73 protein-coding genes (1 of these 73 running past the window's edge) are annotated in these 115343 nt (G+C 68.7%); 35 read left to right on the forward strand and 38 right to left on the reverse strand.

Annotated features, from left to right (window positions below):
• Positions 1–19: 19 nt before the first annotated feature.
• Positions 20–922 (reverse strand): response regulator, encoded by a 903-nt coding sequence (locus tag KEG38_RS34180; protein ID WP_272424399.1) that lies wholly within the window; start codon positions 920–922, stop codon positions 20–22.
• Between the two features lie 235 nt (positions 923–1157).
• On the opposite strand from KEG38_RS34180, the gene KEG38_RS34185 reads away from it, so the two are divergent.
• Positions 1158–1598 (forward strand): DUF2267 domain-containing protein, encoded by a 441-nt coding sequence (locus tag KEG38_RS34185; protein ID WP_272424401.1) that lies wholly within the window; start codon positions 1158–1160, stop codon positions 1596–1598.
• 6 nt (positions 1599–1604) lie between these two features.
• Here the strand turns inward: KEG38_RS34185 and KEG38_RS34190 are convergent, their stop codons facing one another.
• Positions 1605–3032 carry a hypothetical protein gene (locus tag KEG38_RS34190; protein ID WP_272424402.1) on the reverse strand — a complete coding sequence of 476 codons (1428 nt, stop codon included), beginning with the start codon at positions 3030–3032 and terminating at the stop codon, positions 1605–1607.
• Between the two features lie 457 nt (positions 3033–3489).
• Positions 3490–4455: a D-2-hydroxyacid dehydrogenase family protein gene (locus KEG38_RS34195; RefSeq protein WP_272424403.1), complete on the reverse strand. Its 966-nt coding sequence runs from the start codon at positions 4453–4455 to the stop codon at positions 3490–3492.
• A 481-nt stretch (positions 4456–4936) separates the two neighbouring features.
• On the opposite strand from KEG38_RS34195, the gene KEG38_RS34200 reads away from it, so the two are divergent.
• The 4 genes from KEG38_RS34200 to KEG38_RS34215 all read left to right on the forward strand — a co-directional run bounded on the left by KEG38_RS34200 (position 4937) and on the right by KEG38_RS34215 (position 9296).
• Complete coding sequence (locus KEG38_RS34200) at positions 4937–5941, forward strand: hypothetical protein (protein ID WP_272424405.1); 1005 nt, start codon at positions 4937–4939, stop codon at positions 5939–5941.
• Positions 5942–5999: 58 nt separating this feature from the next.
• Positions 6000–6575 (forward strand): RNA polymerase sigma factor, encoded by a 576-nt coding sequence (locus tag KEG38_RS34205; protein ID WP_272424406.1) that lies wholly within the window; start codon positions 6000–6002, stop codon positions 6573–6575.
• Entirely contained in the window at positions 6572–7426 is an 855-nt protein-coding gene (bamD, locus tag KEG38_RS34210) for an outer membrane protein assembly factor BamD (RefSeq protein WP_272424408.1), read from the forward strand. The genes KEG38_RS34205 and bamD overlap by 4 nt, the downstream gene beginning before the upstream one ends.
• Before the next feature lie 112 nt (positions 7427–7538).
• On the forward strand, positions 7539–9296 hold the full coding sequence (locus KEG38_RS34215) for a hypothetical protein (RefSeq protein WP_272424409.1): 1758 nt from the start codon (positions 7539–7541) through the stop codon (positions 9294–9296).
• 334 nt (positions 9297–9630) lie between these two features.
• Here KEG38_RS34215 and KEG38_RS34220 read toward each other — a convergent pair whose 3' ends face one another.
• Complete coding sequence (locus tag KEG38_RS34220) at positions 9631–12384, reverse strand: sensor histidine kinase (RefSeq protein ID WP_272424410.1); 2754 nt, start codon at positions 12382–12384, stop codon at positions 9631–9633.
• A gap of 513 nt (positions 12385–12897) precedes the next feature.
• Between KEG38_RS34220 and guaD the strand changes: the two genes are divergently transcribed.
• Positions 12898–14265, forward strand: coding sequence for a guanine deaminase (gene guaD / locus KEG38_RS34225; protein ID WP_272424411.1), 1368 nt, complete (start codon positions 12898–12900; stop codon positions 14263–14265).
• Positions 14266–14282: 17 nt separating this feature from the next.
• Here the strand turns inward: guaD and KEG38_RS34230 are convergent, their stop codons facing one another.
• Positions 14283–14840, reverse strand: coding sequence for a class I SAM-dependent methyltransferase (locus tag KEG38_RS34230; protein ID WP_272424413.1), 558 nt, complete (start codon positions 14838–14840; stop codon positions 14283–14285).
• 71 nt (positions 14841–14911) lie between these two features.
• Positions 14912–15478, reverse strand: a complete 567-nt coding sequence (locus KEG38_RS34235) for a DUF488 domain-containing protein (RefSeq protein ID WP_272424415.1) — start codon at positions 15476–15478, stop codon at positions 14912–14914.
• 342 nt (positions 15479–15820) lie between these two features.
• Here KEG38_RS34235 and KEG38_RS34240 point away from each other — a divergent pair, with 342 nt between their 5' ends.
• Positions 15821–17545, forward strand: coding sequence for a hypothetical protein (locus KEG38_RS34240; protein WP_272424416.1), 1725 nt, complete (start codon positions 15821–15823; stop codon positions 17543–17545).
• Positions 17546–18264: 719 nt separating this feature from the next.
• Here KEG38_RS34240 and KEG38_RS34245 read toward each other — a convergent pair.
• The 3 genes from KEG38_RS34245 to KEG38_RS34255 form a co-directional block, all read right to left on the reverse strand.
• Positions 18265–19485 (reverse strand): hypothetical protein, encoded by a 1221-nt coding sequence (locus tag KEG38_RS34245; protein ID WP_272424419.1) that lies wholly within the window; start codon positions 19483–19485, stop codon positions 18265–18267.
• Positions 19486–19712: 227 nt separating this feature from the next.
• Positions 19713–20000, reverse strand: coding sequence for a hypothetical protein (locus tag KEG38_RS34250; RefSeq protein WP_272424421.1), 288 nt, complete (start codon positions 19998–20000; stop codon positions 19713–19715).
• 13 nt (positions 20001–20013) lie between these two features.
• Complete coding sequence (locus tag KEG38_RS34255; protein WP_272424422.1) at positions 20014–21240, reverse strand: hydroxymethylglutaryl-CoA synthase family protein; 1227 nt, start codon at positions 21238–21240, stop codon at positions 20014–20016.
• Between the two features lie 254 nt (positions 21241–21494).
• Here KEG38_RS34255 and KEG38_RS34260 point away from each other — a divergent pair, with 254 nt between their 5' ends.
• Positions 21495–21707, forward strand: a complete 213-nt coding sequence (locus KEG38_RS34260; RefSeq protein WP_272424424.1) for a hypothetical protein — start codon at positions 21495–21497, stop codon at positions 21705–21707.
• Here KEG38_RS34260 and KEG38_RS34265 read toward each other — a convergent pair.
• From KEG38_RS34265 to KEG38_RS34280, 4 genes are all read right to left on the reverse strand, one after another.
• Positions 21673–22455, reverse strand: coding sequence for a hypothetical protein (locus KEG38_RS34265; protein WP_272424426.1), 783 nt, complete (start codon positions 22453–22455; stop codon positions 21673–21675). The genes KEG38_RS34260 and KEG38_RS34265 overlap by 35 nt on opposite strands.
• 2 nt (positions 22456–22457) lie before the next feature.
• Positions 22458–23216 (reverse strand): DUF7873 family protein, encoded by a 759-nt coding sequence (locus KEG38_RS34270; protein WP_272424427.1) that lies wholly within the window; start codon positions 23214–23216, stop codon positions 22458–22460.
• 1160 nt (positions 23217–24376) lie between these two features.
• On the reverse strand, positions 24377–24799 hold the full coding sequence (locus KEG38_RS34275) for a hypothetical protein (protein ID WP_272424429.1): 423 nt from the start codon (positions 24797–24799) through the stop codon (positions 24377–24379).
• A gap of 309 nt (positions 24800–25108) precedes the next feature.
• Positions 25109–25534 carry a hypothetical protein gene (locus KEG38_RS34280; protein ID WP_272424431.1) on the reverse strand — a complete coding sequence of 142 codons (426 nt, stop codon included), beginning with the start codon at positions 25532–25534 and terminating at the stop codon, positions 25109–25111.
• Positions 25535–26074: 540 nt separating this feature from the next.
• On the opposite strand from KEG38_RS34280, the gene KEG38_RS34285 reads away from it, so the two are divergent.
• The 4 genes from KEG38_RS34285 (at position 26075) to KEG38_RS34300 (ending at position 29676) form a co-directional block, all read left to right on the forward strand.
• Positions 26075–27196, forward strand: coding sequence for a hypothetical protein (locus KEG38_RS34285; RefSeq protein ID WP_272424434.1), 1122 nt, complete (start codon positions 26075–26077; stop codon positions 27194–27196).
• Between the two features lie 42 nt (positions 27197–27238).
• Positions 27239–28096 carry an alpha/beta hydrolase gene (locus KEG38_RS34290; protein ID WP_272424436.1) on the forward strand — a complete coding sequence of 286 codons (858 nt, stop codon included), beginning with the start codon at positions 27239–27241 and terminating at the stop codon, positions 28094–28096.
• Positions 28097–28392: 296 nt separating this feature from the next.
• Entirely contained in the window at positions 28393–29268 is an 876-nt protein-coding gene (locus tag KEG38_RS34295) for a hypothetical protein (protein WP_272424437.1), read from the forward strand.
• A gap of 63 nt (positions 29269–29331) precedes the next feature.
• Complete coding sequence (locus KEG38_RS34300) at positions 29332–29676, forward strand: hypothetical protein (protein WP_272424438.1); 345 nt, start codon at positions 29332–29334, stop codon at positions 29674–29676.
• Between the two features lie 187 nt (positions 29677–29863).
• Here KEG38_RS34300 and KEG38_RS34305 read toward each other — a convergent pair whose 3' ends face one another.
• Positions 29864–30433: a dihydrofolate reductase family protein gene (locus tag KEG38_RS34305; RefSeq protein WP_272424439.1), complete on the reverse strand. Its 570-nt coding sequence runs from the start codon at positions 30431–30433 to the stop codon at positions 29864–29866.
• 554 nt (positions 30434–30987) lie between these two features.
• Complete coding sequence (locus KEG38_RS34310; RefSeq protein WP_272424441.1) at positions 30988–31917, reverse strand: LysR family transcriptional regulator; 930 nt, start codon at positions 31915–31917, stop codon at positions 30988–30990.
• A gap of 76 nt (positions 31918–31993) precedes the next feature.
• Between KEG38_RS34310 and KEG38_RS34315 the strand changes: the two genes are divergently transcribed.
• The 5 genes from KEG38_RS34315 to KEG38_RS34335 all read left to right on the forward strand — a co-directional run bounded on the left by KEG38_RS34315 (position 31994) and on the right by KEG38_RS34335 (position 37046).
• Positions 31994–32815 (forward strand): type 1 glutamine amidotransferase domain-containing protein, encoded by an 822-nt coding sequence (locus tag KEG38_RS34315; protein ID WP_272424442.1) that lies wholly within the window; start codon positions 31994–31996, stop codon positions 32813–32815.
• Between the two features lie 128 nt (positions 32816–32943).
• Complete coding sequence (locus KEG38_RS34320; RefSeq protein WP_272424444.1) at positions 32944–33636, forward strand: TetR/AcrR family transcriptional regulator; 693 nt, start codon at positions 32944–32946, stop codon at positions 33634–33636.
• 36 nt (positions 33637–33672) lie between these two features.
• A complete protein-coding gene (locus tag KEG38_RS34325; protein ID WP_272424446.1) occupies positions 33673–34860 on the forward strand; it encodes a cytochrome P450 in 1188 nt (395 codons plus the stop codon).
• 93 nt (positions 34861–34953) lie between these two features.
• Positions 34954–35679: a response regulator gene (locus KEG38_RS34330; RefSeq protein WP_272424447.1), complete on the forward strand. Its 726-nt coding sequence runs from the start codon at positions 34954–34956 to the stop codon at positions 35677–35679.
• Positions 35676–37046, forward strand: coding sequence for an ATP-binding protein (locus tag KEG38_RS34335; RefSeq protein WP_272424448.1), 1371 nt, complete (start codon positions 35676–35678; stop codon positions 37044–37046). The genes KEG38_RS34330 and KEG38_RS34335 overlap by 4 nt, the downstream gene beginning before the upstream one ends.
• Positions 37047–37054: 8 nt before the next feature.
• On the opposite strand, the gene KEG38_RS34340 is transcribed toward KEG38_RS34335, so the two are convergent.
• From KEG38_RS34340 to KEG38_RS34360, 5 genes are all read right to left on the reverse strand, one after another.
• Complete coding sequence (locus KEG38_RS34340) at positions 37055–38752, reverse strand: alpha/beta fold hydrolase (RefSeq protein WP_272424450.1); 1698 nt, start codon at positions 38750–38752, stop codon at positions 37055–37057.
• A gap of 188 nt (positions 38753–38940) precedes the next feature.
• Positions 38941–39810: a hypothetical protein gene (locus KEG38_RS34345; RefSeq protein ID WP_272424451.1), complete on the reverse strand. Its 870-nt coding sequence runs from the start codon at positions 39808–39810 to the stop codon at positions 38941–38943.
• Complete coding sequence (locus KEG38_RS34350) at positions 39807–40181, reverse strand: ADP-ribosylation/crystallin J1 (protein ID WP_272424453.1); 375 nt, start codon at positions 40179–40181, stop codon at positions 39807–39809. Before KEG38_RS34350 ends, KEG38_RS34345 begins: the two co-directional genes overlap by 4 nt.
• Positions 40178–40786: a hypothetical protein gene (locus tag KEG38_RS34355; protein ID WP_272424454.1), complete on the reverse strand. Its 609-nt coding sequence runs from the start codon at positions 40784–40786 to the stop codon at positions 40178–40180. Before KEG38_RS34355 ends, KEG38_RS34350 begins: the two co-directional genes overlap by 4 nt.
• 242 nt (positions 40787–41028) lie before the next feature.
• Positions 41029–41937 carry a sigma-70 family RNA polymerase sigma factor gene (locus tag KEG38_RS34360; protein WP_272424456.1) on the reverse strand — a complete coding sequence of 303 codons (909 nt, stop codon included), beginning with the start codon at positions 41935–41937 and terminating at the stop codon, positions 41029–41031.
• 124 nt (positions 41938–42061) lie between these two features.
• On the opposite strand from KEG38_RS34360, the gene KEG38_RS34365 reads away from it, so the two are divergent.
• Positions 42062–44956 (forward strand): tetratricopeptide repeat protein, encoded by a 2895-nt coding sequence (locus tag KEG38_RS34365; protein ID WP_272424458.1) that lies wholly within the window; start codon positions 42062–42064, stop codon positions 44954–44956.
• Positions 44957–45080: 124 nt separating this feature from the next.
• Here KEG38_RS34365 and KEG38_RS34370 read toward each other — a convergent pair whose 3' ends face one another.
• The 3 genes from KEG38_RS34370 to KEG38_RS34380 form a co-directional block, all read right to left on the reverse strand.
• The gene (locus KEG38_RS34370) at positions 45081–48950 is read right to left on the reverse strand and encodes a protein kinase domain-containing protein (RefSeq protein WP_272424460.1); all 3870 of its coding nucleotides are present in this window, start codon (positions 48948–48950) and stop codon (positions 45081–45083) included.
• 253 nt (positions 48951–49203) lie between these two features.
• Positions 49204–53037 (reverse strand): serine/threonine-protein kinase, encoded by a 3834-nt coding sequence (locus KEG38_RS34375; protein WP_272424462.1) that lies wholly within the window; start codon positions 53035–53037, stop codon positions 49204–49206.
• A gap of 75 nt (positions 53038–53112) precedes the next feature.
• A complete protein-coding gene (locus KEG38_RS34380; protein ID WP_272424463.1) occupies positions 53113–54171 on the reverse strand; it encodes a hypothetical protein in 1059 nt (352 codons plus the stop codon).
• A 131-nt stretch (positions 54172–54302) separates the two neighbouring features.
• Between KEG38_RS34380 and KEG38_RS34385 the strand changes: the two genes are divergently transcribed.
• From KEG38_RS34385 to KEG38_RS34395, 3 genes are all read left to right on the forward strand, one after another.
• Positions 54303–56756, forward strand: coding sequence for a PEP/pyruvate-binding domain-containing protein (locus tag KEG38_RS34385; protein WP_272424465.1), 2454 nt, complete (start codon positions 54303–54305; stop codon positions 56754–56756).
• A complete protein-coding gene (locus tag KEG38_RS34390; RefSeq protein WP_272424466.1) occupies positions 56749–58131 on the forward strand; it encodes an MFS transporter in 1383 nt (460 codons plus the stop codon). The genes KEG38_RS34385 and KEG38_RS34390 overlap by 8 nt, the downstream gene beginning before the upstream one ends.
• A gap of 86 nt (positions 58132–58217) precedes the next feature.
• Entirely contained in the window at positions 58218–59621 is a 1404-nt protein-coding gene (locus KEG38_RS34395) for an FAD-binding oxidoreductase (RefSeq protein ID WP_272424468.1), read from the forward strand.
• Between the two features lie 370 nt (positions 59622–59991).
• On the opposite strand, the gene KEG38_RS34400 is transcribed toward KEG38_RS34395, so the two are convergent.
• Complete coding sequence (locus KEG38_RS34400) at positions 59992–60459, reverse strand: MarR family winged helix-turn-helix transcriptional regulator (protein WP_272424469.1); 468 nt, start codon at positions 60457–60459, stop codon at positions 59992–59994.
• Between the two features lie 37 nt (positions 60460–60496).
• Between KEG38_RS34400 and KEG38_RS34405 the strand changes: the two genes are divergently transcribed.
• The 3 genes from KEG38_RS34405 (at position 60497) to KEG38_RS34415 (ending at position 68528) form a co-directional block, all read left to right on the forward strand.
• Positions 60497–61234, forward strand: a complete 738-nt coding sequence (locus KEG38_RS34405) for a siderophore-interacting protein (protein WP_272424470.1) — start codon at positions 60497–60499, stop codon at positions 61232–61234.
• Positions 61235–61292: 58 nt separating this feature from the next.
• The gene (locus KEG38_RS34410; protein ID WP_272424472.1) at positions 61293–62738 is read left to right on the forward strand and encodes an amidohydrolase family protein; all 1446 of its coding nucleotides are present in this window, start codon (positions 61293–61295) and stop codon (positions 62736–62738) included.
• Positions 62739–62897: 159 nt separating this feature from the next.
• Positions 62898–68528, forward strand: coding sequence for a sensor histidine kinase (locus KEG38_RS34415; RefSeq protein WP_272424473.1), 5631 nt, complete (start codon positions 62898–62900; stop codon positions 68526–68528).
• 3 nt (positions 68529–68531) lie between these two features.
• Here the strand turns inward: KEG38_RS34415 and KEG38_RS34420 are convergent, their stop codons facing one another.
• A complete protein-coding gene (locus tag KEG38_RS34420; protein ID WP_272424475.1) occupies positions 68532–69272 on the reverse strand; it encodes a sterol desaturase family protein in 741 nt (246 codons plus the stop codon).
• A gap of 189 nt (positions 69273–69461) precedes the next feature.
• On the opposite strand from KEG38_RS34420, the gene KEG38_RS34425 reads away from it, so the two are divergent.
• Positions 69462–70055, forward strand: coding sequence for a hypothetical protein (locus KEG38_RS34425; protein ID WP_272424477.1), 594 nt, complete (start codon positions 69462–69464; stop codon positions 70053–70055).
• Between the two features lie 69 nt (positions 70056–70124).
• Positions 70125–70493 carry a hypothetical protein gene (locus KEG38_RS34430; protein ID WP_272424478.1) on the forward strand — a complete coding sequence of 123 codons (369 nt, stop codon included), beginning with the start codon at positions 70125–70127 and terminating at the stop codon, positions 70491–70493.
• Positions 70494–70541: 48 nt separating this feature from the next.
• On the opposite strand, the gene KEG38_RS34435 is transcribed toward KEG38_RS34430, so the two are convergent.
• The 3 genes from KEG38_RS34435 to KEG38_RS34445 all read right to left on the reverse strand — a co-directional run bounded on the left by KEG38_RS34435 (position 70542) and on the right by KEG38_RS34445 (position 77699).
• Complete coding sequence (locus KEG38_RS34435) at positions 70542–71147, reverse strand: hypothetical protein (protein ID WP_272424479.1); 606 nt, start codon at positions 71145–71147, stop codon at positions 70542–70544.
• A 375-nt stretch (positions 71148–71522) separates the two neighbouring features.
• Positions 71523–76544, reverse strand: coding sequence for an AAA family ATPase (locus tag KEG38_RS34440; protein ID WP_272424480.1), 5022 nt, complete (start codon positions 76542–76544; stop codon positions 71523–71525).
• Between the two features lie 174 nt (positions 76545–76718).
• Positions 76719–77699: an SDR family oxidoreductase gene (locus KEG38_RS34445; RefSeq protein ID WP_272424481.1), complete on the reverse strand. Its 981-nt coding sequence runs from the start codon at positions 77697–77699 to the stop codon at positions 76719–76721.
• 92 nt (positions 77700–77791) lie between these two features.
• On the opposite strand from KEG38_RS34445, the gene KEG38_RS34450 reads away from it, so the two are divergent.
• The 3 genes from KEG38_RS34450 to KEG38_RS34460 all read left to right on the forward strand — a co-directional run bounded on the left by KEG38_RS34450 (position 77792) and on the right by KEG38_RS34460 (position 84998).
• The gene (locus tag KEG38_RS34450; protein WP_272424539.1) at positions 77792–78697 is read left to right on the forward strand and encodes a LysR family transcriptional regulator; all 906 of its coding nucleotides are present in this window, start codon (positions 77792–77794) and stop codon (positions 78695–78697) included.
• A 736-nt stretch (positions 78698–79433) separates the two neighbouring features.
• Positions 79434–80225, forward strand: a complete 792-nt coding sequence (locus tag KEG38_RS34455) for a hypothetical protein (protein WP_272424482.1) — start codon at positions 79434–79436, stop codon at positions 80223–80225.
• A 12-nt stretch (positions 80226–80237) separates the two neighbouring features.
• Positions 80238–84998, forward strand: coding sequence for a protein kinase domain-containing protein (locus KEG38_RS34460; protein WP_272424484.1), 4761 nt, complete (start codon positions 80238–80240; stop codon positions 84996–84998).
• A 22-nt stretch (positions 84999–85020) separates the two neighbouring features.
• On the opposite strand, the gene KEG38_RS34465 is transcribed toward KEG38_RS34460, so the two are convergent.
• Genes KEG38_RS34465 through KEG38_RS34485 form a run of 5 tightly spaced genes read right to left on the reverse strand, consistent with a single transcriptional unit; the run spans position 85021 to position 90420 of the window.
• On the reverse strand, positions 85021–85980 hold the full coding sequence (locus tag KEG38_RS34465) for a tetratricopeptide repeat protein (RefSeq protein ID WP_272424486.1): 960 nt from the start codon (positions 85978–85980) through the stop codon (positions 85021–85023).
• A 10-nt stretch (positions 85981–85990) separates the two neighbouring features.
• On the reverse strand, positions 85991–87829 hold the full coding sequence (locus KEG38_RS34470) for a serine/threonine-protein kinase (protein ID WP_272424488.1): 1839 nt from the start codon (positions 87827–87829) through the stop codon (positions 85991–85993).
• Positions 87830–87831: 2 nt separating this feature from the next.
• Positions 87832–88746, reverse strand: a complete 915-nt coding sequence (locus KEG38_RS34475; protein WP_272424490.1) for a hypothetical protein — start codon at positions 88744–88746, stop codon at positions 87832–87834.
• A gap of 16 nt (positions 88747–88762) precedes the next feature.
• Positions 88763–89740 (reverse strand): peptidase associated/transthyretin-like domain-containing protein, encoded by a 978-nt coding sequence (locus KEG38_RS34480; protein ID WP_272424491.1) that lies wholly within the window; start codon positions 89738–89740, stop codon positions 88763–88765.
• Between the two features lie 2 nt (positions 89741–89742).
• Complete coding sequence (locus tag KEG38_RS34485) at positions 89743–90420, reverse strand: hypothetical protein (protein WP_272424493.1); 678 nt, start codon at positions 90418–90420, stop codon at positions 89743–89745.
• Positions 90421–90766: 346 nt separating this feature from the next.
• On the opposite strand from KEG38_RS34485, the gene pglX reads away from it, so the two are divergent.
• On the forward strand, positions 90767–94651 hold the full coding sequence (gene pglX / locus KEG38_RS34490) for a BREX-2 system adenine-specific DNA-methyltransferase PglX (RefSeq protein ID WP_272424494.1): 3885 nt from the start codon (positions 90767–90769) through the stop codon (positions 94649–94651).
• Between the two features lie 451 nt (positions 94652–95102).
• On the opposite strand, the gene KEG38_RS34495 is transcribed toward pglX, so the two are convergent.
• The 3 genes from KEG38_RS34495 to KEG38_RS55745 form a co-directional block, all read right to left on the reverse strand.
• Positions 95103–95789 (reverse strand): hypothetical protein, encoded by a 687-nt coding sequence (locus tag KEG38_RS34495; protein WP_272424496.1) that lies wholly within the window; start codon positions 95787–95789, stop codon positions 95103–95105.
• A 72-nt stretch (positions 95790–95861) separates the two neighbouring features.
• A complete protein-coding gene (locus KEG38_RS34500; protein WP_272424497.1) occupies positions 95862–96743 on the reverse strand; it encodes a nucleoside/nucleotide kinase family protein in 882 nt (293 codons plus the stop codon).
• The gene (locus KEG38_RS55745; protein ID WP_272424498.1) at positions 96740–99055 is read right to left on the reverse strand and encodes an AAA family ATPase; all 2316 of its coding nucleotides are present in this window, start codon (positions 99053–99055) and stop codon (positions 96740–96742) included. The genes KEG38_RS34500 and KEG38_RS55745 overlap by 4 nt, the downstream gene beginning before the upstream one ends.
• A gap of 140 nt (positions 99056–99195) precedes the next feature.
• Here KEG38_RS55745 and KEG38_RS34510 point away from each other — a divergent pair, with 140 nt between their 5' ends.
• The 4 genes from KEG38_RS34510 to KEG38_RS34525 are packed head-to-tail and all read left to right on the forward strand — an operon-like array spanning position 99196 to position 109294.
• Positions 99196–102990, forward strand: a complete 3795-nt coding sequence (locus KEG38_RS34510; protein WP_272424500.1) for a DUF6079 family protein — start codon at positions 99196–99198, stop codon at positions 102988–102990.
• Positions 102987–105881, forward strand: coding sequence for a BREX-2 system phosphatase PglZ (pglZ, locus tag KEG38_RS34515; RefSeq protein WP_272424502.1), 2895 nt, complete (start codon positions 102987–102989; stop codon positions 105879–105881). The genes KEG38_RS34510 and pglZ overlap by 4 nt, the downstream gene beginning before the upstream one ends.
• Entirely contained in the window at positions 105874–107220 is a 1347-nt protein-coding gene (brxD, locus tag KEG38_RS34520) for a BREX system ATP-binding protein BrxD (RefSeq protein WP_272424504.1), read from the forward strand. Before pglZ ends, brxD begins: the two co-directional genes overlap by 8 nt.
• The gene (locus tag KEG38_RS34525; RefSeq protein WP_272424506.1) at positions 107213–109294 is read left to right on the forward strand and encodes a DEAD/DEAH box helicase; all 2082 of its coding nucleotides are present in this window, start codon (positions 107213–107215) and stop codon (positions 109292–109294) included. Before brxD ends, KEG38_RS34525 begins: the two co-directional genes overlap by 8 nt.
• Here KEG38_RS34525 and KEG38_RS34530 read toward each other — a convergent pair whose 3' ends face one another.
• Together KEG38_RS34530 and KEG38_RS34535 are read right to left on the reverse strand one after the other, a co-directional pair.
• Positions 109295–112438: a UvrD-helicase domain-containing protein gene (locus KEG38_RS34530; protein WP_272424507.1), complete on the reverse strand. Its 3144-nt coding sequence runs from the start codon at positions 112436–112438 to the stop codon at positions 109295–109297. It lies immediately after the preceding gene.
• On the reverse strand, positions 112435–114996 hold the full coding sequence (locus KEG38_RS34535) for a PD-(D/E)XK nuclease family protein (protein ID WP_272424508.1): 2562 nt from the start codon (positions 114994–114996) through the stop codon (positions 112435–112437). The genes KEG38_RS34530 and KEG38_RS34535 overlap by 4 nt, the downstream gene beginning before the upstream one ends.
• 86 nt (positions 114997–115082) lie before the next feature.
• Between KEG38_RS34535 and KEG38_RS34540 the strand changes: the two genes are divergently transcribed.
• A protein-coding gene (locus KEG38_RS34540; RefSeq protein WP_272424510.1) for a DUF8727 domain-containing protein crosses the window boundary here: on the forward strand, positions 115083–115343 show its beginning. It continues 2817 nt past the right edge of the window; 261 of the gene's 3078 nt are visible here — the first part of the coding sequence; the start codon lies at positions 115083–115085; its stop codon lies off the right edge, out of view.

The raw sequence follows: 115343 nt of genomic DNA on the forward strand, positions 1-115343 counted from the left end.
CCCCCCCCGCCCCGCCCCGTCAGCGGACGGAGGCGTTGCGCTCGCGTGTGGCGAGGCGGATGCCTTCCTTTAGCGTGGCGCGTGTGGGGATGCGGTTCAGATCGATGCCTTGGTGGATGATTGCGCGGGCGGCTTCGGCTGAGATGCCTGTGAGTACGATCTGGGTTCCGAGGAGTGCGAGGCCGTCGCGGAGACGCGGGAGTATGGGGGCGACGCGTGCGTCGAAGCTGCGCAGGCCTGTGAGGTCGACGATCACGAACGTGGCTTTTGCTTCGGCGGCGCCTTGGAGGGCGGCGTCGAGCATCTGTGTGGTTCGGTCCTCGTCCATCACGCCGACGATCGGCATCACGAGGATGCCCTCGGAGATGGGCACGAGTGGCGTTGAGAGCTCGAGGAGCCGTGCGCGCTGGGCTTCCATGATTTGTTGGTGGAGCCGCGTGCGTTCTTCTTCGGCGCTTCGGCGCTCGGCGAGCTCGGCCTCGAGACGGGTCCGCGCGTCGTCGAGCTCGGCGTTCTTCTCGCGCAGGGCTTTTGTGGTCTTGCAGAGCGACAGATGCAGCCGGAACCGTGCGAGCAGCTCCTCCACGTCGAAGGGCTTGCCGATGTAGTCCACGGCGCCCATGCGTAGACCCTTCAGCTTGCTTTCCCGATCGGAGAGTGCGGTCATGAAGATGACGGGCACGTCCTTGGTCTCGGGGTTTGCTTGCATTCGTTGGCAGAGCTCGAAGCCATTCACGTCTGGCAGGTTCACGTCGAGGAATACGAGGTCTGGCCGTTCCTCGCCGAGCATCTGCCAGGCGGATCGACCGTCGGTCGCCACGGCGATTTCGGTCCCTTCGTTTTGGAGAACCATCGTGAGGACGTCGAGGTCGACGTGATTGTCGTCGACGACGAGCACCAACCCATCGAGAGCACCGGTCATCTTCTACCTTTCGATGAGGTCAGCCATCCTCCCCACCGTCTTTCAGCCGTCGCGACGATATGCGACGCGCACGCGCCTCGCAAGACACTGCGCGGCGCAAACATTTCGCGAAGGGGCGACCCGAATGCCGGACAGGCACGCTGGTCCGCGGGCGTGCGGGACACCATCGGCTCCAGGCACCACGCTTGCCCCTTTGCAGTGGCAGCGTTTCGTTCAGCGAGAAGGGAGGAGCCACATGGCAAACCAGGGACCTCAGGGCGGCGCGCGGATCGATCCCGTGTCGCGGCGCATCGTCGAGCACATCGAGCAGGTTGGCGGGTTGCCGCAAAAGGTACGCACGCCCGAGGCTGCCGCGGCTGTGCTTTGTGTGCTCTCGCGAAGGCTGAGCAAAGGTGAGGCGCAGGATCTCGCGAACAGCCTGCCCGAGGCGCTCCAGACCCTCGTGCAGCCGTGCGCGGCACACCGCGGGCTCGAGAGTGATGTGTTCGATCGGGGGGAGTTTTTGCGATTGCTCGCCGATCACCTTCGAATCGAGGTCGGCGAGGCCGAGCTCGTCGCGCGGGCCGTGCTGCAAGGCGTGCGCGCCTTGCTCCCTCAGGGGGAAATCGAGCACATCCGCGGCCAGCTCCCGTCGGAGATCTGGGAGCTCTGGGGCCCGCGCCGCGTGGCCGCTTGATGCGCTTTACCTGCGGCGGCGCAGGAAGATGCGCGTCCCCTGCGAATACGGCGAGAGGGATTCGTCCAGGTGCACGAGCGGCCCCTCGACGCCCACGATCACCCGATCGCCGTCTTTGCTCTGCGCCATCGCGAGGGCGAGCTCGTCCGCTTCGGCGCCGAAGGTCGAGACGGTGTTCGCGGTGTCGTCCCATTCCACGTGCACGTCGAACCCGTCGAGCCCGCCGTTCGAGCCGGCCATGGTTTTTCCGTGCACGAGCAGCGTGTCCTCGAACCAGCCGACGGCGCGGACGCCGCCGCTCCCCTCGGGGGCCACGGCGGTGACCACGGCGGCCGTATTGCCTGTGACCGAGACGCCGAGCACGGGATCGCCCTTCGAATCGAGCCGGCCCACGAAAGCCGGGCCGAACGTGCCGATGCCGCCGAAGACGAGCTGCCCCTCCCCGCCCAGGACGAGGCCGCCGTCGTCCGTCACGGCCACGTTGCCGCGGAAGCCGGCCAGGACCGAATCCTCGAAGACCTTGCTCCAGAGCATCTCGCCGTCGGGAGAATACTTTTTCACGTGCAAGCCTATCGGCTCCCCAGCGGCCTCCGGGAGGCTGAATTGGTTATACACGAAGATCACTTCGCCGGCCGGGGTCACGTCGAGCCCGGCCGGGTAGTCCGAGGTGTCGCCGCCGTACTTCTTGGCCCAGAGGAGCTCGCCTTTCGTGTCGTATCTCGCGACGAACACGTCGGGCTTGTAGTTCACGAAGTTTTCGTCCCACGCCTCGGGCACGCTCGTCACCGTGACGCCGCCCAGATCGAGCGTGCCGACGAACCTGCCGCTGATGACGAAGTTGCCCTCGGAATCGAACGTGACGCCCTCCACGACGCGGGCAAAGCCTCCGCTGTAATTGACATCGTCCGGCAAGTTCCCGGGGAGGCGACGGCTCCAGACGTGGTTGCCGTCCGCGTCGAGCCGAAGCAAAAACGGATGATTCGCGCGCACGTATTCGCCGCCGAGCAGACCTCCCCCGAGGTCGACGTCGGCGCGCAAGCTCCCGGCGAGGAGGATTCCGCCCTGGGGGTCCAGGGCGAGGACGTCCTTTCCTTCGAACGCCGCGCCGTTCGGGAGCCCGCGGCTCCAGACGTGTTTGCCGCTGGCGTCGAATTTCGCCACGAAGGCCACGGGCGCGTCCTCGCTGCCGAGGTAGCCCCCGCCGAAATCGATCAAGCCTTGCGTCATGCCGACGAGAATCGTGTTGCACGCGCCGTCGACCGCGACCGAGAGGCCTGCGAGGTTGGTTCGTGATTCCGCCGTGCCGAACGTGAGGTCGAGCATCTCGCCGCACACGGAGGTCGGCGTGGGAGCGGGCGGGGGAATTTCTTGGGCCGTTTCCGTGCAGCCGAGGACGAAGAGGGGGGCGACAAGGAAGAATCGAAGTTTCGTCATGGGGCCATCGTAGCGCAGTGCCGCCTACAGAAGTAGGAACGTCGTTCTCACGAATGCGATCTCCCTCTGGACTGAGCATTGGTCTCTTCTTGGGGCCGCCGCGCCGGGGCGCTGCCCCGGGCCCCGCGGGGGCTATCCGCCCCTCGACCCGGACCAGGGCAAGCCCTGGACCGTTCGTGGAAGAACTGCGCGATGCGCAGTTCTTCCAACAGGCCGGTGGCAAGACCAGGAAGGTGCATTGCCCGCTGGCGACGGGCACGTTGCCAGTTGAATCCTCAGCGCCGCGGTCTTGATGGGCAGGGTCGTCGTTGGCCTTGAACTGGCCTGTTCGATGAACTGCGCATCGCGCAGTTCATCGACCCCGGGTCCAGCGCTTGCGCTGGTCCGGGTGCAGGGGCGGATAGCCCCTGCTGGGGCCTGGGGCAAAGCCCCAGCGCAGCGCCTCCCAGCGGGAATGTCAGGTCAGGAGCCGGAGGGGCGCTCCTGCGTGCCATGCGAGGATGTCCTCGAGAGCGTCCCGGTAATACACGGCGAAGTTTTCCCGCGTCACGTAGCCGAGGTGCGGCGTCAGGACGACGTTGGGCAGGCCGAGTAGCGGGTGCTTCGGTGACAAGGGTTCCTCCGGGAACACGTCGAGCCCGGCGCCGGCGATACGTTTCGCGTCCAGCACGCCGAGGAGTGCCTCCATGTCCACGAGGCCCGCGCGCGACGTGTTGACGAGATATGCCGAGGGTTTCATGGAGGAAAGCTCCTCCACGCCGACGATCCTGCGCGTCCGCTCGCCGAGCACGAGGTGCAGGCTCACGATGTCCGCCGTCCCGAAGAGCGCGGCCTTTTCCACGCGTTTTACCCCCGCCGCCTTGGCCCGCGTGTCGTTCAGGTTCGGGCTCCAGGCCACCACCTCCATCCCGAACGCTTGCCCCACGCGCGCGACCTGCGTTCCGAGCTTCCCGAGCCCGACCAGGCCGAGGCACTTGCCGGCGAGCCCCTCGGTCAGCCCTGTCTGCCAGATTCCTGCGCGGAGCGCCTGGTCTTCCGCCGGGATGCGCTTCACGAGCGCCAGGATCAGACCCCAGGTGAGCTCCGCTGTCGGCGTGCCGACCGAGCGTGTACCTGAGACCGTGATCCCGCGCGCGCGGCAGGCTGCGAGGTCGATCGACGCGTTTCGCGCGCCCGTCGTCACGAGGAGCTGCAGGTTCGGGAGGTGTTCGAGGAGCGACGCCGGGAATGGGGTCCGCTCCCGCATGAGCACGATCGCGTCGAACGGGCGGAGCGCGGAGATGAGCTCGTCCCGATCCGTGATGTGGCGATCGAACACCACGAGTTCGCTGCCTGGCGGCAGACGGCGAAAGTCCGCGAGGCTCTCCGCCACGCGTAGGTAGTCATCGAGGATGGCGACTTTCGGTGGGTTCTTCACGGTCATGCGTACAGCGTAGTAGGAACGCCCGCCTTCGCGTACGACAAAGCACCGAATCGACGGCCCGATTCGGGCTGATCCGGGTGGGAATGGACCGCGAAGCGGCGCAACGGTCGTTCCCGGAAAGGGGAAACATCCCCGCCGCCGTCGCGGTGCGGGTACGCGCGTGGGCAACGGCCCCCGCGGCGGATCCGGCAGCATTGCGAGATGGGGAAACCGGCCCGGACCCCGGAGCCGAGGCGTTTTCCCGGACGGGAAACGCGCCCGTCCGCGTGTCCAGAAGCGTTGCGCGGACGGGAAACGCTCCTGGGAGGACGAGCGGGCGCGTTGCGAGACGTGGCAATGTACCCCGCGACCGGATCCGGACGCGTTGAGAAGAGGAGAAACGCGCGTTTCCTCGTTTCGGGGCGCGTTTCCACAGATTTCAGCGCGCTCGGCTGCCCCGTCGCGGTTTTCGTCTACCATGGCGCCCGCCTTGGGCTCCCCCATGTCCTGCTTGCGCCGCTTCTCACCTTCCCTGCCCGCGGCGCTCGCCCTCTTCGCCACGCTCGCAGCCGTCCCCGGAGCCTCTGCGGCCTCCCTGCCCCGCCTCGTGGTCGAGCGCGCGCCCGAAGCGGCCGATTGTCCCGACGCCGGAGCCCTCGCCGCCGCCGTCGAGCGCCAGATGCAGCGCCCCGCACTCGACCCGGAAGGCGCGGATCCGTCGGCCCCCGTGTACGAGGTGCACGTCGTCCGCTCGGAGGACGGGTACGCCGCGACGCTCAAGGCGGGTGACCTCACCCGAAATCTCTCCGACCCGGGATCCACCTGCGCCGAGCTCGCCGATGCGCTCGCCTTGACCCTGGCCATCCTGCTCGACAGCGAGCCCACGGCACCGCCACCGCCGCCACCGCCACCGCCACCGCCACCGCCGCCGCCGCCGCCGCCGCCTCCGCCTCCGCGCCCGGCCGCCTGGGACCTCTCCTTCCACCTCGGCGCCGCCGCGACCGCTGGATTCCTCACGCCTTTCTCCCCGGCCGTCAGCGGCGAGGTCGCTCTCCGCCTCGGCAGAGCTTCCTTCGGCGTCGGCGTCTTCGGCCTCCCCGGCACCACCCTCGACGTCGCCCCTGGCCAGGTCCGCCTCTGGCTCGTCGCGGCCACCGCGCGGGCCTGCGGCGCCGTCGTCGACCCGCCCCGCGGCGTCCGCGTCTCCTTGTGCGCCGAGCCCTTCCTCGGCGCCGTCCACGGCGAGGGCCGCGGCTTCGAGGCCAACCGCGCGGGCACCCGCCCCTGGATCGCCCTCGGCGGCACCGGGATGCTCGAAGGACCCCTCGCCGGCCGCCTCGGCTGGTCCGTCCGCCTCGGCGTCGCCGTCCCGCTCCTTTCCTACGCCTTCACCGTCGACGTGCCCACGGCCCCAGACCCCGATGCCCCGACCATCCCCGTCACGGCCTTCCAGCCCACACCCCTGAGCGGATATCTCGGCGCTGGCCTCCGCTGGACGATTCCGTGATGGCGAACCGCCCCTGCCTCCACCCAGCCAGGGCCATGACCGCGGACGCTGTCACTCCATGAACTTCCGGCAGCTCTACGACGAGCACTTCCCGTTCGTCTGGCGCTCCCTCCGCCGCCTCGGGATCCGCGAGAGCGACCTGCCCGACGCCGTGCAGGACGTGTTTCTCGTCGTTCACCGGCGGCTGCCCGAGTTCGAGGGACGATCGAAGATGAGCACCTGGATCTTCGGCATCTGCTTCCGGGTCGCTGGCGATCGGCGCAAGGCCGCCCGCGCCGCCGACCGCCGCGACGGGGGCGACGAACCCTTGCTCCACACGCCCGACGAGCGCGCCGACGTCGCCGCAGAGGCCGAGCGCCGGCGCGAGCTCGCGCAGCTCGAAGCGCTGCTCGACGAGCTGCCGCTCGATCAACGCGCGGTCTTCACGCTGTTCGAGCTCGAAGGCATGACGGGCGAGGACATCGCCCAGACGCTGGAGCTACCCCTGGGCACGGTCTACTCGCGCCTGCGGCTCGCCCGCGAGGCCTTCCGGCGAGGCGCGGCGCGCTCGCAGGCGCGCGACCGATTTTACGTGCCCCCGTCCCCGAAGGTCCCGGGGAACGCCCTCACGAATCAGGCAGGAGGGAAGCGATGAGCGACCCGAAGCGATGGATGGAGGAAGGCGCGGACGCCGCGCCGCACGAGCGTGCGCTCCTTCGAGCGGGGCTCGACATGGACCCGCCGGCCGGCGCCGAGGATGCGATCTGGGCCGCGCTGAGCGCGAAGATCGGCCCCGGTGGAGGCGGAGGTGATGGCGGAAGCGGAGGCGCCTCCGGCAGCACGGGCGCGCCTGCGGGAGCGCCGGCCCAGGCGGCCGCGAGCTCGTCGACGGCCAGCGCCTCGGGGGCAATCGGCGCCGCGAAAGGACTTTTGGTGGGGCTCCTCGGCACGGCGATCGTCGCAGGCGCCGTCGCGGCATTCGTACCCGCGAAGGAGCCGCCGCCGGCTGCGCCGAGGATCGAGCCCACGGCCGAAGCGGTGATCGAGCCGCCCCGCGCGCCGGAGCCGGACGTCCCGCCGCCGCCCGAAGCCGCGCCCGCGCCCCCTCCGGCCACGGAGGACGAGCCTCCGAAGAGCGCGCCACCACGAAGGGCCTCGGCCGCCGTCCCCTCGGCGAGCGTCGATCCCCCTGCCCCCTCGCCCGCTGTCGATCCAGCGGCCGCCGCGCACGCCGAGCGGGCGAGCCGTCTGCGCGAAGAGCGCACGGCCCTCGGGGACGCACGCGCGGCGCTCCGGGCCGGCGACACGGCGGGCGCCCTGCAAAAACTCGAAGCCATGGGCGATCGTTTTCCGAACGGCACCCTCGCGCAGGAGCGCGAGGCCCTCGCCATCGAGGCCCTCGCCCGGGCCGGCCAAACCGCCGCCGCCTCCGAGCGCGCCGCCGCCTTCCTGCGCGCCCACCCGACGAGCGCCCACGCCAAGAAGCTCCGCAGCTTCGTCCGATAAAACCACCGAGCGCATCTTTTTTTGAAATGGCGCCCGGCGCCTCGCTCCACCCACCTCGCACGAACCTGGTGCCGGCCGATGTCCGGCGGCGCCGCGTGCAAAGGAGAATGTCATGGGCCAGCGATCTGCAATGGCGTTGTTTTCGTGTATCCTCGGCCTCGGCGTGACGGGCATCGCATGCCAGGGCGTGGTCGACGTGGGCGGCGGCAGCAATGATCCGCCGCTCCCCGAAGCGGACAAAATCGATCTTCTGCTCGTCGTGGACAATTCACGGTCCATGGCCGACAAGCAGGAGGTCCTCGCGAAAGCGACCGAGGATCTCGTGCAAGCAATCGCGAACCCGCCGTGCGTGGACGCGAACGGCGTCGTGGTGTCGACGCCGTCGACGGCCGTCGAACCCTGCCCGGCGGGCCAGGTGCGAAGGCACGTGCCGGTGACCGACATCCACATCGGCGTGATCAGCTCGAGCCTCGGAAGCCGCGGCGGCAAGCTTTGCCCCGACGTCGACAGCAACAACCTGACCTGCGCGCCGAACCCCAACCTGACGAACAACGACAAGGGCCACCTGCTCACGCGCGCCGACGCGTGCGGCGTCACGCCGGAGGTGCCGACCTACGAGAACAAGGGGTTTCTTCTCTGGGATCCCATCGGCGTGCTCTCGCCCCCGAGCAACGCGGGCGAGCTCGCACAAGACCTTTCCGACATCATCCGCGGCGTCGGGCAGATCGGCTGCGGATACGAGTCGCAGCTCGAGAGCTGGTATCGTTTCCTCGCCGACCCCGAGCCTTACGAGTCAATCAGTGTCGTCAATTTCGAGGCCACGCCCCAGGGGGTCGACGTCGAGCTGCTCGCGCAGCGCCGCGATTTCCTCCGGCCCGACTCGATGCTCGTGATCCTGACGCTCACCGACGAGAACGACTGCTCCATCAAGGAGACGGGCCTTCATTACCTCGTCGCGGAGCCCGAGACGCTGCCGCGGCCGCGCAGCGAATGCGCGACGAACCCGAACGACCCGTGCTGCAAGTCATGCGGTCAGGATCCCGGCGACTGCCCCGTCGATCCGACCTGCTTCAATGAATCCGGAGGGATCGCCAGGCTGAGCACGGACGAGGACCCGGTCAATCTGCGTTGCTTCGACCAGAAGCGCCGCTTCGGGATCGACTTCCTCCACCCCGTGGATCGATACATCAACGCCTTGACCCAGCCCACAGTCACGACGCGCGCGGGGGACGTCGTCCCAAACCCCATCTTCTCCGACCTCGATCTGAGCGATACAAACGAGACGATCCGCGATCCAGGGCTCGTCTTCGTGGCCGGCATCGTCGGCGTTCCCTGGCAAGACATCGCGCGGGACCCGTCAAACCTCGCAGCCGGCTACAAGAACGCGGAGGAGCTCGCGCAGAACGGGGGCTGGAGCGCCCTGCTCGGAAATCCCGCGACGAGCACGCCGCCATCGAACCCGTACATGATCGAGTCCGTCGCGCAACGCACGGGCGTCCCGGCCGGCAATGCCAAAAACGGAGGCGACCGCACCACGCACAACGAGGATCTACAATACGCCTGCACCTTCCCCCTGGTCGAGCCGCGCGATTGCAGCGACGAGGCGAGCTCGATCCCGTGCGATTGCTTCAATGACGACAACGACAGCCCACTCTGCGCGCCAAACCCGAACGACGGCGGCGCGCGCACGCTGCAAGTCGCAGCCAAGGCCTACCCAAGCCCCCGGACGATGAGCGTGATCGAGGGCGTGGGCAACCAGGGCGTGCTCACCTCGATCTGCCCGTCCCAACTGACGGACACGAGCGCTCCAGATTACGCGTACCGCCCGGCAATCCAGGCCCTCGTGGAGCGTATGGCGAGCCGGCTTTGAGCTGCGCTTTCAGAGGCGCTGCGCTGGGGCTTTGCCCCAGGCCCCACCAGGGGCTATCCGCCCCTGGACCCGGACCAGGGCAAGCCCTGGACCATTTGGGGAAGAACTGCGCGATGCGCAGTTCTTCCCACAGGCCGGCGGCAAGACCAGAGACAGCGTTGCCCGTCATGGCGGTCTCGGTTGGCAGGGCCTTCGCTGGTCTTGCCTCGGCCTGCTCGATGAACTGCGCATCGCGCAGTTCATCGACCCCGGGTCCAGCGCTTGCGCTGGTCCGGGTCCAGGGGTGGACAACCCCTGGTGGGGCCTGGGGCAACGCCCCAGCGCGACGGTTTGCTCAGCCGCCCTCGGTGATGGGCAGTGAAAACGTGAACGTGGTGGACTCTCCGGGGACGCTCTCGGCGTGGACCCGCCCGCCGTGCGCCTCCACGAGGCCCCGCACGATGTAAAGCCCGAGCCCGAGACCCTTGATCGACCCGCCCTGCGCGCGCCCCCGCTTGAATCGCTCGAACAGGGTGCGCATGTCCTCGGCCACGATTCCTGGCCCCTGATTGCGCACCGCCACCATGATCTCGGCGCCGCGCCTCTCCGCGACGACCTCGATGGGCGTCCCGGGCGTCCCGTATTTGAGCGCGTTCGAGAGCAGGTTCTCCGCGACCTGCTCGAGCCGCTGCGCATCCACGGAGACCACGGGAAGATCGCCGCAGATTGAGAGCGTGACACGCTCGCGGTCGCCGCTTGCCTCGATGACGTGCGCGAGCAGCTCCGGGATGTCGGTCGGCGCGCGCACGAGCTCCAGCCGGTGCGCCTCGATTCGCGACAGATCGAGCAGATCGCCGATCATGCGCCCGAGCCGCTCTGCGCTCTCGACGATCCGCTCGGCGCGGCGGCGTGCCGTGGGGTCGGCGGACGAGCGTGCGAGCATCGACGCGAGGGTCGTGATGGTCGTGACTGGCTGGCGCAGGTCGTGGGCCACCACGCTCGTCCATTCCTGCCGCATTCGCTCGAGCTCCTTCAGCGGCGTGATGTCCTCGTAGGTCACGACGGTTCCGAGGTGTTGGCCCGCATCGCTGTGAATGGGCGACGCATTCGTCAGGACCGGCACGTCGGGCTTGTCTGGGGCACGGATGAGCATCTCCCGCCCGGTCACCACCTCGCCGCGCATGCCCCGCTCGATCGATAGGTCCCCTCGGGGCACGGGCGTGCCATCTGGCAGGCGGAGCCTTTTCCGTATCTTTCCGAGCGCGTCCGGATCCGAGTTGGCCACGCCGAGCAGCTCCTCGGCCCTCCGGTTCATCACGTACCGCGCCCCGTTCTCCAGCTCGCAGAGCACGATGCCGATGGGCGACCCGTCGATCACGGCCCGCAGCCAGCGTCGCTCGGTCGAGAGGGCCTCGACGAGCCGTTCGCGCTCCGCTTCGAGCCGCCGCTGCTCGGTCACGTCGTCGTTGATGACGAAGGCCCCGAGGATTCGCCCCTCCGCATCACGCACCGGCGCGGCCGAGTTCAGGATAAGCCTGTGGGTGCCATCGAACGCCTCGATTGCGACGAGCTCGTTCTGCACGCTCTCGCCGTTCCGTAGCGCGCGGAGGATCGCCCACTCGTCGGCCTCGACCTTCTTGCCCGAATCGCCCCACCATGCCTTGTATTCGCCGAACCGCTCCGGGCCGACGAGCCGTGCCCCGCCCCAGATGCGTCGTCCGGCGGGGTTGACCAGCACGAGCTGGCCCCGTTCGTCGGAGACCCATACGCCGACCGGCAAGGCCTCGAGCACCTGCCGGAAGAGGAGCTCGCTCTTCTGGAGCGCCGTCTCTGCGCGGCGCTGCTCCGTCACGTCCAGGACCGTCCCGCACATCCGGATCGGGCACCCCTTTTCGTCGCGGAACACGTCGCCTTCCACGTGCACGATCCGCTCCCGACCGTCCTCGACCACGACGCGGAGATCGAGCGAATACATGCGCGTCCCGTCGAGGGCTCGCCGAACCGCCTCGTCCACGTTCGCGCGATCATCCGGGTGCACGATCGAGAGAAACTTTTTGTAGCTTCTCGTCTCGGTCCCGGGAGGCAGGCCGAAGAGGCGGCAGCATTCATCCGACCACGAGGCCTCGTCCGGGTCGATCTCCCATTGCCAGCTCCCGACGTGGGCGATCCGCTGGGCGCGGGCGAGGCGCTCCTCGCTCTGACGAAGCGCCTCCTCGGATTGCTTGCGCGCGGTGACGTCCCGGAGGATGCCCATGTGCCTGCCCGGAACGAAATGCGCCTGCGCGTTGAATTCGCAGACGAACGTGCTGCCGTCGGCGCGCAAAAACGTGCCCTCGGCTGCCCAGTGCCCCACCCTGAGGAATTCGGACCAGTTCGCCCGGGCCTCGGCCCTGCATTCGGGGGGCCGGAGATCGAACACGTTCCCCCGCAAGAGCTCGTCCCGAGACGCGCCGAGGAGCTCACAGGCGCGCGGGTTGACGTCGACCAGGCGCCCTGCGTCGTCGCAGATGACGATGCAATCGAGCGCGTGCTCGAACAGCCGCCGGTATTTCCAATCGGTCTCCGCGGTCGCCCGGGTTGCGGACGCCAGCGAGGCTGCGATGAGGCTCGTGAGTGCCGAGAGCATGGGTAACGACCGATCCCGGCTGTTCTCGGCGCGCGGCGTGAAGCAAACCAGCACGCCGAACAGGTGCTCCTCGGAGACGAGCGGCACCGCCAGGGCTCGCTGGCCGCAGCCGAGCTCCGCGGCCGCGTGGATGTCCGAGGGGACGTCCTTGGCTGCGACATCGACGTCCGCGGCCCTCCGCGTGCGCGCCACGTGAGCGGCCAGGCTCGCCGATTCGAGCGGGAGCGAGCCGACGCGGTCGAGGAGCGCCTCGGGCGCGCCGCGATGCGCCGAAAGCGCGAGCGTTCGCGCGTCCCCGCTGAGGCCGTAGACGAGCGTCACGTCCCCGCCGAGCGCCGTGGCCACGAGCTCCACGGCGAGCCGGTGCGCGTCCCGGGGCTCGCTCGTGCTGCGGAGGAGACCCGTCGCAAGCTTCGCGAAAACGTCTACATGACCGGTGGAAATGCCCTTGTCGGAATGAATGACCTCGTCGGCCTCCAACATATCTTTTGCCTGTTGCGCCCCGCCGCTCGGAGGAGCGCGTGGAGATCGCTCCCAATACAACATGCTCACGGCAGCGTGTCACGCCGACTGCGGATCGAACGTCATAGCCCGCCCCGGCGGACGGCTCTCATCGAGGCGCTGCGCTGGGGCGTTGCCCCAGGCCCCACCAGGGGCTGTCCGCCCCTGGACCCGGACCAGCGCAAGCGCTGGACCCGGGGTCGATGAACTGCGCGATGCGCAGTTCATCGAACAGGCCAGGTCAAGACCAACGACGACCTTGCCCATCAAGACAGCCGCGCTGCCGACTGGCAACGCCGTCCTTGGTCTTGCCACCGGCCTGTTGGAAGAACTGCGCATCGCGCAGTTCTTCCACGAACGGTCCAGGGCTTGCCCTGGTTCGGGTCGAGGGGCGAACAGCCCCCGCGGGGCCCGGGGCAGCGCCCCGGCGCGACGCCTCGTGATGAGACCGATGCTCAGCGCTTGGGCGGGGCGTGCTACGAAGAGCAAAGCCGAATGACCGACCTCCGCGGCAAGACCCTCGCCGGCACCTTCTTCCACGCGCCTGTGCTCGGCACCCTCGAGGTGCTGGAGGACGCCCTCGTCGAGATCGACAAGGCTGGACGGATTGCCACCGTGATCAGGTCGGGCGACCCCCGCCACGAAGGCGCCCGGATCGCTGCGTCCATGGCCGGCACGCTGGTGACGCTTCCCGCTGGCTGCTACGTGATCCCCGGCTTCGTCGACCTCCACATCCACGCCCCGCAATACCCGCAGCTCGGCAAGGCGCTCCACGTGCCGCTGGAAATCTGGCTGCGCCACACCTTCCCGCTGGAAGCCCGCTACGCCGACGCTGCCTTCGCGCGGAAGGCCTACGAAATGCTCGTCGCCGACCTCCTCGCGAATGGCACCACGACGGCTCTCTACTTTGCCACGATCCATCAGGAGGCGACCCGCCTCCTCGTCGACATCTGCCTGGAAAAGGGCCAGCGCGCCCTCGTGGGCAAGGTCGCGATGGACAACCCGCAGGAATGCCCGGACTTCTACCGCGACGCCTCGACCGAGGCCGGCCTCCAAGGCACGCGATCACTCATCGAGTATGTTCGTACCCATCCGGCGAATGAGGGTGGGCTCGTCCACCCCGTCGTGACGCCGCGATTCGTACCCTCCTGCACCGACGCGATGCTCGAGGGCCTCGGCGTCATCGCCAGGGAATGCGGCTGTCACGTCCAGACCCATTGCTCCGAAAGCGACTGGGAGCACGGCTACGTCCTCGCCCGCCACGGGGTGACGGACGCCGAATGCCTCGATGGCTTCGGCCTCCTCACGCGACAATCGATTCTCGCGCATGCGAATCTGATCAACGCAGACGACATGGCCCGTATCGTCACCCGCGGCTCGGGGGTCGCGCACTGTCCCCTGTCGAACGCCTATTTTTCGAATGCAGCCTTCCCGCTCCGTGCGGCGCTTGCAAAGGGCGTCCGCGTCGGCCTGGGTACGGACATTTCGGGCGGCCCGAGCGCCTCCATGCTCGACGCCTGCCGCATGGCCGTCGTGACCTCGCGCATGCTGGAGAGTGGTGTCGACCCGGCGCTGCCGCCGGAGACGCGCGGCCGGCCCTCGTCCCGCATCGACATCCGCGACGCCTTCCATCTCGCGACCGCCGCGGGTGGCGACGCGCTCGAGCTCCCGGTCGGTCGCTTCGCGCCCGGCTGCCATTTCGACGCCGTCCTCGTCGACACCACTGCCCCGAACGGCACGATTCGCCTCTTCGAAGAGCTCGACGAGCCGGAGGATATCCTCGCGAAGATTGTCTACACGGCCTCCCGCGCCAATCTCGCCGAAATCTGGGTCGCCGGGAGACGGGTCGCCGGGGCAGGCTGACGCTCCGGGGACGAGGTTTACATGGTCGCCAAACACCTCGCGTCGTGCCTGCCTTGTTCGGTCCACCCTTCCTCGTAGCGGACCATCGAGAGCCCCGCGCAGAGAGACGGCAGCTCGCCGTCCTCGAGCAAGAACGCAGCCCCCGGTCTGGCATGGCGTAGCAGATTCGACCGCGTCGGATGCTCCACCACGAGGAGCCCATTCGGCGCGAGCAGGCGCGGGTATTGCCGGAAGAGCGGGCGTTCGAGGTAGTGGCTTTGCAGGATCACGTCCCACGGGCCCTCGGGCAGGGGCTCCTCTTCGAGGTCGCGCCGCAGCGTCTCGATCGTGACGCCCGCCTCCCGCCCGCGCTTCTCCGCGACGGAAAGGCCCACGGGCGAGATGTCCACGAGCGTCACCCGAAGGCCCCGCCTGGCCAGCCAAATCGCGTTTCGCCCCGCCCCACCCCCGACGTCGAGCGCGCGCCCCTCCCGGGGCAAATGCTCGTCGAGCGACGTGAGCCAGGCGGAGGGCTCGTCCGGCGCCCCCTCGGCTGCGTACCGCGCGTCCCATTTCTGCCGATCTGCGTCTGCCACGTGCAGGTTCCTCCGCCGCGCATTCGATCAGATTCGCATCCTTCCGTCAATCCGTAGGCGTTCCACGGGGCTCACCGGGAAAACAGCTCCGTCGTTTGGCCCATGTCGTACACCGGCCTCCCGTGCTCGTCCGCGCGCACCCCATGCGTGAGGCGGTGAGGCTCGCGGCGCGTGGGTGAGAGCAGATGCTCGACGGGAACGCCGCAGAGGACGAGCGCATCCGCGATGAGGCGCCGGTGGCAACGTTGCCAGGCCGTCTCTGCGCACATCACGGCGAGCGGCCCACCCTGCTGCGCGTCGCCGACGAGGTGCTCGAGCGCGTCCTCGAACGCGGGTTCGTCCATGTAATCGGCGTACGCCCGGAACCCCTCGTCCTCGAGGGCCGGGTGTCGCGAGGGCCGCTTCGGCCGCCGCCTGCCGCCGAGCTCCTCGCCCCGGAAAACGTATTCGACGCCGAGGCCGGGCAGCGACGCCGCGAGGGCGTCCCGGCCAAACTGCGGGTTGCGGCGGGAGCCGGGGTATCGACGGACATCGAACAGGCGGGCGACCGAGGCGCCGCCGAGCGTCTCGACGAGCTCCTCCAGGCTGCGCGTGCCGTGGCCGATCGTGTAGATGGTGGGGATGGGCGCGGCGGACACCTCGGCAGCATGCCGTGGAGGGACAGCGTGTCAATGCCGCGATGAAACCCACCACGGTCGGAAGCCATCCATGAGGGATCCGGCTGCGCAGGCGAAGGCGATGCGGACGTTGTTCGAGGCGCTCGCTTCCGGGGCGAAAGGGAGCCTGCCAGGATGATGTACCTTGATGCGGTCTTGCGTTTCCTTTGGCACCCGGCCGTCGATGTGTTGCCGCGCCCGCTCTATCCCTGATCCGCGCCGCGAGATCAGGTGTCGGATGAGGTTCATCCGGGACAGCTCCCGTGGTAGCATGGGGAAACATTCTTCACCTTGGCTCGGGTGGCCGCGCCGGAAAGGATCTCCATGCTCGGATCGAGCTCTCCCAGGTTTCCCGTCGTCTCCTCCTTGATTGGCGCCTCGATCCTCTGCGCGAGCGGCGCGGCGTTCGCGGTCGTCACGCAGCCGAACGGCACCGTCATCCCCGTGGGAGGGGGCGCGGCGCTCAGCGGCTACCTCAACGGATCGGCCAACAACGACAACATCAACGAGGGGATCGACGTCGTGCAGAGCGCCGCCGTGGAGCCCCAGGTTTTCTCGCCGCTCTGCGACTTCAGCGGCAAGTACATCGCCAAGGGCGGCGGCGCCAATTTCGCCGTCGGCTGGTACAACGTCGACGACAACATCCCGAGCAACAACCCGCCGAAGTACGTCCCCGTGGACCTCGGGGCGAACCTCAACATGGCGGCGCCGAACAGCGACATCCAGATCCTGTTCCCGTTCTCGGGCGCCCTGCCGCCTCCCGACCAGGTCAACCTGACCGCCGTCTCGATCCGGGAGCACCCGGCCTACAAGGGGGGCTACATCGGCTTCGTGCTGATCCCCAACCCGAACGGCACCGGCACCGGGAACGCGACGCAGTATCACTACACCGAGCACCGGTTCAACGTCACGTGCACGCTGTGCTCGACCCCGGGACCCTGGTACTCGGATCTCCTCTACAAATCGAACATGCTCGCCAACACGTTCTACCTTGGCTTCGAGGATCTCGACTTCAAGGACGCGGCGGGCGCCGAGGGCGTCAACGGGAACGACCTCGACTACGAGGACTTCCTCTTTCGCTTCACCGGTGTCGCCTGTCCCGGCGCCGGGCAACCCTGCGACGTGCCCGACGCGCAAGGCGCGTGCGCCAAGGGCATCTCCGACTGCAATGCGCAGGGAGCGCTCATCTGCAAGGCCGTCCTTCAGCCCGGCATCCAGGGCGAGGCATGCGACGCCATCGACAACGACTGCGACGGCCTGATCGACGATGACGCGACGTGCCCGCCCGATATGGTGTGCAGCAACGGCACCTGCGTCGCGTCCTGCGAATCGGGCGAGTTTCCCTGCCTCCCCTCGTTCGTGTGCAAAGGGAGCTTCTGCATCGAGGAGGCCTGCGCGAACGTGGTTTGTCCGGAAGGCGAGGTGTGTCACGGCGGCGAGTGCCGCGCTCCCTGCGCGGGTGTCGTTTGTCCCGCGGGCCAGGTCTGCAGCGGTGATCACTGCGTGGACCCGTGCGCGGGCGTCACGTGCGGAGAGGGCCAGGTGTGCGTGAGCGGCGTCTGTATCGCCGGGTGCGCCTGCCGGATCTGTCCCTCGGGCGAGAGCTGCCATGTAGACAGCGGCCAATGCGTCGAGACCGCGTGCCTCGGCGTGTCGTGCCAAGCCGGCACCCATTGCAAAGCGGGGAACTGCGTCGACCTCTGCGATGGCGTCACGTGCCCGCCAGGCGAGGCTTGCGAGGGCGGTCAATGCGCCGCGGTCGTGCCCTCCGCGACGAGCTCGTCGACCGGCAACTTCGTCGGATCCGGCGGCGCGGGCGGCGACGGCGGCGCAGGCGGCATGGGCGGCGCCATGACCGGCGGCGGCACGTCGTCCGCAGGCGGCGCGCCGCCCGGAAGCGGCGCGTCCGGGAGCTGCGGCTGCCGCATCGAATCCGCAGCCTCCACCGCCAGCGGCACGGGGCTCAGCGCGCTCCTCGCAGCACTCCTGTTCGCTCGCCGCCGCTCGAGCGGCCGCGGACGCGGACCGCGCGCGAAAGAGCGCTGCTGAGCTCCTCCCCACTGGGAGCATTCGTCTCTTCTGGAGGCCGCCGCGCCGGGGCTCTGCCCCGGGCCCCGCGGGGGCTGTTCGCCCCTCGACCCGAACCAGCGCAAGCGCTGGACTCGTGGTGGAAGAACTGCGCGGTGCGCAGTTCTTCCATCAGGCCCGTTGGAGGGCCGAATGCTGTCATCGGCGGAATCTCGCGCTGTGGGCGGCCGCGCGATGCGCGTGAGGACGCCCTGGGAGGCGGACGTGCTCGTGCCCGGAGAGGGTGAGGACGCCCTGGGAGGCCGACGTGCTCGTGCCCGGAGAGGGTGAGGACGTCCAGGGAGGCGCACGTGCTCGTGCCCGGCGAGGGTGAGGACGCCCTGGGAGGCGGACGTGCTCGTGCCCGGCGAGGGTGAGGACGCCCTGGGAGGCGGACGTGCTCGTGCCCGGCGAGGGTGAGGACGCCCAGGGAGGTGCACGTGCTCGTGCCCGGCGAGGGTGAGGACGCCCTGGGAGGCGCACGTGCTCGTGCCTGGAGAGGGTGAGGACGCGGTGGGCGGGGGCGCTCGCCGGTCTTGCCTCGGCCTGTTCGATGAACTGCGCATTGCGCAGTTCATCGACCCCGGGTCCAGCGCTTGCGCTGGTCCGGGTCCAGGGGCGGATAGCCCCTGGTGGGGCCTGGGGCAACGCCCCAGCGCAGCGCCCCCCAGATGAGACCAACCTCGAGCCGACCGCGGGGACTATGGCAGGGCGCAGGCGGGCACCTGGATCAGGTAGCTCGCGACGTCGTTCTCCATCGTGCTCTCCCAGGTCGAGGCGAACAGCACCTTCGTGAGGTCCGGGTTGGCGATTGCCTGCGCCGAGGTGAAGTAGCCGGCGTTGCCGTAGTGGGTATGGGCGAGATTGTAGACTTTCGGGTTTGCCTGGAGCTCGACGGCGATGACCTTGTTGTAGAACCACTGCGCAGATGGATCGCACGCTTTGGCGCCGTATTCCTCGGAGCAGGCGTAGAACCCGATGACGGCGTAGCCTGGCTTGTTCTTGGAGGTTCCGCTGATGTGCATGGCGGCGCTCCCGTTGTTCTCGCCATAGAGGGGAACGAGCGGCGTCGCCGTCCCGCCCGCGAGCTCGACCATGACCACGTTGCCCGCATTCGCCCCGTCGTAGGCGGTGTAGACGAGCACCTCGTCGCCGTCCTTCGTAATTGCGAGATCGCTGTGCTCGCTGCGGTCGTGCAGCTGCGTGTAGCTCGAAAAATCGGTCTTGTAGGCGCGTGTCCCCATGGGGACTCCCCAGGAGGGCACGCAGTAGTTCCCCTTTGGGCTCGTCGAGATGTGGTCGGGCGCCTCGGTCACGGGCATGTGCCCGAGGATCTTGTCGGCGTCGAAGTCATAGGCGAACAGACCATCGGGAACGAAATTGCCGGCTGTCGTGTGGCCGGCTTCCAGGCACCAGATCTTGCCGTCGTCGGAGGGGCGTCCCTCCTGCTTCGTCCACATTCCGGTCGCGCCCGGGAAGAGCGCCTTCACACGTGTCCCGAGATCTCTTGACGTGGATTTTTCGTCGCTCGTGATGTCGTAGGTCGAGATTGTGAGACCCTGGCCGTACGATTCGAAGAAGTAGAGCTTGTTCGGATCCGTCGGGTGCCAGTTCGGCTCCTGGGGCTCACCCAGCGCGAGCGTCTTCAAGAAAGCCTGGGTGCCGTCTGGCTTCACCTCGTAAAGGCGCATCCACCCGTTCGAGCTGAGCATGAGCGCGCGGGTCGAGTCGGCATTGAAGGCGGGGCGGCGCGAGTATTCGTGGCGGACCCAGCTCGGGATGTCGTGGTCGGTGACTTGCGAGGCGTCGGTCACGCGGGCGACCTTCAGGTGGTAGTGCTCATCCTCGAAGGGGACGTTCAGCGCGGGGCGCATTTTCCCCTCGGTCGGCACCGACGTGTCGAGCCCCTCGACGAGCGTCACATTGCAAGCGCCGCCGCCTGAGCCCCCGCCGCCGCCTGAGCCCCCGCCGCCGCCCGAACCCGCGCTGCCGCCCGCTCGAGCTCGAGCTCGAGGCTCCGCTCGGATCTCCTCCGCTCGAACCGCACCCCACCGCGACAATGCTAGTGATCAGAACCAATGCCAAGGTCTTCATGCCGACGATGTTACACGGAATCGTCGCAGCGCCCTCTGGAAATCGGTCGCCTATCTCAGGGCGCCAAGCCGGACACGAATACCTCGATCGGGCCATCCAGAGCAAATAAATCCGGCCCGTTCGGATTCACCCGCGAGCCGACGATCGCGCTCCTCCCCTGGCAGTTCACCGCGAGTGCGTGCACGGTCTCCGATTGCGCTCCGCCCATCCTCTCCGCCCAGCGCACCTCTCCTGTTTGCCCGAGCTTCATGAGCCAGGCGTCGGTGCCGCCCGCACTCGTGAGCGGCCCGCTTCCTGGATCGATGGTGCCCGCGAATGCACCCGCGAGCACCAGATTGAGCAAGGCGCGCGCCGGGTCACGCGTAGGCGTACACCCGCCGCTCGTTCGAATCGACCCCGAGATAAACGGCACGTCCGCCTTCGTTCACCGTTCCTTCAGCGGCGCGTGTCGGCGCCGGTCGGCTGTCGGCGACGGCGTCTTCGGCGCGGAGCCGCTCGTATTCGGCGACCGTCAATCGCTGGCAGTCGCGCAGGGGCCCGTCGATCTGGAGGCGCGTCACGAGCTCGGCGGCCTCCGGGTTCGTCCTGCCGGCGAAAAACTCCGCGCAGCAGCCTGATCCATAACTGAAGAGACCGATACGACGGCCTGCGAGCTCCCTCGCTTGCGTGTTCAGCAGGGAGGCGAGCGCGAGGTAAAGCGAGCCCGTGTAGACATTGCCGATCCGGGATGGCAGATCGAGTGATGGCTCCACTTCCACCACGAACGACGCGTCGGCGACCTCCTCGGTCAGACCATCGATCATCCGGCGATGCCGGTGGGCCTTGCGGGCCATCTTGCCATAAGGCACGTGATAACAAGTCCGCACGAGCGGCTCGTCCGTGGCGCCGTCGAGGCGGCGCCATGCATCGTAAGCGCCTTCGAGGGCGTCGAGATAACATTGCACCGAGTAATGCCCATCGACGAGGGCCTCCTTGTGGTGGAGCGGGCGCCAGAAATCGTGCACGTCGCGCGCGAACGTGCCGGTCTGGCCCACGTCGAGCGAGAGCAGCCGCGGTTTTTCTCGGACGAGCAGCGCGACGGCGCCCGCTCCCTGTGTTGGCTCGCCTGCCGAACGGAGGGGATATCGTGCAATGTCGGTGCAGACGACGAGCGCCGCGCGGCCGCGCGCCGAGCCGGAGGCGATCCAATCGACGGCGGAGAGAAGTCCTGCCGTGCCGCCGAAGCAGGCGTGTTTGGCCTCGAAGATGCGGCACGTGCTCGGCAGATCGAGCAGGCCGTGGACGAACGCAGTCACCGGCTTCGAGTGGTCGACCGCCGTCTCGGTGCCGACGATGCAGAGGCCAATCTCCGCAGGGCTCGCGCCGGAACGCTCGAAGAGGCGCCGCGCCGCGTTCACGGCCAGGGTCACCGGGTCCTCGTCCGGCGCGGCGATCGCCATCCGGCGCATCCCGAGCCCACTCAAATACTTCGACGGCGGGACCCCACGCGCTTCGGCGAGCTCGGACAGCTCGACATAGCCGCGAGGCACACTCAAGGCAATCGCATCGATCCCGACGTCGGGCACGCTTTTGCAAGAATTCATGGTTCGGAGCCTAGTGGCGACGCGTGCATCGGCCGAGGAGACTCGAAGGAGGGTCGAGGGAGCGGCCGTGGGAAAACGGGGCAAAAGCCGCAAACGCGCGCTGGTTCTCCGTCCTCTAGAGCGAGCGCCTGCTGCCGGGGGCTCCCTCGGGCAGCAGAAGACGCATGCGGATGCGCCCGCCCCTTCACACCCGGAAGACCATCGACCATGACACGTACGCTCGTTGCCTCGCTGCTCGCCACCTTCGTCGCCGGATGCGGCTTCATCAAGGTGGGGGGCCTGCCCTCCGTCTCGTCCAGCTCACCTCCGTCCAGCGCGAGGGCGACAAGGTGATGGTCGCCGGCGAGCAGCGCAAGACCGAGCCATTCAACTACGATTGCCGCTCGACGGGCGTCATCGAATCGTACGACCTCAACAACAACCCCGTTCTGCTCATCCGAGCAAGGAGGGGCCCTCGACGAACGTAAAACCTTCCTGCGGCACCACGGCCCGTACCTTGTACCAGCGCAGCACCGCTTCCTCGGACCGATCCTCCATGGGCGCCGTCCACGCACGGTCGAGGCGCATTCTGTCGCGGAGCCGCAGCACGAGCCCGCGACCGTCACGCGCGGTCGCCACCCCCTCGAACCGCAACAGTCGGAAGGAGCGGTCCGCGCGCTCCACCAGCACATCCGAGACCCCGGCATCACACACGGACGCGAAGCGCAGCCGTTCGACCACGAAAATCGCCCCGAAGAGCAGCACGTAATCGCAGCGGTTGCGATCGGGGCGCCCTCTGCCTGGCACCATGCCTCGCGACATGTGGCCCTCTTCGCTCGACAGCTTCCATACCCCATCGAGCACGCGCGCCGCGACGACCCCCTCGACCCGCCGGAGCTCTCTCGAGGAGATGAACGGCAGCGCTGGATGGCGCGGGCCACGCGGTTCGTCCGGGCGATCACCGGGACGCTCCATCGGCGCGAGCGTCCGGTTCCAGCGCAGGCGCCTCACCAGTCGGACCCGCGTGGCGATTGCAGGGTTTTGAAGATCGCCCGGCCGCTCGCTCCCCGGCCGCAGCTCGGGCTCCATGGTGTCGCGCCATTCGAAGAGCGACAGCTCGTGCCGTCTCAGGCCGTTGACCTGCCTGAGCCGCCAGAGCAGGTCACGCGCCGAGAGTGCCGTCAGGTGAACCAGCCGGCCGTCCCCCGCGAACCCGAGGCCGATGGGCTCGATCACGCTCAGAGCCCGCTCGGCCCCGCGCCCGCTCCTCCCTCGGACGAAGGAGCCCTCGGCGGCAGCACGTCGTCGAATACTTTGCTGATGGAGTCGATGACCTTCGAGAGAACGGGATCGTCCTCGTGACCGCGCCCGTTGGCTTCGTCGATGGCCACCTGAATGGCCGTGCCGAGATCCGTGACCATCTCCTCGAGCTTCTGGATACGCCGGACCTCCAGCCCATAATCGATCTCGACCTGCTGGGATGCGCCGACCTTCTCGCGGTAATGCTCCTCGTAGGTACGCACCCGCGTGGTGGCGTCCTCCTCGTAGGGCTTGTAACGCACGCGCTGCTCGAAGGTCTCCTCCATTTTGCCCGCGAATGCAGGCCGACCGTCGACGGTCGTGTTGTGCACGACCTTCGGGTTTCGCCGCGGGAGCTTCTGGACCAGCGTGGCGAGCGTGGCGTGGGCCTCCTTGAGCGCCCGTAGCTGCGGCACCGTCAAATCGGCCTCGATCCCCCTCCACACGAAGCGCCCGGTGTTCTTGCCATTGGCGCGTTGCCGGGCGCCGTGCTGGCGCACGACCTCCACCACGATTCCGAGCACCTGACGGGCGACCTCCTCGGGCGGATAGTCGACGTAGGTCTCCCGGGTCTCGGTGAGCTTTTTGCCCTCCGCGTCGAAGGAGATCTTGCGGATCTCGTGGGCGCGGAGCCGCTCGATCCAGCTAGCCGCCTTGGCCAGCTCGCGTTTCTGGCGGGTAAATGTTGCCTGTACCATGTCGAGCCTCTCGTCGGATGGATCCACCAAAAAGGTGAGTGTTTGTGAAGGCTCCTGGCGCGCTTGGCGCCGCCGCGCCGTCACCGGCGTGGCTTCCCGGGGGCCTGAGGGACTTTCGTCCGGGAGTGCGGCACCACTCGACGCTCCACCCGCTGTGGCGCGCCGCCATTTCGAGCGGATCCTCGGGAGGCCTTATGGCTTTCGCCTGCCGCCGTCTCTGGATTCGCCCGGTGACGGCGCTCCCGCGGGAAACACGCCGCGGGCGTCGACCGGATCGATGTGCCGCGCCCTGGCTACTAGGCGCTCCCCGTGGCCCAGGGGGCGGCGGCTGACCCGCCGGTCGGGGCCACGGCAGAACTCACGGATCCTCCGCGTGTCACCACTCGGCGGACCGTAGGGCTTCACTCCCGCACGCGCGACCGTTCGTCCGGCCGGAGCCGGACCGGCTGTCGCTCGCCTGCCAGCAGAAGGAGGCTTTTCCATGGAGGTGCCCCGCCAGGCCAGCGTGATGAGAGAAGTGAACGTTTCGTTCGATGACGGGCCCGCATGGTGCAACCCTCGCGCGTTCATGTTTGTCTCCGGTGCGACAAGGGTCACTTGGACCGCCCCACCGGACAAGGCTTTCATCGCTCACCGGGCCAAGGCCCGCAATAGGGTAACAGAAGTACCCGACGGAGCTTTACGACCCTCACGACACAAGGGCTACCTTGCGGCTGCGGTTTGTCGCCGCAGCACCATGACAATGCGGGCACGCTCTACCTTCGTTCGTCCTTCGGTCTTTCGGGACCCGTCTGAGCCCCTACTTGCATGGCGGTGCGTACAGCGTTCGCGAGTCGCGCAGAACGCGTGCATTTTACTGCAGCATGCCCTGTGCGCCCCTCTTGCTGTGTCCTCCGACCTTGACCTCCTTGAACCGCTCCGTCCTTCCTCGATGACCTCCTTATGCCCTTGGACGAGCGCCTTGTGCGTAACCTCGGTCCTTGCCGCTGCCAGCGCCGGCAGACCGGGGTCACTCCCGGGATCACGAACACTCGTGGCCAACGTATCCCAGATCGGCTCGCGGTTCAACCGGGCAGATCGATCCATGGGCGAGCGCTGCCCTCCTCGCCCCCGGCCGTGTGTCCCTTTGCAGGAGGACCGAGGCGTGGCCCGAGGAGCTTTCAGAATGCTCTCTCGACGTCGCGACCGATCATCGGCTGGCCCATCTCGCTGAGGATGCGCACATTCGTGTACCTCACGTACACGAGCCTGGGGGCCGCGCATTGCACCTGGCTGATCGGTTGATGGCCCGTCACCATCCCGAGCACACGCCCTGTGGAATTGGACTCGAAGGCACGCCCCGTGTAGAGGTTGATGTGGACGGTCTCGCTGGCTCCGCTGCCACAGGCGTAGATGGCCATCACCTCCGCTTGTGCGGCGAATGGGGAGGAGCGAAGAGGAATGGCAATCGCGTCGAAGGCAATTTCGAGATCTCCGGTCTCGGTGACGACCACGCTGTTGATGTCGGCCCGGGTCTCCCCCGTGATCAGCAGCGCGGCTGCCGACGCGGCAGCGAAAAGAACATTCTGGATGGAACGCCTCATGGCACTGCTCCTCGCGCACGGCCCCGCCGCTGCGAAGGACCCTCACACCGCATGCAACCGTCGGATGCAATCGGCTGGCCATAGCGGGCGCACTTCCGAGCAAGGAAAGCGGATGAAATCGCACCACTCGCTGTGTCTGCCGTGCACAGGCGAGGCCCCCTCCCCTGCCCTCGTGCTCGACTCGACGAGGGCACCCGGGCCCCTTGCGCTCGCCGAGCTCGCCACCCGGTGCCGCTGAGCTCAATCGATCCCGGGGGCTTCTTGTGCGCTTTTCAAGGAAAGCTATTCATGGAGCGAGAGCGGAAGGGCCTACTTGAGCGCCGAAATGCCGTAGGAGAAGCACTGGTGGATGTCCTCGGTCGCATAGTCGGTGGAGAAGCTGCCCTCGCCGCTGGCAAGTCGCTCGAACGCCTCCACGGCCTGGGCGAACTTTTTCGTTCGAACGCCGGCTGCACGAAGGTGCTCCACGACAGGGCGGAGTGCGCTGGCGGCGGCGTCGAGCTCGAGCTTCGCCGCGGCGCTCGGCCGATAGGGCCCCATCCCCGGCTTCTGACCACGAAGTTGCTGCTCGATCTCGGGCTCGACGCGGCGGAAGTGGGCGTACGCTGCGGCGACCGCGCTCATTTCGCTCGCCCATTTCGCCGCGACGTGCTCGCGAGCCAGGGTCTCGAAAGGCGGAATCTTCAATGTCTCGCCGGCGCGAAGCCCTTTCCGCTCATGGTGGTTGTGCGACACGAGAAAGTCTTGATACGTGCGGCTCCCATAGCAGCGCTGGGTGATGGACTCGAATGAATCCCCTTGCTCGACGCGGACGGTGCTTTTGCACGAAGCCGGCGCCGACCGAGGCGCCTCCTGGACGTCCGGAGCCTTCGTATCCGGCGGTGTCTCCGGCGGCGCTGCGGACGAGGTGGCGTTCGGCGCGGGAGCGATGGCGCTCGGCGCGGGAGCGATGGCGCTCGGCGCGGGAGCGATGGCACTCGGAGGGGCAACAGCCGCCCCGTCCGGCTGGCCACGCGTGCATCCCCCCACGACGAGGCAAATGAGCCAACAATGACCCAATTGCATCAGGCGTGCGATCCCTGGAGCCCTCTCCATACGAGATCCGTTGCGATACCAGGGCCCCATGAGCCGCGACCTCCTCCTCGACGCCTAGCAGGCGTCCCGGCGTGCCAGCAAGTTCCCCTCGACATTTGGGCGAAGGTTCTGCGTCCCAGGCGAGCGGTACGCCCGCGTTCGGCGGTTGACGCGGCCGCGCGGGATCGATAACCGCGACGCATGCTGATCCCGCGCTTCTCCGCCGTCCTGAACCGCGACCGGCTCGAACTTCGCGGCTGGCGGCTAACGCCGACCGGCGCGCGCCGCCTCGCCGACGAGCCCGCGCTGGCGACCGTCCGCGAGCTCGACCTGACGGGCAACGAGATCGGCGACGACGGCCTCGCAGCGCTGCTCGCCTCGCCGCACCTCGGGCGCGTGACGGAGCTGCGGCTCGCCGAGAACAAGCTGACGTCCGCGGGCCTGCGCGCGCTCGCGGAGGCGCCGGCGCTCGCGGAGCTCGGCGAGCTCGACCTCGCCGGCAACACCCTCGGCCCCGACGCGATCGCGGTCCTCGCCCCGCTGCTGCCGCGCCTCCAAATCCTCGACCTCGGCGACAACCGGATCGGCGACGCCGGGGCGCGCGCCCTGGCCGACGCCGGCTTTCGCGGCGAGGAGCTGGGGCTCGCGTTCACCGATATCGGCCCCGCCGGCCTGGCGGCGCTCGTCGACGGCGGCGCACTCGCGCGGACGTCCGGGCCGTCGCTGATCGGCGACCCACTCGGCGACGAAGGCGCCGCCATATTCGCGCGCCTCGCCGGCCAGACCGACGGCTTCAGCAGCGTCGACCTCGGCTGGACCGGGCTGACCGCCCACGGCCTCGAGCGGCTGCTGGCGAGCGGCGTGTTTTCACGGGGAATCTCCCACCTCGGCCTGCGCGGCAACCCGCTCGGCGAGGCCGGCCTGCGCGTGCTCGCGACCCACCCGGGCCTGCCGAAGGCGACCCTGCACCTCGACGACGTCCCGCCCGCGCTGCTCGCGGAGATCCGCGCGCGCACGCGGGCGATCGTCGCGCCCCCGGTGGCGGACGGCCGCGTGCTCGCCTGTCCCTATTGCTACGAGGCCCTCGATCTCGCGACGGCGAAGTGCCCGCATTGTCGGCTCGACGCCACCCGCGACGCGCCGACCGACGAGAACGCCGACCGCCTCCGCGACGCCCCACGCCGGCCCTGCCCGCATTGCGGCGGTGCGATGCACGCCCGCTACGCATCGCGCTGCCCGCATTGCGCACGCTGGGCCGTCAGCGCCGACAAGATCGCCCGTGACGGGGCGGCGAGCGCGAGGAGCTCCCCGCCGACGAGCTGATCGCTGGCGCAAAGAACAAGTCTCGTTTAAACACGAAAGCCTGTGTTTCGATCGCTGCCGATCCTCACGCTCCTCTTGGCTTTCGCGTCCTCCTGCGACGGGCGCCGCGCCGAGCCCAGCGCCGCGGCGCCCACCGCGAGCCCGAGTCCGAGCGCGCCGCCGGCTCTGCCCTCGGCCGTCGTCGCGCCGAAGGAGCCGAGTCCGCTCCGAGTCGCGTCGCCCATCGTCGATCTCACGGTGCCCGGTCATCCCGCGGCTGTCGTATCTCTGCCGAACGGCGCGACGTCGCGCCGGCCCGTCGTCATCGCCGCGCACGGCAATTACGGTCGGCCCGAATGGCAATGCAAGGCCGTGCGCGATTTGTTCGAGGACCACGCGTTCATCTTGTGCCCTCGCGGCATCCCGCGCGACGACTCTCCCGGTCCGGACGATATTCGCTTCACCTACGAGAGTAACGCTGTGCTCGAGCTGGAGATCGACGCCGGCCTTCGAGCGCTCGCGGCGGCCTATCCCGATTACGTGGATCCCGGCCCTCCACTTTATATGGGGTTTTCCCTCGGCGCGATTCAAGGCGTGGCGATCGCCAGCCGCCGCCCTGCGGATTTTCCGCGGCTCGTGCTCATCGAAGGCGGCCATGACGCGTGGAAGCCCGAGGTTGCGCAGGCTTTCGCCAAGGGCGGCGGCAATCGTGTGCTCTTCATTTGCTCTCAAAGCTTCTGCGAGAGGGACGCCCGCTGGGCGGCAGCGCGGCTGCGAGAGGCAAAGATTTCGACGCGTATCGTAAAAACCGCCGACGTGGGACATCGTTATAATGGCCCGGTGGCCGAGGCGACCCGCAAATCGATCCCTTGGTCGCTCGAGGGAGACGCGCGGTTCGGGGACCTGCTGCCGGCCCCCTGAAATGTCGCCTCACGCGGCCGGCGCTCCGGCTTCAGGCGATCTGGCGCCGCCGGCCTCGGGGAAGAGCTGCGGCGAGGTCGACCCCCGCGCCGTGGGCTCCTGCCGTGTGTCAGGGCAAACCCATCGAGCGCGAGGCGGACGATGAGCGGATCGACGTGCTCGTCGGCGGGGAGCTCCTGGCGCTCGATGCTCGCCGCAAGAGCACGCGAGGAGGTGCTTGACGCCGACCGCGCCGTGCCCGATCTCTCGCCGCGCGCGGGGCAAGGAGCATTCATGGCAAGGTACAAAGGCACTCGATGAGTCGGATGCTCCACGAAGCCAACATCCGCGCCGCGTTCGAGCGCGTTCGCGAGCGGATCGCCGCGGGCCGCGAGCCCGGCCGCGCGCTACGGGCGGTGACGCGATCCGACGCCGAGATCGACCTCGGTGCGTTCTCGGCGACAGCCGCAGAGCAAGTCGCGGCGCTCTTTCAGTTCGACGGCATCGTGCTGTGTGCCGCTGGCGCGGCCAGGGAGGCCATCCCTCACTTCGATGTCGCGCTGACGTGCACCGCATCCGCCGAGCGGCGCGCCGGCATCTTGTACCACCGCGGGCTCGCCCTCTTGCTCAGCACGCTCCGCGGTCCCCCCGCGATCCATCCCGGCGCTGAGGTCGACGTGCAGATGCCCCGCTCACCGGTCGTGCAGCTCTTCTCGAGCGCCGGCGATGTCGTCGCGGGCATCGGTGCCCTCGACGCGCTCCTCGATGCCGCGGTCTTGCCAGCCGAACCCCTGATCGGGAGGTCGGTCTCGAAGGATCGACTCCGCGCTTCGCGGGACTTCGATGAGAGCCATGCGCTGGCGCCGGCGAACAGGCTCGCGACGTTCCACGGCGCGCTCTGTCACCTGATGCTGGGCGCGCTCGCGACCGACCTCTCCGTGCGTACTCGCCTGGCGTCGTTGACCACAGCGACGACCCGAACCGACGACGCGACAATCCGCGAGCTTTCGCAGCAATGCGCGAAGGAGCTCGCAGACGCGAGCTGGTGGGTTCGTCACTTCGGACGCGTCGATCTCCCGACGGCCTCTGCGCGTGCGCTGAAGGAGCTCGATGTCCGACTGCACGAGCCACCTTCGCTCGAAGCTTCCCATCGCAGCATGATCGTCGTGATTCCGGCCCAAGGAACTTCATGAGCCGCCACCGTCCAAGCGATCCCCACGCGAGACACGTCCCCTCACCATAGCCAGGAGCATGACGTGGGCGTTCGCGCGCGGCGTCCAGAGCACCCTCGCCGCCCTGCGGATTTTCCGCGGCTCGTGCTCATCGAAGGCGGCCATGACGCGTGGAAGCCCGAGGTTGCGCAGGCTTTCGCCAAGGGCGGCGGCAATCGTGTGCTCTTCATTTGCTCTCAAAGCTTCTGCGAGAGGGACGCCCGCTGGGCGGCAGCGCGGCTGCGAGAGGCAAAGATTCCGACGCGTATCGTAAAAACCGCCGACGTGGGACATCGTTATCATGGCCCCGTGGCCGAGGCGACCCGCAAATCGATCCCTTGGTCGCTCGAGGGAGACGCGCGGTTCGGGGACCTGCTGCCGGCCCCCTGAAATGTCGCCTCACGCCGCTGCTTGGAAAATGTGGGAGATGGCCTTGGGAGCTCCCCGCGGCCTCGATCAGGCCTGCGCTCCGGCTCCAGGCGATCTGGCGCCGCCGGCCTCGGGGAAGAGCTGCGATCCGGAGTTGGCGCGGCGTTATGCCGAGGGGGAGCGTTCCCGACGCGGCACCCGAGGTCGTTCACGTCCTCATGTAGGTCGTGACGGTAGCGCCCGACGGGAACGTCCGGGTGCCTATCAGGGTGAAACCCACGGGGTCGAACTGCCCGGCGAATACCGGAATTCCGGCGCCGATGACGACTGGGTAGCGCTTGATCATCAGCTCGTCGATTTCACGCCGTAGGTGGCCGGCCAGCTGACCACCGCCGCACAGCCAAATGTCCATTCCCGGCTGCTGTTTAAGTTGGCGGATGAAGGCGACCGGGTCGCCGGAGACGATCTCCACGTGCGGATCCGTGGTTGTCAGGGTACGCGAGAAGACGTACTGTTGCAGATGCGCGTACGGACTGGTGATACCCTCCTTGAGAGCGAGCTCGTAGGTGCCGCGCCCCATCAGGGTCGTGTCGAAACGCAGGTTTTCCGCGTCGGTCAGACCGGCCGCCGCGCGGAGCCGCGTCGGTACGGTCTCCGGCTGTTCGGCGTTCATTGCCGCCATCAGATCCGGATCGATGGGGAAGAAGTCGGACTGCCCGTCCGGGCCAGCGATGAAGCCGTCGAGGGTGGTGGCGATGTAGTAGATCAGCTTTCGCATGCGGGTCCGTTGTTCGCTGGTATTGGGCGTCGACGCGCGCGGATCGTGTGCTTCGCGCTGGCGCAGGGATCGGCGTAGCAGGACGCCACCCACCGAGCAAGCATAGCGCACGGGCCAGTTGCGGGGCGGCTCCACGTGGCGCAGCTCGTGCGCGTCGTGCCCGAGCCGAGTGCGTGGATGTGCAGAGTAGCGGAGGTCTCTCGACCGCAGCTCTGGCACCGGGGCGCCGCATCGCCCCCGCCCCCGCAGCCATCTGAGCATTGGTCTCATCGCAAACCGCCGCGCCGGGGCGCTGCCCCGGGCCCCGCGGGGGCTGTTCGCCCCTCGACCCGAACCAGGGCCAGCCCTGGACCATTTGGGGAAGAACTGCGCGATGCGCAGTTCTTCCCACAGGTCGGTGGCAAGACCGCGAAGGAGCATTGCACTCTGGCGACGGGCGCGTGGCCCGTTGAACCGTCAGCGCCGCGGTCTTGGCAGGCAGGGTCGTCGCCGGTCTTAACTCGGCCTGTTCGATGAACTGCGCGTTGCGCAGTTCATCGACCCCGGGTCCAGCGCTAACGAGCCACGTGTGGCGCTTGCCGCTCCCGCGCGTCGGACAGGACGAACTCTTTCAGCACGCGCGCGGCTGGGGGTAGAACGGTCCCTCTCGGATGAATCAACGAAAAGGGCCGACTCGCCCCGCGGAAAGGCGTGAGGACCTCGACCAGGCTCCCGCGCGCCACGTCTTCTTCCACCAGGAAATCGTACATCTGCACGAGGCCAACGCCCGCACGCGAGAGCCCGATCACGCCGAGCGCGTCGTCCGAGCACGTGTACGGCGCATCCGGGACGAAGTTGCGCGGCGCAGGGTGGAAGGTCCACGGTAAGACCCGGCCCGAGCTCGGCATCAAGAATGCGACGCAGGCGTGTTCGGACAAGTCTTCGGGCGAGCGCGGCGCGCCGTGCCGCGAGAGGTACGACGGGCTCGCATAAACGCCGAGCGGAAAATCGCCGAGCTTGCGCGCGACGAGCGTCTTGTCCTGGATGGTGCCCATTCGAATGGCGAGGTCGTGGCCGTCGCGCACGAAGTCGACGTTGCGGTTCGTGACGTTGACCTCGACGCGGACGCCGGGATATCGGTCGCGAAAGACCCCGAGGATCGGCAGGAGGCGATGATGCCCGTACGTCGTGGGTGCGCTGATACGCACGCGCCCCTCGACGAGCGCGCGTCCGCTCGCGAGGTCCCGCTCGCCGGCCGCGAGCAGGGAGAGGGCTTGCACGCACAACGCATAATAACGGCGGCCGTGCTCGGTCGGGGCGAGGCTCCGCGTGGTGCGGCGAAAGAGAGTGACGCCGAGGGCGTGTTCGAGGCGGGCGACGCTGCGGCTCGTGGCTTGCGGGGTGACGGAGAGGGCGCGGGCCGCGGCGGTGAAGCTCCCGGCCTCGTACGTACGACAAAACGCCTCGATGCTGGGCAAGCTGCCGGCGAGCGCGGGGGCGATCATTTGAAACACGGTAGCACAAATGCTTTCACAAGCCGTCCTCTACCGGGCAGCCGCATCCGCCGCTAACCTCCAGGCCATGACGAACCGAACTTCCGGCTCCGACACGGCGGGTGGGCGTCGCGTCGTGCTGCTCACGCTGCTCGCCGCGGCGGGGCTCGTCGCTTGTGGCGGCGCCCCGTCGCCCCATCCTTCAGACGTCTCGACATCCAAGAGGGAGGAAAAATCCATGACCAAGCGTGTCCTCATTGCGACGACCAGCCACGACAAGAAAGGCGATACGGGCGAGAGCACCGGCGCTTACCTGCCCGAGGTCGCGCACCCGTATGCCGTCTTCAAAGAGGCGGGGTTCGCGATTGATTTCGCCTCGGTCAAGGGAGGCCAGGTGCCGCTCGACGGCGTGGACCGCAAGGATCCGGTGCAGGCGGCGTTCCTCGACGACGCGGAGATCGTCGCACGGCTCCACGCGAGCACGCCTGCGGAGAAGGTCGATCCCGCGGCATACGACGCGATTCTTTTTGCGGGTGGTCACGGTACGATGTGGGATTTCCCGGACAACGTCGCCTTCGCGAGTGTCGCGGCGAAGATCTACGAGCGAGGCGGCGTCGTGGCCGCGGTTTGTCACGGCCCGGCCGCGCTGGTGAACGTCCGGCTCTCGACGGGCGAATACCTCGTGGCAGGCAAGCAGATCAGCGCATTCACGAACGAGGAGGAGCGCGCGGTCAAGCTCGAGAAGGTGGTGCCGTTCCTGCTGGAGGACAAACTCGTGGAGCGCGGGGCGCGATTCGTGCCGGCGCCGAACTGGCAAAAGCAGGTGGTCGTGAGCGAGCGACTCGTCACGGGGCAGAACCCGGCGTCGGCGGCTGGCGTCGCAGAAGCGACGGTGCGCCTCTTGCGCTGACGGCCACCGCTCCCGGCGCGACCCCCATCCGTTTCCCCCTTGCCACCGATGCGTAGGCTGCTACCTTCGCGTGACCTGTTGACCAGCTTCTCAAATCTGGTCAACAGGTCAGCAAGGAGCGCCCGCCCGTGTCCCAACGCCCGCAACAGGCCCAAAGCCGCGCCGACCGGATCCTCGACGCCGCGGGCACGCTGCTCTTGCGCATGGGCTACCGGAAGGTGACCATCGAGGACATCTCCAAGCAGGCGGACATCGGCAAGGGCACGGTGTACCTGCACTGGCGCTCCAAGGAGCAGCTCTTCCAGGCGCTGCTCCGGCGTGAATCCATCCTTCTCGTCGAGGAGCTGCTGGACGGATTGCGCAAGGATCCTGCCGAAATCAGGCCCCACCGCTTCGCGCGGAGCAAGTTTCTGGCCGTCCATCAGAGGCCGCTCACGATGGCGCTGGCGATCGGAAACGTCGAATTGCTCGGCAAGCTGAGGGAGGGCCCGGTCGGGCAAAAGGAGCTGCTCGCGGCCGACCGGTCCCTCGAGATGATGACCCGCCACGGCCTGCTCCGCGCGGATATCCCGAACATCGTCTATGCGATGCGGGCCGCGTCGGCCGGGTTCTACCTGCTCGGCACCGTCGACCTCGGGCTTGAAAGCCTCGACCTCTCAGCCAGGGCCGACGCCCTGGCCCACACCATCCGGCATGCCTTCGAGCCTGCCGGCGAGCCACGGAAGGAGGCGATGGCGGCAGCCGCCGCCGAGCTCTGCGCAGTTTTCGAAGATCTCATCGCCTGCTATCGCAAATGGATCTACGCCGCCGAGCCCGGCTGATCCCGGACCCGGAAGCGCGCGGAAAGGGGAACCGCAATGACGAACCTGGCCGACACCTGGGGCATTCACAAAGCGCAGTTCTGGCTACGCGGACAAGTCCCGGACGAACCCGTCCGATTCGCTCCCGAGCTCGGGATGTGGAACGTCTACGGATATGCGGAGACGCTGCGGATCCTCGGCGATCCCGGCGTGTTCTCGTCCAACACCATGCGTCTGGTCCCGGAGATCAGGCGATCCGTCGAGGGGAACCTGGTGCAGATGGACCCACCGGAGCACAAGAAGCTCCGGAGTCTCGTCAGTCACGCCTTCACGCCGAAGGTCGTCGCGGATCTCGAGCCGCGAATCGCGCGTCTGACCCACGAGCTACTCGACGCGGTGGACGGGCAGGATCGGCTGGAGCTCGTAGCCGATCTCGCGTACCCGCTTCCGGTCATCGTCATCGCCGAGCTTTTGGGGGTGCCCAGCAGCGACCGTGACATGTTCAAGCAATGGGTCGACAAGATGCTGGAGAGCTCCACGCAGTTCTCCCTCGTCAATCGCTCCGAGGAGCAGGAGCGCCAGGTAAAGGTGGCGCTCGAGCAGAGCCAGCTCCTGCTCGACTACCTCGGGAAACACGCCGCCGAACGCAGGCAGAAGCCACGCGAGGACCTGCTCACCAAGCTCGTCGAGGCCGAAGTGGACGGCGACCGCCTCACCGAGACCGAGGTCGCCAATTTCGCGAACATCCTTTTGGTCGCGGGGCACATCACCACGACCATGTTGCTCGGCAACACGGTGCTGTGTCTGGACGCGCACCCGGAGGAAGGGGCGAAGGTGCGCGCGGACCGGTCGTTGGTGCCCGGTGCCATCGAGGAATCGCTGCGCTTCTTCAGCCCGTTCGCGGCCGTCGCCCGGTCCACGACGAGCGCGGTCGAGCTCGGCGGAAAGACGATCCCCGCGGACAAGCTCCTCATGGTGTGGATCGCGGCGGCCAACCGAGATCCAAGGCAGTTCACGAATCCGAACGTGTTCGACGCGTCCCGTGACCCGAACCCGCACGTGGCCTTCGGACGAGGCATCCATTTCTGCCTCGGCGCGCCCCTGGCTCGGCTGGAAGGGCGGGTCGCGCTCAACATCCTGTTCGATCGTTTCCCACGCCTGCGCATGGATCCCGAGGCGCCGCCGGCGTTCATCCCCAGCCCGAACATGACCGGCGTGCGCAAGCTGCCGCTCTTGGTCCGCTGAAATTCCCCGGCGATCTCCACGAACCGCCGTTCCGGCGCGGCGGTTTCGTGCGCCGAGCGCGCAGCGAGGCCCGTATGGCTGGAAGCTCTGCGCATGAAACGAGATCGAGACGTCGAGTGGCAGCCGCGTATCCTCTTGGTCGAGGATGACGAGCGGCTCGCCGGGCTGATCCAGACATTCCTCGTGGGTCAGGGCTTTCGTGTCGGGAGCGTCGCCGACGGCCTTGAGGCGATATCGAGCATCCTCGGCGATCCGCCCGATTGCGTGATTCTCGACATGTTGCTCCCCGGCACGGGCGGGCTCGAGGTTTGTCGTGCGGTGCGCGCCGGTTATCCCGGGTTCATCCTCGTGCTCACCGCGCAGGACGAGGACATTCACGAGGTCGTCGCGCTCGATACCGGGGCCGACGACTACCTCGCGAAGCCCGTGCGTCCGCAGGTGCTGCTCGCGCGGCTGCGCGCCCTCCTGCGCCGCGGAGCGCGAGCCCCCTCGGCGCCCTCGGACGAGCCTCGCGCGCGGATCACCTCGGGTGACCTCGAGATCGATGCCGAGCGCCGGGCCGTCACGCGGAGCGGCGCGCCCATCTTGCTCACCGACGCGGAGTTCGAGCTCCTCTGGCTGCTCGCCTCGCGCGCCCCGGCGGTGCTGTCGCGTGACGAGCTCGTCGCCGAGCTCCGGGGCATCACGTTCGATGGGCTCGACCGATCCATCGACATGCGCATCTGCAAGCTCCGCAAAAAGCTCGGCGACGACGAGCCGCCGCATCGGCTCATCCGCACCGTGCGTGGCCGCGGCTACCTCTTCGCGAGGGAGCGATGAACAACCTTTTTCTGCGGTTTTACGCCGGTATCGTCGTGGCCCTCGCGCTGGCCGCGGTGCTCGTCGCAGGCTCGGCCGCGAGGCGCACCCACCCGAGCACCGCCTCGCCTGCGGAGCTCGAGGCCCAGGCGGCGCGGATCGCCGAGCATTACGTCGAGCTCACGGACGGCAACCACTGGCTCATGCAGGAGGCGCTCCGCGCCCACCCGGTCGAGCAGTGGGATTCCGTCGTCGCGCGCTGGCAGCCCCATTTCCACTACCCCATCAAGCTCAGGCCCGCGCCGGAGGTGCTCGACTCCGAGATGCCCGCTTTCACGCGCCGCCGCCTCGAGGCCGGCGAGCCAGCGGCCTGGGTCCGGGCCCGAGGACCCGCGAGCGAGCATCTCCTGCTTTATCTGCCCCTTGAAGGGTCGGGTCGCGTCCTCGTGCAGGATCTCGATCTCGGCCCCCCCGTCGAGGTGCTGATCGAGCTCTTCGGGCGCGACCTCGTGGTGCTGCTTTTGCTGCTCGGCGTGGCCATTCTCGCGCTCACGCGCCCGATCGCGCGGCACGTGACACGGCTCGCGGACGCGGCGAGCACCTTCGGCGAAGGTCGGCTCGACGCGCGCGTAAATACTTCCGCGCCCGAGCCGGTCGCGCACCTCGCGCGCTGCTTCAATGCCATGGCCGAGCGGCTCCAGCGTTCAGCCGACGAGCAACAGGCGACGCTGCAGGCGATTTCGCACGAGCTGCGCACGCCCATCGCGCGTTTGCATTTCGCCCTCGAAGCGAGCACGGCCGCCATCGAGGCGCCGGACGCGCGCGCCCACCTCGACGCGATGGTGAAGGACGTGGGTGAGATGGAGGCGCTCGTCGAAGAGCTACTCGCCTACGCGCGCCTCCAGCCCGGGGCGCCGCCTCTCGAGGCGGTCACGCTCGACCTCGTCGACCTGGTGGAAGGCGTCGTGCAGGAGCTCGCGCCGCTCTCCCCGGACCTTTCCATCGAAATCGACGCGCCCGCGCCCGCCGTGGGTATCGGAGATCCCCGGCACCTCCGGCGGGCGGTGAGCAACCTCGTGCGGAATGCCCAGCGCCACGCGCGCGCCCGGATTGTCGTTCGAATTTCAGCCGGAGCGCGATCGGTGGTCATGGTGGACGACGACGGCCCGGGCATTCCCCCCGAGCAGCGCGCGCGTATCTTCTTGCCGTTCGAGCGGCTCGACGCGAGCCGCAGTCGATCGACGGGCGGGCACGGCCTCGGGCTCGCGATCGTGCACCGCGTGATGCAAGCCCACGCCGGATGCGCGAGCGCCGAGAGCAGCGATCTCGGCGGCGCGCGGCTGATCCTCTCGTGGCCGGGGCCCGCCGAGACGCCCGTCGAACGTTGAATTCGCCGTCAGCGCGGGAACGGGGCTCCCTGGCGGGCCCGCTGGAATGCGCGCCGGACCTCGTCGAATGCGCGGTCCGCGCGCGCCCCGGTCTCCGGCGCTTGCGCCTTGCCGCCGTCCTCCCACAGATCCGCCGCGCCGAGCAGGGCCCCGGCCATCGCCGGATCGCCGTGGAAGTCGAGAGGCATGAGCTCCGCGATGCAGGCCGCATCCACGGGCGCCTCTGGATCCGCCACGAAGCTTGCGAACATCGAGAGCGCGCACGGCGTATGCGGCGGATCCATCGTCGGCGTCCGCATGACGAGCGCGTGGGGTGCGTCGGGGAACGCGACGAAGGTTTGATGGGGCTGGGTGTAGTTCGGCGCGATCTCGTCCGCGAATTCGATGGGCGTCTGCGGATCGAGCGTACCGTTCATCATGAGCATCGGGACGGTGGTCGGCGCGTATTTGCCGACGTACGCGTCGCGGGCATAACGCGGCCACGCGTCGAAGAGGGCGTATTCGGTGGCGACGTCGCCCGTCCAGAAGAACGCCTGATCCTGGATCGACTGGGCTTCGGCGAGCGGGAGCGGATCGAGCTCCATCATCTCCGAAATGGCGACGTTGAACGAGAGCACCTGCGAGTACAGGTACGCGTCCGGGTTTGCCGCGGACGAGGCAGGCGGCGCCGTCAAGAAGCCGATGAGGTGCTCGAACGCAGCGACGTCCGACGGCGCGCACCGATTGCCTCGGTAGACGAGCGCGGGGACGAGCGCGCGCGTTTCCAGCGTCGCGACGAGGGCCGCGAAGAGTTGCTTCGCGAGGCCCCGCGTGACGCCGAGGTTCGTGATTCCCTCGCACTTCTTTTCGTCGATGCCGTCGAGGAACGCGCCCATGGCGGCGAGCGGATCCGCCCCGAGTTTGTCGCCGCAGAACGCGTCTGCGCCGCACGCCCCCATGAACTTCCGGCCGACGTGATCGACCCAGCGATCGAATGTCGTGAGCGAGCAGAGACCCGCCTGGCAAAGGCCGTCGAGCGTCACGGAGGTCGGTTGGTCCGGGAAGAGCTGGAGGTACCGCTGCGCCCAGTACGTGCCGTACGAGACGCCGTAGACGTGCGCCTCCTGTCCGGGAGCGCGGGTCCGCTCGATGAGGGCGCCGACGTCGCGCGCGGCGTTCGTCGTGTTGAAATGGCCGAGGTCCGGCCCGAGGGTCGCGTCGAGGTGCGCGAGGCACGCGGCCCACTCGTTCGGATCAATGCCGTCCATGCCGGGCACTTCCTGGTCGGGGCATCCGAGCCGAGACGAGCGCCCCACGCCCCGATGATCGACGAGATAGATGTCGCTCGACGGCGAGAGCGCCTGGAGCGGCACCGCGAGCGCCTCCTCGAGCCCGGCGCCGGAGCCACCCGGCCCGCCCGTCAAAAGCCAGACCTGCCGGCGTTCGGTCCCGGTCCCGGGAATGCGCTTCACGAAGACTTGTATTTGCGTGCCCTCGGGGTGATCCCAGTCGAGCGGGACGTCGACCGTGGCGCACTCGGCCTCCTTCCCTGCCCCATCGGTGAGGATGGGGCACGGGCTCCAGGCAATGGCCGTCGGCGTGCCGCTCCCGCCGCCTCCCGCAGCACCTCCCGTGTCGCTCGCCGCTCCGTCGTCGCTCCCGCAGCCGGCAAGGATAGCGATTGCAGCGCCGGCGATTCCCAAGGTCGTCCAAGACATGCGTTTCATTATGGCTCCACTCCTCGATGGCCCCCCGGGGACCACCGTGCCGCGTCAGCCTCAGCATGTCCGTCGCGACTTTGTCGTAACCTTGTAAGCGTTCGTAACGCTGCGGTGATGCTTCTTACCAGCGGATCGCCGAGGCTCTTACGGAGCCACCTAGCCCTGCTCCCAGCGGCGGCTGAGGGAGGGAGCCATCACCCCTCTTCGCCCGTCGACGCCGCGCGGACCCTGGTCACGAAATCGGCCACGCCAAACCAATTTCGATTGTCGACGACCTTCGAGCTACATTCGTACCGGAACGTCCGCCACGCGCCCGACGTGATGTCCTCCCGGAGCTCCGGACCTGCAAGACCGCCCCGTCGCCCCATCCGCGTGAACGTCAGCATCCCTGCCTGGAATTGCCGGACGATCTCCTCCCCCGAAAGCTTCGTCTCGGCATTCGCGCCGAACGCCACGTCGCGCCTGGCCAGAAGCGCGTCGTACCGCGCGAGCCCCACGCGGAGCATTTCGACGAAATAGGGCGGCCCCACGTCGGCGTAAGCAGAGAGCACGTCCTCCCACGTGATGGTACGGACCGACAGGTCCCCCACCCTCCGCGCGAGCCCCGCGGGGAGCAGCGCCACGTGGGCGACGTTCTCCTGCGCGACCCCGAGTTTGTCCCGGAGATACGCCACGATCCCCGCCTGTGCTCGGAGCTGTTCTTCGAGCTCCGCAGCCGTTGGTTTGTCGTACATCTTCGCCTCGATGGCGAGCAGCACGCGGCGAGGTCCGTCCACGTAGACCAGGACGTCGGGGGTATCGCGGCTCGTTGGTGCCTCGGGGAATCGGCGTTCGGCCTCTTCGCCGAACAGCGACTCCGCAAAGCCATACTCCGTGAAAAACTGCACGTTCGCCCCGCCGGGGCTCGCGTCGACCTCCACGGGGCCCAGCCCCGCGAGCGTGGTGAGCCGCCCGAAGTGCGCGAAATCGTGCGCGCAGACGAGCATGGGCAAGACGGTGCCCGTGAAATACCGCTCCTTGCGATTGAACGGTAGCCCCGTGTCCGCGAGCCGTTCGAGACTCAAGGTTCTCCCTTCCCCTGCCCTTCGGCGCGGTGCTCGCTGATGACCTCGATCGTCCCGACGATGGCGTCGTTGAAGGCCTCGAGCTCCTCGGCGGGAATCCAGTATTCGGCGTGGATCTTCGATCCGACCACCTGGACGTCATACTTCGCGAGGAAATCCGACCGGACCTCGAACCGGGTCACGTATCCGACCGCGCCCTGCGCCGTATTCCATCGGCTCGCGATCTGCGCGGCATACGTCTCGTTGCAGACGGGGTAGAAGATGGGCTGATCCGGCAGGCGCGGCGGGAAGCGGCGATAGCCGGTGGCCGCAATCAGGTCGAGCTCGGCCTGGCCGACGGGGCGGTAGAGGGTCGTGGAGGCGGCAGTCACGGAGCCACGATACACCTCTCGTTCGAGGTGGCAACCTTGGGGCGTCGCTGCCGGACTTTCTTTCCCGGAGCACGAGCGCTGCGTACCGCGGGGCGGACGTGGAGAGGATACGCGCGGGTGAAGCCTGGAGGCGCGCCGACCGAGACCTCGAGGCGCCACGCGATGCCGCGTTTATGGGACGTGCACGGGGCTTCGCCGGGCAGCTCGATCGAGGCGTCGTACCGGACGGTTTCCCCTGCCCCCACGGACCGTCCGTGATCGAGAACGTATTCGGCGGAGAAGAGCGGTTCTTTCCTTCGGCCAGCTTCTTCCGCGACGAACCGCACGAGGAGCGGGTCGAGGGCGAGCGTGTTTCTTGGATTCAGCACGACCCGAAGGGAAAAGGCATGATCGAGCGTCACCGAAAGCCCCTCGTCGTCGTGGTTGTCGATGCGGACGACCGATGGCACCACGACGCGTGGATTCGCCCAGGACCAGAATGCGTAGACGAGCAGGGCAATGCTGCCGGCGCCGAAGACAATGCTCGCCAGGTCCCCATACCCCTCGAAGATGCGCGAAGCGAGAGGTATGCCCCAGCGCAGCAGAATCACAGCCGTGATGACCATGCCCGCGACACGGCTGCGCTCGCGAGATTGCAGGCGAGCAAGGGAACGTCGATCCTCGGGTGCAGGTTCGACGAACGTGCCCACGGGCTCGGGTCGGGGAGAGCCCTCCGGCGGTATGCGATATGCGGTCGTGGTTGCGTGATCAGCCGGAGCTCCCGTCACACCCATGGCGAGCCGTATCTCACGAATCGCGGCCGTTTGCAAGGTGACATCGTGGGGTCGAAAACATCGGTGAGGAAGGTTTATCCCCCCGGTTTCTGCCGGCGGCTTTCGAGCAGGTTGGTGGAGAGCTCGAATTGGCTCTGGAGCAGGCGTACGAGGCTGTCGACCTCCTCGCCGGTGAGGCGCATGCGCAGCATGAGGGTGACGCGGACGCGACCGAAGAGCGTGGCGCGCGCCTTGGCGAGGCTGCGGCTGATGGTGGACGGGACGACGTGGTAGAGGGCGCCGAGCTCTTCCAGGCTGTTTCCATCGATATGGTACTGGAGGAGCAAGCTGCGCTCGCGATCCGGCAGGGCATTCAAGGCGTCGCGGAAAGCGGCCTTGAATTCGGCGCGCGAGGTGTCCTTGAGGTGCGCGAGCTCGGGGTGATCGCCGCCGAGCTCGATGGCGTCGAGGAGGGCTTCCTCGGTGGGGGTCTCTTTCTCGGCGCGGAGGGCGTCGATGCCGGAACGGACGGCGACGGCGTGCACCCATCGGCGAAGGTCACCTCGGCCGGCGTAATCGGCGATCTTCGGAGGGCGGCCGGGCTCGGCGACCAGGAGTTTTTGGCGCAAGATCTGTTTGATGTCGTCGGGCGAGACGCCTCCCCTGGTGATGCGCTGGAGCGCGCGATCGAGGGTGGCAATGTAGCGGGCGTCGAATGCGGCGAGGGCGGCGCGGTGGCCCTCGGCGCAGGCGCACGCGAGGTAGAGATCGGAGATGTGGAGGGAGGCGAGCGCGTCGGCGGGAGCGGGCGCGGTTTGCAGGCGGGCGGCGATCTGCGGGACGAAGACGGCGTCGGGGAGATCGACCGCGGGCCACGCGTCCTTCGCGGCGCGGAGGCGCTCTTCGAGGAGGGGCCCGATCGCCGCGGGGGAGCCGAGTTTTTCGCGGGCGGGCGGCGCGAGGTGATGCCAGAGGAGATCGGCGGGACGGCGCGCGTCGTTCACGGAGCCACTCTGCCTCAAGACGGGCGGTCGTGGGTAGCACGGCGGCGGGCAGGACGAGGGGCCATGCACTGGACAATCGCGTCCGCGCGGTGCTCTAGTTTCGCGCGCGGAGCTCCACGCGCCGATGTCCTGCCTCAACGAAAACACGGTGATCGCGTTCGTGGAAGGGCTCCTCGAGCCGGAGGCCGCCCGTCGCTTGGAGGCGCACGCCGCGTCGTGCCCCGCGTGCAGGAGGCTCCTCTCCGAGCTTGCGAAAGGCATCTCGCGGGTCGATCCAGAGCTTTTTGGAGACACACCGTCGGCCGATCACGAGGCGTTCGGCGACGGCGGCGAGGCGCAGGAGGAGCTCACGCGCGGGGCGCTCGTGGGGCGCTACATCGTGCTCGGGACGCTGGGCTCGGGCGGGATGGGGGTGGTGTACGCAGCGTACGATCCGGAGCTCGATCGGAAGGTGGCGCTGAAGCTCTTGCGACCCGAGCTCACCGGGCGATCGCAGGATCTGCGGTCGCGGATGATGCGGGAGGCGCAGGCGCTCGCGCGGCTCTCGCACCCGAACGTGGTCGCCGTGCACGACGCGGGGACGTTTCGCGAGAGCGTGTTCCTCGCGATGGAGCTCATCGACGGGGTGACGCTGGGGGCGTGGTTGTCGCAGCGGGCGCGGCCGTGGCGCGAGGTGGTGGAGACATTCGCGAAGGCAGGGCGAGGGCTCGCGGCGGCGCACGCGGCCGGCTTCGTTCACCGGGATTTCAAGCCCGCGAACGTGCTCGTGAGTGAAGACGGGCGGGTGCGCGTCGTGGACTTCGGCCTCGTGCGCGCGGGTTCGTCGGAGAAGGAAAGCGATCCGGGAGCGCTCGCAGCGGAAGGCGAAAGCGTGAATCGCAGGGCCGGCGCGGCGTTGACGCAGACGGGGGCGGTACTCGGGACGCCCGCGTACATGGCGCCGGAGCAGTTCGAGCGCGAGACGGTGGACGCGCGCGCGGATCAGTGGAGCTTCTGCGCCGCGCTGTTCGAGGCGCTTTACGGGCAGCGTCCCTTTACCGCGAACACGCGCGAGACGGTGCTCGAAGAGGCTCCGAAAGGGAAGCTCGTGCTGCCGCCGCGCGCGCCTCATGCGCCGGCGTTCCTGCTGCGGGCGCTCGAGCGTGGTCTCCGGCTGTCGCCGGAGGACCGGTTTTCCTCGATGGAAGCGCTTCTCGCGGCGCTCACGATGGATCCCGAGCGCGCGTGGCGGAAGCGGGCGCTCGTCGCGGCGGGGGCGTTCGTCTTGGGACTCGGGGTCTTCGGGGCGACGCGGCTCCGCCCTCCACCGGCACCTCTTTGCCAGGGCGCGCCGGCGAAGCTCGCAGAGGCGTGGAGCGAGGAGAAAAAGCAGGCGCTGCGCGATCGGTTCGCCGCGACGGGGCTCGCGTTTGCCGAGGACACGTGGGTCGAAGCGTCACGAGCGCTCGACGCGTACGGGCGCGGCTGGGTCGCGATGCACACGGAGGCTTGCGAGGCGACGCGGGTGCGAGGAGAGCAATCGGACGAGGTGCTCTCGCTGCGGATGCTCTGTCTGGATCGGCGGCTCGCGGAGCTCCGCGCGATGACGGATGTCCTTTCGTCCGCCGACGCGAAGGGGGTGACGAAGGCGGTCGAGGCGACAGCCGGTTTGACGGGTTTGTCCATCTGCGCGGACGTGGAAGCGCTTCGCACGCCGGTGCGCGCGCCCGAGGGGAAGGAGGAAGCGGCGGCGGCGCGCGAGATCGAGGAGGCGCTCGCGCAAGCACGCGCGCGCTCGCAGCTCGGGCAGTACCCGGAGGCGCTCGCGATCGCGTCGAAGGCGGCAACGCGCGCGGGCACGCTGGGGCATCTGCCGACGGAGGCGGAGGCGCAGGAGATGCTGGGATCGGTGCGGCTCTCGGCGGTGGATCCCAAGGCGGCCGAGCAGTCGCTACGGACGGCGTTCGCGGCGGCGGTGGCGGGGCGGCACGATCGGATCGCGGCGCGGGCGGCGATCGAGCTCGTGTTCGTGGTGGGATCGCAGCTCTTCCGCTTCGAGGACGCGGGCGAGTGGGCGTATCACGCGGAGGCGGCGCTGCGGCGCGCGGGCGGGGATCCCGAGCTCGACGCGCAGCTCCAGGCGAACCGCGGGAGCCTGCTCTACAACAAGGGCGATTTCGCGGGCGCGAGACGTGAATACGAGCTGTCGCTCGCGACGCGAGAGAAGGTGTACGGGCCGGAGCACAGGCAGGTGGTGCAGTCGCTCGACCTCGTCGCGATGACGGCCACCGTGCAGGGGGATTTCGCCGAGTCGGCGCGGCTCACGCGGCGGTCGGTCGAGCTGTCGAGCAAGCTCTTCGGGACGCGGCACCCGGCCTATGGCGAGAGCCTGAACCGGATGGGGAGAGGGCTGCTCCAGCAGGGCCGTTACGCCGAGGCGCTGCCCGTGCTGGAAGAGGCGCTCGTGGTGATCGAGGCCGCGCGCGGGCCGGATCATCCCCACGTGGGGACGGTGCTGATACCACTCGGGGACGTGAAGCGAAAGCTCCGGCGATATGCGGAGTCGCTCCTGGCCTTCAAGAGGGCGCGCGTGATCTTCGAGGCTGTCGACTCGGCCCGGCCGTTCGTGGCGGACTGCGCGGCCGGGATGGGGGACACGCACAAGGAGATGGGGAAGCTCGAGGAGGCGCTCGCGTTTCAGCGGGAGGCGCTTGCGATCCGAGAGGAGGTGTTCGGCGCGGAGCACGAGCAGGTGGGGGCCTCGCTTTTGAGCATCGGGCAGGTGCTGCTCGAGCGGGGCCAGGCGAAAGAGGCGCTCGGGCGCTTCACGCGGGCGCTCGAGTTGTGGGAGAAGGCGAACGGGCCCGATTTCATCGACAACGCGGACGCGCTCGTGGGGATGGGCGAGGCGCTCCTTTTGCTGCACGAGGGAAAAAAGGCCATCGTGCACCTCGAGCGCGCGGAGACCCTGCTCGAGAAGCGCGCAGGGAACCGCGAGCTGCTCGCGCGGGCCCAGAACGCGCTCGCCCGCGCGCGGTGAGCGCGGCCTTCGGCGGTTCGTCGCGACGAACGACTTTTGCAGGAGCTGCCCGGGGGCCTCGCACAGGCGTTTTGGCGCGGCGGGTCATGTGGGGGGACCGCGCGGACGGCTCGCGGGAGCCTTCTCACGCTGCGTCGGCGAGGGCGAAGATCTGCGCGTTTTCGGGGACGTTTTCGAGGAAGCTCCGCCGGAGCTCGGGATCCTCGATCTTCGCGGCCTGTGCGAGCAGACGCGCGCGGGCCTCCGAGAGCACTGTCCGCGCGCGGGCAAGGTCCCCGGTCGCGCGCAGGGCCTCGGCGTGGGTGAGTTGCACGAATGTCTCAAAAAGGCCGGTTGTACCGATCTCTTTGCGCTTCGCGACCGCTTCTTCGGTGAGGCTCCGCGCTTCGGCCGCACGGCCTTGCTGGAGGAGGATGCATGCGAGCGTCGCCATTGCGACCGAGCGCTCACTGGGGGTCGCGGCCAGTTGCTCGATGGCCTCTCGCGCCTCGCGTTCGGCTTCTTGATAGGCCCCGCTGCGCCAGAGGACGTGGGACAGCTCCCTGCGGGCCCAGCCCTCATAAAACCGGGCGCCCCGCGCGTGCTCCCGGTCCACGAAGGAGGAGGCCATTGCGCGCGCTTCTTCCAGCGCGCCGCGGGCCACGAGCACCTCGATGAGCACGTTGTTTGCCCAGACGGAGACTGGGCCCAGCATATTGCCGTGGGAGCGCAGCACGCTGCGCACCTCTTCTTCTGCACGCGCGTATCCCCCAAGATGGCGGAGCAACGACGCGCCCCATACGCGCATGTCGTCGACCTGGAGCCGGTCGCCCGCCTCGTCGAAGGAAAGCCGTGCCTCTTGCGACGCCTTCAAGCTCGCCCAGAGATTCCCCTCGAATGCGCGCGCACTGGTCTGCGTCCTCTGGAGCCTGGCCCGGACCGTGGGATCGCGCTCCCGAGCCCTGCCTCCCACGTGCTCCATCCGCGTCGCGCAGACCTCGGCGAGGTCACGCATGCCGAACATCATCAGGACGGAATAGGTGTATCCGAGGGCCTCGACGATTCGACCCACGTTCTCCGGGCTTGGCTCCACCGTGCAGATGGCCTGGACGAAGTCGAGGGGCACTTCCTGCATCCCGAGAAACACGGAAGCCACCAGCTTGCCCGTCATGGCCAAGGCCCAGGTCGTACCCCCGACCTTGATCTCGCGCAAAAGCTCATCGATGACTGCATCGAGCGAAGCGCCGTCCCCGCTCCATCCGTGGGCCATCATGAGGACGACGAAGAGCTCCTCGCGCAGCTCCCCCGCCACTCCGCTGCGAAGCCCGCGCTCGGCGAAGGCGATTGCCGCGGGCAAATCATTTCCAAGGAGCATTTGCCTGGAACCTTCGAGGTACCATTTCACTGCGCGCTCCGGCGCCCCGCCGCGCTCGAAATGCTCGACAAGGCTCATCGCGTCGCTCGCCCCGGTTTGCTCCAACCATTCCGCCGCGAGCTTGTGCCCAAGGGCGCGATCGGCGTCCCGCAGCGTGGCATAGGCCCCCTCGCGTAGCAGGGAATGCCGGAACGAATACTGCTCCTCCTCGGCAAACCGGCTCGTCGCGCTGCGCTGCACGACCTCGCGCTCGACCAGCAGGGCGAGCCATTCATCGACGCCGGACGCCTCGTCCAGAGGATCCAGGAGCGATTCCACGCCGCCCCGCCAGAAAACCTCCCCGAAGACGCTGGCCGCGCGCAAGACGCGGCGCGCCTCGGGCGGGAGGGCGGACAGGCGCGCCTCGACCATCGCGAGCACGGTCTCCGGCAATGCATCGCCGCGGCCCTCGGCCACGGCACGGATGAGCTCCTCGAGGAAAAACGGATGGCCGGCGGAGCGCTCGACGACCCGCGTGAGCGTCTGCGGCCCGGCGGAATCCCCGAGGGCGTGCCGGGCGAGCTCCTCGGCCGCCCGCGGTGTCAGCTCCCCGAGGCGGAGCTCGGAGAGCCCCCGCTCGGCCCAAACCCGGGGGAAACGCTCGTGCACCTCGGGCCGGCCAAACGCCGCCACGAGGAGCGGCCTGCCCTTGAGCTCCCGCAGCGCGGCGTCGACGAGCTTGACCGAGGCGAGGTCACCCCAGTGCAGATCCTCCAGGACGAGCAGGAGCGGCTGGGCTCCGCATGCGGCGGCGAGAAATGTCTCCCAGGCGTCACGGATCTGCTCGCCCATGATCCGCGCTTCCCGCCGCGCGACCCGTAGCTTCACGCTCTCGGCGTCGGGGAACGGCGTACCCGTCATCTCGCCGAGGAACTCCGCCACCCGACGGACGTCGCCCTCGGCCACGTGACGCGCGACGCGATCGACGAGCTTTCTGCGTCGCTCGTCGACAGGCTCGCCCCCAACCACGGCCGCCGCGTGCCGGATCGCAGAGCCCGCCAGGGCGAACGCAGAGCCCACGCTCATCGGGTCGCCGCGACCAACCCACACGTCGACGCCGGGGCGCAGGCGGCGTACCTGGCGGACAAACTCCTGGCGCAAGCGCGATTTGCCGATGCCCGGCGGCCCCGTCACGAGCACCACGCGCGCGACGCTCTCGCGCACGGATTCGTCGAGCAGATCGAGGAGCACGCGGAGCTCCCGGTCGCGGCCGACGCAGGGGCTCGGTTTCCCGAGCAGAGGGCGCGACGCCTCGACGAGCTCGCTCTCTCCGCGCAGTGTGAGCCCGGCCGGTCCCACGGTCACCTGGAAGCGGATATCGAGCAGCCCCGCCGTCACCTCGTCGAGCAGCACCACACGCGGGGGCGCAGCGCGCGAGAGCGCGGCTGCCCGATCGATCACCTGACCGACCGGGATCCGCTCCTCGAGCTCACTGAGCCCCGTCGCGATCGCAATGGGCGCCTCCGGCTCGTGCTCCGCGAAACGCAGAGCGCACCGCGCGGCACGCGCCGCCTGGTCCGCGGCGCTACCGGTGCCCATGAGGATCGCCAGCACCGAGCCATCCGCGAGCCCCTCGACACGCACGCCGAACGGCGCCGCGACGGCCTCCAGTGCCTTTCGCCGCGACCCGGTCTGCTCCATCGTGAGCGTACTTTCCCGCGGCGCGCCGCCTCCGCCTCCGCCGCTCACGCCGACGGCGACGATGCTGAGCAGGCGCAGCTCGCCCCTCGTCAACGCCGGAAGGCGCGACGCGGCGGCGTCCCACCACGGCGATGCCTCCTCGGCCTCGAGGGAGGCGAGCGCCTCCGCGACCTCCGCCGCGTCGGCGAGCCGATCGGCCGGATCCTTGGCGAGCATGCACGTGACGATCGCCTCGAGCATCACCGGCACCTCGCGTCGCAGAGCACGCAGTGGCGGAGGGTCCTCGAGCAGGACCTTCGCGAGCACGGCCATGGCGTGCTGGCCCATGAATGCTGGCTGCCCGGTCAGGCACTCGAACAGCACGGCGCCGAGCGCGAAGACATCGGCGCGCGCGGAGGCCTCCGCCGCGCCGCGCGCCTGCTCCGGGGCCATGTACCCAGGCGTCCCGAGAATGACGCCCGGCTCCGTGAGCCGCGACGACATGGGTCCAAGGCGCGCAATGCCGAAATCGAGCACCTTGACGCGATCGAGGGCGCCGTCCACGAGGAAGAGATTGCTCGGCTTGATATCGCGGTGCACCACGCCGCGCGCGTGCGCCTTCGAAAGCGCCTCGGCGACCGAGAGGACCAGCACGACGCTCTCCTCGATCCCGAGCCTTCCCCGGGAGAGCCGCGCGGCGAGGTCTTCGCCGTCGAGCCATTCCATGGCGAGGAAGGGCTCACCCGCCGCGGTGAACCCGTGCGTGAGATAACGGACGATGCCCGGATGATCGAGCTCGGCGAGGAGCCGGGCCTCCACGTCGAATCGTGCGATCGCGCGCGGCTCTCTGGCATGGACGACCTTGATCGCGGCCGGTCCACCCTCCTGCAGGTCGCGTGCCCGGAAGACCGAGCCCATTCCCCCTGAGCCGACCAGCGCCTCGACCACGAACCGCCCCCCGACCAGCTCGCCTTGCTGCATCGGCGACCCCCGTGGATCTTTAATGTCGTGTCCTGGATTCGGTCGCCCCAGGCGCCGCCGAGCGCCAGAGCTCAGTCGATCTCGACGACGGTCTGCGAGAGGACCTCGCAACATGCTCGTCGCGCACGGGTGGTCGCCCTACGCGGGACAACGCCGGGGGCTCGTGGTCATGGGGGATCCGGTCCGCGCGCGCGACGCCGGATGAGTTCGGGGCGGTCGGTGGGGACCGCGCAGATGGTTCGTGGGAGTCCTCTCAGGTTGCGTCGGCGAGGGCGAAGATCTCGGCGTTTTCCGGGACGTTTTCGAGGAAGCTTTTCCGGAGCTCCGGATCCCCGATTTTCGTTGCCTGGGAGAGCAGACGCGCGCGGGCCTCGAAGAGCACCGTCCGCGCGCGGGCAAGGTCCCCGGTCGCGCGCAGGGCCTTGGCGTACGTGAGGTGCACGAATGCATCGTAAAGACCAAACGCACCCAGCCCCCCCCGAACTGCAATGGCCTCCTTGGCGATGCCGAGCGCTTCGGGCGCACGCCCCAGCCCGAGGAGTGCCTCCGCGAGCGTCGCCAGCGCCGCGGCGCGCATCGGAGAGGTCGGGGCCAGATACCCGATGGCGATACGGGCTTCCCGCTCGGCTTTGCCGTGTTCTCCGAGGCGCCAGAAGACGTAGGACAGCGTCCAGCGGATGCGGCCTTCATAGTATGGGGTGCTCCGCACTTGCTCGGCGTTGACCAGGGAAGCCAAGAGCTTGCGAGCCTCCTCCAGCGCTCCTCGTTCCGCGAGCACGATGGCCAAGAGCTGACTTGCCCCCATCCGGACGATGCCAAACGCGTCGCTCTCAGCGTGCAGCACGCTCCGCAGCGCTTGCTCCGCCTGCGCGTGCGCCCCGAGCTGCCTGTATCCTTGCGCAATCGATATACGCACCACGAGCGCATGGATCCGATAGCCTGCCTCCTCGAAGGTCGCGTAGGCCTCTTGTGCCGCCTTCAGGCTCGCCCAGAAATCACCTTCGGCCACGAGCGTCATGCTCTGCATTCTTTGCAGCTTCGCCCGGATCAACGGATCATACGCCGCGACGTCGTTCCCGAGCTGCTTCATCCGCGCAGCACAGAGCGCGGCGACATCGAGCCTGCCAAGGTGCAGCAGAAGGCCATGGACGTTTCCGAGGAGGTCCACCATCATCCACACTCTCTCCGGGCTTGGCTCCACGTTGCAGACAGTCCGGAGGGCGTCGACGACCTCGTCGGGCTTCCCGAGGAACAAGATCATCACGACCTTCCCCAGGATTGCTGCGCACCAGTGCGGATCGCCTGGCATTGCTTCGCGCAGAACCTGGTTGGCGGCAACGTCGAATGCGGCCCAGTCTGCGCTCCACACGCGGGCCACCATGAGCACGAGGAGGAGCTCCCCGCGAGGCTCCCCTGCCGCTCCGTTGCGGAGCCCGTGCTCGGCGTAGGCAATCGCTCCGCGCAGATCATTGCCCGCGAGCATCTGCTTGGCCGCTTCGAGGTACCATTTCACCGCGCGCTCCGGTGCCCCGCCTCGCTCGAAATGTTCGGCGAGGCTCACCGCGTCGCTCGCCCTGGACCGCTCCAGCCACTCCGCCGCGAGCCTGTGCCCGAGGACGCGATCGGCTCCCCGCAGCGTTGCATAAGCTCCCTCCCGCAACAGGGAATGCCGGAATGAATACTGCTCCTCCTCGGGGAACCAGCTCGTCGTGCTGCGTTGCACGACCTCGCGCTCGACCAGCAGGGCGAGCCACTCGTCCATGCGAGGCGCCTCGTCCAGAGGATCCAGGAGAGAGACTACGCCGCCGCGCCAGAAAACCTCCCCGAAAACGCTTGCCGCACGCAGTACGCAGCGAGCCTCGGGCGGGAGGGCGGACAGGCGCGCCTCGACCATCGCCAGCACGGTCTCCGGCAATGCGTCGCCGCGGCCCTCGGCCACGGCCCGGATGAGCTCCTCGAGGAAGAAGGGATGACCGGCGGAGCGCTCGACCACCCGCGCGATCGTCTGGGGCAGGGCCGCATCTCCGAGGGCGTGCCGGGCGAGCTCCTCGGCGGCCCGCGGGGTCAGCTCCCCGAGGCGGAGCTCGGAGAGCCCCCGCTCGGTCCATAACCGCGGGAAACGCTCGTGCACCTCGGGCCGGCCAAACGCCGCCACGAGGAGCGGCCTGCCCTTGAGATCCCGCAGCGCGGAGTCGACGAGCTTGACCGAGATGAAATCGCCCCAGTGCAGATCCTCGAGGACCAGGAGGAGCGACTGGGCTCTGCACGCGGCGGCGAGGAAGGTCTCCCAGGCAAGACCGATCTGATCGGCCATGATGCGCGCCTCCTGGCGCGCTGACCGGAGTTTCACGCTCTCGGCGTCGGAGAACGGCGTGCCCGTCATCTCGCCGAGAAACTCGGCCACGCGGCGGACGTCCTTTTCCGCCACGTGGCGCGCGACGCGATCGACGAGCTTGCGCTGTCGCTCGTCGATGGGCTCGCCGCCGCTGATACCAGCCGAGCGCCGTACCGCCGAGCCCACCAGCGCGAACGCCGAGCCCGCGCTCATCGCGTCCGCGCGACCGATCCACATGTCGACCCCGGGGCGCTGCCGGCGGACCTCGAGGACAAACTCCTGACGCAGGCGCGATTTCCCGATGCCCGGTGGCCCCGTCACGAGCACTACGCGCGCGACGCTCTCGCGCACGGATTCATCGAGTAGATCGAGGAGCACGCGGAGCTCCCTGTCGCGGCCGACGCAGGGACTCGGCTTGCCGAGCAGAGGGCGCGGGGCCTCGACGATGTCGCTCTCCCCGGACAACATGAGCCCGGCCGGTCCCGCCGTCACCTGAAAACGGGTATCGAGCAGCTGCGCCGTCACCTCGTCGAGCAGCACTCCGCGCGGAGGCGCCGCCCCCAGGAGCGCGGCAGCCCGATCGATGACCTGACCGACCGGGATTCGCTCTTCGAGCTCGCCGAGCCCCGTCACGATGACAATGGACGCCTCGGGCGCTCGCTCCGCGAGCCGCAGCGCACACCGCGCGGCCCGCGCCGCCTGATCCGCGGCGCTCCCGGTGCTCATGAGAATCGCCAGCGCCGAGCCGTCCGCGAGATGCTCGATACGCGCGCCGAAGGGCGCCACCGCGGTTTCGAGCGCCTTTTGCTGCGCGTCCAGGACGAGGGTATCCTCCAGCGGCGCGCCGCTCCCGGCCTCCGCGCCGACGGCAATGATGCTCAGCACCCGCTGCTCGCCCCGCGTCAGGACCGGAGCTCGCGGCACGACCTCTCTCCGCTCGAGGGAGGCGAGCGCCTCCGCGACCTCCGCCGCGTTGGCGGGCCGATCCGCCGGCTCCTTCGCCAGCATGCACGCGACGATCGCCTCGAGCATCGCTGGCACCTCGCGCCGCAGCTCGCGCACGAGCGGTGGGTCCTCGAACATGACCTTCGCCAGCACGGCCATGACGTGCTGGCCCACGAACGCGGGCTTTCCTGTCAGGCACTCGAACAGCACGGCACCGAGCGCGAAGACATCGGCGCGCGCGTCCACCTCCGCCGCGCCGCGCGCCTGCTCCGGCGCCATGTACCCGGGCGTCCCGAGCACGGCGCCCGTCTCCGTGAGTCGCGGCGACATGAGGCCTGGGCGGGCAATGCCGAAATCGAGCAATCGGACGCGATCGAGGGACCGGCCCACGAGGAAGACGTTGCCCGGCTTGATGTCCCGGTGCACCACGCCGCGCGCGTGCGCGATCGCGAGCGCTTCAGCGACCGCGAGGAGCAGCGCGACGCTCTCCTCGACCCCGAGCCTGCCGCGGGCAAGGCGCGCAGAAAGGTCCTCGCCGTCGAGCCATTCCATGGCGAGGAAGGGATCGCCCGCCGCGGTGAATCCGTGGGCGATGTACCGGACGATGCCCGGATGGTGGAGCTCGGCGAGGAGGCGGGCCTCCACGTCGAACCGCGCGAGGTCGCGCGGCCCTCGGGTACGGACGACCTTGATCGCCGCCGGCGCGCCCTCTTGTAGATCACGCGCCCGGAAGACCGAGCCCATCCCGCCGGATCCCGCCAGACCCTCGATCAAAAAACGATGCGCGACGAGTTCGCCAGGCTGCATCCGGGGCTCTCCGCCGCGGATCTTTAATGTCATGCCCAGAATCCGCCCGTCCCAGGCACGGCCGAGCGCCAGAGCTCAGTCGATCTCGACGACGGTCTGCGCGACGATCTCGCCGACACGCGCCTCGACACGGCAGGTGCCGCGCTCGACCGCGCGAAGCTCCCACGCCGAACGCTGATAATCACGCGAGCGAGGAAGGTGGAATTCGAGCACCTCCCGCGCGCGCTCCGGCTGCGGCGCGGGCGCTAGCGTGCAGACCTCCGGCGTGGCCGAGCGCGGCGCTTCCGGGAGACCAACGATCGCGCGACCGTCACCCGCGCGCAGCCGCACGAAAAGAAATCGCCGCTCGCCTCTGTGCAGGTGGCTCACCGGCTGGTCGAAGGGCGGCGCCGGTGGAATGCAGCCGTATCCGATGTTGGTATCGTCCGCCTGCAGGTCGAGGTCAATCCCCGCGACCGCGCTCGGATCGACCGACTCCGTTTGGATCGTCGTGCCGAGCAGCGCGAGTTTGCCCTCGCCCGCGCGTTCGGCGCGGACGTGAAGCTCCCCGTCCGTGCCCGGAAGCAATGCCACCGCACCCTCGGCGCGTGTCGTCTCGAGGGCCCGATCGCCGACCACGTCCCGCCCCTCGGCATCGCGGACGCGCACCGGCAGCCGTACGTCGACGCCGACCAGAAGCACGACGGGCGCCGCCGCGGTCGCGCCGGCGAGAGGGGGCAGGAGCTCCGCGCGGACGGCGGGCGCGACGACCACGGAGATACGCGCGTGCTCGCCGTGGCCATGGACGACCAGCGTCGTGGTGCCGGCTGCGTGGCCGTGCACCAGAAGCCGACCGGGGCGCTGCTCGACGACCTCGAGCGTCGCGGGATCCTCACTCCGCACCTGCAGCGGGAAGTACTCGCTCGAGCTCAGCGACCCGTCGCAGCCGAGGCGACGCAGCCCCCGCAGATGCAGCTCGGTGGTCGCACCGGGCGCGATCGCCGGGCTCGGAACACCCTCTGCCCAGGGCTCTACCTCGAGCAGCGTGCTGTGACACTCCTGCGGACCACACCCCGTCAGCGTCCCGACGAGCGTGGCCACGAAGAGCGCGCACGACGGCACGCTCGGGCCGGGCCTCTCCGCCTTGCGAGCCATGGAGCGGAGCTTACCACACCACCACGCATCGCTTCGTCTTCCTCGATTCGACCTGCGCGGGCATTCCTGCTCGCCACTTGTAAACCGGGTCGGAGCAAGGCAAGGGCGTGATGCACCCCAAGAGACGCACCATGACGATCCATCGCTTGAACGAGTTGTCTCGCGCCGATCTCCCCACGGCCGGCGGCAAAGGCGCAAACCTCGGAGAGCTCACGCGGCTCGGGCTCGCCGTGCCGCCCGGGTTCGTCGTGAGCGCCGGCGCGTACGCAGAGCATGCGCGCGCGTGGGGGCTCGCCGAGCGCCTCGCGCCGCACCTCGCCACGGAGAGCTGGGACGCGGCGGCCGCGGAGGCGGCGGAGCTCTTCGAGAGGGGCGCGCTCTTGCCCACGCTCGAGCGCGCGGTTCGTGAAGCGCATCGTGAGCTCGGCGCGCCGCTCGTCGCGGTGCGATCCTCGGCGACGGCCGAAGACCTCGCAGACGCCTCGTTCGCGGGCCAGCACGAGACCTACCTGAACGTCGCGGGCGAGGACGAGCTCCTCGTCGCGCTGCGGCGGTGCTGGGCGTCGCTCTGGAGCGCGCGGGCCCTCCAGTACCGGGCGGCGCGCGGCGTGGATCATCTGGGGGTCGACATCGCGGTCGTGGTGCAGCGCATGGTGTCGGCCGATTTTGCCGGGGTCCTCTTCACGGTCGACCCGGTGGCCCAGCGTGCCGACCGCATGCTCCTCGAGGTCGCGCCGGGGCTCGGCGAAGCCGTGGTCTCGGGACACACGACCGGCGACGTCTACCGTCTGCGGCGCGAGCCCCTGGCGATCGACGACCGGGATCACCGCGTGGCAGGGCGCGAAGCGCCGAGCGACACCCTCGTGCTCCAGCTCGGCCGCCTCGCGCTCGACCTGGAGGCCCATTTCGGCTGCCCGCAGGACGTGGAGTTCGCCTTCGAGGGACGCTCCATCTACCTCCTCCAGTCTCGCCCCATCACCACCCTCGGCGGGACCGACATCGAGCCTCTCCCTCCGCCCCCGGAGCTCAGCCGCTTGCAGCGGAAGATGCTCGAGGCGAACGACAACGACCGATTCCCCGTCGCCCCCAAGCCGCTCGATCAATGGGGCTTCCGGATGGTGATCCCCGCGCTCGTCAACGCGATGCGCCTCGTGGGGCTCGACATCGACGAGGCCGACGAGCGCGCGACGATGGCCGAGGTGTGGCGGGAGTTTTTCGTTCTGCCGTCGCCGCGCCCCACCTTCCGGCTGCTGGGTTTGCCCCAAAGGGTCGCGACGGTCCTTCGCAACGATTGGATGGCGTGGTGGGAGACTGAGGCATTCGTGAGGATCCTGGAGGTCTGCGCGCCGGTCGATCTCCGCGCGCTTCCCGACGCCGCGCTCCTCCTCCGTGCCGATCGGATCGAGGAGACGACGCGAGAGATCCTGTTCAAGCGGTTCGAGGGGATCCTCAGCCAGATGGCCGCGATCGCCTTGCGGATTCCGGTCACCGCCGCCGTGGGCAGGAAGCGGGCCGAGGCCGTCATGGGCGACCTCGTCTCGGGCCTGCACACCCGGACCTCCGAGGTCAACCTCGCGCTGTTCCACCTCGCGCGCAAAGCCGTGAGCGCGGGGCCCGAGGTGTTTCGTTCGATTCGCGAGGGGCGCCCCGAGGACCTCCGCGGATCGGACGAGGGCCGTGCCTACCTCGCCGAGGTGGAAGCATTCCTCGACGAGCATGGGCATCGGGAAAGCACGGGCTTGTACCTCTCGGCGCCGACCTGGCGGCAAGATCCCGCGCCCATGTGGGGGCTTTTGCGCAGCCTGCTCGACACCACCGAGCCCCCGTCCGAGGAGGCCGGGCAAAAGCGATATCAAGCGGCGCTCGACGAGGTCACCCACGCGCTTCGTTTCGTGCCGGGGCTGTCCGATACGTTCCGCAACACCCTTTTGCAGTTGCGGAGGGCGATCGTCTTCCGGGAGCGCTCGCATTACGATCTGGCCCGCGTGTTCTCGGCACAGCAGGCGATCGTGGGCGAAATCGCGCGTCGCCTCCACGAGCGCGGCCACCTGCCGAGCCCCGACGATATTTTCTACCTGACGGAGGCCGAGGTCCGGGCGTGGCTCGGTGAGGGCGCGCCGCCGCTTTCCGAAGTGAAGAGGCTCGTGCAGCGCAGGCGCGCGACGTACGGCGTGGTCAACGGGAAGTGGCAGAAGAGGGCGTTCGGAGCGGGCGCGGAAGGCGCCGCGGGCAGCGACGAGCTCCGCGGCACCGGAGCCTCGTCCGGGGTGGTCCGCGGCAGGGCGCGCATCGTGCGCGACGAACGCGAGTTCGGGCGCCTGAAGCCCGGCGAGATCCTGGTCTGCCGGTACACGAACCCCGCGTGGACACCGCTCTTCACCCTCGCCGCGGGCGTCGTGACGGACACCGGCGGCGCGGCCTCGCACGCGGCCATCGTCGCGCGCGAGTACGGCATCCCCGCGGTGCTGGGGGCCGCCGGGGCGACGACGCGCATCACGGATGGCCAGGAGATCCTCGTGGACGGCACGGAAGGCCGCGTGCTCCTGTTGCGCCTGGGCGTCACGGGCGAGGTCGCCTTTGCCTGAGCCCTCGTCCCGCCTGCCGGTGCGGCTCCTCGTCGCCATCGCCCTGTCGGCGGCGCTCGCGCCGCTCAATTCCACGATGGTCGCCGTGGCGCTGCCGGAGATGTCGCGCACGCTCCCGGCCGACTCCGGCGCGCTCCGGCAGGCGCTCGTGACGAGTTATCTGCTCACGAACATCGTCCTGCAAAGCCCCGGGGGAAAACTCGGCGATCGCCTCGGCCACCGGCGCGCGCTCGGGCTCGGCCAGCTCCTTTTGGCGGTCGGCGCCGCGCTCGCGTACGTCTGGCCCGTGCTCCCGGTGCTCGCGGTGTCGCGCGTCGTGATGGCCGCGGGCGGCGCGATCGTGGTCCCGAGCGCGACGGCCCTGCTCCGCACGGAGCTGCCGCCCGAGGTACGTGGGCGTGCCTTCGGCGCGTTTGGCGCGGTGATGGGGATCGCGGCGGGCACCGGACCGATGGTCGGGGCGCTTCTCGTCGGGCGCTTCGGCTGGACCTCGATCTTCCTCGCGAACGTCCCGGTCCTCCTCCTCTCCGCGGCGCTTGCGCACCTCGGTGTGCCGGCGCGACCCGCGGCCCTGACGCCTGCCGGGCCGCGCGCGCGTTTCGACCTCCTCGGCTCGGTGCTGCTCGGGGCCTCGCTCGTGGGGCTTGTCCTCGGCCTCGAGTCCGCTCAACTCCGATGGGCGGCCGTGCTTGGCGCGCTGGGCCTCGTGCCCTTCGTGCTCTGGGAGCGCCGCGCCGTGGACCCCATCGTCGACTTCTCTCTGTTCAAGCGGCGCGCCTTCGTGGGAGGCAGCCTGATCATCGCCGTCCAGAACTTCGCCATGTACGCGACGATCTTCGAATTGCCGCAGGTGGCGGGAAGGCTCTTCGGCGTCGCGCCGCGGGACGTCGGCCCTACGCTGCTTTCGATGATGGGCACGATGGTGATCGTCGCGCCGTTCGCGGGTCGCAGCTCGGATCGCTTCGGGGCGCGCGTGGTTTCGCTTTTCGGCTGCTCGCTCGCCATCGCCGGCATGTTCTTGCTCGCGGCGCGACCTCTGGGCGCGATCACGGACGCGGTCCCGGCGCTCGTGATCCTCGGCGCCGGCCTCGGCCTCTCGTCCGCGCCTTCGCAGTCCGCGGCGATGAGCGACGTCCCTCGGGAAAAAAGCGGAATGGCCGCGGGCCTCACCTCGACGATGCGTTACATCGGGGGAATCGTCGGCCTCACCGTGCTCGGCCTCGTCCTCACGGATCGTCCGGCCGGCGACGTCGTGAGGCACGAACACACCACGGCCATGACCATCTTCTGCGCGTCGCTGCTCCTGACGATAGGCTGCGCCTTCCTCCTCCCCGGCCGCGCCGCTGCGCCCGTACCCGCCTCCAGCGCGCGATAAACCCGCCGCGCCAATCTTCTTGACGACGCGCGTCGGGGCGCATCGACTCATCATCACGCCGATACGGCATCAGGAGGCCTTTCACGATGCATCAAGACCGAGCCCGCTTCCCCCAGGCTGCCCTCGACTCGCTTCGAACGAGCTTCCGCGGCGAGCTCATCGACCCCGACCACGGGCGTTACGACGCGGCCCGCGTCGTCTGGAATGCCCGCATCGACAAGAGGCCGGCGCTCATCGCGCGCTGCGCCGGGGTCGCGGACGTCCTCGCCGCCGTGCGGTTCGCGCGGGAGCACGACGCCCGCGTCGCGGTGCGGGGCGGCGGACACGACATTGCGGGCAACGGCGTATGCGACGGCGGGATCGTGATCGACCTGTCTCCCATGAAGGGCGTCCGCGTCGATCCTGCGCGGCGCACCGTCCGCGCCCAGGCGGGGCTCACCTGGCGCGAGCTCGATCACGAGACGCAGGCGTTTGGCCTCGCGACGACCGGGGGCCAGTGCTCCGCCACCGGGATCGCCGGGGTCACGCTGGGCGGAGGGATCGGTTGGCTCATGCGCCAGCATGGCCTCACGATCGACAACCTCCTCTCGGTGGATCTCGTGACCGCCGACGGCCGGCTCGTCACGGCGAGCGCCGACGAAAACGCGGACCTCTTCTGGGGACTCCGCGGCGGCGGCGGCAATTTCGGAATCGTCACCGAGCTCGAATTGCGCCTGCACCCCGTCGAGCAGGTGATGGTAGCGATGCTGTTTCACCCGGTCGAGCGCTTCGCGGATGTGCTGCGCTTCTACCAGACGTTCGCCCGGACCGAGCCGGAGCGCATGAGCAGCACCCTGATCCAGATCGCGCTCCCGCCCATGCCCACGCTCCCCGCGCGCATGCACGGCGTGCCCGGGGTGATTCTCGCGGCCTGTTACAACGGCCCGAGCGCGGATGCGGAGGCGGCCTTCGCACCGCTGCGCGCGTTCGGCCCGCCGGCCGCGGAGCTCGTGAGCCCGATGCCCTATACCGTCCTCCAGAGCATGTTCGATACAGCGCCGGCGGGCGCCTACGGTTATGGCCAATGCATCCGCGGGCATTACGTCTCCACGCTCGGGGACGACGGCATCGAGGCCATCGCCGCGCAGCTTCGCGCGGCCCCGTCACCGCTTTGCCTCTTCGAGATCGCTCACCTGGAGGGCGCGATCGCGCGTGTCGGCGAGGACGAGACCGCGTTCCCGCGGCGGAAAACCCCGTTCTTCTCGATGTTCCAATCGAGCTTTCAGGACCCGGCCGACGCCGAGCGCCACATCCGCTGGACGCAGGACGCCTGGCAAGCCATGAAGCCGTTTGCCGCCGAAGGCGTTTATGTGAATTTCATCGACGCCGGCGAACCTGCCGCGCGGGTGCAAGAGACCTACGGCGAGGCCAAGATGAAGCGGCTCGCCGCCCTCAAGCGTGCCTACGACCCGACGAATTTCTTTCGGTTGAACAAGAACATCGCGCCGTAGCGCACCGCGACGTCCCTGTTCGGGCGGCGCTTCGCTGGGGCGTTGCCCCAGGCCCCACCCGGGGCTATCCGCCCCGGGACCCGGACCAGCGCAAGCGCTGGACTCGGGACGATGAATTGCGCGATGCGCAGTTCATCGCACAGGCCGCGTCAAGACCAGCAGCGACCCTGTCAATCGAGACAACCGCGCTGCCATTTCGATTGGCAACGCTGTCTCTGGTCTTGCCACCCGGCTTGGTGGAAGAACTGCGCATCGCGCAGTTGTTCCACCCCGAGTCCAGGGCTTGCCCTGGTTCGGGTCGAGGGGCGAACAGCCCCCGCGGGGCCCGGGGCAGCGCCCCGGCGCGGCGGCCCCAAGTAGAGACCCATGCTCAGCAGCCAGGGGCTTCGAGGTTCGTCCGAACCTTCTCCAGCAGCGAAACGAGCTGACGCCGCTCGTCCGCACTCAGCCCTGACACCGCCACTTCGGACAGCCGGCGCGCATGGCGCAGCATCGTCTGGTGGATGGCCTGCGCTTCGGCCGTGGGCTCGAGCCTGACGCTGCGCCGGTCGGCCTCGTCCGTCCGTGCCTCCAGCAAGCCACGCTCCTTGAGACCGGCGACCAGGCGCGCGAGCTGCCCCTTGTCCCGGCCCGTGTGCGCCACCAGGTCGCTCAGGGTCGAGCCCGGCTGGCGCGTGAAAAAGCCCAGCACCTTCCCTTCCATGTGGCTCAGGTCGTGATGCTCCTCGCGCATCGCTTCGTGCCGGCGCGCACGAAATAGGTGCATGATCGCGTGGATGGACTCCAGCACGTCGGCGTCCCGCGGATCATGGTTGACATTGTCAACTGTTCTGCCCATGATGGGTGACATTATCAACCAACCCACGGAGGTTGCAATGACACCATCGCTTCCCGCGCGCCGCGTGCAGCGCGTGCGCCACGAGCTCCGCCGGCGCGACGTCGAGGTCGCCCGGGTGGAGCGCCTCGGCCCGAGCTTCGTCGCGGTCACGTTCTCCGGCGACGCGCTCGCCGACTTCGTTTCGCTTTCGTTCGACGACCACGTCAAGTTCATGTTCCCCGGCGCGGACGGCGAGCTCATCCGCCGGGACTACACGCCTCGGCGTTTTGATCCCGAAAAGCGTGAGCTGACCCTCGAGTTCGCCTTGCACGACGAGGGCCCTGCCTCCGACTGGGCACGAAAGGCCGCCCCCGGCCAGCGGGCGACGATCGGCGGGCCGCGCGGGTCGATGATCATCCCGCTCGATTACGCGTGGCACCTTCTCGTGGGCGACGCCTCCGCCCTGCCCGCGATCCACCGGCGCCTCGAAGAACTGCCAGCGGGCACGCGGGCCCTCGTGATCGCGCACGTCGCGGACCCAAAGGACCGCCGCGCGCTCGCGAGCGCCGCGAAGCTCGACGTCCATTGGGTGAACCGCGCGGAAGATCTCGTCACGTTCGTGGGGGACCTGCCGCTGCCCCCGGGCGACGGGTTTGTCTGGTGCGCCGGCGAAGCGTCGGAGATGTCGCGCCTGCGTCAGATCCTGCTGGTGGACAAAGGGCATCCCCGCGAGGCCGCGCGGATCGCCGCCTACTGGAAGAAGGGCGCGTCGGAGTTCCACGAAAACCTCGAATGAGGTCGGGCAAGACGTCCTCGACGCGCGCACCCGTGGTGTGGTAGGGACCGCGTCGCCCATGAAAAACGTCGGTGTCGTCGGGGCCTTGCTGACCGCAATGATGTTCCTTTCAGGCTGCAGCGGAGCGGCCGGGACCGTACCCAGCGAGCCGCCGCGCGCCTCCCCGGCGAACGCCGCCCCGGCGGCCACGAGCGCTGCCCCTGCGGTGGCGTCGATTTCCGCGCAGGGAGGCTCGGCGCCGGCCTCCGTCCCCGCTCCCCTCCCCGTGCCCACGTTCACGGGGACCGCGGGAAAAGGCCTCTATCTGCTCAAGCCGGCGCGCGTCTTCGATGGCGATACCGCGCGCCCGCACGAGGGATGGGTGGTCCTCGTGCGCGGCAATCGTATCGAGCTGGCGGGGCCCGAGGGGAAGGTGCAGGCGCCGAGCGACGCGGTGGTCGTCGATTTGCCGAACACGACGCTTTTGCCCGGGCTCATCGAGGGGCATTCGCATTTTTTCCTGCATCCGTACGACGAAGCATCCTGGGATGCGCAGGTGGCCCGGGAGCCGCTCGCCCTCCGCGTCGCCCGCGCGACGAATCACGCGCGGAATACCCTGCTCGCCGGCTTCACCACGGTCCGTGATCTCGGGACGGAGGGCGCGGGGTACGCCGATGTCGGGCTCAAGCAGGCCATCGACCAGGGAATCATCCCCGGGCCTCGGATGCTCGTCACGACAAAGGCCATCGTCGCCACGGGGAGTTATGGTCCCAAGGGCTTCGATCCCGGCTTCCACGTGCCGCAGGGCGCAGAAGAAGCCGATGGGCACGATCAGCTCCTGCGTGTCGTGCGTGATCAGATCGGGCACGGCGCCGATTGGATCAAGGTCTATGCGGACTATTACTGGGGACCCGGCGGCGCGGTACGGCCGACGTTCTCGGTCGAGGAACTCCGACTCATCGTCGAGACCGCGCATTCGAGTGGCCGGAGCGTCGCGGCGCACGCGAGCTCGGCCGAAGGGATGCAGCGCGCGGCCCTCGCCGGCGTCGATACGATCGAGCATGGAGATGAGGGGACGTCGGAGGTCTTCAAGCTCATGGCGAAGAATCACGTCGCGTTTTGCCCGACGCTCGCGGCAACCGACGCCATCGCGCGTTATCGGGGCTGGAAGAAGGGCAGCACGCCCGAGCCCGAGAGCCTCACGAAGAAGCGCAAGGCCTTCAAGGCGGCCCTCGATGCAGGGGTGACCCTCGTGAACGGGAGCGACGCCGGCGTGTTCGCCCACGGAGACAATGTCCGCGAGATCGAGTTGCTCGTGGAATACGGCACGACGCCTGTCGATGCGCTGCGCGTGGCGACCTCCGGCGGGGCGAAGGTGCTGCACCTCGATGCGGCGATCGGCTCGGTCGCGGCCGGCAAGCTGGCTGATCTGATCGCGGTCGAAGGGGATCCCACGCGGGAGATCGCGGCGCTGCGTAATGTCCGGTTCGTGATGAAGGGCGGGGCCGTCTACAAGCGCCCGTGAGGCGCGAGCCTGCCGTGCGCGGACGCTCGTATGCGTGGCGCCGCTTTCGCGAACGAACGATCTCGACCCCGAAAAACTCGCGGGAAAGCGGCGCTAGCGGAAGCGCAGGCGGAGGCCTATGGAACCGGGGGCCCGGAGGACCAGGTGCCGGTGCCTTTCATGTACACGCTGACAGAGACGCTCTCCGATCATGACGGTGTCGCCGTTTATCGTGGACGCAGGGACGCCGATCAACGTCCGGTGGTCATCAAGATGCTCGATCCGCGGCGGTGCCGGCCCAGGGATCTCGAGCGCCTGAAGAACGAGTACGAGATCGGCAGGACGCTCGACATCCCCGCGGTCGCGAAGCCGCTCGCGCTCGAATCGCTCGAGGGTTCGCCGGCCCTGGTCACGGAGGACGCGGGCAGCGTCTCGCTTCTCCACCTCCTCGGGGCGCCGATGGGCGTTCCCAGGTTTCTCCCTCTCGCGGTGGCCATCGCGCAGGCCGTCGCGGAGATTCACGCCCAGAGCATCATTCACAAGGATCTCAAGCCGGCGAACATCCTCGTCCATCCCGCGACCGGCGCGGTCCAGATCGCCGACCTGGGAATCGCTTCCCGGCTTCCCCGCGAGCTCCGGTCCGCGCAGCCCCTTCGCCTCATCGAAGGCTCCTTGCCGTACCTGTCGCCGGAGCAGACGGGCCGGATGAACCGCGCCATCGACAATCGCTCCGATCTCTATTCCCTCGGCGTCACGTTTTACCAGATGTTGACGGGCCGGCTGCCCTTCCAGGCGACGGATTCCCTGGAGTGGGTGCATTGCCACATCGCTCGGTCACCCGCACCCCCCGCGGAGCTCGTGCCGTCCGTGCCGGAGGTGCTCTCTCGTATCGTCATGAAGCTGCTCGCCAAGGGAGCGGAGGAGCGCTACCAGAGCGCGGCCGGTCTCCGGCACGACCTCGCGCGTTGCCTCGCCTCGTGGCAATCGACGAGCCGGCTCGAGCCCTTTCCCCTGGGCCAGCGAGACATGGGGGATCGATTTCGGATCCCCGAAAAACTCCATGGTCGTGACGAGGAGCTCGCCGCGCTCCTCGGGGCATTCAGGCGGGTCGTCGCCGAGGGAACCCCCGAATTCGTGCTGGTCTCCGGCTACGCCGGCGTCGGCAAATCGTCGCTGGTGCACGAGCTCGACAAGCCGGTCTTCCGGGAGCAGGGCATGCTCGTCTCGGGGAAGTTCGACCAATACAAGCGCGACATCCCCTACGCCACGATCGCGCAGGCCTTCCGGGACCTCGTGAGCGAGCTCCTCGCCCAGACCGACGAGCAGATCGAAGCCTTTCGGCAGCGACTCCGCGCCGCGCTCGGGGTGAACGGTCAGCTCATCGTCGATGTGATTCCCCAGATCGAGCTCGTCATCGGCCGGCAGCCACCCGTCCCGGTTTTGCCCCTCGTCGAGGCGCAGAACCGCTTCCACATGGTGTTCCAGAAGCTCGTCTCCGTGTTTGCCCGGGCAGATCACCCCGTGGTGGTTTTTCTCGACGATCTCCAGTGGGCGGATTCGGCGAGCCTCGACCTCCTCACGCACCTCGTCACGCACCCCGATACGAGGTATTTTCTTCTGATAGGTGCGTATCGCGACAACGAGGTCGACCCGTCGCATCCGCTCATGCGCATGCAGGGCGAGGTGCGGAGGAGCGGCGTCGCCGTACGTGACCTCGTCCTCGCGCCCCTTTCGGAGGCGCATATGGCCGATCTCGTCGCCGACATCGTCCACCGCCGCCCCGAGGAGGTCGCGTCCCTCGCGCGGCTCGTGCACGAGAAGACCGGCGGCAATCCATTTTTCGCGATACAGTTTCTCACGACGCTGCACCAGGAGCACCTGATCACGTTCGATCCGCGATTGGCATCCTGGAGCTGGGACGTCCACAAGATCCAGGCCAAGAATTTCTCCGACGGCGTCGTCGACCTGATGGTGGGAAAATTGAGGCGCCTCGCGGCGACCACGCAGGACGCCATGAAGCTCGCCGCCTGCGTCGGGAACATCGCGGAGACCCGCGTCCTTTCGATGATCGACGGACGCTCCGAGAGCGAACTCCACGGCGCGCTCTGGGAGGCGGTGCACGAGGGCCTCGTCCTCCGCCGTGACGATACGTACGAGTTTCTTCACGATCGGGTGCAGGAGGCGGCCTACTCGCTCATCCCCGAGGAAGAGCGGGCCCTCGTGCACCTCCGGATCGGAAGGCTGCTCGTCGCGCACGTATCCAAGGAGGAGCTCGAGGGGAGGATTTTCGACATCACGAACCAGTTGAACCTCGGCGCGTCGTTGCTCGCGTCCCGCGACGAAAAAGACCGGGTCGCACAGCTCAATTTGATTGCTGGAAGGAAGGCGAAGGCATCCACGGCCTACCTCTCGGCCATCAAATACCTCTCGGCTGGGATCGCGCTGCTCGCGCCCGATGGCTGGGAGACCCAATACGAGCTCACCTTCCGCCTTCATCTGGAGCGCGCCGAATGCGAGTTCGTGAGCGGTGGGTTCGCCGCGGCGGAGGGCTTGCTCTCGGTGATCCTCGGGCACGCCAGGACAAACCGGGACCGCGCCGCGGCCACGTCCGTGAAGGTGTACCTGCACGCGGCCCAGAATCAGCACGGGAAGGCCGTGGCAGCGGCGATCGCGGGCCTCGGCCCCTTCGGGATCGAGCTCGTGCCGCATCCCAGCCGAGACCAGGTCGACCAGGCGTATGGAAGGATCTGGCAACGGCTCGGCGAACGGCAGATCGAGGACCTGATCGACCTGCCCCCCATGACCGACGCCGACGCGAGCGCGGCCCTCGACATCCTCGTGGCCATCAATTCGCCGGCGCTCAACACCGACAACAATCTCGTTTGCTTGACGGCGTGCCATGCCGTGAACGTGAGCCTCCAGCATGGCAATGCGGCGGGATCGAGCTTCGCGTACGGGTTCTTCGGCATGCTCCTCGGACCCGAGTTTGGCCAGTATCGCCTCGGGTTTCGCTTCGGAAAACTGGCTTATGATCTGGTCCAGAAGCGGGGCTCGACGGGCTACGAGGCGCCCGTGCTCCTCGAATGCTTCCTCCTTTCGTACTGGGCGCAACCGGCCGCCACGCGCCGGGCCTTGGCCGACCGTGCGTTCGCCACGGCGCTGGAGGTCGGCGATCTGACGTTCGCCTGGTATGCTGCCCGGGCCCTCGTCACGTTCCTCCTCGTCAAGGGCGAGCCTTTGGAGGATGTTTCCCGCGAATGCGAGCGGGCGCTCTCGTTCGCGCGGAAGGCGAAGTTCGAAGGGGGCGACGTCGTCGTGAGGCAGCGGCTCATCGAGAACCTGCGCGGCCGCACCGATCACTTCGGGTCGTTCAACGGCGCGGGGTTCGACGAGGTGGCGTACGAGGCTTTCCTCGGCGAGCACGAGACGACCATGGCGATCGTCGCCTGCTGGTATTACGTCTGGAAGACCCAAGCGCGCTTCATGGCCGGCGATGACGAAGGCGCCGCCCTGGCAGCGCGGAAGGCCCGCGCGCTCCTCTGGTCGGGTCCTTCGTTCGAAGAGGCCTCGGAATGTCATTATTATGGTGCGCTCTCCCTCGCGGCCCGTTATCACGAGACGACCCCCGCGGAGCAGGCGGAAGCCATGGCGACCCTGCGCGCCGACCAGGAGCGGTTCCGGGTTTGGGCGGACAACTGCCCCGAGAGCTTCTTGCACAAACATGCGCTCGTCTCGGCCGAAATCGCGCGGGTCGAAGGCCAGGATCAAGAAGCGATGCGGCTCTACGAGCAGGCCATTCGCGCGGCGCGGGAGAATGGCTTCGTTCAAAACGAAGGGATCTCCTGGGAGCTCGCCGCGCGATTTTATCGCGATCGGGGGTTCGTCATCGCCGACACCTACCTTCGCGAGGCGCGCTCGTGTTACATCCGCTGGGGGGCCGAGGGCAAGGTGCGGAGCCTCGACCGGTCGTATCCGCACCTGCCCGAGAGCAGGTCCATTGCGCCGACGGCCACCTTGGCTGTGCGGGCCGAGCAGATCGACCTCCTCGCGGTGGTCAAGGCGTCGCAGACCATCTCGGGCGAGATCGTGCAGGAGAAGCTCATCGACACGCTGCTCCGGGTCGTCCTCGAGCTGGGCGGGGCGCAAAAAGCCTATCTGCTCATCTCCCGAGGCGGAGCCTTGTGGATCGAAGCGGAGGCCACGCTCGACGCCGGGGGGGCGCGCGCGCGGATGTTATCGCCCCTCCTGGCCGAATCCTCGGAGCTCGTCCCCGCGTCCATCGTGCAGTACGTACGTCGCACGAAGGAGCGTCGGATCCTCGACGACGCCAGCGCCGAGGCGGGCAGGTTTTCCTCGGACGAATACATCGTGCGGCGCGCGCCGAGGTCGATCCTGTGCTTGCCGATTCTCCGGACGGGCGAGGTGTTCGGCCTGCTTTATCTCGAGAACAACCTCGTCCCGGGGGCCTTCACGGCCGAGCGGCTCTGCGCCCTCGAGCTCGTGGCTTCGCAGGCCGCCATCTCCCTGGAAAACGCCCGGCTGCTCTCCAGCGAGCAAACTGCGCGGCAGGCGGCCGAGCAGCACGAACGCCGCTCGGCATTTTTTGCGGAGGCAAGCGAGAGCCTCGGCGCGTCGCTCGAGTACGAGCAGGTCCTCCGCTGCCTCGCGGAGCTCTGCGTCCGCGGTCTCGCCGACTGGTGCGTGATCGACATCATCGACAACGGACGAATCCGGCGGGTATCGGGGATTCACCGAGACCCAGCAAAACAACCGCTGCTCGAGGAACTCCAGAGGCGCTATCCGCCATTTCCTGGATCGCCCCACCCCGCGGCGCGGGTGATACGGAGTGGTGCGCCGCTCCTCTTTTCCAAGATCACCGACGCGACGTTACGCGCAAGCACCGTGGATGCGGAGCATTTCAGGATCCTCCGCGCGCTAGGGCCCAAGAGTGGAATGCACGTGCCGCTCGTGGCGAGGGGGCAGATCGCCGGAGCCGTGACCCTCGTCTCTGCCGATCCCGCCCGACCCTACGGGGCCGCCGATCTCGGCATGGCCGAGGAGCTTTCGCACCGCGCCGCGATCGCCATGGACAACGCGCGGCTCTACCGCGCGACGCAGGAAGCCGTTCGTATGCGCGACGAGTTCCTCGCGGTCGCCTCCCACGAGCTGCGCACCCCCATGACGTCGCTGGGGCTCTCCCTTCAATCGCTCCTCCGGTCGATCCAGTCGGACAAGCCCACCGATCGCAAGGCGACCGAGGACCTCATCCAGCGCGCCTGTCGCCAGAGCGATCGAATGAACAGGCTCATCGACGAGCTGCTCGACGTCTCGCGGTTCGATTCCGGACAGGTCGCGCTCGAGACCACGGAGGTCGATCTCAGCGCCCTCGTCAAGGAGGTGGTCGCGCGGTTCGAGCTCGATCTGCAGCGATCCCGATGTCCGGTCACCATCCACGGCGACGCACCCGTCATCGGTGTGTGGGATCGGTCCCGCCTCGAACAGGTCGTCACGAACCTCCTTGGCAATGCCATCAAGTTCGGCGGTGGCAAACCCATTACAATCGTCGTCCGCAAGGAAGCGGGCAGCACGAGCCTCATGGTCTCGGACCAGGGAATCGGGATTGCACCGGACCAGCAAACCCGAATCTTCGAGCGCTTCGGGCGTGCCGTCTCGGCGCGCCATTACGGCGGACTGGGGCTCGGCCTGTACATCTGCCGCAGGATCGCCGAGGCGCACGGCGGTTCGATCCGGGTCGAGAGTGCGCAGGGGATGGGATCCACGTTCGTGGTCGAGCTCCCCGGTGGCATGTAGCCCTCAGGCAGCGTCGTGATAAACGTCCCGGAACACGAGCATCGCGCCGAGCTTACGCTCGTTGTCGCGCGGGAACCCGCACGCCGGGGCGAACTCGTCCGCGTCCTTGTACGTGCCGAAGAGCCGATCCCACAGCGGCAAATCGGAGAAATTGTAACGATGGACGTCGAGCTGATGGTGCACGGAATGTAGCTCGGGCGTCTGGATGAACCATTTCAGCCAGCGAGGGCTCTTGAAGTTGCCGTGATAGAAATACTCCCCGGTCGCGGCGAAGAAGTTGAACCAGAACGCGCCCTCGAGCGAGATGCCGAGCAGGAGGTACGCGATCGCCGCGCTGAGCAGCGCGTCGGAGAACATCTCGACGGGGTGCTTGTAGAAGGACGTGAGAATCTCGATGCGCGCGGGCGAGTGGTGGATCTGGTGGAAGACGCGCCAGAAGCCGTCGGCATGGCGCCAGCGGTGCCACCAGTAGTAAAAGAACGTACCCACGAACCACGCCACGAGCCCCTCGAGCCACGGGCGTTCGAGCGCGGAGATCGTGAAGAGCGAGGCGCCCTGGAACAGCCGCGCCCAGACGCGGTTCAGCGCGAGCGTGATGCCGAGCTGCGCGAGGTTCAGGAGGAGCGCGCGGACGTGCCAGCCGGCGACGTGCGGCAACGCGCGGCCTGGCCGCACGCGCTCGAGCACGAGGAACGCGAGTGTCGAACCGATGGTGAAGATCGTGGGGAGCGTGAGGTGGGGCATGGGAAGCTCGCGTCGCGGAACATACCAGCAGAAGCGACAGCCGCGAAAGCTGCCACTGCATCCCGATGACGCGGCTCGAGCTCGCCTGTCGCATCCGGACCGAACGGGGGGTGTCGATTTTTGTGTCAGCGCCGTGCGACAGGTTCCCTCCCCGCGCGTCATCCCTGTGAGCCCGGGAAGGAACACCTCATGAAAGCAGGCTGGTTGTTATGGTTTGGACTCGCCCTCGTGAACGGCTGCACCCGCTCCGCCGGGGAGGCGGGCCAGGATCGGCCGGCGCACTCGGCGATCACGAGCGCAGGCAGCGCTTCCGCGCCGATCGCCGTGGCGCCCTGCGGTCCAGACGCTTATCGGCACGAAGGCCCCGACTTCTGCGCAGAGCTGCCGGCCTCCGCGCGCGGCAAGGCGCCGATGGTGATCGAAAATGGCGTGGCCTTTCCGGACGTCATCTTCACCTGGACGCCGAAATCGAACGCGGCGGCGGTCGCCGAATGGAAGACCCCGAAGGTGCTCGACCACCACCACGGCCCCTTCGAGATCTGGACGACCGAGCCGATACCCGGTGGCACGTATTTCCTCATCTACGATGCGACCCAGCACGACACGGCAGAGGTCGCGAAGATCCCGAGCGTCCGCGGTCTGGCTGTCGTCGAAGGGGAGACGATGGTCGTCCGGTGCGTGGTGACGGTCAACCTGGAGCCTCAGGACGACCCGCGAGCGATGGCCGCTTCGCACGCAACCGAGCTCGCCGCCTGCAAATCGCTGCGCGTGTTCGGGCGCTGAACCCAGGAACGCTCGAGCCGCTCTCGGGGGCGGCTTGACAAACCTCCCACCGGAGCGAAAGCTGAGCCCATGTCGACGTTCAGAATCGTGGCCTTCACCATTTCGGCCCTGGCCTCCGCCTGCACCACCAGCACCCCGGAACCGCAACCGCCGCCGCCGCCCGCCCCCGCGCAAGATGCGCCGAGCGCGAGCGCTGCACCGGCCCTCGATCTCAGCACCCCCGAGAAGGCGCGCGCGACGATCTACGAGGTGCTACGCCGAGACGACAAAGAAGCGTTCAAACGATGCGTCTCCAAGCGCGTGCTGGAGAGGCAAAACGACCAGTTCGACACGTGGTACGCGGTGTGGAAGGCGGCCGCCGACAAGGGGCCTCCGGAGAAGTTCCAGAAGATCGGAGTCACGCAGGAAGACGGCGTTTACAAGCTCGACGAAAACTGAGATTTCTCGCGGCCGTCTCATGCGGAGTGGAAGTGCCCCTCCGCATTGTCATGGCCCGCGCGTCGCGGCGGGAGACACATCCTCGACGTCAAGGAGATGCGGCGTGACCCAGCGTTTCCGCACCGTCCACGTCATGCCGACGCGCGCCCGGAGCTCGTACGTGACCTGCGGGCCCGACGCCCAGCGCGCGATATCGGCGATGCCGTCGCCGTCGAGATCGATGTCGAGCTCGCGCACGAAGGTGTCTTTCGACCCTTTCTTCCAGGCGTCGATCCAGTTGTCATCGCGGAAGGTGATGCGCGCTTTCGTAAGCGGCCCGAAGGCCGGACCGACGGCGATCGCATCGGCGATCGGCCGCCCCCACGCGCCGTCCGGCGCCGCCGTCGCCCGGTGCTGCGGGCAGTGATCGCATCGCGCCTCGAGCGCGCCGCGGACCACCACCTCGCCAAGAAAGCCTTCACGATCGACGAGCGACCATCGCTCGCCGACGGCGGGTGCGGGGCGCACCCAGGTCGCGAGCACGACGACGTCGTTCGGTTCGCCTTCCGATGGCGTCGTCACCTCGGCGAGCCTCACGGCATCGGGCTGCGGCGCCGCCGCGTGTTTCGGAGCGCCGCACGATACGAGGACGATCAGGACGAGCGAGAAACGCATGTTCGACCCGGCACGTGATTCGGGCCAGCATCCTACTCCGCGAGGATATGCGGAGGGAAGTCCTCATCTGGGAGGCGCAGCGCTGGGGCTTTGCCCCAGGCCCCACCGGGGCTATCCGCCCCTGGACCTGGACCAGCGCAAGCGCTGGACCCGGGGTCGATGAACTGCGCGATGCGCAGTTCATCGAACAGGCCAGGTCAAGACCAACGACGACCCTGCCCATCACACCGGCCTGTTGGAAGAACTGCGCATCGCGCAGTTCTTCCACAAATGGTCCAGGGCTTGCCCTGGTTCGGGTCGAGGGGCGAACAGCCCCCGCGGGGTCCGGGGCAGCGCCCCGGCGCGGCGGTTTCCTCGCGCTCTCCGCTCGGGGATTCAGCGCCCGAACGTCGCGCCCGTGCGTCGCAATGCGTGCTCGATGCCGCTTTCGAGCGACGAGCGCGTCGTGATGCCGCGGAAATCTGCGTCGAGTCCGACGAGCACCTTGGCGACCTCGCCGCGGATCCCCGTGAGCACTGTCTCGGTGCCGAGCAATGCGAGCGCGCGCGCCGTCTCCACGACCGTGCTCACCACAGACGCGTCGACGCAGCGCAGCCCCGTCAGATCGAGGAGCACCAGGCGCGCGGAGGACGCGTGCGCGCCGGCCAGCGCGGCTTCCAGGATCTGCTGGGCGCGCGCCGCATCCACGCTCCCGATGATTGGCATGACGAGCACACCTTTCGTCAGCGGAATGAGCGGCGTTGACAGCTCCGCGAGCCGGTCTTCCTGGGCGCGCAGGATCTTCAGATGCAGCGCCTCGCGGGCCCGCTCGGCCTCGGCGCGCTCTGCGAGCTCGCGTTCGAGCCGCTCGCTTTGCGCGCGCAAGACCTCCGCCTGCTCCACCGTGCGCGCATTGGCTGCGCGGAGCTCTGCGGTACGCTCCTCGACCTCGCGCGCGAGCAGTTTTCCGTGCGCGGCGAGCTCACGCGTCTTGTCCTCCAGCGTTGCGTAAAGCAACGCATTTTCGAGGGCGCCGGCTGCCTGCGCGCTCAGGATCTGGACGAGCTCCGCGCGCTCCGCGGGGAATGCGTCGCGGGCCTCGAAATGTTCGAGCACGAGCACGCCGAACCGGCGGCCGCGTTGCTTCAGCACGAGACAAAGAAGCGAACGAGGCGCGCGGCGGCGGAGGTAGGGGTCGTCGCAAAACCGTGGATCGATTGCCGGATCCGTGAGCAACAAGAGCTCGCCGAGGCGCACCGTGTACCGGATGATGGATTGCGGCAAATCGTTACGCGTTTCGAGCGGGGCCTCGAGCTTGACGCGGACCTCGTCGGGCTCGAGGGACGCCAGGGCTTCGAGGCGTAACGCGCCCTCTCGTTCGAGCACCAGCGCGCCGCGTTGCGCCCCCGCGCAGGCGAGGATCGTGCGCATCACGCGATCGAGGGCGTGTTCGAGGTGGAGCTCACTCGAAATGGCGCTGGAGGCGCGCAGGAGCGCCTGGATGTCGAGCCCGCCTGTGTCGCTCGGGAAACGCAGGCTGCCGGCGGGCTGCGAGCTCCTTTGCCACCGTGCGACCTCGCCAAACCGGGCCCGAAGCTCCGCGACTTTGGCGTTGGCCCCCCATCGCTCGTAGGCGTCGATGGCTTCGGCCACGTACACGGACGCCGCGCGGCCCGAGCCGAGCTGCGTGAGACAACCCGCCGCGAGCTCGTGCCCGAGCGCCTCGTATTGCAAGAACGCGCCGCGCTGCGCCTCGTCGATCGCCTCGTCGAAAAGGGCGATCGCGTCCTCTCGGCGCCCCTCGACGCGCGCGCGCTCGGCGCGGACGAGCAGCCATTTGTGCCGGAAATTATCGCGGCCGTGCGTCGCCCATGCGGCGAGCCGCTCCTCCTCCTTGCGCGCGGCTTCGAGGTGCTCTTCCCCTCCCAGCGCGAGGTGCGCGAGCGCCACGTAAAGCGCGAGCGTCGCCTCGATCGGCATGGCCATGACCGCGCCGAGGACGGGCCGGATGTGCTCGAGCTCGGCGAGCGCCTCGGCGGGACGGCCGAACGTGTAGAGCTGAAAGAGCCGCAGGATGTGGTGGAATGCGATGCCGCAGCCGAAGCTCGCCGCGTGGATCTGTGCGAGGGCGTTCGCCTCGTCGAATGCGGGGCTCATCGACGTCACGTCGGATCCGATGAGCGCACGGAAATATTGCTCTTCCAGCTTGATCGTCAGCTCGATGGGCCGGTTGTTGGTCCGCTTCGCGAACGTGACGAACCCCTCGCAAATGCGGAAGAGGTCGGGCAGCGGCGTACCAATCTCGTAATGCTGCCAGGGGGCCTCGAATGCGAGGAACCCTGCATACACCGCGTCGCCGACCTCCTGGCACGCCGTGAACGCGCTCTCCAGCACGGGCAGGTCCTCGCGCATGTGGCGCTGCCAGAACTGGATGTGATCGCCGTGCAGATGAAGGAGCGTCCCGCGGAGCCTCTTGTCGCCCATCTTCTCGTTCAGGCGCAGCGACATCTCCGAGAAACGGACGCCGGACGGGGTGTCGCCGAACACCGCGACGAGCATGAGGCCGTAGACGCTGTAGGCGAAGCAGGACGGCTCCGCGTTGCCATGCCGGAGCGAGAAATTCAGCATGCGCAGCGTGACGAGCGGGAAAAGCGCCGGGCGGCCGATGTAAGCACAAGGCGCGCAATCGGCGAGCAACGTGAGCACCGCGCGATCCCTCGGATCGACCATGCGCGGCGCCGAGAGGAGATCCTCGATGCTGCGGCCCGCCATTCCAGTATGGATTTGCTCGATCTCCCCCGCGATCTGCGCGTTCGCGTCCTCGGCCGTCTCGGGCAAATCGACGCCGAACCTGCGCAGCGCTGCCGTCGCGAGCGTCACGCCCTCCGCATACCGCCCCGCGACCTGATACAGCTTGAGGCGGACGCTCTCGAGGCCCGCGCGCTCGACGTCGTCCTGCGCGCGCCGCAGGCATTCGGCGAAGAGCGCCTCGGCCGCGTCGAAATGCCCCGCGAGGTACTCACTCTCGGCGCACTCCGCGTGCAGATCTCGCGTGAGTGTGTACTCCGTCCCCCACGCGTCCTCCGGCAAAAGGCCGAGCCCCGCGCGCAGAAGCTCGACGGCGTACGCATATGCCGTCGACGCTTTTGCATTCCGCCCGGCCGCGAGGTCGAGCCGCGCGAGGTCGACCTTCTCCTCGGCCGATTCGAGGAGCGTCGCCGCTCGGTTCAGATGGCCGACCACCGAAAAGAGCGCTCCTTTCGCGTCGAGCCCCCCGCGCCCGCGGAGCGCTCGGCCGATATCGAGATGTGTGCGCGGCCGGTCCGACGCGGGGATCAGCAGGTATGCGCCCTGCTGAATGCGGTCGTGCAGGAAGCGGTACCGCGATTCCTCGTGGGCGCTCGTGTCCCTGGAATCGAGCGTCTGGACGAACCCCGCCTGCACCGCGCTCCGGAGGGCGACGGCGAGCTCGGCCGGCGAAAGCTCGGCCACGAGCGAGAGCGCGCCGAGGTCGAACTGGTGGCCGATGCAGGCCGCGAGTCGGAGCACGCGCAAGGTCTCGCGCGGCAAGCGCCCGAGCTCGGCCGCCACGAGCACGGCCACGTCGTCGCTCACGCCCCGCGCGCTGATCTTCTCGAGGTCCCATTGCCATGCCCCCGCGGCCTCGTTCCAGGCGAGGTCTTGGTCGTGGATCATGGCGACCACGAGCTGATTCACGAAAAACGGGTTTCCGAGCGTCTTTTGCGTGACGTGCTCGGCGAGTCTCGAAACGGCGTCGGGCGAGCATTCGAGCCCGTCGGCGAGCAGCGACGTCACGTCCGCAGAGGAGAGCGACCCGAGGTGGATCTCGGTCACGCGGGCGCCGTCGCGCCGGAGCGCGTCGAGGGTTTGCCTGAGCGGATGCGCCGCGTCGACCTCTTGCTCCCGATACGCGCCCATGAGGAGCAGATGCGAGCGCCCCGGATCCGTGAGCCAGAGCCGAAGCAGCCGAATGGAGGCCGCGTCGGCCCATTGCAGATCGTCGAGGAAGATGGAGACCGGGTGCTCGGGCCGGCAGAAGACGGAGAGGAGCGCCTGCAGCACCTGATCGAAGCGGTTCTGCGACTCGGACGGCCCGAGCTCGAGGACCGCCGGCTGCGGCCCGAGGATGCCCTCGAGCTCGGGCAAAAGCGGGACCACGAGGGCCGCATTCGCGCCGAGCACGGCGGCGAGCGACTGCCCGAGCGCTTCGACCTCCGCGGGCCGCTCGGCCATCACCTGGCGCAAGAGATCCCGGAGCGCCTGCGATACCGCGCTGAACGGTTGATTGCGGTTGTACTGGTCGCACTTTCCCGCGACGAAATAGCCGTGCGCGAGGGCGACCTCCGGGTAGAGCTCCTGCACGAGCGCCGATTTGCCGATGCCCGCATATCCCGCCACGAGCACGAGCTCGGCGCCTTTGCGGCTCGCCCGCCCGAACGCCTCGCGCAAGGCCTCGATCTCGCGCGCGCGCCCGTAGAGCCGCTGGGCCCCGGTCCAGGTGCGGCGCCGATCGTGCTGGCCGAGCGGGAACGGCTGGATCTCGCCCCGCTCGTCGAGCTCCAGCAAGCATTCGACGAGGTCGGCCGCGAGCCCGGACGCGCTCTGGTAACGGGCGTCGGCCTCCTTTGCGAGCAGCTTCGAAACGATGGCCGAGACCACCTTGGGGATATCGGTGTCGAGCTCGTGCGGCGGCGTCGGGGTCCGCGCGATATGGCTATGCACGAGGTGGAGGGGATCGGCGCTCGTGAACGGCAGCGTTCCGGTCAGGAGCTCGTACATCGTGACCCCGAGCGAATACAGATCACTCGTGCGGCCGATGGGACGCCCGGTGCGCCCCGTCTGCTCGGGCGAGACATAGGCGAGTGTGCCTTCGAGCGACTGTGCCGCGACCCCGTCGGCGAGCTTCGCCCCGATGCGCCCCGCGAGCCCGAAATGGAAGAGATGCACAGAGCCCGTCGTCGGATCGTAGAGGATGTGATCCGGATGGATGTCCTTGTGGACGACGCCTTTTTCGTGGACGGCGGCGAGGATCTCGCACACCGATACGACCACCCGGATCGCCGTTTTCAGAGACAACCGGCCTCGACGGAGGGCGTCACGCAGCGGATGACCCGCGACAGACGGGAATGCGAGCGCCCAGCGTCGCCCGACCCGCACGAGGCCTTGGCTGTGCAGGACGCCGGGGACCGCTGCGAGCTCTTCGAGGATCTCGTGCTCGTGACGGAGGAGCGCAATCTCGCGCGAGCTCGGCAGCTCGCGGCCCGTCATTTCGAGGATCCAGGGCGTCCCGTCGTCCTTTCGCCGGGCCCGGACCCAAACGTGATCGTTGTCCGACGTGATTTCCTCGATGGCCTCGAAGGTCGAATCGAGCATGAGTGTATTCGGCGTGCTTCCCATTGCTCCTCTGCTCGCGGTACCTGCGAAGCTCGGATCAGAAGCGCGCCTCCGCGCGTCGTCAAGAACGAAAGCGGCGTCCGCGCCGTGTTCGGCGCCGTGGAGCAGTGGTTCACGTCACGTCGTGCACCGTTGGCGCAATTCTCTCTGGAGCGTTCGTCAAGGTCATGACGCAATTCATTCCAAAGGCTCGATGCAACCGAGCCCCGACAGCGTCGTCCTCACGGCCTCCTCCAGCGGCGTGTGCGGCTCGCTGCCGAGCACCCCGACGAGCCGCCGGTTATCCATGCGGATCGGCTCCTGCCACAGATAACGCATCTCCTTCATCTCGCGGAACAGCGGCACGAACGGCGCGGCGATCCCGAGCGCCCACCACGGGAAAGCGCGGACCTTGGGCTCCGCGCCGCCCGTCGCACCGGCCACCACGCGGCGGATCGTATTCACCATGCGGCTGCCGTCCTCGTCCCAATGGCCGGCCATGTGGAACGTCGCGAAATCCTCGAGCCCCTCCTCGCGCTCGACGAGTTCTACCATCGTCTTCGCCACGTCGGGCAGGTAGGACCATTGATGGCCGACGCCGGGGCGGCCGGGATCGCTGACCGTTTTGACAGGCTGACCGGGCTTGATCAGGCCTTGCGAGAACCAGTTGTTGCCTGCTCGCGGGCCGAAGAAGTCGCCGGCGCGCACGATCAGGCTGCGCACGCCGGAGGCGGCGGCGGCGCGCAGGCGGCGCTCCAGTTCGACGCGAATCGCTCCCTTGCGCGTGCGCGGGTGCTGGGGCGAATCCTCGTGGAGCACCGGGAAGGCATCGGGCCCGTAGTTGTAAATGGTCCCTGGCAGCACGATACGCGCGCCGGCGGCGCGGGCGGCTGCGATGCTGCTCTCCAGCATCGGCAGCACGAGCTCGCTCCAGTTCCGGTAGCCCGGTGGGTTGACCGCGTGCACGAGGATCGACGCGCCCTCCGCCGCCCTCCGCACGTCGTCGCGGCACATCGCGTCGCCTTGCATCCATGAAAGACCATCGGCCCGCGCCGCCACGCGGGCCGAATCCCGATGTAGCGCCCGCACTGTCCACCCCGCGTCGCGCAGTTGCCGCGCCACCTCGCCGCCGATGCCGCCGGTTGCGCCCAGAACGAGGACCGTCTTCTTGCTCGCCATCACGTTGCTCCTTGGTTTCGGTGACGGCAGTGTGGGCCGGAACTGCTGCAATTGAAATTGCACAAGATATTGCATCAGCTATACGTTTTCGTATGACGGATGCGGAACCCGGCTGGGAGCTCTATCGCTCGTTTCTCGGCGTCTTGAAGGAAGGCAGCTTGTCCGGCGCGGCGCGCTCGCTCGGGCTGACCCAGCCGACGGTGGGCCGGCACGTGGAAGCGCTGGAGCAGGCGCTCGGCCTGGCCTTGTTCACGCGCTCGCAGCTCGGCCTCGCGCCGACCGAGGCAGCGCTCGCGCTCGAGCCCTACGCCGAGACCCTGGCCGCGACCGCGGCGGCCCTGCTGCGCGTGGCGCAAAGCCAAGGCGACGGGGTGCGCGGCACCGTGCGCATCACGGCCAGCGAGGTCGTCGGCGTCGAGGTGCTACCGCCGATCCTGGCAGCGCTGCGCGAGCAGCATCCCGGGCTGATGGTCGAGCTCGCGCTCACGAGCCGAGTGGAAGACCTGCTCAAGCGCGAGGCCGACATCGCCGTGCGCATGGTGCGTCCGAGCCAGGACGTGCTCTTGGCCCGCCGCGTGGGCACCATCGAGCTCGGGTTGCACGCGCACGAGGACTACCTCGGCCGCCACGGTACGCCGCGTAGCCTTCGCGAGCTGATGAACGGCCACGCGATCATCGGGTTCGACCGCGAGACGGCGTTCCTCCGCGGCCTGCGAAAAGAGCTCGGTCCGCTGCGGCGCGACGCCTTCGCGCTGAGGGCCGACAGCGACCTTGCTCAGCTCGCCGCGATCCGCGCCGGCTACGGCATCGGCATCTGCCAGGTCGGGCTCGCCCGGCGTGACGCGCGCCTGATCCGTGTGCTGCCCAAGGACCTCTCGTTGCCGCTCGACACCTGGGTGGCGATGCACGTGGACCTGCGGGACAGTCCGCGTTGCCGCGTCGCCTTCGAGGCGGTGGCGGAGGGGCTGAGACGCTACATCGAGGGAGAGGTGTCGTAACACCGCCCCCACACCGGTCACCCGCCCTCCCCGCCCTCCCCGCGCGCCCGTCCTGCGTGGCGTCCGCTGCCGCGGACCGGGATCGCCACCTTCCACAGGTGTCACCTCCCCGAGCCCTACCCGCGCGGCACCTGTGACACGTGTCCGTCGTCCTCTCCGAGCGCCGGGACGCGCCTGCCACGTGCGTCCATGCAGCGACGAGCACGGCTCCACCCGCTGCCACATGTGTCATCTGCACGACCCGAACAGCCATCACGACCGACACACGTGCCAGGCTCCGTGCCGGCACAGGACCACCACCTGACACGTGTGGACGCCGCGCCGGGGCGCCGCCCCGGACCCCGCGGGGGCTGTTCGCCCCTCGACCCGAACCAGGGCAAGCCCTGGACCATTTGGGAAGAACTGCGCGATGCGCAGTTCTTCCACAGGCCGGTGGCAAGACCAGAGACAGCGTTGCTGATCGAAAGGGCAGCGCGGCTGTCTTGGTTGGCAGGGGTCGTTCCTCGGCCTGTTCGATGAACTGCGCATCGCGCAGTTCATCGACCCCGGGTCCAGCCCCTGGCTGGTCCGGGTCCAGGGGTGGACAACCCCTGGTGGGGCCTGGGGCAACGCCCCAGCGCAGCGCCTCCCAGATGACACCAATGCGCCGCTCGACACCTGGGTGGATGCGCGCGGGAGACGCGCCACCGGGTTCTTCCCTGCCGCTCCGATCCGCCCTATCCTCCCCGCCCTCGGCATGCCGCACGTTGCACCTTCCCAGGATCAGGCCCTGTGCTTCTACCGAGCTGCGCTCACCACGGCTCGGATGCTCGATCACGACAGTGACGCACGTGTCCTCGATGCCGACGCCGATGCGGCCTGGCAGGCGTATGGCGACGACTTGCCCGCGGTCGTTCGTTGCGACCTCGTCCTGCGCAACTTCGCCATGCTCTACCCGGCTGCGTTTGCGCCGGGGCCCGTGTTCGGGCTCTCGGGTTGGTACGATGACGACCCCTGGGGCACCGGCTTCGAGCGGCCGCCGCACAAGATCGTCGAGGGCCTCTTCGCGGGCCGCAACACGCCCGAAAGCCCAGCGGACGCCCTCGAGCAGGTCCTGCATTCGTGGGGACTCGCGGTGGACACGCGGGCCGCCGAGGAGGCCCTGCGCGCGCGGATCTCCCCTTCGACCCATGTCCTCGTGTCCGGAGGCCGCGCCGCTGCGGCGGTGGCCCGCGTGTTCCTGCGTGGCGAGCGCCTCTCCATGCGGTCGCAGGGCATCCTCGTGAGCGCGGATCCTGCGGCGCGACAGGTGCTCGGCGTCACGTGCGCGCTTGGCCGCGAGGCGGGCGTGCCGCTCCTCGCCGATCTGCGACGTGAGCCCGAGGAGACGCCTTCCGCCTGGGCGACCCGCGAGAAACGACGGCTGAACGTGGCGCGCGCGGATCTCCTCGTCCTCTCGCCGGATGCGAGCACGAGCGAGCGCGCGTCCGCGCAGGCGCTCGCGGCGGTGCTCGGCGCGGCGGACGTGATCGACATCGCCGCCGACTAGCGAGGATCGGCCATGAGCACGTTCCAGCGCTTCGACGTCATCGGCACGACCCCCCACCGGCACGAGCGCGAGGGGCTCGAATGGCTCCGCGCGGCGCTGCCCACGTACGATCCCCACGGCGCCGTCGCGCTGTTCTCCTTCCAGACCGACGATGGCAGACGCTACGAGGTCGACGCCGTCGCGCTCACCTCGCATTGCCTCTACGTCGTCGAGCTCAAGTCCTGGCGCGGCAAGGTCATCGAGGGCGATGCGCGCCACCTCGTCACGCACTCCCGCGAGCGCGGTCGCGAGGTCGTCGATCACCCGCTGCCGCTGCTGGAAACGAAGACCAAGGCCTTCATGGATCGTGTGCGTCGCGTCGCGCGCCGCCTCGGTCCCCGTGACCTCGTCGACGCCATGGATCGGCTCTGGGCCGAGCCGCTCGTGTGGCTCACCCACGCCGACGGAACGGACCTCGGCTCTCACGATGCCGCGCGTTCACACCTCGTCGTCGGCCGGTCCGAGATTGGCGACGCCATCCGCCAGGCTTCGTTTCCCGGCGCGCGCGACGATCTCCGCGGCCGCAGCATCCCGCGGGACACCTTGAAGCTCCTTCGCCGCGTCCTCGGTGCGAGCGAGTTCGGCCTTGGCAAGATCGACAAATCCCTCACTGTCCTTGACGGTCGTTTCGACCTCGCCGAGCTCGTCGAGGAGGGCGACAATTACCAGGATCACTGGGCCGTCCCCCACGGCGTCGGCCCGCGCTGCCGCGTCCGCTCCTATCTCACGCCGAAGAGCGATCGTGCCTTCGTCGACGCCCTCGAACGCCGCGTGAAGCGTGAGGCCGACGTGCTCCTGCACCTCGGCGATCACCCCGACATCCTCGCGCTCGAACAGCTCGATCCCAAGGGACCTCTCGGCCCGGCGATCGTCTTCCGCGGCTTCCCCGGCAAGACGCTCGACGTCTTCCTCAAGCAGCACCGCGGCGACGAGGGCCGCTCGAACCTCGACATCAACGACAAGCTCGCGATCCTCCGTCGTGTCGCCGACGCGCTCGCTTTCTGCCACCGCGCCGACGTCGTTCACGGTGCGCTCTCGCCCGAAGCCGTGCTCGTTCATCGCGCGGCGCCGCATCGCGCGGGCGAGCATGGCCCCCTCGAAGTCAAGCTCACCCGCTTTGCGCTCGCCGCGTCCGGCGAACCCACGAGCGAGGGCACACGCCTCTTCACCCGCCTCGCGGGCGCCTCCGCGAGCCTGTACGAGGCGCCCGAAGTCGCGCGCGGCGTGCGGCCCACGCCCGCGAGCGACATGTTTTCCCTCGGCGCGCTCGCGTACTTCCTGCTCGCCGAGGCAAAACCCGCCGCCACGACGGTCGAGCTCACGCAACGGCTCGCGCGGGACGCGGGGCTCTTGATCTCCGCCGTGCGCGACGATCTCTTCCCGCCCGGCGTCCGCGACAGCGTCGATGCCGTTCTCTGGGAAGCCACGTCCATCGAGCCGACCGAGCGTGTCCGTGGCCTCCCGACGCCGCTCGACTTCATCGATCGCCTCGAAGAGGCCCTGACCACGCCCGAGGCGCCCGTCGTCTCCGCGCCCGCCCCCGAGCACACCGAGCGCGAGATCGACCCGCTCGACGCCGTCAAGGGCGACACCCTCGGCGGCGATTTGCGTGTGCTCGGCGAGCTCGGCAGCGGCGCCACGGCGCGCGTCTTCAAGATCGACCACCCGCGCGAGGGCGAGGTCGCGCTCAAGGTGCCGCTCTCGGACGCACACGACGAGCGCATCGCGCACGAGGCCGAGGTCCTCGAAAAACTCCGCCGCATGGCCGGCGTCGATCGCATCGCGCACTTCATCGATCGGCGCACCCTCGCCGGTCGCACCTGCCTCCTCGTGCAGCTCGCCGGCGACCGCACGCTTGCCGACGAGCTCCGCGCCGAGGGCGCCCTCTCGCTCGATTACGCGCGCCGCTGGGGTGACGACCTGCTCACCGCGCTCCGCAGTCTCGAAGAGGCCGGCGTCCAGCACCGCGACATCAAGCCCGCCAACATCGGCCTCACCACCGGCTTCGAGAAGGGCAAAAAGCGCCTCCTGCTCTTCGATTTCTCGCTCTCCTCGCGTCCCGCCGAGGACCTCGGCGTCGGCACCCCGGCCTACAAGGACCCCGAGCTCGCCGCGCGGGGCCGCTGGGACGACGCCGCGGATCGCTGGGCCGCGGCCATCACCCTCCACGAGATGTTCACCGGCGTTCGCCCGGCCCCCGCGCCCGCGTCCGACCCCGGCGCCGTCGCCGTGCGGATCGAATCCGACCGCATCGACGCCGACGTGCGCGACGGCCTCCTCCCGTTCCTCGAACGGGCCTTTCGCTTCTCGGCACGCGAGCGCTTCCCCACGGCCGACGACATGCGCGACGCCTTCATTCGCGCGCTCCACAAGGTCCCGGAGCAGGAAGGCCACGCCGTCGACGAGCCCCGGATCGGCCTTGCCGAGCTCAAGGGCCTCGGCCCGGAGGCGCGCGTCGGGGATCTGCCCCTCTCCACCCGGCAACGCAACGCGCTCGATCGGATGGGGATCTACACGCTCCACGAGCTCGCCCAGCTCTCGAGCAACCGCATCGGCGGCGTCCGTGGCGTGGGCGCGAGGACGGCGCGTTCGCTCGTCGAGCTGGCCGACATCGTCCGCAAGCACCTCGAAATCAGCGCGACCGACGCGCCGCCCCCGTTCTTCCGGGGGTTTGGCGGCGCGCGCCGCAGCGTCGACGAGGTGGCCGAGGCGGGGCGCTTGAGCCGTCCGCTCGCGCGGCGCCTCGTCGAGGCGGGGCTTGCGGACTCCATCGCGGTCGCCTCGGCGCCCCAGGCGCAGGTGAAGAACCTCGTCACGGGGGCGCGCAAGGAGGGGGCGCGCGAGGGGCTCAAGGACCTCACGACGTGGCTCGAAGAGCTGCTCGATGCGGCGCGCCCGCCCTCGACGCTGGGCGCGGCCGTGGAGCTCGTGGCGCCGAGCGGCGGGGCCAAGGGCGGCGTCTCGCGCAGGCGCGTCCGGCAGTACCTCGGGCTCGAGGAGCTCGAAGGGTTTCCGAGGCACGGCAGCATGGTCGACCTCGCGCGCGCCTCGGGCATCACACGCGCGGCCGTCTCCATCGACATCGGCAAGGCGCGAGAACGCTGGACCGGCCCCGGGGGTTCGGGGGCAGAGCTCGGCTCGTCCGAGCGGAGCCCCCGAGCGTCGACGACCGCGCCCAAGCCCCGCGAGCTCGCCGTCCTCGAACGTGTCTTCTCCGCCGTCGATGCGACCCTCGCGGCGAGCGCCTCCGTCGTGCCCCTCGACCGCGCCGCGGCCGCCGTCCTGGAGGTCCTCCCCCCCGAGCCGGATCTCTCGCTGGAGGCCACTCGGCACGCGGCCGAGGCCCTCGTCCGTGCCGTCACCGAGCTCGACGCCCACCTCCTCGGCGGCCCCGAGGGCGCGCGCCTAAAACTCCGCCGCGCGTCCCAGGGCGCACCGGCTCCGATGCTCGTGGCCAGGGACCGCTCAGGCTTCGACCTCGCCGACCGCCTCGGCCGCGAGGCCGACGCCCTCGTCGAAGGAGGCAGCGTCGTCGCCGAGGCCGCCGCTGCGGCCCGCCTGCGCGAGATGATCCGCGCGGAAGGCCTCGGCCCTCGCTCCGCCGAGCAAGCTGCGGCGCTCCCCGATCGTGCGCTCGTCGGCCTCGCCGCGGCGACTGCCACCCGCGCCAGGATCTCCGCCCGTGGCGAGCTCTACCCGGCCGGCCTGCCTGCGGAGCGCGCGATCGTCCTCAGCGCCGCGGCCCTTGCGGGTCGTGTCCCGATGGCCGAGCTCGAGCGCCGCGTCCGCGCCCGGTACCCCGACGGCGCGCGCCTCCCCGACGATCCCGCCGCCCGCGAGCGTCTTGCCGCCTCCATTGGTCTTCGCTTCGTCGGCGACGCCTTCGTGCCGAACGAGCGTACGCTCGGCGTCGGGTCGACCGAGCTCGGCAGCTCGAGCTCCGGCGGATCCGGCTCGGCCTCCGGCGCGACACCCGCTGCCGCGCCCGCTTCTCCCGCCGCCTCCGCGCCTTCTCGGCGCCCGCCGCGCGGCGAGCGACCGAAGGGCGACGTCGTGGGCGCGACGGCCACGCGGGTCTTCGACGAGGAGCTCGAGCGCGCCTCGCGCGACGGTGCATTCCGTGTCCTCCTTTGGCGGGGCGAGGCCCTGGACGCTGGCCACCGTGGCGCGCCCAATGCCGAACGCGTCACGTCCGCGGTCGCGCGGCGTGTCGGCGGCGTGGTCCATCCGCTCGACAGCTTGCTCATCTCTGCCGCGGAGGTCGTTGCGGCCCAGAAAAAACTCCGCGGCGGCCTCGCGCCTGCGCTCGAAGCGGATGCGCGGGGCCCGGAGGGACCGGCGTGGGCGCGGCTCGTCGAGCTCATGCGCCTCGCTTCCGCGCACCTGGTCGCGGGCCTCCTCGCCTCCCCGCGTCCTCGCATTCTCACGCGCCTCGGCCTCCTCGGCCGGTACGAGCTCCTCTCGGCGATCTCCGACCTTGCCCAGGTTCACCGCGAGCCGGCGCCTCCCGAGGGCCGTGCGGCGACACTCGTCGTGCTTCCGGTCTTCGCGGGCGAGGGTGCGGTCGTCGAGGTCGGAGCGGACGTGGCCGAGCGGGTCGGGGCGGCGGCGGGCACGACGCTCGTGCCGGTGCCGGGGCTCTTGCCGCACGAGATCCTGGAGGTCCCGGCTTCGTGGGTCGTGCAGAAGGCGGAGCGGCGATCGGGCAGTCAGCCGCCGGCGCCGGGCGTGTGAATTTCGGCGCCCACGTTCCCGTTCAAAAACGCCCTCGAAGGGCCCCAAACGTGCTGCCGGGGCCCACGATCGGGACGAACTGAAGGGGGATTGTCGCCGCGGTGGATGTGTTCGTCGATTTCGACGTGCCGTGCCACAACACGAGCGCCCCTGCCATGGCCGCGCCGCCGAGGAAAAGAAACCCCCCCATCGGAACGAACAGATCTGGGCGCTGCGGCTCGTTCTCCAGGCCCACGAGGCCCACGCCGGCGCCCGCCGCGAGGCCGAGCACCCCCAGGGTCGCGAGCGGAAGAACCCAGGGGCTCGTCCTGGCGACGATTTCCTTCATGGGCGCGGGTGGCGGAGGCAATTCATCCACGAGCTCCGGCACGTGAATCGTGATGGGTTTGTCGTGGGAGGTCACGAGAAACGATTGCCGCCAGGGCACCTTGCGGGGTGCTGTCGCGAGCACGATGTGCTCCCCGATGTCCAGCGCCTTCGTCACCGGCTCCGAACCTTGCCCCGAGGGCGTGTCCAGCCGAGCGCCGTCGAGGTGGAGCTCGAGCCCCTCGGGGCGCATGCTCGGCGGGGGCAACGACACGATCAGCTTGCCGATGGTCGGCGTGATGCCGGCTGCGATGTCTCGCGCGAGCTTCACCTCGGCCGGGTCTTTCGCCGTCCTCTGGATGTCCTCGAGCAGCTCGAAGGCACGCGCGTGCCGGTCCATCCGATAATGACACTTCGCGAGCACGAACTTCGACGAAGTGGCGGGATCGAGCCGGAGACTCTCCTCCAGGAGGGGACATGCCGAACGATATTGCTTCTTCGACATGTGCTGGCGTCCTCGCAGGAGCAGCTCTTTGGCCAGAGGCAATCCCCCCTGCGTTCCGTCGCGATCCGGATGCCGGACGACCGGCTTCGCCAGAGGCGGTGTGGCAAAGGCCTGCGATGTCGTCGCCAGGTAGAAGGGCAGGACGAGCGTCAGGGCACGCGCGCGATGCATGGGAGCTCTCCTAAAAGGGGACCCCGCCAAACGGGTCGTTGACACTGCCTTTGCGGTTCTTCGGGGGTTTGGAGATCACGCCCGTGGCGACAGGCGTGGGCGCGGACCTCGGCGCGGGCGCGGACGTTTTTCCGGGCGACGACGGCGGTCGGGTCGTGGATGCAATCGAGGGAGGCGTCGCGGAGGGCGACGTCGATGCCTCCGGCGCGGACGCCGATGCTGTCGAAACTGGGGCTGGGGTCGGGTTCGGAGGGGCGGCCGAGGTGGGCGCTTTTGGCGGGACCGGCGATGCGGTCGTCGCAGGGCCCGTGGGCTCTTGCGGCGACGCGACTTTGCCCAGCCATACCCAGAGCGCTCCGACGAGCGCCGTTGCTCCGATCAGCATGACGGCGCCGGAAGCTGCCATCACACCTGCCACGCGCAGCCGCGATCGTTCGTTGTCCGCGGGCTTCGTCGCGGGATGAAACAGAGGCATCGGGCCCGGGCTGTCCCGCTCCGACGTCATCGTGGGGGCGCAGAGCCGCGAATCGGGCTCGGCTGGCGACGGCGGCGGAAAGGACGAAGGGAACTTTTCCCACGCGGTTGGCGGCGGCATGGAGGACGGGACGCGGACGAGCTCGCTTCCGGGAGGCGAATCCATCTTGGCTCGCGGCGACGCGGCCGGCGGCCAGGGCCACGACGGCGCGATCGGCAGCGGCGTCGTGATCGAGGGGACCTTCTGCGCCACGAGGGGCTTTGGCAGATAAGGAAACTCGTCGATATCGTCGGACCCTGGCGGGAGCGCCGGCAGCGCCGCGCGAACGGCTTGCGCGCTCACGATCGGAATCGTGTGTTTCAGGTTGCGGAGATCCGTCGGACGCCCCCATGGCTGCGATGGGACCTCTGCTCGTGCCGTGGGGCTCTCTCGTTTGGGCAGGAACGCCCTGTGCAGCGTGGGCGCGTCGTCGTCCGGGTCCTCGGCGACCTTGGCGTTGCCGGGCAAATACGGCGCGAGCTCGCTCATGAGCTCGACCATGCTCGGCATACGCGTGGTCATGTCGTGCTCGAGGCAGCGGAGGATCACCTCTTCGAGGCCGGGCTCGAGGTCGAGCCTGTACTTTCCCGGCGGCTCGCAGGGAGTCCCGTCGAGGACCGTGGCGAAGATCTCCACGTGATTCGAGGCCTCGAAGGGCACCTGGTTCGTGACGAGCTTGTAGAGGACGGCGCCGAGGGCCCAGACATCGGTGCGTCCGTCGACGTTTTTCGACGAGCGCATCTGCTCGGGGGACATGTAGAGCAGCGAGCCCATGATGTCGTTGGCGCCGGTCACGTCCACCGCCTCGACGCCTGGAAGGGGGAGCTGCTTCGAAATGCCGAAATCGACCACCTTGATGCATGGCGAACCATCCGGGCGGGTCGTCAAGAACAGGTTCGAGGGCTTGATGTCCCGGTGCACGATGCCCGCGGCGTGGGCCTCGGCGAGGGCCTTGCACGCCTGGAAGACGTAGAGCGCGGCGAGGTCGGTCGGCAGCGGCCCGGTTTTGCGGAGGAGCTGCGCGAGGTCGAGACCGCGGAGCAGCTCCATGACGATGAACGGCGCGCCGGAGTCGAGACGTCCGACGTCGTAGACCTGCGTGATGTGCTCGCTCCGCAGACGCACCGTGGCCCTCGCCTCGCGGAGGAACCGCTCGACGGCGACGGCATTGCCGAGCTGATTGGGGAGCATCAGCTTGATCGCGCGTTTCTCGTGCAGATCGAGGTGCAAGGCGGCGACGACGACGCCCATGCCGCCTTTGCCGAGGATCCGCTCGACGCGATACTTGTCGGCGAGGATGTCGCCGGGCTGTACGTCACGAGCTGATAGGTTCATGATCATTCGGCGGGCTTGCAGCAGAAGGTCACGGGGCCCTTGGGGAGGAACTCCCCGCTCGATTCTCCGCCGGTTGGTTCGGTCATCAATTGGGGGGCCATCGTTTTGATGCCGTAGGCATACGAAATGTATTCGATGCCAACGCAGCGCTGGGCGCCGTCGATGACGAGCTGTTCGCCATCCGATTCTCCGTTGTAGCAAATGTCGGAAATCGTGTACCCATCCCACTGGCACTGAGCTTTGCAGCTACAAGCCGAGCAACTCCGACCGTCGACACCCGTCGTATAGGCCTCGATGCCGTGATCCCAGCCCGTCGGGCACGTGAGGCCATGTCCCGAGGCTTGGATGCAGATCATGCCCGTCGCCTCCTGGGGGGGAACCTTGCAGATGTCGAACCTCGCTCCCCATGTCGGCAAGTCGATGGCCTGCTCGATGACGCCGACCTCAGGGGCTCCCACCTCCCCGACGACGCTGCAATGAGCGACCCCGCTGGGAAAGCTGATCTTTCTGTCATCGCTGTCCCGGTTCCACATCGATACCGCGCACTCCCCCACGGATACATGGGTCTTGAGCTTGATCCCCGCATCGCAGCTCGATCCATCCCGGCATTCGAGCTCCGGCAGCGAACAGCCACGTACGACGTTTTGCAAATCGCAGGCGCATTCGCGACACTTCTGCGGTTCATTCGAAGGCGGATTCATGTAATATGGCGTCGGTTCCGCTCCGTCGCCGCATCTGTCCGCCGTCGTCCTCGCGTCCTGGATCTCGCGCAGGAAGTGATACCCCGTGAAGCCCTCCGGCACCTCGATGCACGTGCCGTCGTCTTCGCAGGTGTAGAGAACGCCGCATCCGAGCGGATGAAACACCAGCACGAAAGCCGGCAGGACCATCGAAGCGCTCCACTTGATCCACTTCATGGTTTTCTCTCGACCTTCAGAAAGAGCCCTGAACCTGTAGATACGGTCCGGGAGTCATGCGGAGCCCCACCCGTGGCGCCGTCGCCTTCCCCGGAGACCGCCAGAGCAAGTACGTCGTGACCCCGACCCCGGCGCCGGCCAGCGCGAGCGCGCCGACGCCACTCCAGAAGTACGGGATTTGCTGCACCGCGATCCCATGGAGCTCTTTGCACGCGTCGAGCCCCGGCCTCTCCGCGCAGTACGTCTCGCTCTCGATGCCATGCTCGCGCCGATACGCAGCCGCCTCCGCATCCACCGAGCCCGCCTTCGCCAGGAGCCCGATTCCCACCCCGAGGCTCACCGCCGCGCCCGCCCCGGTCGTGATCGCCGCCCAGGGCAACCCCTTCGACGTAGGCCCCGGCGGCGGAACCGCCCCCCTCGCCGGCGCCAGCAAAAGCCGCACGGTATGGGTGCTCCCCGCGCTCACCTCCACCGTTTGCATCCTCTTGCCCCGGCTTCGCTGCACTTCGATGAGCCGTGTCCCGGGATCGACGAACACCGGGTCCACGAGTGGTGACGGCCCGACCGGCTTGCCATCCACGAAAACGTCCGCGCCCGGCTCGTCCACCCGAATGGTCAACGTGCCGACATGGCTCTTCGCCTCCTCCAGCATCCCCCGCGCCCGCGTAAGCTTTTCGGCCGGCCGGTCCTTGGGGTATTCCCGCACGTAATACGTGAGGTGCTCGGCCGCGTCCCTGTACTTCCCGAGACGCATCTCGCAATCGCCGAGCATCCCGGCGATCTGGTGATGCTTCTTCAAGCTCCACGCCGCGACGAACGCCGCGTGCGCCTCGGCGAATTGCTCGGCGCCATAAAGCGCGAGCCCCTCCACGGACAGCTTTCGCGCGCGGTCCGTGGCCACGTCGGGCGGTGACGGCAGCGCCGGGTCGGCGAAGCTTTGGCAGGGCATCAAAAGGGCGAACCCGAAGAGGCCCATCACGAACGTTCGTCGCATGGTCAAAACTCGATTCCCGTCTCCAGCCCCGTCGCGCGAGGCTTCGGTTCGCCCCTCGGGCGTGTCGATTTCCATGACGGCCTCTTGGACTGCGAAGCCGCCGCCGGCGGGCCCTGGTTCTCCGATGTCACGGGCTTGTCCGCCTTTGTGCTCGTTTCCCCTGTCTCCGCGGCTTTCGCCATCCCCTCCGGCGATGGCGCCGCCGCGGGGATCACGGGCCGTGGTACATGCAAGAGCACGAGCGGCGCCGCCCCCTTCCCCAGCAGCATCCACGTCAATGCCACTCCCACCACGGCCCCCGCGAGGGCGACCACGGGCGCCCACCGCCGCGGCTTCGCCTCGAGCACCACGACATGCTCGACCGGCGCATCACTCCTCGTCAGCGGCGCGTGGATCCCGGGCGGCGGAGCTTCTTCCTCCACCCCGTCGAAGATCCATTCGGCCCCGTCGGTCGAGCGCCGGCCCACGAGCGTCGGCTCGGCGCGTGGGTCCACGCCGCTCCCGACGATGACCCTCGGCGGCGCGACTTCTTCCGTTGCTTGGCTCGTGGGGGGCAGGATCCCTGTCACGTGCACCGAAGGCCCCTTCGATTCCGCGGCTTGGGCGAGCTCGGCGGCCAGCTCCACGCGCATCTCCTCGATCAGCGCGTCGAGCTTCACCTCCAGCGATTCGCGGTCCACGGGCTCGCGGGATGGGCGCGACGTCCTCTCATTCCCGGAATCTCCGGAAGAATCGAGACCCTTCATGCTCTCTGTTCGCTCTCGCGTCGTCCCCGAAGATCGGCCCCACCTCATGGACGACGCGCACCTTCATAATGGACGCTAATCTTTTGAAGCAACCTAAAAATAATTCATGCCGCCGCGGGAAGGCGCGCCCGTAGCTTTGCCCACGGGCCTTCACGCTAACGGATGCACTTCGTGTTCGCCGCAATCATACATTGCGGGAGCGAGCGCCCGCGCCCGCGCCTCCATCCCCCTCTTGCCTCGCTGCCCGCCTCTCGGTTAGGCTCCCCGCCGTTCGTCCGCCATGCACAAACTTTCCTCCCTCCCGCCCCTCACCGAGCCCGAATCCTTCGTCCGCGCGATGGCCAAGCTCCACCGCCGCCTCGCCGAGGATCTCCGCCAGCGCGCCGCCGACCCTCGGGTCGACCCTTCCCTTCGCGAAGCGCACGCCGCCGATCGCAAGCAGGGTCGCACGGGCGAACCCTTCGAGACGTACCGCGAGGCCTTTTGTGATCAGGTCGCGGCGAGCTGGGTCCTTTGCGCGGTCTTTGCGCGCACGCTGGAGGATCGCGGGTATCTGCCGCATCGGCTGGCCGGACCCGGCGCGACGGAGCGGCAGGCCATGTTCCGCGCGTCGTTCAAGTACCTGGGCGATCGTGATTACCTGCTGCACGTCTTCGACGCGATTTCCCTTTTGCCGGGCGGGCGTGAGGTGTTCGGGCCGGGGTATGCGCCGCTGTGGCGGCTCGGTCCGACGTCGCGGGCGATTGGCGAGCTTCTGGACGAGCTTCGTGCGGAGGAGAAGGGGGCGCTGCGGTATTCGTTCGGGCGTCCTTCGGGGGAAGCGGAGCACGAGGGGGCGTCGACGCGGTACCTCGGGGATCTGTATCAGGACCTGAACGAGGGGGTGCGGAAGCGGTATGCGCTGCTGCAGACGCCCGATTTCGTGGAGCGGTTCCTGCTCGACAACACGCTCGATCCGGCGATCCGGGAGCGTGGGGTGGCGATGACGGTGCTGGATCCGGCGTGTGGATCGGGGCACTTGCTGCTGGGTGCGTACGATCGTCTGTTCGAGGCGCGCTTGCGTGCGGAGCCTGGGAGGCCGGTGGCGGAGACGGCGCGGAAGGCGCTGTCGCAGGTGTACGGTGTCGATCTGAATCCGTACGCCTCGGCGATGTCACGGTTCCGGTTGCTCTTGAGTTACCTCGACAAGGCCGGCATCACGAGGCTGGAGGAGGTGCCCGAGCGCCTACCCTTGCAGGTATACGTGGGGGATTCGCTACTCGCGGGCCTGTCTGAGATCCAGGTGGAGTTCGGGGATCTGTTCGCGAGGCAGGGGCAGGAGGCGGCGGGGTTCGAGCGGGGGCCGGTGTATTCGCTGTTCGACACGGCGGCGGACGTGCTGCTGAAGAAGACGCGGTTCGATGTGGTGGTGGCGAATCCGCCGTACATCACAGAGAAGGATGCGCAGAAGCGGGAGTTGATTCGGAAGCATTACAAGGCGGCGTCAGGGCAATATGCATTGTCGGCGCCTTTCGCGGAGCGGATTTTTCAGCTCGGAAATGTCGGCGCATGGACGGGACAGATCACCGCAAACTCATTCATGAAGCGGGAATTTGGAAAAGCGCTCGTGGAGCAGGTATTGCCGAGCTGGGATTTGACAGAAGTGATCGATACCTCGGGTGCCTATATCCCGGGCCACGGCACGCCAACCGTCATCTTGTTCGCTCGAGCGCAGCGCCCGATTGGTGCGAAGGTGTGGGCGGTGATGGGGAACCGCGGGGAACCAAGCACGCCGGAGGTTCCAGCGGAGGGGAAAGTCTGGTTAGCGATCGCGGACCACCATCTCGATGCAGGATACGAGAGCGAGTTCATCTCGATCGCCGAGGTACAGCGGGAAAAATTGGCAAATCATCCCTGGAGCCTAGGGGGCGGCGGTGTTGCGGAACTAAAGGAACTTATTGAAGAACGATTCGAGAAAAGGTTGGCTGATGCGGTAGAATTGGTTGGCTTCGGTGCTGTGACCCGTGAAGACGAACTGTTCGCGATCCCCATCGGATGTTCGACCAGGTGGCGCTTGCCTCATGCACATGTCGCTGCCTACGGCTCCGGTGAATGTATAAGGGATTGGAGCTTTGTTCATACGACGGATATCGTGTTCCCGTACAATCAGGCAGGGACTGCGCCCATTAATGCACTTGGAGAGTTCGGGCGCGTCGCATGGCTTTACCGGGCCCAGTTATGGGAGCGGCAGGGCAAGGGGTTCAAGACGAAGCGGGATGCTGGTGGAGAGTTTTACGAATACTCCATGTTCTATCCGGAGCGACACTTTGCGCCCCGCCGGATCACATTTGCATTTGTAGCGACCCACAACCACTTTGTTCTCGACCGCGGCGGCAAAGTTTTTAAGCAATCTGCCCCCATCGTCAAGCTGCCGGATGGTGCGACGGAGGAGGAGTACCTTACGCTTCTGGGCTATTTGAATAGCTCCGTCGCGTGCTTTTGGATGAAGCAGGTCGTGACGAACAAGGCTGGAAGCGGCATGGGGCGCGGTGTCCAGTCGGAGTCTTGGATGGATCGATACGAGTTCAATGGCAGCAACCTCGTCGATCTGCCGCTCCCCGATGGAATCGAGTTGCTCATCGGCCACGCAAGGTCACTGGACGAGCTTGCCTGGAAGCGTTTGGAACTTTCGCCAAGGCTCGCAATCGAACGGGCTGGCGTACACGAGGTAGGCAAGACGCTTCGCGAATATGCCGCCCAGGATGTCGAAGTGCTGGAGCAGATGATCGCACTCCAGGAGGAGCTCGACTGGGCTGTTTACGAGCTTTGCGGCTTGCCCTCCGTTCGAGAACCCAAAGTTGCCGGCACGAAGAGCTTTCGTGCGTTCGAGATCGTCCTCGCACGGAGCGGCAAACCAACCGACTGGTTCCCGCGGCACGGAAGGACACCGAACCCCGAAATCCCCCGTGGTGAGTTGACGGCGGAGGAAGCCAATCTGCTTGAGCGTCGCATTGCACTCATCAGCAAAGACGCTCAGCTTCGCGTGCTCGAATCACCGGACTTCAAGCGCCGCTGGGTCCCCGAAGACCGTGCCGTCCAGGTCACGCAAGCATGTGAGTCTTGGCTCCTCACCCGCACCGAAACCTTCTTCCAATCCCGCGACCCCCGCCCCCTCCCCATCCGCACCCTTGCCGCCGAGCTGAACCACGATCCCAAAGTCCGCGCCGTCGCCGAAGTCCTCACCCATTCCAGCACCTTCGACCTCGAATCCCTCCTCGCCGACCTCCTCCAAAAGGAATCCGTCTCCTCCGCCACCTGCCAGGTCTACACCGACGAAGGCATCGAAACCCGCCGCGCCTGGGAGCGCGTCTGGGACCTTCAACGGCGCGAGGACGCCGGCGAAACCGTGTCCATCGAACCTCCCCCCAAGTACGACCAGAAAGACTTCGAAAACGCCGCCACCGTCTGGCGCCACCGCGGCAAGCTCGACGTCCCCAAGGAACGATTCATCGCTTACCCCACCGCCACCCCGCCCGCCGGCGCCTCCGGAAAGGCCGGCCTCGTCTTCGGCTGGGCCGGCTGGGACCACCTGCAAAAGCTCCAGGCCACAATCGAGCTCTGGCAGGAGGAAATGGGCCTCCACGGCGGCGACGTCCTCCCCCGCGCCACCCGCAAGGACCGCGAAGAATCCCTCGGCCCCGCCGCCGCGACCGACGACGCCCTCACCCGCGACGCCGCGGCCCGTCACAAGCTCGCCCCCCTCCTGCAAACCATGGTCGACCTGCTCCCCTGGGTACGCCAATGGCACGACGAGGACGGCGAGACCGCGAGCCAATTCGAGGCCTACGTGTCCGAGGAGGCGCGCAAGATCGAGATGTCCCTCGACGAAGCGAGGATCTACCGCAGGCCTGCACGCACGCAGACGCGTGGCCGCAAGCCTGCGTCCGCGTCCGCCTCCGCCTCCGCCTCCGCGTCCGCTTCCGCCCCCGCGTCCGCCTCCGCGATTCTGGAGGCCGTTAGGGCGGCGGATGGCGGGGCCGGCGTGGCCGTGGCCGGGCTCGCGGAGTCGCTGTCGATGAGCGCGGCGGCAATCAAGAAGGCCGTGGATGCGCTCGTCGAGGAGGGAAAACTCGTCGAGCGGAAGAAGCGGCCGAGGATGGTGTCCGTCGCGGGGGATGCAGGGTAACGAAGCGAAGGAGAGGCGTGCGTTCGCCCTCCCCACCCATCACCCGTCCTCCCCGCCCTCCCCGCGCGCCTGTCCTGCGTGTCACCCGCTCCCGCGGACCGGCATCACCAACGTCCACACGTGTCACCTCCGCGAGCCACACCCGCGTGGCACCTTTGACGCGTGTCACCCGCCCTTTCCGAGCGCCGGGACGGCCTGCCACGTGTGTCCATGCAACGACGAGCACGAATTCGCCCGCTGCCACACGTATCATCTGCCCGACCCGAACAGCCGCCGCGACCGACACACGTGCCAGGCACCGTGCCGGCACAGGACCACCACCTGACACGTGTGGAACCCGCAAAACGAGCAGGAAATCGGCAATGGAAACAAAAAACCCCCTCTCCAGGGAGAGGGGGTTTCGGGGGTGAGAAGGTCTCACCCCCGCGAAAGCGTACGTCTCAGCTCGACATCAACCCACCGGCTCCGCCGGCTCCGCCCCCTTCTTGCCCGACGCCCGGCCCCGCGTCGGAATCACCTCGTGGATGTCGACCTCGCGCAGCCCGTGACCCTTGTAAAGCCGCTTCAAATTCGCGAGCTCCATCTGTGCTGCCCGCCCGAGCGCCGTCCGCACCCGCCCGAGCATCTCGAGCTGCGTCTTTGCGGCCATGGCCGGCTCCACCTTCGCCCGCAGCAATGCCGCCGCTTCCTCGACGGCGTTCGCGGCCGCCTCCCGCACGCCCGCGGGCAGACCCGGATGCACCGGGGTCCGGAGCAGCGAAACCAGAAGCTCCATCCGCCGCGGCTGCGTGGCGACGTCCCCGTCCGTGTAGAGCGCGATTCCCCCGGGGAAAAGCAGGCTCAGGTGCGGATCCACCGCCGGCCGCCCGAGCGCGTTCCAGATGTCGTCCGACACCTTGCCGAGCAACTTGTCGGCCTTGCCGTTCTCCGCCGAAAGCGCCGCGAGCGCCGGTCCCGCCTTGGCCTCGGCCTCGGCGATCTGGGCCTCCACGCTGCTCACCACGGCGAGCACGGGCCCGATCCGTTGCTCGGCGAGCGCCTGAAACGTCCCGCCCCGCACGACGGCACGGTCGTACGTCGTGCGGGTGTCCGCGAAAATGTCCTTTACCGGGGCACGCTTGCGAATGACCTCACCCATGAGAACCTCCCTTTCTGGGGGGCGACGAGCGCCTCGGACGGGAGCGGGAGCAAAGGGTGGGCCAGGAGGCCGTTACACGTTCCGCAGGAGGTGCCCCTTGCGGGGAGGCCACGTCAACGGGTGCGTGGCGCCGGCGAACCGCTGGGCGACGGCGGGCTCCTCGAGGGCATCGGCGAGGTCGTGGATCAGGGAGCGTACGAACTGGGCATGCGTGGACGTCGCCAGAACGGCGGGCCAGTCGAGCTTCGAGAGCGCGTTTCGTCCGCCTCCCGTTTCCTTGTAGGCCTGCGCCTTGGTCCCCGTGGGATCGCAGAGAAACTGGACGTACCGCTTCGGGTGCCGCGCCCGATCCGCCGACGCCCAGGGAGGTAACGCATGCTTGTTTTTGTGGTTCGGGGGCGCGAGGAACTCGCGGTCGCTGACCTGGAACGACGACTCCGTGTTGTTCGTCGTCGCATCGAACGTCGAAGCGCGCGTCGCGCCAGCGCGCGTGAGGGCAGCAGGTTCGGCGAGGAAATAGGCCTCGACCATGGGGCTGAGGAGGTGGAACGAGCAGCGGTCGCGCACACGCCCGAGGGCCCTCTCCCGCGCGCTCTGGCCGGGATAATGACGCTCGACGTGGGTCTCGAGGGCGGTCCGCACGTAGTGGATGGCCCGCTCGGGCCACGGTAGGTTGTCGAGCTCGAGGTCATCGACGAGCACCACGTAATCGGGGGGAGGCTCGTCGCGACGGCCAGGGTCGACCTCGGACACCAGTGCCTGCGCGAGCTTCTCCGCCGCCGTGGGTTTCTCCTCCGTGCCTCGAAGCGGCGTTTCGAGGAGCGCATTCGAGGTGAAGCTGTCCTTCGGCGGACGCACGACGAACGTCACCTTCTCCTTCGGGAAGAGCTGCGCCAAGGACTGGTCGAGGGCCACTTCGGTCTTGCCGGTGACGATCAAGACGACCCGCTTCATTCGCGTTGCTCGCCGTCCTTGTTCTGCGCGCCGAACTCGTCGTGGGCGTAGAGATCGCCGAGCGAGAAGTGGGCGAGCCACTCCGGATCGTAGATCTCATCGAGCTGGAGCGGCGCTTTCGGGCGGCCTGGCTCCATCACGAAGAGGTGACTGGGCTCGTCCTTGAATTGATCGATGACCACGGGAGAGTGCGTGGCGAGGACGATGGAAATGCCGGTCTGTGCAGCCCAGCTCCGCATCGCCTCGATGATTTGCCGGATGGCGTATGGGTGCAGGCCGTTTTCGACCTCGTCGATCGCGACGGCGCCGGCGGGATCGGTGGAGGCGACGGCGGTGAGGTGAAGCAATGCGACGAGCCAGCCGGTCGCCGCGAAATAGGTCGATATGCGGAGGTCGGGTTGTGGCGCCACGATGCGCCCCGAGACCGTCTGACCGGCCATCTCGAAATCCAGGTCGTCGAACGTGTCGGGAAAAGCGGCCTTCAAGCTCTCGATGACGAACTCCCAGCGGGGACGTGTCTCCATGCGGTCGCGCCAGTTGCGGAGGACGGAGAACACGTTGCGGCCGTCGGGGTGCAGGTGCTCGTCGGAGGATACCTGCGAGCCGTTCACCCGGATATTCGCCAGATCATACGTTTGATAGAGCCGGTAGCCCGCGAGGAGGTTGACGAGCGGCTGCAGGCCACCTCCTTCGGGCAGCTCGGCGAACCGTGCGAGCAGGGGCCGGGCGTCGTCGGGGCGCAGGGCAAGCCCGGGAATCGGCGCGGTTCGGTCGAAGACAGTCGCCTCGCCCACGGTCGCTCGTTCCCCGTGGAGAGGGGTCGTGAAGGCCCCTTTCGGGGAAAGGTCGAGCCGCCATACGAGATCGTCGAGCGCTGCGCCGAGGATGACGGGGGCATTGCGGTCGGCGCGGGCATTCCGAAGATTGCCAGGGCCTCCGCGCGCGTCGATGGCCCGGGTCACGTCATACTGGAGGGCGTGCCTGAGGAGCTCGGGGATGTCGAGGAGCGTCGTCTTGCCCGAGCCATTGGGCCCGACGAGCGCGGAGACGCCGCGCGGCAACGTCCAGCGGACGTGACTGAGGGCACGGTAGTTCTCGACGATGATCGTGAGGCACATCTCGGGTGTGAGAACGACCGAGGCTGCGTGGGCGGCAATGGCATGGGAAGGCCGGGAGCTCGCCGGATCGGGCGGCGGCACGGAGTCGGCCGCCTTGGCCAGGGCGCGAGCCCTCTCGAGGACCGTGTTCCGCACGAGCGGATGGACGTCGTACCATTCGCGTCCGTCGCGATACTCGAGGACGAGGTGCGCGTCGGACCAGCGCGCGACATCGGCGATGCTCTCGGGCCCTGCGAGCGCGAGCTCGTGGGTCTCCGCGATCCGAGCGAGGGGCACGATCGAGCTCCCGGCGGAGACCATGAATTCGCTTTGGAAAAATCCGATCGCGTTCTCCACGACCTCCGCGCTGACAGGCAGCGTCCGGGCGCGGCGGATGATCTCTCCGACGAGGCGGAGCAGATCGCGTGGATTGCCTCCGGAGTGCGTGATGACTTTGAGGACGAGATCACGGGAGCCAAGGAGGCGCATCGTATCGAATCGAGCGCCGAGGAGGGCCTCCAGCGCCTCGATTCCCGGCCACGACGGGAATCCTCGCTCGCTGCGCACACGGACGGCGGGAACCGACTGGATGATCCCGGCGAGGCGGATGGCTGCCGCCATCTTCGCATCGAGCTTGAGATCCGGCGGGACGGTGCACACCACATGCAAACCCCGGATGCGGAGCTCACTCGCGTACTGGACCAGGAGGTCGGCGATCGCGGCGTGTGCGAGCTCCTTCGTGGACGTGGTGCGTACGTGCTCCAGCGAATCGACGATGAGGACGGTCTCCTGTGTGGAGAAGCCGGGGTCGTCAGCGAGTCGAATCCCGGCCCAATCATATTCGAGCCTGTTGTGACGAATGGGCTGGTTGAAGCCAAGGAGGAGCGCGTCGAAGAACTGGTCGCGGGTCAGAAATTGGTTGTTTCCGACGCGGAGGGTCGCGTCCATGTCCACGTAAGCGACGTCGTAGCCCTCGTCGTGGAGCCTCAGCCCGAGCCGCTTCAGCTCCGTGGTCTTCCCCGTCCCCCGAAAGCCAGTGACGAATTGCAGGCTTTCCCCGGCGGAAAACTCTATTTCGCGCGCGAGCCGCTCGACCGGATCCTCGCCCCGCGCCGCCTCACCGAGCGCGACGTACCGCGTGTCGTTCACGTAAAGCGGAGCATCCACCACGGCCTGGAAAGCTGCCTTGAGAAACTGGCGGTCTTCGGGCGTCACGTGGGCACGCTACCATCGACCGCTTCCCCGGGCCAAGCGGCACCCAGCCTCCACGCGACCCGACCCCAACAAACTTCTTCCCCCTGCCCTGTCCCCCCGCGTACACTCCCGCCCCCGAACGCCCAGCGTTTTGCCCGACCATGCCTCCCACCCCGCTTCGCCGCTATTTCCAGCTCCCCGACGACGTCAAGACCGTCGACTTCGTCCACCAGATCGACCGCGCTGCCACGGCCGAACGTATCCAGCGCACCCTCGTCGACTACCAGGTCACCCCTTCCATCGCGCGGAACCTCGACCGCGCCCTCGACAACGTCCGCCGCGGCATCGAGGACCGGCGCAGCGTCTTCACCTGGATTCACGGCAGCTTCGGTTGCGGCAAGTCCCATTTCATGAACGTGCTCAGCCTGCTCGTCGCCGACGAGAAGGCCGTCTACGCGCTCCACCCCGAGCTCGAGGCCCAGCGAAAGCAGTTCTCCCCCGGCGTCATCGGCAAGAAGCTCTTCCGCCTCCACGTCCAGTGCATCAGCCGCCAGGCGCGCACCCTGGAGGAGATCGTCCTCGGCGCGGCCGTCGAGGAGCTCGCCCGACTGCACCCCGACGCTCCGGCGCCGGCCCTCTTCGAGGTGCAGAAGCTCTTCGCGAGCGCCAAACGCCTGCTCGAAGACCTCGGCGACGAGAAGTTCTTCGCGGCGTTCCCCTCGAACAAGAGTGGCGGCGACGACTGGGGCGAGCTCGGGGGCTGGGACCGCGCGCGGTTCGAGGCGGCCATGGAGCTCGCCGGATCGGCGGAGGCGCGCGCGCTCGCCGGCGAGCTCGCGAAGACGCCGTGGCTCGAAGGAATGGCGGCGGGCGCCGACCTCGTGAAGCTCGGGCCGGGCCTGCAGATCCTCGCCGAGCACCTCGCGCGGCTCGGCTACGAGGGCGTGATCCTGTTCCTCGACGAGCTCGTCCTCTGGCTTTCGACCTTCCAGGACCCGAAAAAACTCGCCCTCGAAACGCCCAAGGTCTCCACGCTCGTCGAGCATGGCGATTACCCGCCGGCCCTGCCCTTCTTGACGTTCGCGGCCCGGCAGCGGGATCTCTCGGAGATGGTCGGCAAATTGACGGTCGGCCGCGACGAGGTGATCTTCCGCGATCAGCTCTCGTTCTGGAAGGACCGCTTCGAGACGATCTCGCTCGAAGACAAGGATCTGCCGCGCATCATCGAAAAGCGCGTCCTCCGGAGCGCGGGGCCCGAGGCGAAGGCGGAGATCGACCGGGCCTTCGAGGCGTACAAGCGCGCCTTTTCGTCCGACTTCCGGCAGCTCAATGGCAACCAGGGCGACGTGGACGATTTTCGGCGCGTCTATCCGTTCTCCCCCGCGCTCGTCGAGGTCATGGTGGCCCTCTCGGCGACGCTCCAGCGGGACCGGACGGCGCTCCGCGAGCTCACCAATCTGCTCGTGCGATACCTGCCCGATTTCGAGCTCGGCAAGGTCGTGCCCGTCGGCGACCTCTTCGACGTCGTCGCGCACGGGCAGACGAGTGATCTCCAGGCGATCCAGAAGCTCTACGAGCAGGCCCGGCGCATTTACGAGAACGACCTGCTCCCGCACATCCGCAAGAAGAACAAGACGGCGAGCCCCGAGAAGTGCCAGCTCCTCCGTGAGGAATTCGATGCCCGCCTCGGCTGCTCGGGGTGCCCCGAGGCGGTATGCCGCACGCAGACGCGGATTGCAAAGACGGTGCTGCTCCAGGGGCTCGTGCCCAATACGCCCGTCCTCAAGAACCTGACGGCGCAGAGCCTGGTGTACCTGAACAGCGGCACGCTCAAGTCGAAGGTGCCGAACCAGGAGCCGGCCATGGCCGCGAACCTCGTGCGCGAGCTCTCGGGCGTGACGCCTGCCGTGCACGTCGAGGGGGCGGCGAACCCCGCCGTGCGTTGCATCCTCGACGTCATCGACGTGCGCCGCATCCTCGACTATTGCCGCGATCTCGACAACGAGCAGCGCAGGCGCATCCGCGTACGGCAGATCCTCTTCGAGCGCATGGGCGTGAAACTGGAGGATCAGACGGGCAGCCGGGTGATCGAGTGGCGCGGGCGAAAATGGCGCATCGGGTTCGTCTACGACAACATCCGGCTCGTGAACGAGCATGCGTTCCAGCCCGCGGAGGGCGAGGATCTTCGGGTGCTCGTCGATTACCCCTTCGACGAGGTCGGTCACAGCCCGCGGCATGACGAGGAGCGCCTTCGTGATTTCCTCGACGGCCTTTCGGGGCAGGATGCGGAGCGCGGATTGCCGACGGTGGTCTGGCTGCCGGCGTTCATCGACGAGGACACGCGGCAGGTGCTCGCGGACCTCTGCATTCTCGACGGGCTCTTGCCGCTCCAGGACAAGGATCTCGCCGCGCGTGTGCCATGGATCAGCCTGGACGAGCTCGGGCGTGTGCGCGGGACGCTGGAGCAGCAGCAGGCGCACAAGCGGGCGCAGATCGAGAATGCGCTGGCCAGCGCATATGGCGTGACACACACGTTCGATGCGCATCTCGCACCGGGGCTCGCCCCGGAGCATCGGGCGTATCTGCTGCGGCACGAGACGCGGCTGTCGGTGCCGGCGGACGGACTTTTCGAGCAATCCCTCGAGGCCATCGTGAAGCAGGCGCTCGAAGCGCGGGCACCGCGGCATCCGGTCTTCACGAAGGTGCCCACGCGAGCACGGATCGAGGGGGTGCTCGATCTCGTGGGCCGGCTGCTCGACACGCCCGAACGGAGGGCGCGCTTCGACCGGGCGCAGATCGACGATCTGCGCGCCATTGCGGCGGCCGAGCACCTGGGCGTCGTGCGGGTCATCGAGGAGGAGGCGACGTACGCAGGCGGGATCCTCGATGCGATGGCGAAGAACCTCGCCCAGAACAAGGGGACGCTCTCCGTGGGGGCCGTGCGCGCGGCAATCGATCCAGAGGGATTGATGGACCTCGCGCGGGAGGTGGAGGATTTTCTGGTCCTCGCCTACGCGAAGGCCGCCGCGAAGCCGCTGCGGCTCATGGCGCACGGGCACGTGGTGGAGGGGCTGATTGGCAAGCTCGCCAATGATCTCGCGCTCGTGCCGGTGGAGCTGCCGGGGCAGGAGACGTGGCAAGCGGCGCTGCGGGCGGCGGAGCTTCTGGGGGTGACCCTGGGCAAGGCGCTGACGCCGCAGCGGGTGGACGATCTCGCGGTGAAGGCAAGGAAGGCAGCGGGCGAGATCGAGACGAGCCGGGTGGCGGAAGCGCTCGTGCTCCTGGAGGAGTGGCAGAGGCTTGCGGGCTGCAAGGAGCCGGTGGAGTCGACGCCGCGGGGCGCGACGCTCGGGGCGATCCGCGATCTCGTGACGGCGGTGCTCGGGGCCGGAAACGAGTCGGCGCGGGTCGTCGAGGCGCTCGGGCGGCTGCCCTGGGACGCGGCGCGGACGACGGCGATCACGCACATGACGGGGTCGCGTCGGATCGAGGCGCTCCTGGAGACGCTGCGGAACGAGAGCCTGAAGGCGCCGATCGCCGGAGGGCAGAACCTTTCGGTGGATCCGGCACGTCGGAGCGACGTCGCCGCCGCGATGGACAAGGTGCTCATGGCGCTCGTGCAGAACGAGAACGTGGTGGCGCTGCGGCCGGCGCTGGAGCAGGAGGGGGCGCGGATCACGCGGCTTCTGTTCGCCGCTCCTCCGGTGCAACCCCAGCCGCCGCAACCGCCGCCGCAGATGTTCAACCCTCCCCGCAACGAAACGGCGCCCGTCGCCTCTCTCCCTTCAAGGAGAGGCGTTGGGGGTGAGGATCGTCCCACGACAATCGACGCCCCCGTCCTCCTGAAAACTCCGGCCGACGCCGATCAACTCCTCCTCGTGTTGCGCGAGCGCCTGTCCGCCGGAAAACGCCTGCGCGTCACCATCGAAATCGTCGACGGAGACGAGACTCCGTGACGGCGAGCGAGGTGCCCGAGGCGCCCGCGCTCACGCGCGAGCACATCAAAAAAGAGCTCGATCTCCTGCACCAGAAGCCGCGTCGGGCGCGGCGATCGGCGCTCTTCGCGCGGCTCGCGGACAAGGCGGACGACGGGGCGACGGTCGACGTCGTGGTGGGCGGAGAATCCACGCGCTTCCGGATCGTGGCGACGTCAGGCGAGCTCGATCTGCGGCAGAAGCTGGCCAAAGAGGAGGAGCCGACGGCGTACGTGGTCTCGTTCTCGCGGCGGCTGCCGCGGGACATCGAGGCGAGCCTGGCCGGAGGGCGGCTGTTCTGGCCGCAGATCGAGTCGCTTCTGCCGCGGCGCTTCGGGGCCAAGAGCTGCACGCCGCGCATGCGCGGGAGCAAGCTCCGGCTCGTGGCGCAGCGGGAGGGCACACGGACGTACGCGCAGGGCGAGGCGCCGAGCATCGATCTCGACGACGCCTGGCTCGTCCTCTTGCGGAACCGATTGGGGCTCGAGGCCGTCCCGACGGAAGCGCAAGCGTTCGCGGCGGTGCTGCTCGACCGGGAAAGGCGCGGAAAATCCCTCGCGGCGGTGCTCGCGGAGGTCAAGGGGGCGCGCGAGGAGCTCGGGCAGGTGCTCGATCGGCGGCTCGGGGCGAGCGCGCGGTGGATCGTCGCGGCCTGGCTCGACGATGCGGCCGTGGAGCTCGCGGCGATGGCCGTCGTGGGGGAAGCCGTGCGCGCGGCGCTGGGAGATCGGACGAGCCAGTCGTTCGCGCTGCTCATGACGGTCCTCGAGATGCGCGTGCGGCAGGTCGCGGGGCACCCGCTTCTGCCGCTGCAACAGGCCAAGGAGGGGGCGCCGGGGCTCGCGAAGGCGCTCGTGGATCTCGGGTACCTGGTGCCGCTTTTCTGGCCGAAGCTGGAGGGGCAGGCGCACGATCCGCTGCGGCGCGCGATCGTCGGGGAAGCGGAGACGCTGCTCGCGCTGGAGCATTTGCGGCCCCTCGCGCTCGGATCGGATCGGCTGCCGTTCGTGTTCGCGCACCGGTGCAAGGTGTTCCTCGAGGCCATCGACGCGGCCGTCGCCGCGTCCGACAAGCCGGGCGTGATGGACGTGGTGGACCGGACCGCGGCCGATCTGCTCGCGCACGACGGGGCCCGGGGAGAACCACGGCTCAGGGACCAGGTCGAGATGGCCACGCGGCTCGCCGCGTTCCTGGGGGAGCCAGTGGCGCAAAGCGGCCCCGTCGAGGCGCCGCACGCGGAGGTCGTCCGGCTTTCGACCTTCCAGGCCGAGGCAGGCGGCTGGGTGGATTGGGCGAGGCAAGTGGCGCGCGACGATGGGGCCGGCCCGCTCGGGAAAGGTCTCTTCGGGCTCATCGCCGCGGTGGACCGCGTTCGCGACGCGCTCGATGCACGGTTCGCCGCGGCGTATGCGCGTGTCCTCGGCCCGCGGGGCGATCGCGGGGCGCTCTCCGGGATGGTGCGCGTCGAGGGGCGCCATCAGCAGGTGCTGCCCATCGAGGAGGTCCTCGCGAGGATGGGGCTCGTGGTCCTCGCGCGAAGCGAGGAGCTCAAGCTGCTCGTGCTTTGCATGGACGGGATGAGCTGGGCGAACCTGGCGGAGCTCTGGGGTTCGATCGCCCGCACCTCGTTCGTGCCTGTTTCGCGCGGGCCACGCGCGGCCGTCCTCGCGCACGTGCCCACGATCACGCGCCTGTCCCGGAGCGCGCTGTTCGCCGGTCGAGCCCTCTTGCCGGGCGAGCCGCTGGACACCACGCGGGACGGCGAGCGGCTGGCAAAGCACGCGACGATCCGGCAGATGAACGAGACCCCGGTCGTGCTCTTGCGAGGCGACGTGCTCGGCGAAGGCGGGGGGCTCTCCGATGACGCGAACCGGCGGGTGCGGGGGGACGAGCGAATCGTAGCCGTGGTGGTGAACGCCATCGACGACCAGCTCAAGGGCTCGGTGCAGCTCCGGGTGACGCTCTCCGTGGAGCACATCCTGCCGCTCAAGGAGCTGCTCAAGGCGGCCGAGGATACGGGACGGCTGGTGCTGCTCGTGAGTGATCACGGGAACGTGAACTGGCAGCGCTTCGTCGGGGCCGCAGTGCGCACGGGCGGCAAGGATCCGGAGGGGATGGATCGCGGCGCACGGCATCGCTTCCTGCGGGCCGAGGAGGCCGCGGCGCCGGACGAGATCGAGCTGCCCGTGGGGGCGCTCGCCGGGGTGAAGGGGGTGGACCGCGTGGCCGTCGCCGTCCACGAGGCGATCCGGTACACGCCGGTGCTGCACGCGGGCGAGCACGGGGGCGCGAGCCTCGGGGAGGTCGTCGCGCCGGCGGTGCTGCTCGCGCCGCGGGGGCTCTTGCCCACGCTGGAGGGGCTCGACGTCGACGTCTCCCCGCTCGAACCGCCGGCGTTCTGGACCCGGGAGGTGAGCCGCGTCGAGCGCGAGGTCAAAGCCCCGGCACCGCCTCCGCCCCCGCGCGAGGTCGCGACGCCGCCGCCGGCCCCCACGAAGAAGACGGCGCAGGTTTCCCTGCCCTTCGAGCCTCCACCCCCGGAGGCGCCGCCGGAGCTCGTCGTCGCGCTTTTCCGATCGCCGCTCTACAAGGAGCAGATCAAGCAGATCCCCGAGCCGGATCGGCCGCATTGCCAGAAGGCCATCGAGCTGCTCGTGCGGCGAGGCGGCCGCATGGCGCGGGATCCCTTTGCGGTGGCGCTCGGTATCGACACGGCGGGCAAGGGCGTGCGGGTGCCGGGGTTCCTGTCGAAGCTCGAACGGGTGCTCAACGTGGATCAGGAGCCGGTCGTCGAGATGGATTCGAAGGGGCAGATCATCACGCTCGACGCCGAGCGGCTCCGCGTGATCTTCCTGGAGGACGGCCATGGCTGAGCTCGAGCTTCCTTCGAAGGCGCGCCGCAAGGACATCCTCCACGCGCTGCGAACGGGCACGGTGCCGGACAAGGGGCTCGAATGGCTCGCGGTGGGTCTCGATCGATTCGAGAAGACCATCGGCGAGGAGCTCTCCGAGTGCGCGGCAGGCCGGAGCCGCGTGAAGGCGGTGCGGGGCGATTACGGGACGGGAAAGACGTTCTTCTCGCGGTACTTCGCGGCGAGGGCGCTCGCGCTCGACATGGCCGTCACCGAGGTGCAGGTGAGCGAGGTGGATACGCCGCTCTACCGGCTGGAGACGGTGTACCGACGCGCGCTCGAGCACCTGCGGACGAAGGAGCGTGATCGCGGGGCATTCCGGCAGCTCGTCGAGCGCTGGTTTTTTGATCTGGAGGAGGAAGCGCTCGCCGCCGAGCCGGGCCTCGGCGCGGATCCGGCGCGGATGCACGAGCGCGTGGCGCTCCTTCTCGAAGAACGACTGCGCGTGGTGGCCGAGGATCAACCGGCGTTCTCGTCGGCGCTGCGCGCGGCGCATCGAGCGCGGCTCGAAGAGGACGAAGCGACGTTCGAGGGGCTCGTCGCGTGGCTGATGGGGCAGCCGCACGTGGCGGCGACGGTCAAGCGGAAGGCGAACCTGAAGGCCGACCTCGATCACACGGGAGCGCTCGCGTTTTTGCGGGGCTTGTTGCTGCTCCTGAAGCAGACGGGGCGGCCGGGGCTCGTGCTCGTGCTCGACGAGGTGGAGACCATTCAACGGGTGCGCGGCGACAGCCGCGAGAAAAGCCTGAATGCCTTGCGGCAGCTCCTCGACGCGATCGGGCGGGGCGATTATCCGGGGCTGTACCTCGTGATCACGGGGACGCCCGCGTTTTACGATGGACCGCAGGGCGTGCAGCGCCTCCCGCCGCTCGCCGCGCGGCTGCATACCGATTTCGACGAAGACAGCCGCTTCGACAACCCGCGCGCGGTGCAGGTGCGTCTCTTGCCGTTCAACGAGGAGCGGCTCGTGGAGGTGGGCAAGCGCGTGCGAGAGCTTTACCCGGCCGACCACCCCGAGCGGATCCGGGCGAAGGTGACGGACGACGTGCTCCGGGCCTTCGCGCGAAACGTGGCCGGCAAGCTCGGGCAGCGGACGGGGATCGCGCCGCGGCTGTTCTTGAAAAAGCTCGTGGATCGATTGCTCGATCGGGTGGATCAATTCGAGGACTTCGAGCCGCGGGAGCACCTCGACCCGCGGATCGCGGCGGCCGAGATGACGGCGGAGGAAGCCACGGCCGCGGGGATCGCGCGGAGCCCGGACGACATCGTGCTGAATCTGCGGGGCGAGGACGATGGCTGACGCGAACGAGAGCGCCTTCGAGCGCCTCGGCGCGGCGGTCCGTTACCACATCGTCCACACGCTCGGCTTTTCAGGGCTCCGGCCGGTGCAGGAGCTGACGGCGCACGCGATCCTGGACGGCGACAACTGCGTGGTGCTCGCGCCGACGGCGGGCGGAAAGACGGAGGCGGCGTTCTTGCCGCTGCTCTCGCGGATGCACGGCGAGGGTTGGGGCGCGCCGAGCGTGCTTTACCTGAGCCCGATCAAGGCGCTTCTGAACAACCAGGAGCCGCGGCTCACGAAGCTCGCCGGGATGCTGTCGCGACGCGTGTTCAAATGGCACGGCGACATCGGCGCAAACGAGCGGGGGCGATTCACGCAGGATCCGGCCGACATCTTGATGACGACGCCCGAGTCGCTGGAGGTGATGCTCGTATCGAGCCGGGTGCCGAGCGAGCGGCTCTTTCGGGCGCTCCAGGCGGTGGTGATCGACGAGGTGCATGCGTTCGCGGGGGACGACCGCGGCGCGCACCTCGTCTCGCTGCTCGAGCGATTGCAGAGGCATGCAGGGAGGGATCTCCAGCGCATCGGTCTTTCGGCGACGGTGGGCAATCCGCTGGAGATCCTCGCGTGGCTCGGCGGTACGAGCCGTCGCAAGGGGCGGCTCGTCGATCCGCCGAAGCCGCCCTCCGCGGCGGAGGTCCATCTCGACTGGGTGGCGAGCGTGCCCAATGCGGCGAAGGTGATTGCGGGGCTCGACCCTGGGAAGAAGCGGCTCGCGTTCGTGGACAGCCGGCGGCGCGTGGAGCAGCTCGGCGAGGCGCTGCAAGGGGCGGGCGTGACGACGTTCCTGATGCATTCGTCGCTCTCGGCGGACGAGCGGCGGCGGGCGGAGCAGGCGTTCGAATCGGGGAGCGATTGCGTGATCGTGGCGACGTCGACGATGGAGCTCGGCATCGACGTCGGCGATCTGGACGTGGTCTACCAGGTGGACGCGCCGCCGAGCGTGGCCAGTTTTCTGCAAAGGATCGGGCGCGCGGGGCGGCGAGCGGGGACGAAGCAACGGGCGACGTTCTTGTGTACGAAGGAGAGCGAGCTCGCGCTGTCGGCGGCGCTCTTGCGGCTCTGGAAGAGCGGATACGTGGAGCCCGTGCGGCCGGAGCGGGCGGCGTTTCACGTGCTGGCGCAGCAGATCCTGGCGCTTTGCCTGCAGGAAGGCGGCGTGCCGATCGCGGATTGGTGGGCGTGGGTCGCGGGGGCTGTGTGTTTTTCGGAGGTGACGGAGCGGGAGCGGGAGATGCTCCTCGGGCGGATGCTCTCGGAGGGGATCGTGGTGGCCGCGGATGGGCGCCTGATCCTGGGGCCGAGGGGCGAGGCGCTGTATGCGCGGCGAAACTTCCAGGCGCTGTATGCGATCTTCGAGGCACAGGCCTTGCTCCAGGTCTTCTGGGGGCCGCGCGAGGTGGGGACGGTGGATGCGTTTTTCGTGCAATCGCTGCCGCCCGCGAGCTCGTTCGTGCTGGGAGGCAAGGCCTGGCAGATCACGCATATCGACTGGAAAAAGGGGCTCTGCGAGGTGGCGCCGGCGCCGGAGGGGCGGCACCTGAACTGGATGGGGCCGCCGCGGCTCATCGCACGGCGGATCTGCGAGGAGCTTCGGCGGACGCTCCTCGACGAGGCCGAGGATCCGTGGTGGACGAAGCGCGCGCGGGAAGCGATGCGGGCTGAGCGGGCGGCGAATGTGTTTCTCGCGGACGAGGCGATGCCGGTGATGGAGTCGGCCGGGGAGATCGTGTGGCACACGTTCCTCGGGGGACGAGCGAACAACCTGCTCGCGAAGCTCCTGGAGGAGCGGTTGGGATCGCTGGTGGTGCCGGGGAACATGGCGATCAAGGTGCGCGGGGGTGCGGCGCGATCGGGGGCGGCGGTGCGGGAGGCGATCCGCGCGCTCCGGGCGCCGGGGGCGGTGACGGAGGCGGATGCCGTGAGGTTCGCGGCGTCGTGCGCGCGGGAGCCGCTGTCGAAGTTCCAGCCGTGCTTGCCGGAGGAGCTCGAGTTGCGATTTCTGGCGAGGCGGGTGGTCGAGGTGCCGTGATCAGCCGAGCCGCGCCACGAGGCCGGCGAGCGGCAAGTGCACCCTCACCTGCACGGATGCTGCACCGGCCGCGAGGAGCGCATCGGCGTAGGCTCGGAGCTGTCCGTGGGCGCCTCGGATCTCCTCCAGGGCGTCGAGCTCGCCCGCGAGCACGACCTTGTGGTCGATGACGACGAGTGTCTCGCCCGCCATCACCAGCAAATCGAGCTTGCCCCGCACGAGCGTCCCCGCGGCGAGCCGGTGCTCCACGGGCCACTCGCGGCGCAGGATCGCACCGGGCCAGCGCGTGCCGAGCCAATCGGAGAACCGGCGACCCAGGGCGAGCACGTCCTCGACCGGGAGGGCCTCGGCGACGCCCCACGCGTCGAGGAGGCGAGCCGCGAGCTCGGCGCGATCGTCCTCGTCGAGGCCGGGGCGATCGGACGCGAGGAACGCGTGGACCGCGCTCCCGAGCGCCGCGGGATCGACGGTCGCGCGGGCCGATACGCGTGGGCCGATCCGCTCGATGTCGAGGACACTCCCCTGCCCTTCGAGGTTCGACGGGGCCAGCAAGGCGGGGGCATACGTGCGGGGCGACGGGCGATCGAGGATCTCCGCGTGGGCCGGGTCGGCCTGCGAGGAGACGAGCGACGCACGGGGCGCAGGACGGCGCACGGCGACGCTCGTTTGCCGTCCACCCCAATCGACCGAGACGAGGGAGACGCCTTCCCGCGAACGGGCGGGCATCGGTTCGGCAAGGGGCGCGCCGCCGCCGCGGGTGAACAGGCGGAGCGTGCCCTCCGAGAGATCCCGGCTGCTCGCGAGCACCAGACGATCCCGGGCCCGGGTGAAGCCGACGTAGAGCAGGCGCAGCTCCTCGCGGACGGCGTTTTCGGAGGCCTCGGCTGCGATCGGATGGGCGCGGAGGCGCTCGGTCAGCGGCGAGCGCTGGAAGCGAAGCGGAGACGGCCAGTATCGGATCGTGCGTCCCGCGAGGGGCGCTTGCAGGAGCGGTCCGCGCCCGCGGCGATCGTCGACGTGCACGCCGAGCGCGCTGCGCGAGAACGTGCCGTCGAGCTCGTAAAGAACGACGATGGGCCATTCCAGGCCTTTCGCGGCATGCCACGTCGTGATGGAGACGGCATGGCCCCCACCGGGCGTGGCCTGGGCGTCTTCCAGGCTCTCGGCGAGTCCTTCGAGATACGCGACGAGCGCCGCCGGGGAAGCCGCGCCGCCGCGGTGGCGCGCGAGTCGCACGAACGTGACGGCATGGGCGCGAAGCGCGTCGAGGTTGGCAAGGCCCTGCTTGCCGCGGCCCCAGCGCGCCACGAGGTCGTCGAGGCGAAGGGCACGCGCGACGGCGTCGAAGGCCTCGAGCGCCCCCGCGAACGGGGAAACGTCGCGCGCCCCGAGCAAGCGCGCGATGGGATCCACGTCGCGCCATCGATCCGGATCGTCGCCTCGCAGAAGGATGTCGATGGATGCGGCGCCGGGCTCGGTCAAACGCGCGAGCTCCGCCCGGGCGAGCATGTCGTCGGGATGAACCCAGAGCCCGAGGCCTGCCGAGGCCGCGCGGCCCTCCGGCGTGCCGAGCAGGCCACCGAGCGCGACCTCGGCAGCGATGTCGACCTTGCCGAGAGCGGTCGCGACCGCGAGGCAGGTCTCGCGGCGCCGGCAGAGGACGGCGATGTCCCCCGGACGAACCCGCCGCGGAGCGCCCTCCTCGCCGCGCACGTACACCGACGGGTCGTCGAGGAGGTGGCGCATGGAGAGAGCCAGCTCGGCGGCTGCGCCCGAGCCGCTCGGGAGGTCGAGCCGCCACCGCTCGACACAAGGCCCGAGCCGCTCGGCATCCTCGGGGATCGCCGGTTCGAGGGCGACGCGCGCAGCCGAGAGGCCCGCCTCCCCGAAAGGCGGCACGAAGAGCGCGTTCGTGAGGTGCACCAGCGGCGCCCGGCTTCTCCGGCCCACGGAGAGCGTCTCGGGCTCCTTTCCGTGGAGGACCTCGGCGATCACGGCCTCCATGAGGGAGGGATCGGCGCCGCGAAACCCGTAAATGGCCTGCTTCTGATCGCCGACCCACACGCTGCGCGGCGCGATGCGGGCGAGGGCGAGGAACAGGGCGAGTTCGAGGGGGCTACTGTCCTGGAACTCGTCGACGAGGACGAGGGACACCTCCTCGGCGAGGACCTCCTTCACGTCCTCGCGATCGAGCAGCGCGAGCGCGATCGTCTCCTGGTCGATGAAATCGATCGCGCGGCGGGCCGACTTGAACCGCTGGTAGGCGGCGAGCGAGCGCCGCGCGAGGTCGAAGCAGAGGCGAATCGCGAGCTCGTTGTCCTCGCGGAACGTCGGATGCCGGAGGAGCACGCCGGCCGCGCGGCGGACCTCTTCGCAGGCCGCATCCGACTTGCTCGCCGCGGCGAGGTGGGCGAGCTCGACCCAGGAGGGCCACGGCAAGGAGCGTTGCGCCCGGAGGTGATCCTTGGCGCGCTCGTAGGCGGCGAGCGTCTCGGCGGACTTTTTCGTGGGATCGGCGCCCTGCGTGATTTTCTCGCGCAGGCGCGTGATGGCCGTGTCGAGGGCCGCCTCGAGTCGAGCATCGAGGACGTCGCCCCGCTCCGTGGGCTCGTCGAAGAGCTCGAAGAACCCGCGGACACTTCGCTCCCGGTCGCCGTCGAGGGCGTCGAGCGAGATGCGGTTCATTCGGGCATCGTCGGCGATCTGCCGGACGATCGATGGCCACGGAAATTCGTCGAAGCACCCGGACAAACGCGCGAGCTCGGCCAGGTCGTCACGCGAGACGACGTCCCCGAAGCTGCGACGGAACGTCTCCTCGGCGCGCGTTTCGTCGAGCACGATGAGCTCGGGGGAGACCCCGGCCTCGAAGGCGAACTCGGAGACCAGCATGCCGGCCACGGCGTTCACCGTGCCGATGCGCGCGGCGCGGAAGAGCTCGGCGTCGTCCGGGCGTCCTTTGCGGAGCAGGAAGTCGCGGCCTCGACCCACGAGCTCCGCGGCGGCCTTGCGCGTGAAGGTCGTCGCGACGATACGATCGGGCGCGATGCCGAGCTCCGTGACCGCGTGCTCGAGCTCGCGCGCGAGGCGCGTGGTCTTGCCGCTGCCGGCGCTCGCCGAGACGATGTCGATGCGCCCCTTCGTCATGCGCGGTTCTCCCGCCCGCAGAGCAGGTCGAGCTTGCAGTACGTGCACGGGGCCGGCAGGAGGAGGTGACCGCGATCGACACGTGCCTCGCGGAGCGGCGTATGCCGTTCGGTCGCGACGCCGTCGGCCTGGATCTCGCCGCGGGACAGCTCCGCAGTGCGACGGGCCCAGGCGTGCTCCGTCGCGGTCCAGGTTTCGTCGAGCAGCTCGGGCCGGATCTGCTCGGCGAACGCGATCGCGGCGCCGCGCACGAGGAGCCGCTGGCTGCGCAGGATGAGATAACCGAGCGAGCGGATCTCGTGGCCCGCGCGGCCGAGGAGCATCGCATACGCCGCGAGCTGGAGCGACGTGGCGCCGCGTAACTCTCCGCGGCGGTAGGCCTCGCCCGACCACTTGAAATCCAGGAGCACCAGGCGTTTCCGAGGATCTTCGAGCACGAGATCGGGCGTGCCGCGAAGGACCCCCGGGCCGAGCTCCGCGCGGATCTCCTGCTCCACGGTGTGGATCCGCAGCCCCTCGGCATGCATCACGCGGGCGAGAAGAGCGGCCGCGCCGCCGACGGCGTCTCGCAGGAGCAAGAGCTCCTGCTGGTGGCCGTGCAGGAGAAGCAACGCCGCATGGGTCGGGAGCAGGCGGTCCAGGATCGCGAGCGTGGCTTGCCGCGCGTCGCCTTCCGATTCGCTCGGAAAAACGCCCTCGCGAGACGCCGCCGCCAGCACCTCGTGCGCGAGCAGGCCATGCAAGCGGCTCTCGACCACGAGGCGGGGCGAGGTGCGGGGACGGATCCGGCCCATGTAGTCGAGCGCGTAGCAGAACGAGCATCCGAGGAGCTTCTGGAGGCTCGAAGGCGACTCCGCGGGCCGCGGCGAAGGGGGCCGCGAGGCGTGATGCTCGCGGGACGGACGCTCGGCTCGGGTCACGACGACCGTCGTTCGTGCGGCGGGTTTGCCCAGCGTTGGCGCCTCGAAATGCAGGTGCCTTCGATACCGTCCGTCGTGGAGCCGGCCCGCGATCTCGTCCCAGAGCGGGTGCAGGGGCCTCGCCTCCCCGATCTCGTCCTGGTGCGGCGCAACGAGGATCAACGTCTCTTCGGCCTGGTGGAGAGGCCTCCGCGCCCGCGCCGCCGCGGCGCGTGTTTCGTCGCCGAGCGAGGGCAAAAACACACCGATCGACGCGAGGGCCTGTCGCTCCGAGGCCCGGAGGGAGACGTGGGAACGTCGCGAGCCGGCGTCGTGGAAGTTCCACCAGACGATACGCCGCGCCGGGCCGGCCACGCCTCCGGGCAGGCCCACGCCCGCATACCCCGACAGCGCGGGCCTGCGCATCGCCGCGCCGTTGCCGACGACGCTCGCAAGCACCGCGTCGAGCCTCGGCGGCGAGAGCCGGCGCAGCTCGGCGAGCTCGAACCGGCCACGCAATGCTTCGGCCTGCGCCACGACGAGCGCGTGCGCCGGGCTCGTCGCGGCATGAAGGCTCGCCCAGCGTTCGAGGAGCTCGACGCGAGGCAAGAGGTCGTGGACGCGGATCTGGGCGTGGCGATCGGCAATGGGCACGAAGACGGTGTCGAGGATCGCCCGAAAGGATTCGCCGCCGGGCACCTCGTTCGAGACTGCGCGCCAGAGGGGATTTCCCACGGCGGGCCAGACCTCGAGCGTCGCGGCCAGGCGCGCCGCCACGGTCCGGTCGAGGGGATGATCCGGCAGCGTGAGCCAATCGAGCGCGAGCTGAGGATCGACCGGGCCCCAGGCGAGCTGAAGCGTCAGCGGGAGAAGGGCGGCGAGCGCGCCGGCGTCGTGCGCCGAGCTCGCGCCGAGCGTGGGCAAGCCGAACTCGGCCAGGGCTTCGTCGAGGATTCCATCCGGCCCGATGAAAAGCGTCTGCCCGAGTCCCGGATCGGCGGCGAGCGCGGCGGCGAGCATCCGTGCGCCCTCGCGTGGCCCATGGCAGCGGACGAGCTGGAGGCTCGGATCGCCGGGCGTGATCCGGGCGCCTTCTCCCCGCGCTGCGGCGAGGTTTCCGGCGGCCTGGGCGTCGGAGAGGGGCTCCGAGACGATACGTACCCCTGCCCTTTCGAGCGGCGCGAGGACCCGCTGCCACGCAGCGGAGAGTGTCGCCTTGGGGACGAGGAGCCGCACCTCTTCGACATCGACGGATCGCCCCTCGAGCCAGCCGGAGACGCGTTCGATGCGCTCGGCGGGGCCCGGCGGGAGGCCCAGGGTCACCTCGGCGAGCTCTCCGAGGCGCCGCTGCCCGAGCCGCTCGCCACGCCAGCCGTGCTCCCAGAGATGATCCCGCCACGCGAGCAGCCGGTGGGCCGTGGCCCAGGGGTCGGTCTTGGCCGAGGCTCCGTAAAAGTGGTCTTCGCGAAAGAGGCGCGGAACGAGCTCGGCCGCGCGATCGGCGAGGGAGGCGTGCGGCGTGGCGAGGCCGAGGTGGGTTTCGAGAAGCGCGAGGAACCCCTCGGGGCCGAGCCAGGCGGCTCCGGCGATGGCATCGGCGGCGCCGCGAGGACCGGGCCAGGTACCGTGATCGAAGTCGGGATCGAAGAGGATGCGCAAGCAGGGGGATGGTAGAGGATTTCGTGGGTCGGCCGCTAGTTCACATACGTGACGTTCGCCTTCGGGATCGGTAGGATGAGCTCCGCATGGCCTACTGGGCGCTCCAAGCCAATCCGTCACGCTACAATATCCTTCAGGCGGGGATCGATTTCGACGAGATCACCTGGACCGCGAACCAGTATGCCGATCAGGTGCAGGTCGGAGACGAGGTCCTCCTGTGGCTGTCCGGGCCGAGGAGCGGAGGGTATGCGTTCGGCAAGGTGACGTCCGCTCCCACGAAAATGCCGGAGGACCCGAGGTTCGCTTCGTACTGGGTGGGCGCCGGCAAGGACGACGATACCCAGGAA

The organism is Polyangium jinanense, assembly GCF_028435265.1.
Classification (GTDB): domain Bacteria; phylum Myxococcota_A; class Polyangia; order Polyangiales; family Polyangiaceae; genus Polyangium; species Polyangium jinanense.

Bases quoted from the DNA above. Each gene is read 5' to 3' on its own strand.
- KEG38_RS34270 (WP_272424427.1), bottom strand. From the start codon at position 23,216: ATGGTACAGGCAACATTTACCCGCCAGAAACGCGAGCTGGCCAAGGCG.
- KEG38_RS34310 (WP_272424441.1), bottom strand. From the start codon at position 31,917: ATGATCGCCCCCGCGCTCGCCGGCAGCTTGCCCAGCATCGAGGCGTTT.
- KEG38_RS34430 (WP_272424478.1), top strand. From the start codon at position 70,125: ATGTCGACGTTCAGAATCGTGGCCTTCACCATTTCGGCCCTGGCCTCC.
- KEG38_RS34370 (WP_272424460.1), bottom strand. From the start codon at position 48,950: ATGCAGCAAGGCGAGCTGGTCGGGGGGCGGTTCGTGGTCGAGGCGCTG.
- KEG38_RS34340 (WP_272424450.1), bottom strand. From the start codon at position 38,752: ATGAAACGCATGTCTTGGACGACCTTGGGAATCGCCGGCGCTGCAATC.
- KEG38_RS34330 (WP_272424447.1), top strand. From the start codon at position 34,954: ATGAAACGAGATCGAGACGTCGAGTGGCAGCCGCGTATCCTCTTGGTC.
- KEG38_RS34500 (WP_272424497.1), bottom strand. From the start codon at position 96,743: ATGAAGCGGGTCGTCTTGATCGTCACCGGCAAGACCGAAGTGGCCCTC.
- KEG38_RS34205 (WP_272424406.1), top strand. From the start codon at position 6,000: ATGAACTTCCGGCAGCTCTACGACGAGCACTTCCCGTTCGTCTGGCGC.
- KEG38_RS34420 (WP_272424475.1), bottom strand. From the start codon at position 69,272: ATGCCCCACCTCACGCTCCCCACGATCTTCACCATCGGTTCGACACTC.
- KEG38_RS34495 (WP_272424496.1), bottom strand. From the start codon at position 95,789: ATGGGTGAGGTCATTCGCAAGCGTGCCCCGGTAAAGGACATTTTCGCG.
- KEG38_RS34470 (WP_272424488.1), bottom strand. From the start codon at position 87,829: ATGAACCTATCAGCTCGTGACGTACAGCCCGGCGACATCCTCGCCGAC.
- KEG38_RS34215 (WP_272424409.1), top strand. From the start codon at position 7,539: ATGGGCCAGCGATCTGCAATGGCGTTGTTTTCGTGTATCCTCGGCCTC.
- bamD (WP_272424408.1), top strand. From the start codon at position 6,572: ATGAGCGACCCGAAGCGATGGATGGAGGAAGGCGCGGACGCCGCGCCG.
- brxD (WP_272424504.1), top strand. From the start codon at position 105,874: ATGGCTGAGCTCGAGCTTCCTTCGAAGGCGCGCCGCAAGGACATCCTC.
- KEG38_RS34380 (WP_272424463.1), bottom strand. From the start codon at position 54,171: ATGGCTCGCAAGGCGGAGAGGCCCGGCCCGAGCGTGCCGTCGTGCGCG.
- KEG38_RS34275 (WP_272424429.1), bottom strand. From the start codon at position 24,799: ATGAGGCGTTCCATCCAGAATGTTCTTTTCGCTGCCGCGTCGGCAGCC.
- KEG38_RS34405 (WP_272424470.1), top strand. From the start codon at position 60,497: ATGACACCATCGCTTCCCGCGCGCCGCGTGCAGCGCGTGCGCCACGAG.
- KEG38_RS34220 (WP_272424410.1), bottom strand. From the start codon at position 12,384: ATGTTGGAGGCCGACGAGGTCATTCATTCCGACAAGGGCATTTCCACC.
- KEG38_RS34185 (WP_272424401.1), top strand. From the start codon at position 1,158: ATGGCAAACCAGGGACCTCAGGGCGGCGCGCGGATCGATCCCGTGTCG.
- guaD (WP_272424411.1), top strand. From the start codon at position 12,898: ATGACCGACCTCCGCGGCAAGACCCTCGCCGGCACCTTCTTCCACGCG.
- KEG38_RS34240 (WP_272424416.1), top strand. From the start codon at position 15,821: ATGCTCGGATCGAGCTCTCCCAGGTTTCCCGTCGTCTCCTCCTTGATT.
- KEG38_RS34445 (WP_272424481.1), bottom strand. From the start codon at position 77,699: ATGGCGAGCAAGAAGACGGTCCTCGTTCTGGGCGCAACCGGCGGCATC.
- KEG38_RS34460 (WP_272424484.1), top strand. From the start codon at position 80,238: ATGAGCACGTTCCAGCGCTTCGACGTCATCGGCACGACCCCCCACCGG.
- KEG38_RS34450 (WP_272424539.1), top strand. From the start codon at position 77,792: ATGACGGATGCGGAACCCGGCTGGGAGCTCTATCGCTCGTTTCTCGGC.
- KEG38_RS34530 (WP_272424507.1), bottom strand. From the start codon at position 112,438: ATGACGAAGGGGCGCATCGACATCGTCTCGGCGAGCGCCGGCAGCGGC.
- KEG38_RS34255 (WP_272424422.1), bottom strand. From the start codon at position 21,240: ATGAATTCTTGCAAAAGCGTGCCCGACGTCGGGATCGATGCGATTGCC.
- KEG38_RS34325 (WP_272424446.1), top strand. From the start codon at position 33,673: ATGACGAACCTGGCCGACACCTGGGGCATTCACAAAGCGCAGTTCTGG.
- KEG38_RS34525 (WP_272424506.1), top strand. From the start codon at position 107,213: ATGGCTGACGCGAACGAGAGCGCCTTCGAGCGCCTCGGCGCGGCGGTC.
- KEG38_RS34400 (WP_272424469.1), bottom strand. From the start codon at position 60,459: ATGGGCAGAACAGTTGACAATGTCAACCATGATCCGCGGGACGCCGAC.
- KEG38_RS34190 (WP_272424402.1), bottom strand. From the start codon at position 3,032: ATGACGAAACTTCGATTCTTCCTTGTCGCCCCCCTCTTCGTCCTCGGC.
- KEG38_RS34305 (WP_272424439.1), bottom strand. From the start codon at position 30,433: ATGCGAAAGCTGATCTACTACATCGCCACCACCCTCGACGGCTTCATC.
- KEG38_RS34465 (WP_272424486.1), bottom strand. From the start codon at position 85,980: ATGCATCGCGCGCGTGCCCTGACGCTCGTCCTGCCCTTCTACCTGGCG.
- KEG38_RS34440 (WP_272424480.1), bottom strand. From the start codon at position 76,544: ATGGGAAGCACGCCGAATACACTCATGCTCGATTCGACCTTCGAGGCC.
- KEG38_RS34295 (WP_272424437.1), top strand. From the start codon at position 28,393: ATGAGTCGGATGCTCCACGAAGCCAACATCCGCGCCGCGTTCGAGCGC.
- KEG38_RS34415 (WP_272424473.1), top strand. From the start codon at position 62,898: ATGTACACGCTGACAGAGACGCTCTCCGATCATGACGGTGTCGCCGTT.
- KEG38_RS34385 (WP_272424465.1), top strand. From the start codon at position 54,303: ATGACGATCCATCGCTTGAACGAGTTGTCTCGCGCCGATCTCCCCACG.
- KEG38_RS34195 (WP_272424403.1), bottom strand. From the start codon at position 4,455: ATGACCGTGAAGAACCCACCGAAAGTCGCCATCCTCGATGACTACCTA.
- KEG38_RS34455 (WP_272424482.1), top strand. From the start codon at position 79,434: ATGCCGCACGTTGCACCTTCCCAGGATCAGGCCCTGTGCTTCTACCGA.
- KEG38_RS34435 (WP_272424479.1), bottom strand. From the start codon at position 71,147: ATGCGTTTCTCGCTCGTCCTGATCGTCCTCGTATCGTGCGGCGCTCCG.
- KEG38_RS34355 (WP_272424454.1), bottom strand. From the start codon at position 40,786: ATGGTCATCACGGCTGTGATTCTGCTGCGCTGGGGCATACCTCTCGCT.
- KEG38_RS34200 (WP_272424405.1), top strand. From the start codon at position 4,937: ATGTCCTGCTTGCGCCGCTTCTCACCTTCCCTGCCCGCGGCGCTCGCC.
- KEG38_RS34395 (WP_272424468.1), top strand. From the start codon at position 58,218: ATGCATCAAGACCGAGCCCGCTTCCCCCAGGCTGCCCTCGACTCGCTT.
- KEG38_RS34475 (WP_272424490.1), bottom strand. From the start codon at position 88,746: ATGAAGTGGATCAAGTGGAGCGCTTCGATGGTCCTGCCGGCTTTCGTG.
- KEG38_RS34410 (WP_272424472.1), top strand. From the start codon at position 61,293: ATGAAAAACGTCGGTGTCGTCGGGGCCTTGCTGACCGCAATGATGTTC.
- KEG38_RS34375 (WP_272424462.1), bottom strand. From the start codon at position 53,037: ATGCAGCCTGGCGAACTCGTCGCGCATCGTTTTTTGATCGAGGGTCTG.
- KEG38_RS34260 (WP_272424424.1), top strand. From the start codon at position 21,495: ATGCGGCTTCATCAAGGTGGGGGGCCTGCCCTCCGTCTCGTCCAGCTC.
- KEG38_RS34180 (WP_272424399.1), bottom strand. From the start codon at position 922: ATGACCGGTGCTCTCGATGGGTTGGTGCTCGTCGTCGACGACAATCAC.
- pglX (WP_272424494.1), top strand. From the start codon at position 90,767: ATGCACAAACTTTCCTCCCTCCCGCCCCTCACCGAGCCCGAATCCTTC.
- KEG38_RS34480 (WP_272424491.1), bottom strand. From the start codon at position 89,740: ATGCGACGAACGTTCGTGATGGGCCTCTTCGGGTTCGCCCTTTTGATG.
- KEG38_RS34335 (WP_272424448.1), top strand. From the start codon at position 35,676: ATGAACAACCTTTTTCTGCGGTTTTACGCCGGTATCGTCGTGGCCCTC.
- KEG38_RS34510 (WP_272424500.1), top strand. From the start codon at position 99,196: ATGCCTCCCACCCCGCTTCGCCGCTATTTCCAGCTCCCCGACGACGTC.
- KEG38_RS34315 (WP_272424442.1), top strand. From the start codon at position 31,994: ATGACGAACCGAACTTCCGGCTCCGACACGGCGGGTGGGCGTCGCGTC.
- KEG38_RS34285 (WP_272424434.1), top strand. From the start codon at position 26,075: ATGCTGATCCCGCGCTTCTCCGCCGTCCTGAACCGCGACCGGCTCGAA.
- KEG38_RS34425 (WP_272424477.1), top strand. From the start codon at position 69,462: ATGAAAGCAGGCTGGTTGTTATGGTTTGGACTCGCCCTCGTGAACGGC.
- KEG38_RS34365 (WP_272424458.1), top strand. From the start codon at position 42,062: ATGTCCTGCCTCAACGAAAACACGGTGATCGCGTTCGTGGAAGGGCTC.